This window comes from Streptomyces sp. NBC_01571 (assembly GCF_026339875.1).
Taxonomy (GTDB): Bacteria; Actinomycetota; Actinomycetes; order Streptomycetales; family Streptomycetaceae; genus Streptomyces.
In genome coordinates, this window is record NZ_JAPEPZ010000001.1 from 115,343 (window position 1) to 228,570 (window position 113,228).

A 113,228-nucleotide genomic window follows, 5' to 3' on the forward strand; every position below is an offset into this window, starting at 1 on the left:
ACAGCTTGCTTCCCACTGACACCTGCACCGTCGGTACCCGCCGTAAGCACGACGGCGGTGCCGTCATCAAGGGGCTTGGCCCTGAGCCCAGGCCCTGCGCTACTACGGGTGTACGCGCCTGCGCATGGGAACGGAGTCGGTCCGAAAACTCCGCCTGAGTGCGGGCGCTCCCCTTACCTGCTGGCCTGAACCCTCTGGCCCGATCCGTGGTACCGGAGGTACCATCGGTACCATGCCGCCTACCAAAGCCATGAACCTACGTTTTCCCGATCCGGAGCAGCGTGCCGCGATCGAGGCTGCCGCGCGACAGGAGGGCGTCAGCCTGCAGGAGTACATCCTGTCCGCTGCCTACGCTCGCGCCACTGCCGTGGAAGAGCGCTTCCTCGACGCGTTCCGGGGGTCGATGTCCCGCAGCGGCGATGCGTTTGCCGAGGAGGCAGGCGCGGCCGCCCCCGGGGCGGAGCAGCGCACTGCGGAGTTGGAGGCGCGGCGGGACCTTGAGGACCAGCAGAAGCGGGGCCACGCCGCGTGACGTTGAACGAGCCGCCCCAGCCTCTTGAGGTGACGTTCTTGCTGCACGCCGCGCAGTTGCTGCCTGGTGATCCGCAGGTTGACGACTACGGTCCGCTCTACGCAGCAGTTGCCCGGGTCAACGCGCGGGCCATGGAGCGTGACATCTACGGTTCGCTGTATCTCAAGGCGGCCGCGCTGCTCCAGACGCTGGTGAGATTGCCGTGTCTGGAGCACTCCACCGAGGCCTTCGCCTGGCACTCCACAGAGGCCTATCTGGCCCTGAACGGGTGTCACCTCGACTACCTGCCCAAAGAGGCCGTCTCTCTGGTAAGGGACGCCTCCTCCGGGACCATGGGCGTGGGACTGATCGGCCGTCAGCTGCGTGCATGGAGTGTTCTCTGACCCTTCTGGTGCGGGATCCGTTGCCAAAACCGGGCACCGGAGGAGATCCCGACCGGCCACCTCAAACACTATGTGGGTGTGAACGTGTGACGTACCACCGCACGGGTGGTCCCTATGGCCGGCGCCCGTGCGATCCCGGGCACGCGTGGTGCCGGTACGTCGCCGCGGAGAAGCCGCACGACCCCGAACCGAGCATGGAGGTTCGGGGAGCGGCTACGGTGACCGTTCTCCGAACGGCGACGCCGGGGCTGGCGTATCGAGCGGACTTGGTCCTGTTGTCCGTGTACGTCACCGCCAGCTCACGGTTGTAAGCGACGACCTGCGCCTTGAGGCCGTTGCGGTAGGCGCCGGCCAGGTAGTGGTCCACGATGTGCTGGCAGACCGTGTGGATACGGTCAGGGTTGGCGAACACCGAGGTCACGCGTCCGAACTTACGGGACAGCCGGCTACCGCCGGCTTAACTGAGCATTTCAGAATGAGCTGGTGGGGGACTTGTTGTGGCGTGGGCTGGGGCAGACTTCCACAATGGCGAATGATCTTGTGCCCGATGACCTCTGGGACCGCGTAGCGCCGTTGCTTCCTCCTCGCCCGCCGCGTCGTCGTCGGTATCCGGGGCGGTTGCCGGTGGAGGACCGGGCTGCCTTGCGCGGGATCGTCTACGTGCTGCGCAAAGGGGTGAGCTGGGCCGACGTGCCAGCTGAGCGGATCGGCTGCAGCGGCGTGACGGCCTGGCGGCGGCTTCGGGACTGGACCGAGGCAGGAGTCTGGCCGCGCCTGCACGAGGTCCTCTTGGCGGACCTGCGCAAAACCGGACTACTGGACATGGACGATGCGGCGGTTGACGGCTCCCATGTCCGGGCTCTCAAAGGGGGGCTCACACCGGGCCTTCGCCGGTCGACCGCGCTCGTCCGGGCAGCAAGCACCATCTGATCACCGACCGGCACGGAACACCTCTGTCCGTGTCCCTGACCGGCGGGAACCGTCACGACGTCACCCAGTTGATCCCGCTGCTGGACGCGATACCGCACATCCGCGGTGCTCGCGGGCGACCCCGCCACCGGCCCAAGCGCCTGTTCGGCGACCGTGGTTACGACTACGACAAGTACCGCCGCCTGATCAGGGCCCGAGGCATCACACCCAAAGTAGCCCGCAAAGGCACTGCCCACGGCTCCGGCTTGGGGAAGACCCGGTGGGTGGTCGAGCGGACCTTCGCATGGCTCCACCAGTTCAAACGCCTACGGATCCGCTACGAAGTACGCGCCGATCTCCACCTCGGTCTACTCCAACTCGCCTGCAGCATCATCTGCCTACGCCGACTCCGAACGTCGCCCTGAACTGGTCGGTTGAGGAAGAATGCACCTTGGTGCCGGGAGCCGTGACAGGCTCACCGGATGGATCACACATTCGACGCTCCGCCCGCTGACCGAGAGCTTCTCGACTTCGCTGTCGGCTTGGCCACGCGGGCTGGCCAGGTGTCTGCGCAGGGCTTCTTCGGAGAGTGGGGAAGTCGCCGCAAGGAAGACGGCAGCGAGGTCACCGAGATCGACCTCGCAGTCGAAGAGCTGGTCCGAGACGAGCTGGCCCGCCGTATGCCCGAGGACGCCATCTACGGCGAGGAGAGGGGCTCGACCGCCGGGGTGTCCGGGAGACGATGGATCATCGACCCCATCAACGGCACCACATCGTTCACTCGCCGGTGGCCGCTGTTCTCGAACGACATCGCCTACGAGGACGAGTACGGTCCCGCTGTCGGGGTGATCAACATGCCTATGAGCCGACAGATGGTCGTGGCCGGGCGGGACCTGGGCTGTTGGGTGCTGACCGGGGAGAGCCCGGACCTGAAGTCGGGCCACCGCGCCCGAGTCACCGAGCGGACCAGCGCGGGCGGAGCGAGGACTCAGGCACTCAACCCGGCCGGCTGGCCGGAGGAACTCCTCACCGCTCTCCACCGTCAGGTGTTCCTGATGGCGTCGATGGGCTGCATCGTTGACCTCGTCACCGGCCGCGCGGACGCCGTCGTGATCGCCGGCCCACCCATGGGTTACGAGGACGTGGCACCCATGCCCATCATCGTTTCGGAGGCTGGCGGCCGGGTGACGGACCTAGGCGGCGGGCCCGTACTGGAGGGCGACATGACGGTGCTGGCCACCAACGGCCTACTCCACGAAGCGATCCTGGACCTGGTTGAAGGCCTGCCGCGCAGCCGCGACCTGTACGCCCTCGACGACGGCGTGTAACTCGACAGGGTGCCGACGCTGAAGTTCATTCTGAAATGGTCAGTAAAGAGCGTTTTGTCCCGGTGAGGTTGTTTGGTGGCTGTTCACCGGGTGTTGCGCGACGCGTTGGATGAGTACGACGGCGTCACTGTCGTTGATGACGTGCGGATGTGGAATGACCCCTGCGGCCGTAGGCCGCAGGGGTCATTGGTGTTCACGGTGTCGGCTTCGTCCTCATGGTGTCGGGATGGAGAGCGGCGGTCCATGGCTTGGTTCCGTGGAGGGAGCCGGTGTCCTGGCGGGGAGGGGCGGCTGGAAGACTGGATGCCTGTGACACATTCTGATCTTGCTCGCCGTATCCATGCTGCCTCTCACCTGACGGGGCGTTTCACGCTTCGGTCCGGACGTACTGCCACGGAGTACTTCGACAAGTACCGGTTCGAGGGTGACCCGGTCCTGCTGGATGAGATCGCCCGGCAGATGGTTCCGCTGGTGCCCTCTGGCACCGAGGTCCTGGCCGGCCTGGAGATGGGCGGCATCCCGGTGGTGACCGCGCTCGGCCGACACACGGGTCTGCCCTGCGCGTTCGTGCGCAAGCAGGCCAAGCCGTATGGCACCTGCCGTCTCGCCGAAGGCGCCGAGGTCGAGGGCCGTCGGGTTCTGGTCGTTGAGGATGTGGTCACCAGCGGCGGACAGATCGTGCTGTCGACCGCTGACCTGCGTGGTCTGGGGGCCCAGGTTTTTGAGGCTCTGTGCGTGATTGACCGTGAGCAAGGCGGCGCCGATGCCCTCGCGGCCGAGGGCATCGGGCTGTTGTCGCTACTGACGGCCGGAGATCTGCGGGCCGCTGCCGCCTGATCGGCGGGTGGTCACTCTGTTGCGTGTGTCTCGGTGATGGCGAGTCGGGTGGAGGACTCGTCGACGATGCTCTTCTCGTCGGCGAACGCGGCGATGAGGGACTGCAGGGCGATGTTGTTGACCGAGCGGGGCAGCCCGCGGCTGGTGAGATGGATCAGGTCGACCGCGTCGTCGGAGAACAGCGGGTCCGACCGGCCGGCGATCGTCAGATGGTGCTTGATGTAGCTGGCGGTCTCCTCCTTGTTCATGGTCGGCATCTGGTAGCTGATCGCGATCCGCTGGTCCAGGGCCGCCAGGACGCCGTGCTTCATCCGCTTCCGCAGCGTGGGCTGCCCGATCAGCAACACCGCGAACGGCGTCGTGGAGTCCATGTCGTAGTTCGTGAGCATGCGGATCGCGTCCAGCTCATGGTGATCGAGGAGGTGCGACTCGTCGATGACGACCGCGGGAGTGCGTCCGCGCTCGTCGACCTCCGCGGCCAGCGCGGCGGACGCCTGAGCTGCGAGAGCCGCGGACTGGTATTTCGGGGTGCCGCCCAGGCTGGTGACGATGCGGTCATAGAGGCCGCGCATGCCGACCTCCGGGTTGGGCTGGTAGATCACGGTGAAGCGGGCCGGATCCAGCGAGGAGACGGCGCCCTTGAGGGCGACGGTCTTGCCCGCGCCGACCTCGCCGGTGACCACGCCGATCGCCTTGTTGTTGATGCACCAGGCGATGCGGGCCGCAGCCTCCCGGTGAGAATTGTGCTGGTGAAGCATCGAGGGGGCCAGGTCCCTTCCGAAGGGGACGCGGGTGAATCCGTAGTAGCCCTGGACACGGTCGATCAAGGAATCCTCCTCGGGCAGGGACAGAACTCCGCCTGGACGGCGGCCAGTTCGGCCGATTCATCGGCCGCGGCCCGCTGCCCGGTCCGGACGGCGAGTCGGACCGCGCGGAAAGCGGTGCGGACGGCGGGAGTTTCGAGGGGGCCGGCGTCCTGTTCGGCCCGGCGGCAGCAGACCTCCGCCAGCGTCAAGGCCCGGTCGGCCAGCTCGCGGGGCGTGAGCATGAACAGGTCGGGTTCGGGGTCGAAGTACAGCTCTGCTGCTCGGGTCGGCTTCACTGCCGGCCCCGTGAATCGTCCATCAGGGACGAGTAGTTGATGCCCTTGGCGGTGTTCGCGGTGTGCGCCTCGTCGAGGATCCTGAGGTAGTCGATCCCGGTCGACGGCGCCGGCTCGGCCGGCGTCTCCGGGCTCGCCTTGGGGTGGGCATGGCGGCCGACGTGGTGCGGGACCGCCTTGCCCAGGGCCTTGCCCAAGGCCCGCACCTCGATGTCGGTCAGGTCGAACGGGTCGAAGACCAGCTCGATCCTCATCCCGGCCAGCGACGGATCGACCTCGTAGGAGTTGCCGTGCAGGCTGACCGTCGCCGTCTTCGTCACGGTGCGGAACTCCGACCACAAGAACGCCTCCCGCAGATCCGCCGTGGACGGCAGCGGCAGCGGCTTGGGAATCGAAGAAAGCCAGCGTTCGATCGGCGGCTGTCCCGTCTCCGAGTGCACCGCACGGTGATAGACCGTCTCCACCCAGGCGGTGAACAGCCTGTTCAGCTCGGTGAAATGTTCGATCTGACCGACACGTTCCTCGTCGAGTTCGACGAGGAACTGATCCCTCACGGTCCTAAAAAATCGTTCGATTTTGCCCCGGCCCTGCGGCCGTCCCGGACGGGAGTGGGTCAGCCGGATCGCCAACGACGCGCAGGCCCGCAACAACCATGTGTCGACGAAGGCACTCCCGTTGTCAACGTAGATCGACCCCGGGACCCCGCGGGCCGACAGCGCCGGCCGCAGCGCGGCCGCGAGGCGGACGGTGTCCTCGGCGAACCCGAACCGGTGCCCCACGATCGCCCGGCTGTGATCGTCAATGAAGGCGAAGAGATACGTCTTCCTGCCGCCGATCTTCGGCCCGTGCAGGGCGTCCCCCGTCCACAGTTCGTTGGCGCGGGTCGCCTCGAACCGGCCGAACACGCTCGTCTCGCCCCCGCCGGTGCCGGTCAGCCCGGCGTTGACGAAGTGCCGCTGCAGCGTGCGCTCGGTCGGCGACCAGCCCTGCGTGGTCCGCAGGATCCGCTGGATCTGCGCGGCCGTCCGGCCAGGGTTCTCCCGCTTCAGCGCGGCCGCCAGCTCCAGCACCTCCGGCGGCGTCCGGGGAACAGCCTTGCGCGGTTCGGGAACCAGCGCGGCGAACCCGCCGCCGCGGTAGTCCCGCGTCCACCGGTCGATCGTGCCCCGGGACACCTTCACCTGCCGGCCGAACGGGTCCGTATGTTCCTTCTCCGCCAACTCCCGTGCCAGACGCCCGCGTTCACGGGTCGTCAGACTGTTGTCCAGCAGGTCCTGGATCAGGGCATAGCGGAACAGGCCGACCTGCCGGGCCTTCTCCGCCCGACGGCGGTCCTCGTCCTCACTCGATGCCATGCGCGGGCTCACCTCGCATCTCGATGCGTCTCCGTCTCCTCGCGGACGGACACGATCAAGACTTCCGGCACCTCCGATCGCCGCCCAGGGGCGGCCCGTGTTGATCAACTAGCAGGAAGAGAGCAGGTCAGAACGCGTCCCGTTATCGCGCGGCCGGCGAACTCCCACCGCGACACGGCGTTCATGTGGGACCACTTCGTCGTGGCCGCCCGATGGGCGGCCACGACTGCCGAGACGGCGTCCGCCAGCGGAGTCCCGGACGGATCGGGCATCACGGGATCGTCGGCGAGCGCGACCAGGGCGACGGTGAAGTACCGGCGAACGTCCTCGGCCCGGCTCGTGAAGCGTCGGGTCCAGCCGCGGACCGTGCCCTCGGCCAGGCCCAGATGGGCGGCGACCTGGCGGTGCCCCATGCCCAGGGCCGCTATCTCCAGCCCGGTCCCGATCACCTCGGCCGCATCCGCCCGGCGCGGCCAGATCACCTCCGGCAGCAGCACGTGCGTGACCTGGCAGCCCGAACACCTCGACCGGCGAGGGCGTACGAAGAAACGGGCCCCGAGATCACCCCGCACTTCCCTCGGCCGCCCGTGCCCCCACGGCCCGAGAGCCGCCCCGCACGACGGGCAGGCCAACTCACCCTCCCGCAACTGGCGTTCCACGCGTACGACATCGGCGTCGACGATGAGCACTCCGTACCTCCACCTCGTGCACACCGTGTCGTCGTGCACGAAGCAAGATCAGACTGCCCAACAAGATCGACACTCATGTCCACCGCGAGTGTCGCCAACCCCCGCCTTCGTACTCATACAGAGAGTCGTCCAACACCGGGACGAGTTGAGAAGGCTGCTGGGGCGAGGGTGTTCCATGTTGTGGATGGGGCAGATGTCGCCGCCCTTCGGTCGCCCGTTTCCGTGGGCTCGCTCCTGTCTGATACCAGAGCGCCCCCGCTTAACCCCGTTTGCGCCCTGCAGGGACGGGCCGGCCGCCGGTACTACCGAAACATGACGCGACAACGCCCGTATCCCAGCGACCTCTCCGATGCGCGCTGGGAACTGATCGGGCCCATCCTCACCACCTGGCGAGTCGAGCGCAGGGGCAGGGGTCTGGATATCGGCCGGCCACCCGAGCACGACCTGCGCCGCCTCATGGACGCCATCCTCTACGTCGACCGCACCGGCATTGCCTGGCGTTACCTGCCACACGACTTCCCGCCATGGGAAACGGTCTACGGCTACTTCGCCGCCTGGCAAAAGGAAGGCGTCTTCGACCAACTCAATGGCCTGCTGCGGCGCCTGGTGCGAGAGGCCGAAGGCCGCGACGGCGAGCCAACCGCCTGCGTGCTGGACGCGCAGAGCGTGAAGACCTCCGCGAACGTGCCCGCGACCAGCCAAGGCATCGACGCCGGCAAGAAATTCGCAGGCCGCAAGCGCCACATCGGGGTCGATACCCTCGGTCTGGGTCACCGCGGCGAGCGTCTCCGACAACGTCGGCGGCACACACCTGATGTCCCACATCGCCGCCAATCATCCACGCGTGACCAAAGCATGGGCCGACACCGGCTACCGCACCAAAGCCATCGACCACGGCGCCCGACTCGGCATCGACGTCGAAGGGGGCCTCCCCCTGAGTGGTGGACACGCTGATACTGGATCTGCTTGATCCGGAGGAAGCGAGAAGACCGCCGATGGCGATGAAGGACTATTCGGACGAGTTCAAGGCCGATGCCGTGGCCCTGTACGAGTCCACACCCGGGGCGACCTACAAGAGCATCGCCGCCGACCTGGGCATCAACCGGGCGACCCTGCGCGAGTGGGTGCTGCGGGACCGCGAACGCCGCGGTGTCACCGCCACGGCTGCAAAGCCGGCCGTCCAACCGGGGGCGGCGGTGCCGTCCGACGCTCCGGACGAGCGGATCCGGCAGTTGGAGGCCCGGGTGGCCGAGCTCGAGGCGAGTGAGCGGAAGCTCGCGACCGAGCGGGACATCCTCCGCAAGGCGGCCAAGTATTTCGCCGGAGAGACGAACTGGTGATCAGCCGCTTCCAGTTCGTCGACGACCACCGGGACACCTACGAGGTGAAGCGGCTCTGCCACGTCCTGGACGTGAACCGGTCCAGCTACTACAAGTGGCTCGCCGGCGCCGAGGCCCGGGCCGCCCGGCAGCACAAGGACCGGATCCTGGCCGAGGAGATCCGCGAGATCCACGGCGAGTCCGGCGGCGCCTACGGCTCCCCGCGAGTGACCGCCGAGCTCCGCGAGAAAGGACGGCGGGTCAACGAAAAGCGGGTCGCCCGGATCATGCGGACGTTCTCGATCACCGGCATCCGCCTGCGCAGACGCGTGCGCACCACCGTCCCGGACCCGGCAGCCTCACCGGTTGCGGACCTCTTCCAGCGGGACTTCACCGCCGCCGATCCGGGACGGAAGTACATGGGCGACATCACGTATCTCCCGCTCGCCGGCGGGGAGTTCCTCTATCTCGCGACCGTGCTGGACTGCTTCAGCCGCAAGGTCGTCGGCTGGTCCATGGCCGACCACATGCGCACCGGCCTGGTCGCCGACGCGCTGCGGATGGCAGCCGCGACCCGCGGCCGTCTGGACGGCGCCGTGTTCCACTCCGACCACGGGGCCCAATACGGATCCCGGGCCTTCGCCGACCTCTGCTACCAGCTCGGGGTCACCCGCTCGATGGGCGCGGTCGGCACCAGCGCCGACAACGCGGCCTGCGAAAGCTTCCACGCCTCCCTGAAACGCGAGACCCTCCAGGGCGCCCACGACTACGGTGACGCCGGCACCTGCCGCCGGACGGTCTTCGCCTGGCTGACCCGCTACAACACCCGCCGCCGGCACTCCGCCAACGGCCACCTCAGCCCCAACGAATACGAACACCGACACCACACCGCTAAACTCACGCTCGCCGTGTGATCAATAACCGCGTGCCCACCTTCACGGGGGAAGGCCCAAGTAGTCCAACGCGAGCCGGGCGTCAAAGGCTTCAAGGTGATCCCGCGGCGCTGGATCGTCGAGCGCACCTTCGGCTGGCTCATGCATCACCGCCGCCTGGCCCGCGACTACGAAACCCACCCGCACCGCTCCGAAGCCATAATCCACGTCGCGATGATCGACCTGATGAGCCGCAGACTCACCCGCGAATCCACCCCCAACTGGCGCGACACCTGAACCTCGAACCAAACAACCTCGCCGAGACAAAACACTCTTTAAGGACAGAAACTTCCACCAGGGCGCCATCTCGATCATAGAACGCCACTCCAGAGCTGACCCTGTTGCCCATTCGGTTACGCGGCGAGGCTGAGTTCGAGTCGGGCGAGGTGGCTGGTGTGGCGGCGGTCGAGTGGCCTGCCGTTCCACCAGGCGTTCAGGCGGATAAGGTTGAGGGCGACGGCGCTGTGGACGTGCTCGAGGTGGGTCTTGGCCAGGCCGCGGTAGCGGGCCCGGCGGCTGTCGGTGACGGCGATCGCTTGTCGCATGGTGCCCTCGACACCGGCGCGTAGGGCGTATGCGTCCTGCCAGTCCCGGTCGGCCTGTTCGGCGCGTGCGGTGCGCAGGGCCTCGGTCAGCGGGCGAGGGTTCAAGGTGAGCTGCCGGAAGCCCCGGCGGCTGGTGGTGCATAACTCGCGGACCGGGCAGGGGCCGCAGGTCGGCTTGGTGAAGGCGACCACGATCATCGGGTGGCCGTGCTGGGTGCACGGGCTCCAGGAGGAGCTGGTCTGTCCCTGGGGGCATGTGACCTGCTGGTACTTCCAGTCGATGGTGAACGCGTCGGCCTGGAAGCCCTGGGCGGCGCGGGCCTGGCGGGACTGGTCGAGCAGAACCGGGGTGATCAGCGTGATGCCGTAGGTCTTGCGGGACTTCACGATCAGTTCGGCGCTGGGGTAGCCGGAGTCGAGGTAGTGCTCGCCCGGAGGCAGGCCGCGGCGCTGAAGCTGCTGGTGGATGCCGTCCAGGGCCTTGGTGTCGGGGACGGTGGAGGCGGTGGTGGCCACGTTCGTGATCAGGTTCGGGGCGGTGCGCTCCTTCTCGGGCGCATCCGTGCAGCTCTCACTCACATGCAGCTTGAACCCGTTCCAGAAGGTGTCGCGCTTGGCGGACCAGCGGGCGTCGAGGTCGTAGGGGAAGCGATGCGCAGATGGCCGGGCGGCAGCCCGTCACCGCCCTCCTCGGTCCTGGTGCGGCGGGCCACCGCCTCGCGTCCGTTCTGCGCGGTGGTGCGGGTGTAGTTCTGCAGCAGCACGGTGCGCAGGGTCTGCACCGCGGGCAGCTCGCGCAGCCAGGGTTCGGAGCGCGGATCGTAGACGGAGCTGAGCAGGGCGAGGCCGTCGCGGGCGTAGGTCAGCGCGAGCTGGTCGCGCTTGGTGGCGGAGGAGGGCATGCGCCAGGTGTCGATGCGGGTGTCGTAGCGACGCGACCAGCCGGGCACGTCCAGCACGCCGGCGACCCAGTGCGGGGCCGCCACCGTCAACGCCTCCACTGCCGCGCGTACCGACTCACCCGCCAGCTCCAGGCGGTTCAGGTCCCGCACCGCGGAGACGATACGGGTGGAGTCGGTGCGCTGCTTGCCCCCGGCCCCGACCAGACCCTGCGCTTTCAGACGGGTCAGCAGCAGGTCCAGGACCTTCTCCTCCAGACCGTGCTCAACTACCCGAGTGCGGAACTGGGACAGCACGGTGAAGTCGAAGCCGGTGTCTTCCAGCCCCAGCCCCAACGCGTAGGCCCACGAGAGCCGGTCACGCACCGCCTCAGCGGCCTGGCGGTCCGTCAAGTTCTCCGCCATCTGGAACACCGTCACCAACGCCAGGCGCCCCGGAGACCAACCCGCCGGCCCCGTCTTGCCGAATGCAGCCGCGAACTCCTCGTCCGGGAACAGTTCCCCGAGCCGGTCGCGCACCGCCACCGGCAACGGCACCGCGCGTCCGTAGTTCTTCGCCCGGACCGCCCGCGTCACCACGGGATCCGGCTCCGGCCACGACCGCGGCTCCAACGACACGACCACTCCCACCCCGCGACCGGGGATCAGGAAGGAACCGGCCGCAGCACCAACCGTGCCAGCACAATCAAGCCGCTGTCAGCCCACAACCCGAATGGGCAACAGGGTCAGAGCTCCTTTCAAAGATGCGGTGAGGACGCGCCTGAGCAGGTCAGTGGTCCGCTCGTGGCCGGCGTCCCGGATGGTGGTGCGGATCTTCTTGCCGCATCGGGCACCCTCAAGGCCGAGGTCGCACGGCCACCGCATGATCTCCCGGGGCACAGCCCTTGGCGACCAAGCGGTGGCCGTTACGCTATCTGCCTGCCTGGCTTCGGCTACGACCTATTGGGTCGGATCCTCAGAAGGTGAGGCTCCAGCGCTGGAGATGGCCCGGTTCCCAGGAGCTGTAGATGCCCGGGGTGCCGTCGGTGACGCGCAGCTTCCAGGTGCCGACCTTCGTGACCGCCGAGGCGTCGACCGTGTAGGTCTCGTGCAGCTCGGGCACGGGCTCCCAGCCCGGTCCCCAGGGCTTGACGGAAATGACGGTGCCGTCCGGGCCGATCAGGTCGATGATCATGAAGTTGCTGAACTGATGGTCGAGGTCGACCGCGACCTTGAGGTCACTCGGGGCATGGCCTGGCTTCCCCTGGACGATCAGCGGGGACTCTGCCTTGCTCTCGAAGGGGATCAGATATGTGCTGGGGTTGACGAAGAAGCGCCCGCCGGATTCAAGAGAGGTCCAGGTGAACGAGAGCTTCCGGGTGTCCCCGACCGCGTTCCTGATGACGATGACAGTCTTGTAGTCGCCGGCCTTCTTGGGCGTGCCGGTGATCAGGCCGGTGGGGTGGTTGATCGACAGGCCGAGGGGGAGCTTCTTGGCGGAGTAGGTCAGCGGCCCCGGCTGGGTGCTGGAGGCGCTGAACTGGCGGCTGACCGGCTGGCCGACAGCCACCGGCTCGGTCGGCGGCGGCTCCACGGCGATGTGGTTGACGAAACGGTTTCCGACGTTGACGGCCGCCCAGGCGTTGGCAACGGCCTCGTAGGCGTTGCTTTGCGAGCCGTAGAGGTCGGCGGCGGCCTGGAGCGTCGCGGTCCGGGCGCCCGCGTAGTCGCTGGTGCTGGTCATGTAGACGGTGAGAGCGCGGTACACCACGTCGGCTGCGGCGGTCCGTCCAATCCCCGCCACCGGCAGCTTGTCGTATGTGGGGCTGTCGTAGTCCACGCCGTTGATGGTCTTCTGCCCGCTGCCCTCGGCAAGCAGGTAGAAGAAGTGGTCGCCCACCCCGGCCACCATGTGTGGTTCTTGCGACTTCGCCTGCGGCGTCCAGTAGTCCAGGGGCGCGTAGCCGACAGAGCTGATGCCGGCCTTGGAGGGGCGGTCCATGTAGCGGATGGGCTTGCCGTCGCCGTGCAGGTTGTCGAGCTCGGCCATCGTGTAGTCGGGCACGTCGTTCGGGTTGCCGGCGTAGAACTCGACGGCGGCGGCCATCATGTCGCTGATCGCCTCGTTGAGGCCCGGAGATTCACCGAAGTCGCCCAGACCGGCTGTGGAGGAGGTGACTCCGTGCGTCATCTCGTGCGCGGCGATGTCCAGGGACGTCACCGGATGCTGGCCGTCCGCACCGTCGCCGTAGCTCATGCAGAAGCAGCCGTCCTGCCAGTTGGCGTTGGCGAGGGGGACCCCTTGCTGCGATTCGTAGTGGACTCGGGAGGAGCTGCCGCGGCCGTCGTCGGCTATGCCGTTGCGGCCGAAGCGGTCGTTGTAGAAGTCCCACGTCGTTTGCGCGCCGTATGCCGCGTCCACCGCCGCGGTCTGGGGATTCGCCACCGTCCCGTCGCCCCAGACATCGTTGTCAGCAGTGAACAGCACCCCGTTGGAGTTGACGCTCGAGTCGAGTGTCCGGTGGCCACCGTGCTCCGGGTCGATCAGGGCGTAGGTGCCGTCATCCTGGCGAGTGGAGCCGATCGTGACCTGCCCGCTGTAGAGGCTGTTGCCCTGTGCGGACTCGACGTGTTCGGAGTTCTCAAGGGTGGTTCCGTTCGCGGCGTCGGTCACGACGTGACGTTCGCTCGGGGATCCGTCCTGCTGCACGCCGGTGACGACGGTCTCCCAGGCCAGCTTCGGCCGGCCGTCCATCATCCAGACGACCTGCCTGGGGGCCGTGTGCGAACCCGCTCTGCGGGTGCCCTTCGAAGTCGCCTTGCTCAGGGCCGACTTCTTCGCCGTGGCGGCCGGCACCTTGGCCGTGGTCGTCGGCAGGGTCAGCTTCGACTTGGTTGCGTAGGTGACGGTGCGGGCCCCTTGCCTCTGATGGACCACCAAGTCACCGCCGATCACGGGCAGGCCGGCGTAGGTTCGCTCGTAGCGGGTGTGAACCGTCCCGTCGGCGTCCCGGATCACGTCCTTCGGGATCAGTTTCTCGTGGGGGCCGAGATTCAGTGAACGGGCGGTGTCCGGTGCCGCGTTGGCCGCCTGGTCGAGCAGCTGCCGACGCTGTCCGGGCGACAGGTGAACGGTCCTGGCCTCAGGCCTGGTTGTCGCTTTGACCTGTGGGAGCGCTCCCACTTTCCGAGTGTTCCCGGATGCGTTGGGAGTGGACTCGGCGCCCGCCGAGGCGGGCAGGGCTGAGAACGCAAGTGCTGCGGTCGTGATCACCACGGTCGCGGCCAGACGCCGTCTGCGTCGGTGCGAACCCTGTGGGGACGCAGCCCTGTTGCTGGAGGAATTCAATCCCGGGTCCTTCCGTTCGGCCGTCTGTCGATGTCGACGGCCGTTGATACAAGGAGGCTGGAGGCCACGGTGCCTCCGACTGCGATTGCAGCGGGAGTGATCATGACAGCAGGAACTGCCTCTGCAAAAGATTCGTATGGATCATGAACAGATCTTTACCTAGCGGACTTCGATCATTTTCGATCAGTTTCAGATGTCATGTCAGTCCTGTCTGACGTCCTGTCCGTCAGGTGGCGGCTCGAACAGCCGATTTCCCCCAAGCCATTTTTTTGCAGGCCAGGCTGCCCTGTAGCCCAGCTGAACCTCTTGGTTGAGCCTCTGTAGGCTCTTCCGCGCAGGAGGTGTCATGGAGTCAGTGGGTGGGGCTGGCAAAGGGTGTAAGTACGCCTTGACCAGTGACGAGGACGATGACGACTTCTGGGGGTTTGTGCGGGACGCTAGGGGGCTGTTCGATCCGCAAGAAGACGGCCTTCGACAGGTTGAACTCCTGGAGTGCTCACCGCAGGGAAAGTTCCTGACCTGCCTCGACCACCTCGGCAGCCGTCGTGCAATGGCAGGCGGAGGGCACCTGGCGTTCCTCGACGCCGAAGGCATCGCCATGGGCTCCTACTTCGTCAGCGGAATGACCGCGACGGCTGCAACACCGTCAGTCCACGCTGGCGGCCTGTTCGATGTCACGGTGCGCCTGTGGTGCGACCAGCTGCTTCCTGGGTCGGAGGAAATCTGGGACTTGGTCCGAACAGGGAAGCTGAACCGCAAGGGCATGTGGGGTGAACTCGACACGGACGGCCGGAAGGCCTGGTTGTCCGTGGCGCTGTGGTCGTGTGAGTACCAGCGTTGCGGGCAGTCTGCGGATGCCCCACAGGGACAGGTGTTCACCCTGGACGGTCGGCAGGTCATCGATATCGACAGCTTCTACTGCGCGCTGGGGGAGGCCATCAATGGTCCTGGCGGGTACTTCGGGTGGAATCTCGCGGCCGTGGATGACTGTCTCAGAGGACGCTTTGGCGCCTCGCCCCCGTTCACCCTGGAATGGCTGCACTCGGGTGTCGCCAGGTCAGGGCTGGTCCGCCCCCCTGCGAGTGGCAACGACACCGCCGCCGATCTCCAGGTCCTCCTTGAGATCTTCGCTGACCACGACATCAAAGTCCTGTTGCGGTGAACAGGAAGCAGGTGAGCTGAGGTCGGTATACCGCCGTCAGGCGGCCTTCAGAGCAGGTTGCGGGCGGGGCATGGCGGCGTTCGGCTGTGGCGCGGGCCGGGTGAGCCGTCGGGTCATGAGCGCGATGGCCGCAAGAGTGAGCATCGCCTCGGAGTGCTCGGGCAAGGTTTCGTAGTCGCGCACGTTCCGGCGCGCGTGAAGCAGCCATGCCAGAGACCTCTCCACTACCCAACTACGCGGCAGCAGAACGAACCCCTTTGCTCCCTTGGGCCTGCTCACGGTCTTGATCGTCAGGTGTAGGAAGCTCCTGGCCCATTCGACGAGGGTGCCGGCGTAGGCGAGAGCTGCCCAGACGATGGTGATTGCGGGGTGCATCAGCCGCAGGCGGAAGAGGACTTCGCGAGCCGCGACGCTGTCGTGCATGTCGGCCGGGGTGACCATGACGAACACCGGCAGCCCTTTCAGGTCCACGACGATGTGTCTCTTTCTTCCAGGAGTCTTCTTGCCCGCGTCGTAGCCGGAGGTGGAGCGCGGGACGGTGGCGGCGACTTTCACAGATTGTGAGTCGATCACGACCGCCACCGGGCGCGGAGATGTGCCCATCGCCCGGCGGACCCGGCGCCGCAGCTGGTCACGGATCAGGTTGAAGACGCCAGCTGCCGACCAGCGGGTGAAGAACCCGAACACCGTCTTGAACGGCGGAAAGTCACTGGGCACGGCACTCCATTTACAGCCCGAGTCGACGAGATAGCGCAGCGCGTCGACGATCTCGCGCCGAGGATGCGCTTCCGGGCGGCCCCCGTGCGGGGTTTGGCATGCCGGAACGGGAAGCAGCGGCTCTATCAGCAGCCACTCCCGGTCCGTGGTGTCCGAGGGATACCGGCGTCGACGCATGAGGTCGTCCTCCACCCCGTCAGGCGATCAGGTCGAGGGTCGACTCGACGGAGTTGAGCTGGGCGACGATGTGGCGCACCCGCTTGTCCTGTGGGTCCAGGGCGGCGTGCGGGGCGATCGTGCCGGTGATCAGGCGGCGGACTTCGGTGAGCAGCACGTGCACCCGGGCCGTCTCGTACGATTCCAGTTCGTTGGGGTCAGCGGTGAACTGGTAGCCGTCCCCGCGGGTGTAGATCACCGGTGGCCACCCCTTCGTTGTGATTATGTCGCGCATCATGGCTATGCCCGACTGCACTTGGCTGCGGGTGAGTTCGGTGGCCCACATCAGCTGGGGCATGTGAAGCCCGGCCGGCGGGCCTGCATGAGCACTCGCCAGATCGCTTCCGCGTGTCCCCGTGCCGCGTCCCCCCGGTGCCGTGACCGGGGCATGTCTACTCGCCTCGCAAGAGCTTCGACAGTTCCACGTCCACGTCGACCTCGCCGCTGTCCACGGCCGTAATGATCCACTCGCAGGTAGCGCGGACACGGTCTACGTTGCGGTGCACCGTGTCACGCTCGTCCTCGGAGAAACGGCGCTCACCCAGTGACGGCACGATCCGGCCCGTCGCCGGCATGGTGGATCTGACCGATCTGATCGAGAGGTACCCCCCGTCCTCCCACCCATCCGCTGGAAACCGGACGGCCGTATGCAGGTCCTCGTCGCCGACAGCCCCCCATCGCTCTCAAGATCTCGCGGCTGGCGTCCATGGCTTCGGGGATGGCGGGGGAGCCTGCACAGCGCTGCGGAGCTTCTCCTTCAGGGTTTTCGACGGGGCTTCCTTCTCCTCCTGGAAGTGCATCAGTCGAGTTGTGGTCACTCGTATATGGCACTCGCGGGTTCGTTGCCTGATGAGTACCACCCAGGCCCCGTCCTGAGTGAGGAACGCATGCCGGGACGGCTCGTCGCCCGGCCGGGCGTGCAGCGCGAGGCCTCTCGGTATGAAGTGCAGGGCCGCGTCTTCGGCTGCTGCGGTGGCTTGTTCTTCGCCGCCGTCGATGTAGTGAGTGCCTACCAGCATCCACCGGTGCAGCTGCAGTTCTGTACCGTCGGCGCGTTCGGCCTCTCGGGTGTCCTCTTCAATGAGGACATACCACTCATCAGTCATGGCCGGATCCTAACTTGATCTTCAACGTCTGACGTCGAGTGATGTGTCGAATTGATCACCGCAACTGCGGCATACACAGCAGCCTGGTGCTCTTGGACTTGGCCTGCCACATCCTTGGGGACTTCGCGACGGTGTGGCACGGCAGCAGGCTCACCAGCGTCGAGCCGCACATCGAAGAGATCGCTGGCGCCGGCGGCCTCGCGGAGGCACTGCCGCGCTCGACTGACCGGCCGCCGATCACGACCCGGCCCATCTCCCGCACCCTGTGCAACCTCTACAGCCTGCTGGAGGAACGGGCCACCACCGACGCACACGTCATGGTCGTCCTGATCGACCCCGAGACCCCGCCCCCTCAAAGCCGCCAGGCGCAGCACCTTAGAAGTCATCTCATTTGGTGGAGCCGGTAGGCTGCCGGTCATGGTGGGGATCGTTGAGCGGCTGGTGCCGGATGAGTTGTGGGAGTTGTTTCAGCGGGTGGTGCCTGAGGCTCCGTCGAGGCCTCAGGGTGGTGGACGGCGCCGGCATGGTGATCGTGAGGTGCTTGCCGCGATCGTGTTCGTGGCCACGTCACGCTGCACGTGGCAGCAGTTGCCCACCGCTTCGTTCGGGCCGTCGCGGGCGACGGCTCATCGGCGCTTTTCGGAGTGGACGAAGGCCAGGGTGTGGGCCAAACTCCACCGCCGGGTCCTCGACGAACTCGGCGCCTGCGGTGAGTTGGACTGGTCCCGCTGCGCGATCGACTCGGTGAACATGCGGGCCCTGAAAAGGGGGATCTGACAGGTCCGAATCCTGTCGACCGTGGCAAGTTCGGGTCGAAGATCCACTTGATCACCGAGCGGACCGGTCTGCCCCTTTCGGTGGCAATCTCGGGGGCGAACCTGCACGACAGCCAGGCCCTGATTCCCCTCGTGCAAGGGATACCGCCGATCCGCTCCCGCCGCGGACCGAGGCGCCGCAAGCCCGCAAAGCTCCACGCCGACAAAGGCTATGACTACTCCCACCTGCGACGATGGTTACGCCAGCGCGGCATCCAGCACCGGATCGCCCGCAGGGGAGTCGAGTCCTCACAGCGACTGGGACGTTACCGCTGGACCGTCGAACGCACGATGGCCTGGCTCGCCGGCTGCCGCCGCCTCCACCGACGCTACGAGCGCAAAGCCGAGCACTTCCTCGCCTTCACAAGCATCGCCTGCACCCTCATTTGCTACCGCAGGCTCACCAATTGAGATGACGTCTTATCCGACCAGCCGACCATGCCCAAAAACCGGGTACGGCCCACGATTGACCTACTGCGCGTCCTCGCGGTCAGGCCGGCTACAGCCGGACGGACCGAGGTGCGGCTGGTGCCCTTCGTGCCGGGCTTTCGGCCTGGTCGTCCTATACGGCCGCACCGCGTCGGGACGCCTCTACCTGGACCTGTACTCCCACAGTTCTGCCAACACGGTCGGACTCGGCCTGGTAGTGGTTGAACCAGGGCTCGTCGCGGTGTGGCACGAAATGTAGGACTGTGCCGCCTGCCTGGGAGCACTCCCGCACGGTCGGACCTGCCGACGGATTTCCTGGCTGGGGCTGGGCTGCGACGACTGCGCGTACGTGCTCGGCGCCAACCTCGCGCTGTACAACACGTTTTCCCTGTCGTGCACTGAGCCCATTCCAACTTCAGGCGACGGCCGATCGGCGCTGTGTCACGGACATCTGGTAGACCCTTGTTGCTATAAAACTGCCGCTCATCGTTGACACCTCCGCTCGCGCGGAGAGGACGCGGCCGGCACTGGCCGGTCTCACGTCAGGCAGTGCATGCATGGGTGTGCTCGCACGTTCGGGTGGCCATTCACCCAACCATGCCGAGGAAATCCTTGACCGGCTGCCGACTGTCGGCTGGTACTGCCGTCGGAATACCGAAGGCGTCGTTCGGGATCTGTCTTCGCAGGTCAGGGTGACCGGCAGAGCTGTTCAGCAGGGACAGGCAGTCAGCCGGACGCGGCTCGCATCTTTCAGCTGTTCACGGTGGGGAAGCGGGTGAAGTATCACGCACTGCGAACATCCGGATTCACTCGTGCGTACTATCTCTAGACTGCTGCACACCGCAGTAGTTGTGCCCTGCGGGTGATTCAGTCATCTCAGATGGGATACCTACCTATCGGTTTGCGAACATGGCACCCTCCTCGATCGCTGTGCCCGCAGACTGTCAGAAAGGCTCGTGCCATGTCTGAAGTCAAGGACCGCACCACGGAACTGACATCGCAGTACGCCGCCCAGGTGACCGGCGACCTCGAGCGCAACACCAAGGAGCAGGACCGTATCGGCGGGGAGATCCAGGCCCTGCAGGAGCAGTTGGCTGCACTGCAGCATGACCACACTGTGCTGGTGAACCTGCAGCAAACCCTGGGCGGTGCGAGCCCAGCTGCCGAGGCGGCCACCGCAACCGTGTCCTCCGTACCTCACCAGGGCGTTGCCTCATCCAAGCCGGGCAGGCCGAAGAAGACGGCTGCCACGAACGCGACGACCACGGCATCCAAGAAGACCGCACCGAAGCAAGTAGCGCCGAAGCAGTCCCCCGCCAAGGTCTCGTCCCCGAAGGCGCCCAAACCGGCCGCCGAGCCGACCCTCGTCGAGGTGATCCGCGGCTACCTGAAGCAGCAGAGCGAACCGCGTTCCGCCGCCGAGATCTCCGACGCCCTCACCCAGGCCCACCCCGACCGCACGGTGAAAACCACGGTCGTACGCACCACCCTCGAAGGACTGGTCGCCAAGAACCACGCCCACCGCAACAAGCAGGGCACGTCCGTCTTCTACACCGCCCCGGCCACCCAGGAACCCGCAGCCGGCTGAGCGTCCGTGGGACCTCCGGTGGTGCTGCCCCCGGGCCCAGCCTCGGTGCAGCACCGGCCGAACTCCGGCGGGCAGATGAACCCAACCTGGACAGGGCGGGTTCGGCTGCAATCGCAGACCGGTTCCCCGACTGCGAAACTCAGCAGTCCGGTGCTCTTGGAGCAGGCCTGCCGCGCCCTTCGCAACCCCGCAGTCGTGTGGGACAGCGGCAGGCTCAGCGCGCACGCCAGGTACGTACTTCCAGGTGGATGATGTGGGCGTCGGGGCGGATGCGTCCGGTTTCCACGAGCCATTGGTGGATGGCTGCGGTGGCGTCGCCTGCCGCGGCGTCGACGCGGCGGGCGAAGTCGGCTGCGTGGCCACTGACCTCAGCCGTCCACGGCGGCCACCTTCCGACCGTGGCACTCACCTGCAGCTTCTCGCCTATTTGCGGCGGGCGACACGTTCGTCGACTAGCGGTAGTCGTCCGGGTACGACTGCATCCAAGTGTTGATCTTGTCGCGGGTCGTGACCAGCAGGCTCTGGTGCTTGTGGAGGTTGTCGAACGTGAAGTCGCCGTCCAGCGCGGTCTGCATCTGCCCGATCCAGGCGAGCGGCTGCCTGAAGTGTGCTGTGCCCTTCGGGCTGGCTTTCATGGACTTGCCGAGGTCGTCGAGGTTGGTCAGGAGGCGGTTGAGGAAGTACTGACAGTTTCCGGGGGTCCCACAGCTGTCGTTGTACGTTGCTTGCAGTACTGAGAAGGCGTCTCGTACCTGCGGCACGGCCGCGCCCGGAGCAGCCGGGGTGGTCGGGTAGCCATTCGATGTGGTGGTGCTCGGCGTTGACGAACTCCCGATCATCTTTGCCGCAGTGCTCCCGGGCGTCGGCGTCGTCGTGACGGAGGAATCCGCGGGCCCGGGCCCGGCCTCAGCGCTGTGTCCACCAGAGCAGCCGGTCGCGAGAGCGGCTGCGAGTAGCACGACGGCCACTGCGGGTATGAGTTGGGTTTGACGCACGGCTCGTCCTCGAGTTCCGGGATGATGAACAGGGCGATACGCGTGCTTACCGTGTGCCGGTGTCCGCTGTCCATCTGGCGCAGGTGGAGGGGATCCGCGAGGGTGCGGACCCTTCCCTCCTGCTCGACCGTCGTGTTCCGGGTTCTACGACGGCATGGTCCAGGTGCTGTGCGACGCGAAACGGAGCGGGTTCGCGTTGGAGTGGCGTCAGACGGCCCTCGACCGCGACCAGGCCGACCACAGGCCGTCGGCCTCGGCCCTCTGCTCTCAGCGCCAGGTCAGGACGAGAGTAGGTGCGGCGCGTACTCGCGGACCGCATCCAGCAGTTGTCGCTTCGACGGGTTGACCATGGCGTGCCCGGCGACGGTGACGGTGGGCACCGTCTCGTTTCCGTCCGCGACGGAGCGGACGAACGCCGCTGCGTCCTTGTCTCGCCAGATGTTCCGCTTGGTGTAACGCAGGCGCGTGAAGAGCAGGCTCAGCCGCAGGTTCATGCAGAACACGCAGCCGGGCCGCCAGTACATCACGACGCCGTCGCTTTCCTCGGTCATGCACTTCCCCCGTGCGGTGTTGCTGTCCCTGGCGGCCGGAACTTCCAGCCTACGGGACACCGGGGCCCGTACCTCGGGGCGTGGCCAGGATCTCGCGGCCGCGGTCCGGGGTGATCAGCTGGGCCAGGACCGGGTCGGCGAACAGGGATATCGGGGCAATATGGTCCTCGCACACCGGGTGCCACAGGCGTAGCGCTGCACGGAGTTCGGGCCAGGCTTCGTCACACAGGCCCGCGCGGGCCGTGCGGACCTTGGCGGGGTCGGACATTGGGTCGGGTTGGGGCCGCGGGCCGCCACCCGAACAGGGTGACGACGATCGGTCCCGTACGGATCGGCGGCTCGTCGGAGCCTGAAAGGCCGGTTGCCCGGCGAGGCGGTCGGCGACGGCGTGCACGGCCGCGTCGAACTCGGGTCCGCCGAAGGTGAGCCGGAAGCCCGGCTCGGCCGTCCGGGCCTCGTAGTCGGCGACGAGCGCTCGCACAGGTGCGGGCGCGTGCTCCTTGAGCCGCGGCAGGGGCCGCAGGTCGTGGGGGTGCGCGAGCTGGTCCTGCCGGACCAGGAGCGGTAGGAGTTCCGCGGCGAAGAGCGGGCTGAGCAGGAGGTCGTCGTTGCCCGGGCGATACCACATCAGGCTCGCGATGTGGCCGCGCCAGTCGCCGAGCATCGCCTTCATCTGCATGCTCAGCACGTCGGCCCGCTCCCGCCCGTACTCGTGCGCTTGGGCGAACACCGACAGCGGTCCGTCGACCGCCCCGGCCAGCGCCTCGCATCGGGCCCGCTCGCCCTCCGCGTCCCAGTGGTCCCGGGTGGCGCCCGGCGGCCTGCGCAGGGCGTGGAAGGACACCCACTGTCGGCGCATGAGGCCGTGGAAAGAGCCGTACCGCTCCGGTCCCTCCCCGGACCAGGAGGCGAGCCAGTACGCCGCCCACTCGCCGTCTACGTCCACGTCGTCGGGGTCGAGCAGCATGACCGCCGCGTCACCTTCAAGGGACAGGCGCAGGCAGCGCGCCAGGACCTTCGCCTCCTGAACGCCGAACGCCTCCTCACCGTCCTCGTCCTCTTCGACATCGTCCTCCGCGAGGTCTTCCCAGACCTCGATCCAGGTGCGGTCGTCGGTGTCCCGCAGCCATTCCAGCTGCGCGGCGCCCGCCATCCGGTAGATGAAGTTGCCCGCGTCCCGCCACCCGTTGGTGACCAGCAGGAACTCCCGAAGCGAAGGCGGCAGCCGGCGCCCCAGCCGGGCCTCGGCCGCAGCGACCTCGGCCTCACTGGCCGGCGCGAACCCGAGCCAGGCGTCCCGCACGACCTCCAGCGCGAGCGATGCGTCCTTGTCCGGGTCGTGCCCCGCGATCCACTCCGCGCTCCACTGCTCCAGAAACGGCCGCCACGCCGTACGCTCACCCATCGTCCCCTCCGCCTCTCGCTCTCCGTCGTCCGACTTCACCTCACCACAGGGGTACGACAACGGGTTGCGGCCCGACTCGGCTACGGCCGCCTTCCGCGGGAAGAGATCAAGACCCGTGACCGCGCCCCGGCCACGGGCTTCGAGAGAGCCAGAGGTCCCGGTTGCCCGCGATCAGCACGCGCCCGTCCGCGAGGGTGACCGCCGTTCTCGGGGGGTCCTCGCTGCAGCCGAGGAAGTGGATCTCCTCAAAGAAGTCCTCTGACGTCCTCCCGTCGTACTGGACGTCGGACCCGTGCTCGACCTGGACGACCTCATCGGGACGAAAGTACGCGCTCTTGGAGACCGCGGTCTCGCCCGCGACGCCATCGACGTCCACGCCGCCCGCCACCACTACACCGTCCCCCAGCTGGAAAACCTCGCAGCCAGACGCCCAGAAGAATTCGACCTCCAGGAGCTCCACGACCGGCTGGAAAGCCTGGAATGGATCAGTGATGCCGAGTTCGAGGCATATGGATTGGACTCCGCCGGGATCGCCGCACGTCACTGGGCCCAGGAGTGGCTGGAGGATCTCGCACAGCGGCTCGCCGAGCCCTACCAAGAGCCTTTCGACGAGTAGCAATCGCCTCAGCAGCCCGGACCCGCAGCCCGCTCAAACGCCAGCTGGGGGCGCAATCGCCTGAAAAATGTGCAGTGCGCCGGGGTCATGCGCCGCTGACCTCGCTCTGCGAAATGCCCGCGTTCCCGGCCGGGGACGGCCGGGAACGTCTCGGTGAGGGAATTATGTGCAGTCAGTGGGCTTTGCGGTAAGCCTCGTGGATGCTGGCCGGGACACGGCCGCGGTCGTTGACCTCGTAATTGTTGGCTCTGGCCCAGGTCCGGAGCTCCTCAGAGCTCGGCCCGTCGACCGGCGCCTTGCGTGCTCGACCGACTCCGCTCGCCCGACCGGTCTTACGGCCCTTCTCGATGAAGGGGGCAAACGCCTCGAATAGCTTGTCATAGTTGTCCGAGACCAAGTCGATCTCATAACTCACGCCGTCGAGGGAAAAGGTGTGCGTACGCACCTCGTCAGTTTCTGCGCCCGTGAGGTCATCCGTGTAAACGGTAACAATTTTCTGAGCCATACGGGGATGGTACCGACTTTCCTCCCGGCGTCCAACCCGAACCTCTCGAGCTGACAGATCCAGACCGGATTCCCTGCATTCGGGAGGAAAGAGGATAGAAGCAGATCAATCTCGGCCTCTTCGTCTCATGATTACTGTCGAGCTAGCCATCGCTTCTATCGGACAGGCGTGAAGTAATAGATGGGTGCGTCGCCGCTCGGCGTTATGCGGCACACAGACGGAGTTGGCATAAAACATGGATTCTCCTGCGTCGTGCCAGGTAGACGCTTGCGGAGCCGACCCGGAAGTCCTGCGAACCGCGGGAGTCCGAGAAACTCAGCCAGAAAAACCGTGAAACGAACACCGACCTCCGTTGCCTCCATTCTCGCTGCCCCCGTCCTGCCCCACGAGGCCGTCCTCGAGACCTTCGTACGCGTCCTAGGCCTCGCGCTTTCACGAAGCAGGCTGTCCGGGGGCTGATCAGAAAACGGAAAGTGCTCTTAACCTGCAACGATGGGACTTGCTGAGGGTCCTCTCGACTGCGAGGAAGAGAGTACTTTCCAGGTGACAGAGCCTACCGGGTTGTACCCGCGCGTCCGTGTCCAGGGAGACGGCCGCCAGATGGCCTCGCAGGCCGGTTTGGTCCTGCTATGGAGTCGGCGGACCGTCGAGAAGAATCGCGGCTGGAGGCGGTGGTGCCTGCTCAGCCGTCGGTTTGTTCGCCGGCGAGGAATCCTTCGGCCCAGTGGGTTTGACCCACGGTGTACTCGTGCACGTGGAAGCCGTTGGGATGGCCCCTGAATCCGGGTAGGGTGCGCGCCTGCTCGATGCGTTGTTCCGCCCGTTGCTGGCTCGAGTACAGGCCGAGGAACGTGAAGCTGTCCTCGCTGTCGTCCCAGAAGAGCGGTTCGCCGTCTTCCATGAAGTCGACGGTGGTGGGAGCACCCGGTTCGTCCGCGAAGTGATGCCTGTGCACCAGGAGGTAGAGCGTCCGGTTCATGAGTCTCGCCTAAGCCCTTCGGGGTACACCGTGACGAACCCCTCGTTCCACAAATCCTCGTCCACCGTCACGGGTGCGATCTCGAAACAATCAGGTTCGTCCCGGAACCCTGAAAGCTTTCTGGAGATCTCCCGCTGCCTCTCCGCGACTGCCTGGTCCGGGTAGATGCCGATGATCCTCCACTCCTCGTCGTCCAGGTGGATGGTGCCGTCCGCATCGAGATGCATGACCCGTTCGTCCTGCTCCACCGCGAGATGGCGCGCGTGCCACAGCACGTAGAGATCGCCGTCAGATTCGTGTTCGTCTGTCATCGCGGGAATTCTCCCTTGCTGGTGTGACGCTCGGGGGCGGCAGAGTTCGCGCCCCATATTGTGTCCGGTGGGTGATCAGAAACGCGAAGAGTGCCCCTGACCTGCAACGATGGAACTTGTCTAGGGTCCAGGTCGTCACAGGAAAGAAGCACTCTCCAGGTGAAGAAGCGTATCGGGCCCTACCCGCGTGTCCGTACCGAGGGCGGTGGTCGCGGGGTGGTCTCCCAGGCCGGTGGTGTGCTGCTGGTCGAGACGATCCGCAAGACCGGCCTGGACCAGGCGATATCGGCGGCGCTGGCACCGTGGCGGAAGCCGAGGGCGGTGCACGATCCGGGGAAGATCCTGCTGGATGTAGCGCTCGCGGTCGCGCTGGGCGGTGACTGCCTGGCCGATGTCGGGATGCTGCGGGCCGAGCCGGCCGTGTTCGGGCCGGTGGCCTCCGATCCGACGGTCTCCCGACTGATCGACACTCTGGGCGCCGCCGGTCCGAAGGCCCTGACGGCGATCAGGACCGGGCGGGCACAAGTACGTGAACGCGTCTGGAAGTTGGCCGGAGCCGCGGCGCCGGATGCCGACGGGCAGGTGACCGTGGACCTCGACGGGGTGCTGGTGATCGCGCACTCCGACAAGCAGGATGCTGCCCCGACCTCGAAGCGGACCTACGGCCATCACCCGCTGATGGCCTTCGTCGACCACGGCCCGGGCGGCACCGGGGAACCCGTCGCGGCCCTGCTCAGACCCGGCAACGCGGGCTCGAACACCGCCTCCGACCACATCACCACCACCCGCCTGGCCCTGGCCCAGCTGCCGAAGGAGTACCGGCGCGGCGGCAGACCCTGATCCGCACCGACTCCGCGGGCGGCACCCACGACTTCGTCGCCTGGCTCGCGAAGCGAGGACGCTGGCTGTCCTACTCGGTCGGCATGGTGATCACCGACGCGATCCACCAACACGTGCTGAAGGTCCCCGCATCCGCCTGGACACCGGCCGTCGAGGCGAACGGCGAGATCCGGGACGGCGCCTGGGGCGCCGAACTCACCGGCGATGTCCTGACCGGCTGGCCGACAGGTATGCGGCTCATCGTCCGCAAGGAAAGACCACACCCCGGGGCCCACTTGAGGCTCACCGACGCGGACGGCATGCGTCTCACGTGCTTCGCGACGAACACCACCGGCCTGCCGATCGCCGCACTCGAGCTCCGCCACCGCCTGCGTGCCCGGGCCGAGGACCGCATCCGGGCCGCCCGGGCCACCGGACTGCGCAACCTGCCCCTGCACGACACCGCCCAGAACCACATCTGACTCGAGATCGTGCAGATCGCGTTGGACCTGCTGGCCTGGATGCCCATGCTCGCCCTGACCGGCAAGGCCCGGCTATGGGAACCCCGCCGACTGCGACTCCGCCTGTTCACCACGGCCGGACAACTCGTCACCACCGGACGCCGACGCATCCTCCGCCTCGCGGCCCACTGGCCCTGGACCCACGAGATCACAGCAGCCCTCGACCGGCCCGCCCAACTCCCCGCCCCCGACTGACCAGCCGTCCACCCGTCCCGACGACCAGCACCACCCCACCCGGAGCAGTGGAACCCGGCGCCCACCCGACGCGACACCCGGGCCGCCACCGTGCCCACCATCAGCCACCGAAAGCGAAACGGTCCGCCGACTCCGTCGGCGGACCGTCATGCAAGATCGAGGCTAGGTCAGTTCGTGGGCAGGTGGGTGCTGAACCCCAGCTTCCCCTGAAATCACGGACTCCACGCTACGAGGGGAGGGACATCCCCGGCTTCCCCATATCCCGAAGAGGCCGGCGGGTGTGCCACCTCACAGGGGCTGCCAGGGAGTCGAGGGAACAACTCCAGGAAGTTGACCGTTCATCAAAGTGTGGCTGCGGAGGGGACAGTGTCCCCGGGCCTCACCCATAGCCCATGGGGACGATCGTCCGGCGGAAGCCCCATGGAGCCTTTCGCCGAGAGGCGACCGCCCTCCGCAGGCACCGCCCACGGCCCCGGCTGGTCTCCCCCGTCCAGCCGGGGCATTCACGCGCTGATCACCGGCGCGGGATGTCAGGGCGCAGCTACGAATCCACGAGGTACGCCTTCTCGCCCATCATCAGCGGTGCGTCGGCGGGCCCCTTGATGCACCTTCTCCCCCTCGAGTCGGCGTCGGCCGCGCGGTGGACTGACGGCGAACCGGTCACCGCCAGCGGTGGCGCGCCCTGGTCACCGCAGGGCAGGCGGGTGCTCGCACGGCGCGGTGATGTGCCGACGCCGTGCATGGCGGCTGGTGGGATTCCCCTCAGCCGAGACCGAGGGTGCTGAGGGCCGTGGTCCAGTCGGTGACGATGGCCTTCTGCGCGGCCGTCAGGGAGACCTTCCCGGCACAGACCGCGGTGTGGAGTTTCGTCTCCACCGGGTCCTTGCGGTTGTTGACCCCGCCGCCTTTCTTGTGGCCGGGGTCCGGCGGCTCAACCCAGAGATTCCGGGCATCGTTGGGGTCGCCGCCAAGCTGCAACGAAATTAGATGATCAAACTCTGCATCCCCCATGGGGCCCTTGTAGCCGTACGAGGCGGCGTTGAGCGCCTTCTCCTTGCCGGTGACGGACGTGGACGGCCGGATGCCGGAGGTGTAGCCGCCCTTGCGGCAGATCGTGGACTTCAGATTCGCCTGGGTGACCGCCGGAGAGATCGCGCCCGGCGTGCACGCCGGGTCCTCCAGCGGCTCCCCCTTCTCGTACCGGAAGTGGCAGCTGCCCGCCGGGGGCTGCTTCTGGACGGTGTAGGTGGTCTGCGGGCCGGCCCCGACCGCGATCGACCCCTGCGGGCCGCCGCGTCCGTCCGTACCCGACGGCCCCGTGGCCGAAGTCCCGGCCGGCGACGCGGCAGATCCGCCCGTTGCGGCCGGCGAGCAGCCCGCCAGGAACACCGCGGCGAACAGCACGGATGACGCGGCACGGTAGCTGGAGTGCATGGCGACCCCTCACGAGCAGGCAATGGCTGGGCACATACTGCCCGGCCGGTGTATCAGCACACCGGCCGGGGCCTGCGCCAAGAAGCACGACAGAATGCGGGGTGCGCCACCGCGCAGCCCGTTCGGCTCAAATCCCAAGCGAAACTGCGGCTTTGGGCAAGGCTCACCCATGCCCTGGTATGGAGAAGGTGCAGGTCACCAGATGTTCACCGCCTGCATCTACCCGCATAGACCCAGCGGTGCTGTCATTCCGTCAGCCGCCCGGAACCTCGCCTCCGGGCCAAATTCGGGAGACCGCCAAATGCGACCTCTGCGCCGCGTCACCGCCACCACCACCGCCCTCGGCATGGCCGCCGCCGGCCTCATCATCGCGGTAAGCGGCACCGCGCACGCCTCCGCCTGTTCCCAGTCCTACCTGCCGCTGCCCGACTCGTCCTGCACGCCCGGCTCGTACAACCCCGACGTCACCCAGTCGAACATCCACAGCACCATCTGCGTGTCCGGCTGGACCGACACCGTCCGGCCCTCCACGTCCTACACCAACCCGCTCAAGGCGCAGGGCATCATCGACTACGGGTACTCCGACACCAACATGTCGGACTACGAGGAAGACCACCTCGTACCGCTGGAGCTCGGCGGTGCGCCCCGTGACCCCGGCAACCTGTGGCCCGAGCCGCACTACGGCACGAAGACCGCCTACACCAAAGACGGCACCGAGACCAAGCTGAAGAACGCCGTCTGCAACGGCACCATCACCCTCTCCGCCGCCCGCAGCGCCATCAAGAACAACTGGACAACCGCGCTCCAGGTCACCGGCATCGGCTGACCTCCAGTGAGGCCGTAGGCCGCGCCGCGTGATGGGAACCATAGGGGACCGGCTGCGCCATGCGGCGCGGGAGCCCAGCAGCTCTGTCCCAGGAGCGCGGCGCGAGCGACCAGCCAAGCCGACCAAAACCCGGCACCTGGCGGCCGCCCGCCCAGGGCTACCGCTGCCAGTACGCCACCGACTGGATCGCCGACAAGACCCGGTGGGGCTGTCCATCGACCCCACCAAAGGCTTGGGCACAGCGACATCCTTCCGACCCGCCCCACAGGGCAAGCCAGTTCAAGATGTCACCCGGTCGTGCACCAGACCCTCACGTCCGATAGCTTGTCATGCCTTGAGCTGCCGACCTATGTTTCGATGATCATGCGCACATCCCCAATGATCAGCGTCATAGTCGCCGCTCACGACCTGCAGGGTCAGCTGGAGAGCTGCCTGCGTTCGATCCTGAACCAGTCCTTCCGGGATCTGGAGGTCGTCGCGGTCCTGGACCAGTCGCCTGAGTGCCCTGCGAACGTGGTGGATGACTACGCTCAGCGTGACGGGCGCGTGTCCGTCGTGCGCTTGAAGGGTGTCGTCGGCATCGGCCGGATACGCAACGCAGGCGCGGAGCACGCCGCCGGTGATTACCTGCTGTTCCTGGACAGCGATCACATCGTCAGGGATACAACACTTCAGGCCATGGCCGACCAGCTGCAAGCTACAGACGAGCCGGACGTTCTTCTCTTCGGGCATACGCGTCTGCATCACCGTCGCTCCTGGCACGGTGCCGCCGCCGAGCTGATTGCCCAGCAGGGGCGTGAGTCCTTCGCCCCGATCGATCTGCCTGAGTTGTTCGGTGCCCCCGCCTACTCCTGGGACCGCTTGTTCCGCCGCGACATGTGGACCCGGCAGCACCTCTCATTTCCCGACGGTCTCTACGAGGAGGTCTCGGCCGTCCACCGCGCCATGCTCGCCGCTGACCGGATCGGCGTTCTGAAATGGAACTGCGTGCAAATCCGCCGCCGGCTCACCCAACACCCCGCAGACGCGCCAGGCGGCACCCACTTCGACGTCTTCGCCAGGTACGAAGAGAGCTTCGGTCTGCTGCAGGAGCGCACCGCCCTGGACGCTCTGACTCCCTTTCTCTTCACTCGCATGATTCGTCACTACCTCTTCCTTCTCAATCTTGAGGGGTGCCTCTCCCACGCCGAGCGCCCGCAGTTCTTCCAACGCGCCAGCGAGCACTACCGCCGATTCCTCCCCGACGGCTACGAGCGCCCCGATGGCCGCGAGGGCGTCAAGTTCCAACTCGTCGCGAGCGGGATGTACAGCGCTTTCGAGGCCGCCAGGCTCCCTCAGCTCGCACGCGGCTTCGTCTCCCGGGGCGCCACCGTCCGCGGAGGGTAGCGCAGGCTGAGCGGCACCGACCGGGACACTCAATGTCAGGACGTGGCCTCACGCCCGTGACACGGCTTCCCGCCGCGCCGACGGGTGAACTCACCGAGCAGCCAGTCCTGATCCTCGACCTCTTCGCCAAAGTGGGTCTTCAAAGTTGAGCGGTCCTAACTTGTTCGTGGGTTGGACGGGCCATCGTAAGGTCCAGAGGCCCAGAGACACCGGGTATGGCTTTTGAGGGCGTTGTCACGTTGCTGGGTGTGTGGGTGCCTGATGGCGCGTCGGAGCGTGGTGGGGCCCGGGTGCCGGCCTGTGGTCAGGCCGTGGTGGCTGTGGCGACGACTCCGGTGACGTGGTCCCAGACGGCGAAGGGGTCTTTGGCTGCCCCGGGCCAGCGGCATCGCACTGGAGTGCGTGTAGGCGCTGGGATCCTGGGGCTGCTCCCCCTCGGGCTATATGGCGGCCGGGAGGGGTTCTGTGAGGCGGTCCAGCCGTTGGTAGAGGGCTCGCACGAGTCGGGCGCGGTTCTCGGCGCAGCGTGCGGTGCCTTCCACGTCGTTCATGCATTGCGACTGGACGAACTCGAACTGCCGCCCGAGGCCCGGTGAGGCGAGGACTCGAAGACACCGAAAGAGGCCGATCACGGATCGCTCAGAGTGAACGGATCATCGGCCGCCACCCGGGACCACTTCTACCCAGAACGATCATTAATGGGCACGTATTGCGATCTTGACTGACGGTGCGTGACGCTCCGTCATGGGCGTGGGCCTTGGCCGGTCATGGCCCGAAGCGCCGTGCCACGAACCGCGCTCGTGGGCAGTGGAAGCCATATCCGAGGAGAACGAGGTGGTCGGAGCGGTCAGCCGGTCCCGCTACGTGCAGATCGTTGCCGAGCTGCGCGGCGTGAGAGGACAACAGACACAAGGGCAGTTCACGATCGGTGACCGGGCTCTGGAGATCGAACCGATACGGTCCTGCAGCGGCCAGGCCACAGACGCCACACGGCCGGTGGCACAGTCCCTGGCCCGGCTGGCCGAGGACCTCGGCCTGCCCGTGACCACCATCCAGCAGGCGCGCTGGACCGCCTCACGCTGGCCGGCCGACCAACGCCGGAAAACAGAGTCGTTCACCGTCCACCGCGTGCTGGCCGGCATCGACGACGAACAGGAACGGTTCGCCGCGATCGACGAGCTCCCGGACGGCAAGACCCACTGGACCACGGACGACGCCACACAGCGGATCAGAACCCAGGGGAAAAACACCAGCCGCCCAACAGGGGACAAGCACCGTCATCACTCCCCGGCCCGGAGCTGATCCTGCCGCCGCGGTGACCACCAGCCTCGGCACCCTGTCCGCACGCAACTGCTCGGGGGCCGCACCCAGCGCCAGCGCCCGCCGGGTGGAAGGAATTCCGGGTGACCTGGTCACAGCCCGAGCCGATGCTGACCACGCCCGTACCGACGCCCGATCTGGGGCCAGGGTGGGCGGACGAACCGAAGTGGGACGGCTTCCGTGCCCTGCTCCACACCGACCCGGGACGGGTCGTCCTGCACTCGAGACACGACACCGAGATGGCACCGGCGTTCCCCGACATCACACCGGCCACCGCCGTGCAACTGCCGGACGCGACCGCGCTGGACGGGGAGCTGGTCGTGTGGGAAGGCAACCGGTTCGCGTTCGAACGGCTACAGAATCGGCTTCAGCGGCGGGGTGCCGCGGCCGCGCAGGCCGCGGAAGAGTGGCCGGTGCACTTCGTCGCGTTCGATCTGTTGCGCTTGTCGGGGGCGGACACGACGGCGTGGCCCTAACGGCGCCGCCGGGCCCCACTGGAGCGACGTTCACCGCCCGGCGGCTGACCGCCCCGTGGACGCTGTCCCCGTCGACCACCAACCCCGACACCGTCCGCGAATGGCTGACCTGGACGTCAGTGGGCGTGGAGGGCGTCGTCTTCAAACGGCTGGCCGATCCCTGCCGGTCCGCGGCCCGGGGCTGGCGGAAGTACAAGGTCCGCGAGACCACCGAGGCAATCGTCTGCGCCATCACCGGCTCCCCGCGCGCTGCTGCTCAGCAGACACGACAACCAGGAGCGCCTGCAGTACATCGGCCGCACCACCACCCTCCCCCGCACCGCAGGCGCCGCACTCGCCGGGCACCTCGCGGCGGCACGGACCGGGCATCCGTGGACGGACTGGTCGTTCCCGCCCGGTGGGGAAGCCGGGAGACCCTGGACGTCACCCTGGTCGAATGGCCTAGAAGAGGCAGCCGCGACGGCGTCGAGACAGAGCGATGGTGAGTTAGCGGGTCCGCGCGTCGTCGGTGGTACCAGGCGCAGCGGTAGTCCGTGTCCCTGGCCTGTACCGAACGTTGATACGACGTCGCAGCCCGCACCACCCCACGGGTGGGCACGCGATTTCCGTGAGGGCCCGAGCCCCACCCGGTCTCGGGCCCTCACCCAGGCCCGTGCACGGTCTGTGGCCAGCTGTTTCCTTCCATCCGGTCGGAAGTCCCGGCAACACCCCGTGCAAGGCTCTGTGCAACAGGCCGCGTGGCAGGTCTGTCCCTGCCCCGCGTAGCCCGCGGGCACCGCGCCACGGACGGCCGGCCGGGATGCAGCCGCCGGTCGCAGCTGGGAAAGGGCGGGCGCTCAGGCTTGCAGGAGGAGGCGCGACGGGAGAGCTACTCAGCAGCAGCCAAACGCCGTCCAGGAGAGCACTCTGCTCACGGTTGCTGCTTTGGGCGGCCGGCTGAAGCCTGTTGGACATCCGCGCCGGAGCTGACGTGTCGTTGGATCTCCTGGGGGCCGTGCCAGTCCAGGCACATCACAGTGGCATCGTCCTCGAGACGGCCGCCGGCCGCGTCCCGGACTGCGGACGTCAGCATCAAGGCCGTCTCCCGCGGGTGAAGGCCCCGGGTGCGCGCCAGCAGAGCTGGCAGGTCGACCCTCTCCCCGTGCCGTTCGACCATGCCATCGGTGAACATGAGCAGCCGGTCACCATGGCGCAGATTTAGGTCCTGAACACGGTAGGGACGGGTCGCGAACTCGGACAGCCCGAAAGGATGGTCCACCTCGCAGGTGATCACCTCCACAACGCCCTCGCGCATGCGCAAGGGCCAGGGATGCCCGGCGTTGACGAGCTGGGCCCGCCCGGTGCGGAGATTGATGCGCAGCAGCTGCCCCGTGGCATGCCCGTGGCCGTGTTCGACAAGTGCCTGGTCGGCGCGGTGGGCCTGTTCGGCCAGGTCGGCTCCTGCGCGGCGGGCGCCGCGCAGGGCGCTCACCAGGACCGTGGCGGCGAGGGCGGCGCCGATGTCGTGGCCCATGGGGTCGGTCACCGACACGTGCAGCGTGTCCCGGTCCAGGGTGTAGTCGAAGGTGTCGCCGCTCAGGTTTTCGGAGGGCTCCAGGCTCCCGCTCAGCGTGAACTGGGCGGCCTCGCACGACAGTGACGGGGGGAGCAGCTGGTACTGGATCTCCGCTGCGAGGGTGGGCGGTCTGGAGCGCTTGCCCCAGGTGTAGAAGTCGGTGAAGCGCCCGTTGGCGATCACGATGTAGGCGAGGACATGGGCGGCCTCCCCGACCGCGTCGAGGATGTCCTCGCCGGGGGCGGTGGGCAGGAGCAGTTCCAGCAGCCCGATCGCATCCCCCCGGTTGGTGACCGGCACGATCACCCGCTGCCCCTGCCCGGTCGCCACCTGATACAGCCGCTGGGTGCGGATCACCTCCTCGTAGACACTGCCGAACAAAGGGATCCGCTCCGCCTGCCGCCCATCTGGAGGGGCGGTCGACAGCCGCGCCACCGCCTTCCCCGTCAGGTCCACGATCAGGAAAGAGACCTTCGTGGCCTCGAAACGCCGCCGCAGATCCTCCGCGATCACATCGACCGCCTCCACCGGCGCCGCCGTCTCCGCCGCCGTCAGCAACCGGGGAAGCCCACTCTGCCCACCACTCACGACCGCAGTCCCTTCCACCGCCCCGCCTACCAGCAAGAGAATCACCACGGCGAGCGTCAACACATGAAAAGTAACAATAAGTGCATATCGTCGCGTTATGTGTTCACGGAAGTGAGTTTGTTTCCCGCCGTCCACCGCGGACGCGGCCGTAGCGCAGTGAACGTCCTCGCCGAACGCTCACGAATGCCGTCTCCCAGGTGCGGGCACGTCTTCTTCTGGGTGGCTGTAGCGGGCCTGTCCAGTGGTCATGGAGATTTGGCGAACTGACGGTGGGTGCTGCTCCTTCGCCGAAATCGGCTCTGGCAGGAGCCGGGGCAAGTTGGTGAGCACCACCTTGAGAGCGATCACCTCAGCCTGCGGGGTGAGTGGCGACGCGCCAGGACCGCGGCGGGGGATGTGCTGCCAGTCGAGGAAGCCCTGACGGGCGGTTGGGTTCCGGGGCTGGCGGGCAGGTGCTGGCGGTGAGTGGACGAGCTCACCGCCGACAAACTTGCCGCACTCGCAGCCCTCGGACTCAAGTGGGACTGAGCGTCATCGGGGTTGGTGAGAGGGGATACCGTGCGCAGCCGCCGACGGGGGGCGAAGCAGCTGCGCACGGTCAGGAGCGCCCGCGCTGTGCAGTGCGTGCAGAGCGCCCGTCAGCATGGTTTCACGGGCCGTGCGGTGGTGCTGCATGGGGTGTGGCGGCTGTGTGACGGCCGGCTTCAGGAGGTCTGGTCGTCGTGGAGGTGGATGAAGCCCCGCACCAGCTCCGGCACCCCCTCACAAGCCGCGAACTGGTACGCGATGACGCGCCGGAGGTCACGCTCATCCGGGCTCACCCCGCCGGGTCGCAGCGGGAACACCGCAGCCTCGTGCAGGGCGACCGCGTGCAGGACCATGAGGGCGGCGGCCTCCCCCTCGGCATCGCCCTGCGTGATGCTGCGCAGCGTCTCCCGCGTCTCCCGCGTCTGCAGGCTGCACAGCAAGACTGTGGTCCTCACGATCAGAAGGAACACGCCCACGCCCAGGACGAGCCCGTCACCCAGGCCCCGCCACGGATCCAGCAGGAACCCGGCGCGGCCCCCATCACTGTCACGCACACGCCCATCAGCCCGCCCGCGGCGTACAGGAGCGAGCCGAGTGGGAAGGGAACCTTCATGTCCAGGTTATCCCCGTCCGGCCGTGACGCGATGACCCGTGCCTGCGTTGGAACAGCAGCGCCAGATTCGTCCCTACCGAGCGGCGCGCGAGCCGGGCCCCGGCTCCGGGGCCGGGGCCCGGGGACCGGGGACCGGCTCGCCAGTGCCGCATCAGGCAACGTTCGCCGTGTTGACGAGCCCTGTTCGGTCGAACTTCGTGGCCAGCGATGAGTTTCCCCGCCTGCCTCCGTCTTATTTGGTGAACATCAAGGAAGCGGAGGCAGGGGATGGGCAAAACCACCCGCATCACACAGGTGGCCACGGTCGGGATTCGCGTCACCGACCAGCAGAAGGCTATTGAGTTCTACGTCGGTGAACTCGGCTTCGAAGTACGCCGGGACGTACCCTTCGGCGACGGGCGCTGGATCGAGGTGGCACCGCCTGGGGCGACGACGACTGTCGCGCTCGTTCCCGAGGGGGTCCCGGCCGGCATCCGTCTTACGACCCGGGACGCCGACGCCGACCATGCCGACCTGCGCGCACACGGCGTCGATGCGGACGCAGAAGTCGTGCGGATGGGGCCCGCAGTGCCGCCCATGTTCGCTGTGCGTGACCCGGACGGCAACAACCTCATTCTCATCGAAAGCTCCTGAACAGGCGGAATCCGTGATGAACAAGCAGTTCACCGCGACCCTGTAGAAGCCGGCCTGTTCCAAGCCCTCTTCGGCCGCCGCCAGGACAAACACCCGCGCGACGAGCCCCCGGCATGGCTGTGACGGGCCACCCCGGCTGCCGTGCCCCACTAGCCAGGGCAGCGGAGCAGGACCCGCAGACCCTCGTGGCTGATGTCGTCGAACAGCTTGGACGGCGCGGCACCCGAGGGGACCGTCGACGTCGCGCTCTGCACAACGGCGTCCGCCGACGCAGTAACCAGCTCGGCCACGGGCGCACCGCACCGAGCCACACGGCTATAGCCGTGAACATCAAACGCCTCAGCAGCCAGTCACCGACCGAGGAACCCTCTTCGCCGAGACTGCCGGTGGTCTTGCCGCACCGGATGTGGTCCTCGACATCGGCGAGGAAGTTCAGGAGCGGGCGGTCGGGCGCCGTGGAAGGACGCACAGGGGCCGCCGGAGTAAACCGGCAGTCCGTCGGCGGCGGCAGGCCGCCGCATGAGCGGCCTGCCGGACTGCCGCGAATACCTCCGCGAAGTCCAGCTCGGTGCCGAACGCCCCCGCGGCACCTGGTAACCACCTCGCACAGATACGGGTGGCCGCCCGGATAGCTGCTGGTGGATACAGCCGTAGCCACGATGCCGGGAGCTCCGCCCCCGGCAGTTGCGATGCCGCGGCCGGAGCGTTGTCGCCGGGTGGTTATCCGAGCCAGACGACACTCAGGACGGTCAGGCGATGCAGGGGCCTGTTCACCCAGTAGGTGAGGGACAGTTGACCGACGGCCGCGTAGCGCACGTCCTCGCCCTCGGGGTCGTCGGCGTTCCACTGGCGAAAGCCCCACGGGTCGCCGGCTGCAGCGTCCAGGACGTCCCACACGGTGTCTTCGACGTCCTCGGGAAGGGCGTCGAGGACCTTGGCGGCCGGGGCGGAGAAGCGGACCGCGTACGGCTGTCCGGTCACCGGCGCCTTCCGCGCAGCTCCGCCATGTCGACGCCCTCGCTGTCGTCGTAGCCGGAGGCCACGAACGCATCCACCGCCGGGGCGTGCGCGAGACGGCTCTGCCAGTCCTGGACGACCTCGTACAGGACGGCGAGGGAGAACGTCCGGCGGGACTCCTCGAGGGCCGCCGCCCACTGCCGCTCGAAGGCCGGCACCCACTGCGCGGCGCGCCGGTCGGCGCGCAGCTGGGCGAGGAGTTCGGCCGGAGCTCCCGGCGCGGGGGCGTGCGGCGGGACGGGTGCGTGGTCGGGCTGCGCGCTCATCTGGTCCTCCCGGCGGGTCGTCACCTCACGGTACGCGTGCACGGTGGCCGGTGATACGGACATGCTGCGATCTCCTCGTGCCCCGGTGCCCAGGGCACCGACGACGGCTAGGGCGCGCGGAAGGGGCGGCGGGGCTGAGGTGCGATCCCTGACTGCGGGTCACCAGCACGCAGGGAGATCGGCAATGCCGTGCGGAATTTCGGTGTCCGCGTAACGGAGCGGCTGGTCAAGGGAGGCATCTTCATTGACGATCGTGTCTTGGCGTGGCCGCGGACCTCTGGTCTGCTGCTCGCGCCGGTGACGTTGAGCAGCACCGAGCTGAGGGGAGACAAGTGCAGGGGGACGAGGGGCGGCGGGTTGTGGAGAGCAACGAGGTCTGGTTAGAGGACGGCGTTCTTAGGGTGCGAGACGGGCGGTATCCGTTGCGGACCATCTCCTATGTCGGGCTGCGCGTGCTGAAGATCGACCGAAAACGGGCCACGAAGTGGGAGGTGTGGGCAATCGCCTGGCTGATATTTCTCATATTTGCAATTATTGCTTCGCTGGATGGCACACCTTCCTCTTACGTGGCCAAGTGGCTGATATTCCTCATTCCGGAATCATTGTTCAACTGGCGGATCTACAGAATTCTTCACGCGCCGCCCGTCTATGCCTTGGCTCTCGATACCTCCGGCGTCAAGCATGATGTGGCCTGGTCCTGGGACAGTGCGGAAATAGAGCGCATCGTGGATGAGATCACACGGGTCCTCAGTTATCCCGAACCTGGAAGTATTCACTACTATCACATCATCCGGAACACGGTTGAAGGGGATGTGATAAATCAATACGGATACGGCAATCTCGCCAAGGCTCAGCATTTCGGCAGAGGAGACATAGGAACCAAATGAACGGTGACTACATACATCAGGTCGGCGACGGAAATGCTGGAAAGGTTGTCCACAGCGGTACCGGGGATATCGTGATCGGGGACAGGACAGGCGACCGACCGAAGGTCGTTAACGCCGTTATCGAGGAAATCAGGGCACTGCGGCAGCATCTCGATGCCAGGGACCAGGAGGTAGTGGACGCATCTGTAGAGGAGCTCGCTTCGAATCCATCCCCTGGACGCATGCGGATTCTGCTGCAGCAAGTCGCGGGTATTGCCGCGGTCGTCGGAGAAGTGGGAGCACCGGTCATATCCGCCATCAAAGCCGTTATGGGATCGCTTTAACAAACACTGATCCCTGGCCCCGTGAACAGGTCAATTGGCAGCCTCCATGTCACCTGGTCGAGGCGTGACGCTCTTCCAGTCGGTCGGCTATAGACCTGCCTTGCGGAAGAGAGACAGCAGGGACTGGGCCGGCAAGGCTCCCGGGTTGAAGAACTGCGTGGCCAGATCGGGCAGCACTGCCGGTCCCTGCAAGCGGACCTCATGGCAGGTGAAGCAGAACGCCGCCTCGAACAGCGCCAGATCGAGAGAGTTGTCGTACGCCCGGACGCTCCAACCAGGCGAGAAGCCGCAGCGGTGCTGTTCACTACCGGGCAGGCTCTCGATCAAGGCCAGCGCGTCGGCAGCTTCGTCCCCGGCCCAGTGGGCAACCACCGTGCCGGGGTATGGGTCGTCCCGTCTGGTGGGAAGAGCGGAGATCCGTACGACCTCGATCAGCGCGGTGGCAGTAACGGCTTCGGCCGGGAGCTGCATGTGCGCAGTCTGCCCGCCGGGGCGTGCCTCGGTGACACCACCGCGCTTCGGATCACCTGCGACGGCCCCGGACCAGTCGGCGAGAGCCGTGTGCAGTGCAGCGAAAATCAATCATCGAGATCCAGGTAATCGATGTCGTTGATTTCCACATCTGACAACCCCATCGCTCGGGCTCCACCGTCATGGAAATACACTTCCTTGAATCCCTCCGCGATGATTCCGCGCATCTCCTGGTCGCTGGCACCGTCGTTGCGGGCGTCGACAGGCGTTGCGTGTACTGCGGCGGGAGGTGCACGGTCAGGCGGCGGAAGCGGCCGTCGTCGGTGCTGCCGACGGCGGCGGTGTAGCCGAACCGGGCGCGGGTCTCGACCGTGATGCCGCCCGTGGCGGCGGCCTGGCCGTGCCGGCGCCTGCGCACCAGTGGCTGCCAACGCTGCCTGACCGCGTCATCGATCTTCGCGGCGACGTCGGCTGGAGGGTTCTTGCGGGCGCCGCGGCGGTAGCGGTTGACTGAGTCGGCGGTGACGCCGATCTCCTGCGCGACGGCCTTCGCGCTGCCGAGCTGCTTGATCAGGTAACCGACCCGGCTCTTGAGACTCTTCGGCGGGTCCTTGGTGAAGCTCTCCCGGTCGGCGCGCTCGATGGCGTCCTCGATCTCCCCCACCGTGCTACTCCCCTTCGTCCAGGACGGCGTCGCCGCCCTTGATGTGACGGGCCGGGTTGAAGCCCTGCTCCATCAAATCGACCGCCCACAGCATCGACTGCACGCCCTCCAGCTTCGCCAGCCCCGGCGTCGGCCCGAGACGGAAACCGCCCGGCTGCGGCTTACCGGACGCGGCGTACGGGAGGAAGTCCAGCGGGCTTTCCCCGGGCGAGGGGTAGACGACGCAGTCGGACAGCACGGCCAGCGGGAACAGGCCCGTCATCCGGGACATGTTCAGCAGCTTGCGGTGCATGTTCACCCGCGCCTTGCTGATGACCGCGGCCCGGATGTCGGGGCGCCAGGTCGGCCGCTGCATCGCCGGCCACGCCTCGCCCTCCTTGTAGGACTTGCCCTGAGGTCGCTCGCGGAGCTTGCCGACACCGCCCTTCACCGTCGCCTTGATGGCGGCAAGGACGGCCACCAGGGCCGGGTCGGCCTGCTTGTGCTGCTCCATCGCAGCCAGGAACTGGCGGTCGTCCAGGTCCCGGGTGACACCGAGGTCGGCGAGGGTGTCGACGTAGGCGGCCTTGAGGCGGTCGTGCCACGGATCTAGATACGCGCCTGTCTCCCGGCGCAGGTAGGCCTCCAATGGCTGGACGCTGAAGCCGAGTTCCTGGGCGTAGGCCACCGTGTGCGTCTGGTACCAGGCCGGCCCGGTCGGACGGGAGCCGTCCGGCGTGAACGGCGAGGGCAGCCGCGGGTCCACCTCCACATGGGACAGGTCGACCAGCCACGAGCCGGGGATCTTCGGGTTGAACGTCGGGCCGTGGAAGTGGTCGGGTGCGGACAGGCCGACCGTGAGCCGGGCGGCGGCCGCGAGGAACGCCGTGTTCAGGTCCAAGCCGACTGCGAACGGGAGCGTGCACTCCTCATCGGAGAGCAGGTCCACCGGCCGCACCCACTGATAGGCGTCCTCGTCGAGGAAGCCGCCCGTCCAGCCGGAGTTGACGACCACGGGATGCTCCGCGGTGGCCTCCGGCGGTGCCGGGTCCACCGGCTCCGTCCCCAGCGAGCCCACGTTGTGGCCCGGGATCCAGTTCCCGCTCTCCGCACCCCGCACGGCCTTCGTCGGCGGGCGCAGTGCCGTCATCAGTTCCAGGCCGGAGACGGCTGTGGAGCCGCGCGGGGTGATGACCCGGGTCGCATACGTGCCCAGCACGCGGGCGATGTCGGCCGGCTCCATCTCGGAGCCAGCACCCGGCACTACGCGGCGATCCTGCAGCGCACACTGTCGGCTGCCTACCAGCGGGCCGACTACTTCGCCCGCAACGTGCGCACCATCCAGGTGCTCGTCGACCGCGAGAGCATCCTCACCGGCGCCGCTGCCGGCGGCGAGCAGCCATGGAAGTACTACGACCTGGGGCAGGGCTACTGCTCCTATGACTTCTTTGCCAAGTGCCCGCACCGGCTTGCCTGCGCCCGCTGTCCCTTCTACGTCGCCAAGCAGTCCAGCCGAGGGCAGCTGCTGGAGGCTAGGAGCGGCATCACGCAGATGCTGGAACAGCTCGATCTCACCGACGACGAACGCGAGGCCCTCAGCGGCGATCTCGAAGCCGTCACCGCGCTCGCCGGACGCCTCGCGGACGTCCCCACTCCCGCTGGCCCCACCCCGAGAGAACTTGGCACTGCGGAAAGCTTCATCCCGTTGTCCCAGCTCAGGAACACAATCCGCCCCGTCACTGAAGGCAGCAAGGGCACCTATGGCGATTCTTCAGCACCGTCCTGATCGGCAAGGGCGTCATGCCTGCTCGCGAGAATACCGCTGGTGTGCAACGGCCCGATCGGAAAACTCTGCACCTCAGGTACTGCCGGATGGATCCGGACAGATCGAGAATCACATGGGGGTACTCCTGACCGGACACACGGCAGGGGCGCATAGACGGCTGCTTGCGCGACACGGCCGAGTGTGACGGCCATTCCCGCGGCCCGCAGGCCCCCAAAAGGACAATGCACACATAAGAGCTGTGTACATATTCCGCCAATCGCTGACCGTGAACACGGGGGCAGCGAGCAGGGGTTCACGCCGCGCAGCTTCGGTTACGGGACCCACGCGCAACCCCGTTCGTGCGCTTGGCCAGCGCGGAGAGACGATCGGGCCGACATCCCCACTCCCGCTGACGGCGGGGAGTGCCGTGGTTACCCGTCAGTTCCGAACAGGCCGGAAAACATCGCAGGAAAAGTTTTTGTGAGCGGTGACGACTATCCGGTTATCGGATCAGGGAAGCTTCTCGGCGTCCACCGCACGTGATCATCATCGGCTCCGGCCGACGCCGGCCACGTGCGGCCTGTCCACTCCGCACGGAGGTGCACCGATGAGGCTTCTCTTCTCCATTCGCAACAAGGTCGCGGCCGGCAGGAGCCTGAAGGCCAGCGCCTGGTACCTCTGGTACTGATCCAGTCGCCACGTTAGGCGACATCGTTGTCCGGTGTGCCCCTTCGAGGGCCACCGGACGGCGATGCCGCAGGCTCTCTTCCCCACCCATTCCGCCCCGACCGACTTCGTCGCTGACCGCACCGGAGAACCCATGCCGTCGTCATCCGGCACGCGCACGCGGACCACCGTGTTCGCCCCGCGGCTGGCCGCACTCCTCAGCAATCACCTCGGCCAGGACGTCTTCCGGCTGGAGCCGGACACCATCGGGGTCGCCGGCCCCGAGGTCACCGACCGCGTACTGGCCGCACGCCGGGCCACAGAGACAGAACGGCCGACCTTCAAGCCGCTCCACGGGCGTTCCATCACCCGCACCGAGGCATCTGCGGTGACCCGCACCGTCGCCAACGACGTACGCCAGGCTCTGGCCGGCCCGCTGCCCACGGATCTGGACCTGTCAGGCCCCTGGCCACTGACCGGACACCTTTTCCTGCGCGACCTCATCCTGGGCCGCGACCCCTACCGGCTACGCATGCTCATGAGCCGCTACCTGGAATTGACCCCCAAGCTCACCTGGTCGGTGATCGCCGTCGGCGCCGCGCTGCCCGGCTGGCCCCAGCCCGGCGACATCGGCCTCACCGGCCTAGCCGCCCGCGCGGCCCAAGCCACGGGCTACCAGGAACGCCGGTACGCCATGGGCGTGTACCGCAGAGCCGCAGCACCGGTGTGCTTCACCGTCTCCACCCTCGTCGCCAACGCCCTCTGGCTCGGCGCCCCGTTCGACGACGCATCCCCGAACCGGAACATCATCCTGGAATCCCTGCGTCTTCTGCCGCCCTCCTGGAACATCCTGCGCAACGCCTCACCCGAGTACCCCGCCATCGACGACCGCATCGGCACCCGCGACGACGTACTCGTCCTGCCGCTCCTGTCGCACCGCGACCCCGCCCTCTGGGACGACCCCGAAACCTTCCGCCCCGAACGCTGGAATGATCTGGACCCCGACAACACCCCCGGATACCTCCCCTTCGGCCACACCTCCGAACGCTGCTGGGGCCGACACATGGTCACCCCCCTCGCCGAACTCCTGCTCGACCACGTGCGCCAGAGCGGCCTCACCGTCGACCCGAAGCAGACCACCGGCAAAGTACCCCTCCTCGGCCTGCTAGGCGTCGAAGACGTACACCTGACACAAGCCACCTGACGCCTGTGCCGGCCTGACGGCGTCTGCCGAACTGGACCGAGGCGGGTCTATCGTGATTTAGGTGTTTTTAGGCCCTTTGGCCTAGTGGCTTTTTGTTGGGCTGATTGGCCTATTACTGTAGGTACGTCGCGCACCGTTTGTTCCGGAAAGCGAAGGGGGGGTAGCAAGCGTCCGAGGTGCTGATCTTGGGGCCGCGCAGGACGGAGGATGGCGGGTCGCCGGGCAGATGGCCAGTCCTGGGTACGACCGCCCTCCTGCCGCAAGCCCTCCCCCCAGCTGAGATGGAAGTGTCCAGAGGGAAGCTCGCGCGGTGTGGGCCAAGAGCCCTGGAAGGGGGTACCCGTTTCCAGGCTGGCGGCCATGTCCTCAAACAGTTCTGTCAGGTTCAACGCCCATGCGACGGCGTCACAGCCCGAGCCGATGCCCATTTCATAGACGCACCGCGTACACCGAGCAGGCCGCCACTGCCGCAGCCGAGCGCGAAACGGCGATCAGGACGATGCCCCCTGCCAGCGCGAGGGGGAACACGCCGGCGTGCAACCAGCCGCGCATCCTCGGCTTCAGCGCGGCCGCCGCGCGCGCCATCCCATCCCCCGCGCCATGGTCACTCTGCCCGGCAGCCTGCGTGCCGGCTGTGCCTGACGACGTATCAACCACGGGAGTCCGGAGAGCGTCGGACGCGGTGGCGTGGCGGGGCTGAGGTTGCTGTCCGTAGGCCGACGGCTGGGAATCTTCGGCGATCATCCGCTCATTTTCTGAAATCGCTGGAGGGGCGCCGGGCCGGCGCGCCGCCGCGAATCGCGGGTCAGGTGCCGGCCCTGTGCCGGTACTCGGCGTTGATGCGCTGGGCGTCTTCGAGCTGGTCTTCGAGGATGACGATGCGGCAGGCCGCCTCGACCGGGGTGCCCTGGTCGACAAGTTCCCGGGCGCGGGCGGCGATTCGCAGCTGGTAACGGGAGTAGCGGCGGTGGCCGCCCGCGGAGCGCAGTGGCGTGATCAGCCGCGCTTCGCCGAGGGCACGCAAGAAGCCCTGGGTGGTGCCGAGCATCTCGGCGGCCCGGCCCATCGTGTAGGCGGGGTAGTCATCATCGCGAGATGGCCAGTTGGAAGGCCGTCACCGGGTGCTCTCCGCCACCCCCGAGCCGGAACGCCCAGGAGCCGCACCGCGGGAATTCGACGAAGATCTCCAGCGGCAAGGGGGGCGCACCCGGCTCATCCGTCGACCCGCTCGATAGGGCACAGACAGCAGGACGGCTTCGCATCGCAGTGGAGAGGGACCGCATGTCGGTTGACCATGACGGGATGACCCTCTACACGTTCGACAGGCACCACGACAGCAGGAGCCTCCACACCGGCGAGACTATGCGGTGGCCGGCGCTCCCTGCCGGACCACACCACGACGAGCCGATGAAGAAGTGGACCCGCATCACACGGAACGACGGCACCATGCAGTGGGCCTACGACGGCAAGCCGCTGTACACCTTCGTCAAGGACAAGAAAACCGCAAACACGCCCGGCGATGGTGACGGCATGAAGGACGTCCTCCCTCCCGCCAGGCCGTAGGAGAACAACCGCCGGGCGTGCCGGTTCCGGTAGACACTCCCGCGCGCCCCGACCACGCGCCTCCGCAGACCGCTGCGCGCAGCCCCACCCTGACGGCCGGCCGCGGCATCCCGCACACCGCGGCGCCCACGTGATCGACACACAAGCAGCCCCGGTCGGTGTCGGTCCCGGCCGGGGCTGTCGATGCGCGTGGTCGTGAAGGGCGGTCGCCTACGCGGCGAAGGGCTCCATGAGGCTTCAGCCGAACGATCGTCCTCATGGGCTATAGGTGAGGCCCGGGGACACTGTCCCCTTCACTACCACGCTCCCTCCAACCACGGCAGGGGTACGGATGTTCCCGGTCCTGTACGACAGCCCGGTTTCCGGTTCCGGGCGGCCGGTACCGTCCGGCCTCCGGGGGGGTAGCTGGTCGGGGACGCTGCCAGAACGGGTGAGTCGCCATCATGACGGCGTGCGGCGTCCTGCCCGGAGGAGGTATACCGATGCGGCCGCCGGGATCAGCACGCTGGGAACGACGAGAGCAAGGAGCCCCGAGTCGAGCGGGCCCGTTGTCGCCGAGGTGAAGGCTATGCCGACAAGCGCTACCGGGACCGGGAGCGCGGCCGCGGTGCCGATGGTCTTGTCACGCCTGCTCCAGTGGGGCGCTCCCCACAGCAGCACGATGCCCGCGACCATGGCGATGCCGCCCAGCACGAGACTGAAGCCCCCGAGAAGCCCAGCCGCCGGCAGCAGGATCAACGGGGCGAGGCTGTGCCACTTGCTGACCGGCAGGGCGATGGTCTCGCCTTCGCGGGCCGTGGCCACGATGACGCGAGGGTCGCCGAGGCGGTCCAGGACGGCTTTCACCTCCGCCTCGTCACGGGCCGGCTGCTCGGCGAACGCCACCGCGAGGTGCTCGGTCAGATCGGCGAGAAGTTCGTTGCGGCGCTCAGGGTCCAGGGTTGCGGCCTCGCGTGCCACAGCCTCCAGGTAGGCCACCGCAAGCGGGTGCTCGATGGTCTTCATAGTGAACCTCCAGGTAAAGGCGGTGAGGAGTTGGGTCGTTCAATCGCTGATGAAGCGGTCCACGGCGTCGCGGAAGTACGGCCAGATCTCGGTGAACTCCTCCAGCGCCGCCTCTCCCTGAGAGGTCAGCACGTAGTAGCGGCGCGGCGGCCCGCTCGGGGACTCCTGCCAGGTGGTGTCCACCAAGCCGTCACGGCGCAGCCGGGCCAGCAAGGGATAGATCGTCCCCTGGCTGGTGGTCATCACGTTCACCGTGCCGAGCACCTCCAGCAGCTCCACTCCGTAGCGCGCGCCACCTCGCAGAAGCCCGAGGACGCAGTACTCCAGCACTCCTTTGCGGAGCTGACTTTCCGCCTTCCCTGAGCCGCCCTTACTTGCCTCATCAGGTACCATGCAATGCATGGTAGGCGGCACGGCCGGGTACGTCCAGACCGGCCCGGGATCGGCCCGGTACCGTGCCGGGTGCCGGTAGACGTTCGCAGTTGCGCCAGGGTTCGATGCGGGCCGGTCGCTACTTCGGGCCTCGCCCCCGAGCTCGCCGTACAGGTCGGACCCGGCCCGAGCCCCTGTCCTGACCGCGCCGCTGGCCGACCTGCTCCGCGACGGACCCCCAGCACCGGTCTGGCGGGCGTGATCCGGAGTACGCAGTGTCAGAAGGGTCGTTCGGTGGAGTGGGGGCTGTTCCGGTCGGGCGTGGTCGGCTTGGGCGTCGGCTACTGAAGTACGTGTATTGCGTCCTTGATGCGGCCGCGGTCAAGGAGGCGTTCGGCATGAAGAGAGCTGTTGAAGGTCGGGGGTTGTTCGAGGACGGCCACGGCTTCGTCGGTGCGGCCGGCTTCGGCGAGGCGGTTGGAGATGCTCCAGGCCGCATACCAGGTGTCGCCCTCGGAGTGCGCCCGCGCCTGCTCGATCCCCGGATGCCGTCGATGGGGGCGGCTTGGTCCACTTCGAGGGCCGACCCGGCCGCCTGGGAGCAGGCAACAACGGCTCCAGGCTCGCCCACTGTGCGTCGGCCAAATCGAACCGCCATGTCACCGCCAAGGTGGCCACGAGGTCTCCGGTGTCCGGGTCTTCCTGGTCGATGAACTCTTACCGGAGACCTCACTCCCCCGATCAGGAGACGTCGCCGCTCAGCTCACTCGAAACACGACCTAGTCGTGCTTGGGCCAGGTGGGACCCTGGTCGGTCCAGAGGACGCCCTTGTTGCGGCAGAGGCAGAAGGGGTGGCCGATGGGGTCGGCGTAGACGCGGAATCCGTATCCGTCGGGGCCGGCGCAGTCCCGCTGCAGGGTCGCGCCGAGGGCCAGGACGCGGCGCTGTTCGGCCTCGATGTCGTCGACTTCGAAGTCGAGGTGGAACTGCTTGGGGTGCTCGCTGTCCGGCCACTGCGGGGCGCGGTAGTCCTCCACCTGGATGAAGGCCAGTTCGATCTCACCGAACCGGATACCGGCCCAGTTCTCGTTACTGCCCTCTTTGACCGGGAGCCCCATTACCTCGGAGTAGAAGGCTGCCAGCTTCATCGTGTCCGGGCAATCGATGATGAAGTCGGTTAGTCGTAGCATCCCGCGATCTTGCCACAAGATCAAATGAGTCGGACTTTGAGACAGGCTCTAGGCGAGGCAGCCCAGGGCGGGGTTCAGGGTGCACAGCGTGTCCACGATCCAGTCCTCCGCGCCGCCAGGCTGGTCGGCGAGCGTGCGCATCACCTCGATCGCCTCGTCACCGCGGCCGTGCCGGATCAGTAGCCGGGCCAGCGGGACGGCCACGGGCCGTCGGACTCGGCGGCGGGTCGCGGGCCTGCGCCGGGAGGAGGTGGCCCTGCTCGCCTCCATCAGCGGCGGTTACTACACCCGCCTTGAGCACGGCCGCAGGCAGGCCTCGCAAGCCGTGCTGGAGACCCTCGCCGAGGTCCTCCGTCTCGACGACGAACGCGCCTACATGTTCGCCTGGCGGGCAAGGACGCGGCCCGGCCGCGTCGGCTACCCGTGCGGAAGGTCCAGCCCCAGCTGCGGCGGCTGCTGGACGATCTGACGACCACCCCCGCGGTGGTCCTCGGTCGGCGCATGGACGTTCTCGCCTGGAACCCGATGGCCACCGCCCTGATCACCGACTTCAGCCGGATCCCGGAAAAGCAGCGGAACCTGGTACGGCTGGTATTCCTCGACCCGGCCGTCAGAGCGCTGTATCCGGACTGGGAAGGCGTCGCTCACACCGGTGTGGCCCCGCTGCGGATGGAGGCCGCCCGCGACCCGCATGACCCGAGGCTGACCGCTCTCGTGGGGGAGCTGCCCGTCCAGGACGCGGACTTCCGGCGCTGGTGGGGTGCCCACCACGTCGCCGTCCGCGGCATGGGTACCAAGGTGTTCCGCGTCCCCCTCGCAGGCGACCTCACCCTGGACTGGGACACCCTCCGCCACCGACCCCGACCAGCAACTCGTCACCTGGACCGCCGAACCCGGCACCCCCTCGCACGACGCACTCCGGATACTTGCCTCCTGGACCGCGGGCGCCGATCAGCCCTCGACACCATCGGCGAAGAACACCCGCTGGCAATTCCGCGCAAAGACAGTCCCGACCCGCACCACATCCCCAACCCGGGTGTCCTGCCCGGCTGACAGGCCACCACGCGGAAGCGAGCGCCCCGACGCCTGGTCAGGCGGAAGTGAAAACCTCCTCGGGAGCGTCGTCGAGGACGAATCCGTTGTCGAGCCGGACCCGGACCGTGACGCGGAGCATCCGTCGCTGGTAGGAGACCCAGTGCTCTTCCAAGGCCCCTACCTGTTCCTCCAGTTGCTTTCTGCTCTCCGACGGCATCTGGTGGCCGAAGTCTTCGAGGAGCGACTTGAGGCGCAGGTACTCACGGACATCGTGGCTCTGCTGCCGGTGATGCTCGTCCACACGCTCGACGGTGCCCTCGATGCCCTCTGCCAGGGCCAGAGAGGCGGCGAAGGCACCCGTCTCCTCCAGAGGCTCCCCGGCTGGGGTCACCGACCCGGCCAACCGGAGATCCGCCGCCAGCCGCACCCGTTGGCCCACGTTCAACGTCATCGATCCTTCGTCTTCCTCGTCGGTCACCGGCGATCCGGTACACGTGGCGTCGCCAGGCCTACCGGAGGAAACAGGATCATCCCATCCTCACCTCCGGTCCCGACACGGTCGAAGCCCTCGCCGACGCTCACCCGGGACCACCTGGCGGGCGGCGGTACTACCGGGCCGAACTACGCGACCGTTCTACACGTGATCAGTGCCAACTGCCCTGCACACCGTTGGTCTCGCCGGTCCCCAGAAGATTTTTCAGGAACCGGCCCGGCGCTCCGAGGAACTCGCGTGTCAGACGCACGGGGAGGGCCTGATCGAATTCGACCTGCTCCAGTCCGCCTTCGTCGGAGATCTCCATGATTGTCGCGCCGGGGAGGGCGAGGAGTACCGGTGAGTGTGTGGCCACGAGGAACTGGCTGCCCTGTGCGGCGAGTTCGTGCATGCGGGCCAGGAGGGCAAGGCAGCTCTGGACGGAGAGGGCGGCCTCCGGCTCGTCCAGCAGGTACAGCCCCGAGGGCCCGAAACGATGGGTGGCCAGATCGAGAAACGACTCTCCATGGGAGCGCTCATGCGGAGAGACCCCGCCGTAGGCCGGCAGCAGTGGCCGTCCTCCGGCTGCGTTGAGCCTTTCGATCTCGCTGGCCACGTTGTAGTAGGACTCCGCCCGCAGGAAGAAGTCGGTGCGAGGCTTGCGGATCCCCCAGGCCAGGATCAGGTGGTTACCCAGCTCGGATTCGGTGGCACGGGTGGCGAACCGGAAGTTGCGGCTACCGCCCTCCGGATTGAACCCTGCCGCCACCGCGATCGCCTCGATCAGCGTCGATTTGCCTGCGCCGTTCTCCCCCACCAGGAACGTGACCCCCGGCGGCAGGGTGAGTGCGCCTGAACAGGCGAGTCGCCTCACAGCGGGAAGGCTGAAGGGGTACCGGCCGTCGTCGACGCCAGGGGCCAGCCGGATCTGCTGGATGAACCTGCCGTTTCCGGACGTCATGAGGCACCCACCACGCTTGCGTGCAGGGCCGTGACCCGACGCCTGTTCTGCGGCGAAAGTTCGTCGTTGGCCACGCGGACTCCCGAACATCCTGGCTGCAAGGCGAATGGCTGCGTTTCCACGTCACGCTACAGGCCCTCTCCGACACTTTGGGGGTAGGTGATCCCAAGCGAGACCGCGCCCACTGAGTTCCGCGGTTTCGGGAAGGGAAGTCCACCGACCCGAGCCGCAACGCCTTCTGGCCCGAGCAGGAGGCCTACGCCACCACGACGTCGTGCCTGTGCCGACATCGCACGCGCGGGGATGGTCCCGTGCCGCCGCCGAGCCGGCGGAGAGCGTGCGTCAAGGGGGCCATCCTGATGACGTCGCGCTCTGTCTTGGGCCCGACCGGTTCCCCTTTGCCACGGTGGCGACCTTGAAGAACTCGCTCATGGTCCCCCGTCCGTGCCGTCCGTGCGTCCTGCCGTCGCCGTCCGTGCGTCCCGCCGTCGCCGAGAGACGGGGCGTCGGCGTCATCGCCGGTGAGGTCCGGCTCTCTCCCCGTCGGCACCGCCCACAGCGACCACGACGTGGTGTTCACGGCGTCGATGGCGGCCGCTGCCGTGGCGACCTTCCTGCTCCTGCCGAAGACCGCGTCAGAAACACCGAGGGAGACAGAGCGGCGCCCTTGCCGACGGTCAGGCCCGGGATCGGTATCGTCCGCCCTGATGCCCCGAGTCCGCGGCCGGCGGCCGGCACCGAGGAGGAACACCATGGCCGACCGCCAGCAGGGAACCGCGTCGGATGACGGATCCGCGTCACGGGCACCGGAGGTCCGCCGGGCGAGCGCGCACGACTCGGTGCGCCTCGCGGTGGTCATCGGTGCTCTCGGCGTGGTCTTCGGCGATATCGGCACCAGCCCCATCTACACCCTCCAGACGGTGTTCAACCCGAGCGACCCGCACCCCGTCCCGGTCACCACGGACCATGTGTACGGGGTGGTCTCCCTGGTGTTCTGGTCGGTGATGGTCATCGTCACGGTCACGTACGTGCTGCTGGCGATGCGCGCCGACAACGACGGCGAGGGCGGCATCATGGCGCTGATCACCCAGCTGCGGCGGTGGAGTTCGCAACGTGGGCGGCAGGCCGCCGCCGTACTCGCCGCGCTGGGCATCTTCGGTGCCTCGCTGTTCTTCGGTGACAGCATGATCACCCCGGCGATCTCGGTGCTCTCCGCGGTCGAAGGGCTCAAGGTCGTCGAGCCGTCGCTGGGCAGCGCGGTCGTGCCCATCACCGCGGTGATCATCATCATGCTGTTCTTGGTGCAGCGCCGGGGAACCGCCGCGGTGGGCCGGGTGTTCGGGCCGGTCATGATCGTCTGGTTCGTCGCCATCGGCGCGTGCGGCGTCGCCGGCATCGCCGACCACCCGGACATCCTCAAGGCGCTGTCACCGACGTACGCGCTGGGCTTCCTCTTCGGGCACTGGGGCACGGCCTTCTTCGCGCTGGCCGCGATCGTGCTCGCGGTCACCGGCGCCGAGGCGCTCTACGCGGACATGGGGCACTTCGGCCGCCGGGCGATCACCCGAGGCTGGATGTTCCTCGTACTGCCCGCCTGTGTCCTGAGCTACATGGGTCAGGGCGCGCTGATCCTCGACGATCCGGACAACATCAGCAGTCCGTTCTTCCTGCTCGTGCCCGACTGGGGCCGCTGGCCGATGGTCGTCCTGGCGACGGCGGCGACCGTGATCGCCTCCCAGGCCGTGATCACCGGCGCGTACTCGGTCGCCTCCCAGGCGGCCCAGCTCGGCTACCTGCCGAGGCTGCGCATCGCACACACCTCCGAATCCACCATCGGCCAGATCTACGTCCCCTGGATCAACTGGCTCCTGATGGTCTCGGTACTCACCCTGGTCTTCGCCTTCCGCAGCTCCGCGGCGCTGGCCTACGCGTTCGGCATGGCGGTCACCGGCACCATCACCATCACCACCCTGCTCTTCTTCTATGTCGCCCGCGCCAAGTGGGGTACGCCCCGGTGGCTGCTCGCCATCGGCGCCGGCGTGCTGCTGTCCGTGGACCTGCTGTTCATGGCGGCCAACATGACCAAGATCGTCCACGGAGCGTGGCTGCCGCTGCTCATCGCCCTCACCGCGTTCACGGTCATGACGACCTGGCAACGGGGCCGCGAACTCGTCACCGCGGAACGAGCACGCCAGGAAGGGCCGCTGCCCGAGTTCATCGACCACCTCCGCGCAGGGCGGATGGAGACGCTCCGGGCGCCCGGCACGGCCGTCTTCCTGAACCGGGGCAAGGAGACCGCGCCCCTGGCCATGCGAGCCAACGTCGAGCACAACCATGTACGGCACGAGCATGTCGTGATCCTGTCCATCGGGACCGAGCCCGTGCCCCGCGTTCCGGCCGACCAGCGGATCGCCATCGACGACCTCGGGTATGCCGACGACGGGATCATCCACGTCACCGCCCGGTTCGGCTACATGGAGACACCGGACGTGCCCGCCACGCTGGCTCTGCTCGACCCGGCCGAAACCGAAGGGCCGCTGCAACTCGACCAGGTGTCCTACTTCCTGTCGAAGATCGAGCTCCGGCGCGGCAAGGCCCCGACGATGGCGCCCTGGCGCAAGCGGCTGTTCATCGCCACCTCCTACATCTCGGCCGATGCCGCCGAGTACTTCGGCCTTCCCCGCGACCGCACGGTCATCATGGGCTCGCACGTCGAGGTGTGAGAGGGAGCTCGGACGGCTCGGCGCATCAGGAGGTCACCGTGCGGTGGGCTCGCACCGCCGGCGTCAAAGGATGTTCGTGCGCCGGGCGTTGACGTGGTGGCGGCCGCGGGGGCACCGGGCGTCACTCCTGTATCAGGCCGGCTCTCGAAACGCTGCCCATCGCGTCGGGGAGGAACGCCCTGGCCACGAGACCAGAGACTCAGTGAGCCCCAGGAGACCTCATGGGATGTCGCACACCCCTGCGTCCGGTGCAGAGGTTCACGATGCCGGAGGAGGCGCCCCGTCGGCCTGGCGGCACAGCTGACGACTCTGCCCGGGACGGGGCGGGGCACGTCGTGACCGCCCCTGCCGCCCGGTGGTCAGCCTTGCCGAATGAGCTGTTCCAGTCTCTCGGTGACGTGGTCCTCGCCGTAGCCGAACCGCGTGCCGAGTGCCCGGTAGTGGCTGTACTGCTCCTGGGTGAGGGACGGGGTCACAATGGCGAGCAACCGCAGCAACAGCCGGAATCCGAGGTCGGCATCAACGTCGGTGACGACCTCCTCGACGGCCTCCAGCGACTCGGCGACCGCTCCGGACGCCAGTGCGACGTGGCCGCTGTCGGCAACGCCTCGGCCGACCGGGACTGCCGATGCGCGGATCTCCGCGACGACGGCCGTACGTAGTTCCTCCTCGTTGAGGTTCGGCCGGGCATACCAGTGTCCGGGGGCGTGTCTGCGCTCGAGTTGCGGCCAGCGCTCGGCGAGCCGGCGCAGCCAGCCCCGGACGCCCGACTCGCACGCCGCCGGATCGAAGCGCCCGTGCGCGGCGGCGAGCCACGCCGTGCGGACGATGTCGTCCGGCAACGGAGAGTCCAGGAGACAGCGCACGTCGACGCCCAGCTCGACCGCGCCCTCGCCCTCGGTGGCAGCGGCGACCTCGGACGCGAGACGCAGTGCCTGTGCCTCGTCGGGGGATCCGGCCGTCACGGACAGCCTTTCGGCGAGTGCGCTGAGGCCGAAGTCGCCCTCGTAGAGAATGCCGTACTGCTCACGCTGCCTCGCCATGGTGAGTTGCCCTGCCTTCGAAATACGTCGGCGGGTGGGCCCGTCCTGTTGCCGGCACGGGCCCACCCGCGGGTTGGAAAGTCAGCCGTTCACACCGTGTGTCTGGGTGCCTGTCGGGCTCCCCTTGCATGGAGGGCATCCAGCTCCTTGCGCGCCGCGTCCCGGTCCGCCTCGTACTAGCCGGCGAGCGGGGTCTTCTCCCAGCACTCGCGGTCGGCGAGCGTATGAAGCTGGCCGGGGGGCTGGTTCAGGCCGTCCTGCGCGGTCGTGGCCATGGACGGGCCGCCCAGCCGCAGCACATCGGCCATGAGGCACTGGTACTGACTCAACTGCTCGGCACCCGTGTCCACATGCCAGTCGTAGGAGTCACCCACCGGGCCGGCATCCGCTCCACGGCCGATCAGGTCGGGCTGGACGGCCAGCCCGCCGAGGACGGCCGGTACGACGGCATGGCGAAGCAACCCCTCCCCGTGGGCGACGGTGTTCCCCCGGTCGCCGAATGACTGACGCGTGTGTCCGGACTGGTCAGGATCCACCGCACGCGGTGGTCACCATAGACAGAGAACACGTGAACGGAACAGGAAAACTCAGGGCGTCCACGCGCACGCACACCGCTCCCAGCAGACAAGACGGTTCCGGCATACGTAGTTCACGTGCGCACCCCGTGCGATGTCACGACCCCGAGCCGCAGGCGGCGGAGCCGGGAAGCCGGCGGGGACCGATGCCGGGGACACCAGCGCGGCAGGCGAGCACCGCCGCGCCGCCCGCCGAGACCACGACCCCGCTTCACTACCGGCCTCGGGCACGCGCACTCCTATCCACCGCACACGGCTCCCTCGGCATCGGGGTCGACACCGTCCGCAACGGCTTCCGGCTGGAGTGACGGCTGAAGCCGGCTTGCCCGCGCGGACGCCGTCACGATCCGGTCAAGGCCGCTTCACCACCGCTTACCCCACTGCGTCCGGTCTGACAAGATCACCGGAAGGTCCGGGTGACGGTGACGACGGAGGTTCGGGGGAAGCCGGGTGGCGACGTACGGGGGGAGTTCCGGGGTGCGTTCAGGGCGTGCCGTGCTCGTGCTGGCGAGGGCGCGGGCGCATCGCACGTTGGTCGCCGCCGCGCTCGTCACCGTGTTGCTGGCCACGTCGGTGCTGGCGGCGCTGGCCGCGTACTCGAGCGCGATCGGTGACGCGGCCCTGCGCCATTCGCTGGCGGAGCCGCGCAACGCCGCCGACGCCGCGCTGGTCGTCAAGGCCGAGGTCGCGGCCGATCGGCGGCCCGCCGCCGACACCGCCGTTCGCGAGGGAGCGCGCCGTACCTTCGACGGGCTGCCGGTTACCGTGCGGACGCTGGTGCGCTCCGGCCCGTACGCCCTGCCCGCGACCACCCGGGCCGCGGCCACCCGGGCGGGCGACGATCCCGACCTCACGCACTTCGCGGCGCTCGACTCCACGCAGGTGCGGCTCAGCGAGGGGCGCCTGCCCCACGCGGGCACGTCGGACGTCGAGGTGGCGTTGCCCGAGACCGCCGCGCGGCGGCTGCGGTTGGCGCCGGGCGCCCGCCTCACCGTCACCGACCGGCTCGACGGGCCGCCGGTGCGGATCCTCGTCACCGGCGTGTACCGGCCCGCCGAACCCGCCTCCCCGTACTGGCTGCTGGACGAACTGGGCGGCCGGGGCGTGCGGACGTCCGCCTTCACCACCTACGGCCCCCTGCTGACGGCGCCCTCCGTCGTCACCGGCGGCCGGGTGAGCGACGGGCCGTCGGCGTGGCTCGCCACCGCCGACTTCACCCGCCTCACCGCCGGCCGCATCGACGCCCTGCGTGCCTCCGCGCGCACCGGGCCGGCCGCCCTGCTCAAGCTGCCCACCGGGGACGGCAGCAAGGGCGGTACGGCCGGCCGGGCGACCGCGACCACTGCTCTCCCCGCGGTCCTCGACCGGGTCGAGCGTTCGCTGCTCGTCTCCCGCTCCACTCTCCTGATCGTCGCCCTCCAGCTCGCCCTGCTCGCGGCTTGCGCGCTGCTGCTCGTGGCCCGGCTGCTCGCTGCCGAACGCACCGGCGAGACCCGGCTGCTGCGCGCCCGCGGTGCCTCGCGCGCCGCCCTCGCCGGCCTCGCCGCCCGGGAGGCGCTGCTGCTGGCGGGGCCCGCGCTACTGATCGCCCCGCTGCTGGCCGGCCCGCTGGTCCGGCTGCTGGCCGAGCGGGGGGCGCTGGCCCGGCTCGGCCTGGACCTGGAGGTGCCGGCCGGCGGACGGCCCGGGGTGTGGCTGACGGCGGCCGGTGTGGCGCTGGGGTGCGCGCTGGCGGTGACGGTTCCGGCGGTCGCGTCGAGCGGGTTCCGCACCTTGCGCGCCCGTTCGCTGTCCGCTCCGCTGCGGGCCGGGGCGGACCTGGGGCTGGTGGCGGTGGCCGGGGTCGCCTACTGGCGGCTGGACAGCCGCACGTCGGGCGCCGTGAGCGCGGACATGACCGGCGCCTGGGGCATCGACCCGCTGCTGGTCGCCGCGCCCGCCCTCGCGCTGCTGGCGGGCGCGGTCCTGACGCTGCGTCTGCTGCCGACGGCCGCCCGGCTCGTCGAACGCCGCACGACGAGCGGGCGGGGACTGGCCGGAGCGCTGGCCGGCTGGCAGCTCAGCCGCCGTCCGGGGCGCGGCGCCGGTCCCGTGCTTCTGCTCGTGCTGGCCGTCGCGCTCGGCGTACTGGCGATCGGCCAGGGCTCCTCCTGGGAGCGCTCGCAGGGCGACCAGGCCGACTTCGCGGCGGGCGCGCCGGTCCGGGTCCTGGGCAACGGCCCCGCCGAGCTGGGCAGCACACAGGACTACGCGGCCGTGCCCCGTGTGCGCGAGGCCGTCCCGGCCGTGCGGACGACCCTGCCGCTGTCGGGGGACCGCACGGCGACGGTGCTGGCACTGGACACCGCGCACGCGGCGGACACCGTCCTGCTGCGTCCGGACCTGGCGCCGGTCCCGGCGAAGCAGTTGCTGGCGGAGCTGGGTGCGTCCGGTGCGTCGGCGGGCGCGCGCGTGCCCGCGGGGGCGACCCGGCTGACGCTGACGGCGAGTCTGCGCAGTTCGGTGCGGGGCACGAAGAGCGCGGCGACCGTGACCCAGACGCTGGAGGACGATCACGGCGTCCCCTACCCGTTGCCGTCCGGCAGCCTCCCCGCCGACGGCCGCCCGCACCCCCTGTCCGTCGAACTGCCGAGCGGTCATGGACCGTTGACGCTCACCGGGGTACAGCTCATGCTGCCCATGCCGCCCCTCCACGCGGAACAGCACACCTTGACCCTCGACGCCCTGACCGCGGCGACCGCCGCCGGCACGGCCCGGCGGGTACCCCTGCCGGCGTCCTGGACCGCGGCCTCCGACACCTACGGGGAGGGCCCGGCCGACGCCAAGACCTCCCCGGGCCGCCCGCGCGTGCGCGCCGCCGCGCACCCGACCCTGGTGTACGGCACGGGCTACGTCCCGTCCGACCAGTCCTGGCTCACCCCGTCCCTGGCGCTGCGTATGCAGGTGACACAGCCCCGGACCACCGCGGTGGCCGCCCTGGCCACCGACCGTTTCCTCGCGTCCGGCGGGGCCCGCCCCGGTCAGACGATGGACCTCACCTTCGAGGGGCAGAGCGTGCCCGTGCGGATCGTGCGCGCCGTACGGCAGTTGCCGACGGCGCAGGGCGGGGAGGGAGAGGGGGACGGCGGCGCCGTACTCGTCGATCTGCACGCCGTGAACCGGTTCCTCCAGGTGCGTTACGGGGCCGCCCTCGCGCCCACCGAGTGGTGGCTGCGGCCGGACTCGCCCTCGGACAGCGCGGGCATCGCCGCCGCTCTGCGCGCCCGGCCCGACCTCGATCCCGGGCAGATCGTCGTGCGCGACGAGATCGCCGCGGAGCTGCGGGACGACCCGTTCGGGGCGGCCCCGCAGGCCGCGTTCACCGCGGCGGCCGGGGCGGCGGCGCTGCTGGCCGCGCTCGGGTTCGCGGTGAGCGCGGCCGGGGCGCTGCGCGAGCGGAACGCCGAGTTCGCGATCCTGCGCGCCCTGGGCGCCCCCCGGCGCCGGCTGGCCCGTGCCGTCGCCGCCGAGCACGGCGTGCTGGTCGCGCTGGCGCTGGCCGTGGGCACGGGCCTGGGCGTCGCCCTGACCCGTGCGGTGCTGCCGCTCATCGTCCTGACCGGGGAGGCCACCCGCCCGGTACCGGATCTGCTGGTGGAGGTGCCGCCGTTGCGGGTGGCCGTGCTGCTGGTGGCCGTGGCCGCCGTCCCGGTCGTCGTCGTGGTGCTGCTGGCGGTGCGTCAGGCCGATCCGGTGCGGGTGCTGCGGGAGGGGGAGTGACATGGTGATCCCGTTCAGGCGTGTGGAGAGTGCCGCCGCTCCCTGGGTCCGCACCCGTCTGCGGTCGGCCCCCGGTGCCGCTCTCGCCCTCGCGCTGCTGGTGGCGGTGACCGCCTGCCTGGCCGCCGCGTTCCCGCGCGCGCTGGAGCGGTACGAGGACGCGGGCCTGCGCCACTCCGTCGAGCAGGTGCCTCCCTCCCGGAGCGTCGTCCAGCTGTACGCCTCGGCGCCCCTGGCGGACCTGCCGCAAGGCCGGCGTGAGCAGGCGCTGCGACCCGCCACCGTGAAGCGCCAGTACGACAGCATCCTCGGCACCGTGCAGCGCCCCTTCGTCCCCGACCTCGGCCAGTCGTCGTACGGCGTGACCACTTCCGTCAACCAGCAGGTGCCCGACCGCTGGCTGCCCCGGCCGGACGCGCTGCCCGCCAAGGTCGCCCTCGTCGCCCAGGCGGGCCTGGCCGGCCACTCCCGGCTGAGCGAGGGCCGTCTGCCCCGCGTCTCCGGCACGGTCACCACGGCGACGCCCGAGGTGGAGGCGGCGGTCAGCACGGACACCGCCAAGACCCTGCACGTGAAGGTGGGTTCGGTACTGCACGTTCCCGGCGCGGGCCGCGGCGCGCTCGTCGTCCGGGTCACCGGCATCGTCGCCCCGCGCGACCGGGACGGCGCCTACTGGGCGACGGACCCCCTGCTGCGCACGCCCGTGCTGACGCGGGTCAAGCCCGCCGACCCGTACTCGGCCCGGTACTGGGTCGGCGCCGTGCTGCTGCCGCCCGAGGCGGCCCCCGCGCTCCTGGGCACCGAGGGGCGGCCGTACCGCTACTGGCGGCTGGCCCCCTTCCCGGACACCCTGCACGCCCGCGATCTGGGCGCTCTCCAGTCCGCTCTCGCCTCCTTGGTGTCGGGCCCCGGCCTCCACCAGGTGAGCACGGTCACCGGCTCCCTCACGGACGCCTACACCGAGCTCGACGACGTGCTCGCCTCCTACTCCCGCCTGCACTCCGGCGTCCTGGCGCTGATCTCGGTCGCGGCGTTCGGCAGCGGTACGGTCGCCGCCGTCGTCCTGGCGATGGCGGGCGGCCTGGCCGCCGACCGCCGCCGCACCGAACTGGCCCTGCTGCGCGCCCGCGGCGCCTCGCTGCGGGGACTTGCCGCCCGCCTGTTCGCGGAGACGGCGGTGGTCGCCGTCCCGGCCGGAGCGCTCGGCCTGGCGGTGGCGGTGCGGGCCCTCCCCGGCGCCCGGGTCCTGCCCGCCGTAATGGCCGCCCTCGCGGTCACGGTCGTCGCCTGCGCCGCCCTCCCCCTGCGTGCGGCGGCCGCCCACCGGCTCGTCCGCGTCCCCGCGCTCCGCCAGGACGTGACGTCGGTACGCCCGTCCCGGCGGCGTACGGTCGCGGAGCTGACGCTGGTGGCGGTGGCCGCCGGCGCGGTGGTGAGCCTGCGCCGGCAGGGCACGTCCGACGGGTCCGGCGATCAGCTGATCTCGGCGGCGCCCGTGCTGGTGGGTGTCATCGCCGCGCTGCTGCTGGTACGCCTCTACCCCCTTCCCCTGCGGGGCATGGCCGGCCCGGCCGGGCGGCTGCGCGGTGTGGTGAGCCATCTGTCCCTGGCCCGGGCCGGCCGCAGTTCCGCGTCCGCGGTGCTGCCGCTGCTCGCCCTGCTCACCGCCCTGACCACGGCCTCGTTCGGCGGTTCGGTCCTGGCGGGTATCGGCGAGGCCCGGGACCACTCGGCGCTCCTCGCCGTCGGGGCCGACGCCCGGCTGGAGTCGATGACGGATCCGCTGCCCGCGGGACTGACCGACCGGGTGCGCCGGGTCTCCGGCGTGCGGGACGTGGCGGCAGTGAGCGTCGCGTACCAGGCGAAGCCCAACGACGGGCGCCGGACGGTGCCGGTGGTGGGCGTGGATCCCGGCCGTTACGCGGAGTTGACGCGGCGGACGGGACTCGGTGCCTTCTCCGAAGGAGCGCTGAAGAAGGGCCGGGGCGCCCCGGCGGCCGGCGCCGTGCTGCCCGCCGTGGCCTCCCCGAGCGTGGCGGACACCTACGGCTCGGCTCCGTTCCCCGTCAGGATGGAGGACGGCAGCAGGGTCAACGTCCGCATCGTCACCGTCCGGGACATCACTCCGGCCGTGATGGGCACCGACTTCCTGGTGGTGGACCGCGCCGGCCTCGGCGCCACCGCGGCCAGGCCGACCGCGCTGCTGGTGACGGGCCCGGAAGCGGACGGCCATGCTCTGCGCGAGGCGGCGGCCGGGCACGCGGTGTCGGTCCACCTCCGCGCCGACGAGAGGGCCCGGTACGTCGACTCCCCCCTCCAGGCCGGCGCGGAGCACCTCTACACGGCGGCGGTGGCGGCGGGCGCCGGCTACGCCGTGCTCGCGCTGCTCCTGTCACTCCTGCGCGCGGCTCCCGAGCGCATCGCGCTGCTCGCACGGCTGCGCACCATGGGTCTCACCCGTCCGCAGGGCCGCCGCCTGCTCGTCCTGGAGTCCCTTCCCCAGGCCGTGCTCGCCGCGGTGGGCGGCGTCCTGACCGGCTGGGCCGCGATCCGCCTGCTCTCCCCCGGCATGGACCTGATCGCGGTGGCTCTGCCGCCCTCGATCGCCCCCTTGGAGCGGGCCCCGCTGCACACGGACGCCTGGTCGCTGACGGTGCCGGCGGTGGCCGTGGTGGCGGTGACGGTGGGAATCGCCTGCGTACAGGCGTGGTGGGCGGGGAGGCGAGGAGCGGTGCGGGAGTTGAGAGCAGGTGACACGAGGTGAGAAGGGCAGCGCACCCCGTCCCCGACGGCCCCGGCCCCCACCCTGGCAGCCCCCGCCCTGGTGACCCTCGTCCGCACGCTGCGGCTCCGGCGCGCACCCGGCCGGCCGCGTCCCCCGTTGACCAAGGAGCCCGATGCCGCCGATGACGACGAATCCCACCCTCGCCGAACTGGCCGACAAGGCGACCGCCAGCCGCGCGCGGCCCGCCTACGGCCACGACGCCCTCATCACCTGCGACCGTCTGGTCCGTGTCTTCTCCGCGGACGGCGTGGAGGTGCAGGCCCTCCAGGGCCTCGACCTGCTCGTCCGCAAGGGCGAACTCATGGCCCTGGTGGGCGCCTCGGGCAGCGGCAAGTCCACCCTGATGAACATCCTGGCCGGCCTGGACACCCCCACTGCCGGGGCGGCTCAGGTCGCGGGCCACAACCTGCTTGCCATGACCGCGAAGGACCGCCTGCACTACCGGCGCAGGGTGGTCGGCTTCATCTGGCAGCAGACGTCCCGCAACCTGCTGCCGTATCTCACCGCGGCCCAGAACGTCGCCCTGCCCCTCCAACTGGCGGGCGGGCGGCGCCGCTCCCGGGCCCGCGCCGACCATGCCCTGGAACTCATGGAGTTGCTCCAGGTCGCCGACTGCCGGGACCGCCGCCCGCATGAGATGTCCGGCGGTCAGCAGCAGCGGGTCGCCATCGCCGTGGCTCTCGCCTGCGACCCGGCGGTACTGCTCGCCGACGAACCCACCGGCGAGCTCGACTCCCACACCGCCCAGCAGACGTTCGCCGCCTTCCGCACGGCGAACGAGGAGTTGGGCACCACCATCGTCATCGTCACCCATGACCGCGCCGTGGCCACCGAGGTCCGCCGCACGGTCGCCATCCGCGACGGCCGCACCTCCACGGAGGTCCTGCGCCGCAGCGAGGTCGACGAGACCACCGGCCACGAGACGCTGGTGGCCCGCGAGTACGCGATGCTCGACCGGGCAGGCCGCCTCCAGCTGCCCGCCGAGTACACGAGGACGCTGGGCATGCGCGATCGGGTGGCGCTGGATCTGGAGGAGGACCACATCACCGTATGGCCGGACGACAGCGGGCACAGCTGATCGCCGGCCCGTGACCGGACAGCAGGTGCGCGGGTCGCGACCCCGGTGAGGCGGCGGCCCGGCCTACTCCCCCGTCTCGTCCCGTATCTCCCCGTCGCGCATCTCCAGCACCCGGTCGGCCAGGTCGAGCAGCGTCGCGTCGTGCGTGGCCACCAGGGCGGTGACCTGTTCGCTGCGCACGACCGCGCGCAGCAGTTCCATCACGGCATGGCCGGTCTCCGCGTCCAGCTGGCCGGTGGGCTCGTCGGCGATCAGCAGCGAGGGGTTGTTGGCCAGGGCGCGGGCGATGGCGACCCGCTGCTGCTGGCCGCCGGAGAGCTCGCCGGGCCGCTGGGCCGCGTGGTCGGCGAGGCCCACCAGGGACAGCAGCAGCTCGACCCGCTCCTCGCGCTCCCGTACGTCGGCCCGGCGCATGCGCATGGGCACGCCCACGTTCTCCGCGGCCGTCAGGATCGGGATGAGGCCGAAGGACTGGAACACGAAGCCGATCCGGTCCCGGCGCAGCGCCAGCAGGCCGTCCTCACCGAGTTCCGACAGGTCCATGCCCTCCACGGTGACCCGGCCCCGGTCCGGTACGTCGAGCCCTCCGACGATGTTCAGCAGGGTGGTCTTCCCGGAGCCCGAGCGCCCCTTGAGCGCGATGAGCTCACCGCGGGGGATGTCGAAGGAGACGCCGCGCAGGGCATGGACGGCGGCGGCTCCCTGACCGTACGACTTGTGGACGTTCTCGACGCGCACCATGGTCTCGGTGACGACCTGGCTCATGTGTCCTCCCTTGATCCCCCGTGGGCCGGGCATCAGTATCGCTGCCTGCCGCCAGGCCCTCCATGCCCGGGTGCCGAAGGGACGGGCGGCGTACCGCGTCGGCATCGCCACGGCCGGATGCCGGGGTGCGGTCCTGGCCGGTGCTGCCGGTCGGCGCGGTGCGACCGGGCCGGGCAGGGGTGTCTCTCCCCCGTTGCCGCTCCCCGGGCGGGTGGATGTGGTCCGTGCGAATATGAGAGAGATTGTTTCCGGCCAGTAACTGGCGGCGGGAGCGCACATGGAGATCAGGCCGCAGGCGGCGATCCTCCCCAAGGACACCACTCAGCTCGAGCACGGGAAATACGGTCCCGTATTTCCGAAGACGCCGGCGTGCTACGGGTTCACCATCATGGCGAGGTGCGGCTGCATCGCATGATCAGACGAGGCGCCGTGTACGGTCCGCCGCTGCCCGAGGGAGTCCTGGAGGACGACGGGGCCGACCGCGGCCTGATGTTCGCGTTCGTCGGAGCGCACCTCGGGCGGCAGTTCGAGTTCGTCCAGTCGCAATGGATGAACGACGGTGTCTTCTTCGGTTCGGGTGGGGCCAAGGACCCTGTCACCGGAGCCCACGACGGCGTCACCGGTTTCACGATCCCCCGGCGGCCGGTGCGTCGGCGGCTGGCGCCCCTGCCGCGGTTCGTCGTCACCCGCGGTGGCGCCTACTGCTTTCTGCCGGGCCTGAGCGCCCTGCGCCGGCTCGGTGACCTCCAGGACTGACAGGACGGCGACGGGCGCGTCGGCACCGCAGGTACTCCGCCGACTGAGGGGAACGCCTCATGGACACCCTGCACATGCTGTTCAATGCCGTCACCGTGATCTTCATCGCGGCCACCATGTTCACGGCCGGCCTCGGGGCCACCGTCACGGCGCTGCGCGGTGTCTTCACCGACGTCCCGCTGCTGTCGCTCGCGCTGCTCACCAATCTGGTGGTCGTCCCGCTGCTGGGCTGGGGCATCGGCGAGCTGTTCGGCCTCCCTTCGGCGGCGTTCATCGCGCTCGTCCTGGTCGCCTCCTCGCCGGGCGGGCCCTTCGGGGCGAAGCTGGCCATGGTGCAACGCGGGGACGTCGTCGCCGGCGCGGCCATGCAGGTGCTGCTTGCCGCCGTAGGCAGCCTCACCTTCGCCCCGACCGTCAACGGCATCCTCACCGCCGCGGGCCTCGGCAAGGACGTCTCCCTCGATGTCTCGACGCTGGTGCGGACCGTGGCCGTCCTGCAACTCGTGCCGTTCGTCGTCGGCTTGCTGCTGCGCCGTTACGCCGCGCCCACCGCACGGTCGTGGCACCCCGCGGCGGCCATGGTGTCGAACGTGACCTTCTTGTTCGTCCTCGCGGGCATGCTGTTCGGCAACTGGAGTGACGTGGTGGCACTCTTCGGCTCGCTCGCGCTCCTCGCGGGCTTCGTGCTCGCGGCCGTCACCTTCGCTGTCGGGACCCTGCTGGCCACCGGTCCGTCGGTACGCCGTACGGCCATGGGCGGCGTCGCCGCGGTACGTAACGCTGGGCCCGCCCTGGCCGCGATCGGTATCGCCTTCGACGACCAGCCCGCCGTCCTGGGCGCGCTTGCCGCGATCCTGCTCAGCGGCCTGGCGGCTGCCCTCCCGATCGCTGCCGTCCTCAGTGGCCGCCGAAGCCGCCTCGCGGCACCGGACGGCACACCCTGACAGGGTTGTCCTCTGTTCCGGGCAGCCCGCTCACGCCGGTGTGAGCGGGCTGCCCGGTCCAGCGGGCGCCATGAGTCCGGACGCGCGCATCGAGCGGACGAGGCGGCGGCCGGCCGGACTCCGAGCCGAGGGGCGCCCGGCCGCATCACTCCGACCGCCTCACCCTGGCGCAGGCCGCGCGGACCCGGGTGTGGTTCGCCACCAGGTTCGGGGTGCAGCTCGCCTATGAGCGGCGGGAGTTGCGGGGCCGGGGCTGTCGCCGAGACGGTCGCCCGGACCGACCGCGGTGCGCCGGCGGTGCGGACACGGTGCGGACACGAGCTGACGGTGGCAGAGACCGCGCCGGCGTTCCCTCAGGACGCGCGGCTTCCGCGTCGGCTCTCCTGCCGGGCGTCAGGGCGACAAAGGTGACTGCCGCTCCGAAGTCGCCTGCGATGCAGGCCAGTCGGCGCGGCCGTGCCGGTGGGCGGAGGCCCGTCCGCACCTCCGCCGGTTCCGGTCGGGCGCGGCAGAACAACGGTCCGCGGTATGTACGCCGCGGGAAAGCCTGGGATAAGTTCTCCCCGCACCCCCGCTTTGAATCGTTTCAATACGAGTCCACAGGGACGAGGTTCCATGTCGCCGAGCCGCAACATCCCCCAGCCCCCGAACGACCCCGCCCGCCGCACCGTCATCGCCGCGGGAGCCGGCCTGGCGGCACTCTCCGCCGTGGGCCTCCCCCTCGCCGCGGCGTCCCCGGCCGCGGCCGCCCCCGCCGGCGAAGCCCCGGACGCGGTGCCGCGCGGCAGAACCTCCTGGCACCGATACGTGCAGGGCCCCGCCGGTCGCACCGTCCGGCCGGTGGCCGTCACCGCGAGCACCGGCGACGTACGCCTCCCCGAAGCCCTGCTCAAGCCCGGCGGGCCCGTCACCGTCCTGCGCCGTCCCCAGCCCGTCGCCGCACCCCGGTGGCCCGAGGGCAGTACGGCAGTCGCCTCCTCCTCGCACGCGGGCAACAACGGGAACGACGGCAGCCCGCGCACCTACGACGCGGGCAACGCCATCGACGGCAACCCCGACACGTTCTGGAACGACGACACTCTGGGCGTCTTCCCGGACACGCTCACGATCACCGTTCCCTCGGCCCAGCAGTTGTCGGGCATCACCGTGATATCCAACAGCGACGGAGTGCCCACCGACTTCACGGTCGAGACCTGGCAGAACGACGCCTGGCACACGGCCGCCACGGTTTCCGATAACGATGTCATCCAGCGGGCCGTCCCGTTCGACCAGCCCGTCTCCACGACCCGGGTCCGCATCACGGTCACGAATGTGCAGAACACGCCGCGCGGTGCGTTCACCCGGGTCAACGAGGTGTGGCCCGCCGCTGTGGCGCCGGTCGAAGTCCCCAGCGTCACGGTCGACTTCGGCAAGGTCGTCGTGGGATACCCCCGCATCCGCTTCGCTTCCGCTTCGGCCAACTCCCCCGGCGTACGCGTCGCCTTCTCCGAGACCGAACAATTCCTCACCGAACGCTCCGACTTCACCCGCTCCGACCAGGCCGGCGGCGCGGGCCAGGGCACCGACCAGTTCGCCGTTCCGGCGGGCGGTACCACCTGGAAGGACCAGAAGGGCTTCCTCCGGGACGGCAAGGTCTACGCCGACGGCCTGCACGGATTCCGCTATCTCAAGATCACTCTCGATGCGCTGGCGGCCGACGCACCCGTCGCCCAGCCCTGGGGCACCGTCGACATCGACTCCGTCGACCTGGACTTCACCGGCTACGTGGGGACGCCCAGCACCTACCGCGGCTGGTTCCTGTGCTCCGACGACGACCTCAACCGGTACTGGTACGGAGCCTCCTACACCAACGAGCTCGTCACCGACACCTTCCGCCAGGACGACGTGGATCCCCGCAACGCGTGGAGCGCGTCCCTGGAGGGCCGGCTGGTGCTGCATGACGGAGCCAAACGCGACCGGGACCCCTACGTCGGCGACCTCGCCGTCTCCGCGCGCACCCTCTACCTCACCCACGACGACACCGCCGCGGCCGCCCGCAACGTCCTGGCCGACCTCGCCGACCACCAGCGGGCCGACGGATGGATCCCCCCGGCCTCCATCTCCGGATACGAACTGCCCCTGTTCGACTATCCGCTGTGGTGGGTGACGTGCAGCTGGGACTACGTCCTGTACACCGGCGACCGCTCCTACGCGTCCCGCTACTACCCGCACCTGGTCAAGGTGCTGGACACCTGGTACCCGAGCGTCACCGACGACGCCGGACTGCTGAGCAAGGGCCTCAACGACACCGGTGGCTACGGCGACTACGCCTTCCTCGGCCGCACCGGCAGAATCACCTACTACAACGTCCTGTACGTGCAGGCGCTCAACGACAGCGCGGCACTGGCCCGTTGGCTCGGGCACGAGGCGGACGCCCGGCGGTGGTCCGACCGCGCCCGGGAGGTCGCCGACGCGGTCAACACCCACCTGTGGGACGAGACCGCCGGAGCCTATCTCGACTCGTCGACCGGAGCCGTGCGGCATGCCCAGGACGGCAACTCCCTCGCCATCACCGCCGGCGTCGCCGAGACCCGGCGAGCCGCCTCCGCGCTCGACCACCTCGACGCGACCACGCACCTGCCGTACGGCAACGCCTTCATGGACAACGACACCATCTTCGACGGCGCGTCCCAGCGCGTGTACGCCTTCACCTCCTACCCCGAGATCGTCGCCAGGTTCGAGACCGGACGGGCCTCCTCGGCACTCGACCAGATCAGGCGCACCTACGGCTGGATGGACAGCCACGACCCCGGTGTCACCCACTGGGAGGGCATCGGTCCCGGCGGTTCCCTCTACGAAGGGGCCTATACGAGCATGGCGCACGGATGGTCCACGGGCGTGCTGCCGGCGCTGACCCACCAACTCCTGGGCGCCAGGCCGACATCGCCCGGATACGCCCGCTGGGAAGTCCGCCCCAACCCAGGGGACGTGGCCTGGGCACAGGGACGACTCCCCACCCCCGCGGGACCGTTGGAGGTCGAGTGGACGAACACGGCGACGTCGTTCACTCTCACGCTTCAGGTGCCCCACGGCACCCGCGGCCTGGCCGCGCTGCCCGTCAGCGGCTCGTCCGTGGTGGTACGGGACGAAAGCCGCGTTCTCTGGGACGGCCACCGCGCGTCGGACCCCCGTGTGACGATGGACGGTGACCGCGTCACCGTCTCCGGCCTGGGACCCGGCAGGCACCGCCTCAGCGTCACGCGGCGGCGATAGCCGCGCCGGGGGCCTTCCGAAGGCGCTGGTCGTCGGCCACTGCCGGCTCGTCGTCAGTGCGCGGTGCCATGGTGCGTTCCGCCGCACGACCTCGATGTGCTGCCGAAGGACAGCGATTCCGTCCTTCAGCAGGCCGAGGACGGCCCCCGGTGCCCCGGCGTGTCGTCGGGGCGCGCGGCCTCGGAGGCTCCGTCACAGGTGACGGGGCCGTCCTCCTGGCAGACGGCCCACAGGCTTGCGCCGGAGGTTCCGCCGGCCCAGCGAGCCCTGCCGTTCCCGTCCGGCCCAGGCGTCGCCCGCGGCGCTGGGTTACGAACCGAGTCGGGCCCGGCTCACAGCCGGGGCCCCTCGTCGCCGCTCCGGGTCCGGGTGCGTCGAAGGCGCAGCGTCCGATCGTGGTGAAGACGTAGCCGAGTCGCGCAGAGGGGCCGGCGTGCCGGGCGGCCCTGGCAGACGTTTTCGATCGCGTGGGCCGCCGCGTGGGCCGTCCACCCCGCACCCGGAGACGCTCCCAGGGTGGAGCCGCGGTCGGCGGTCGTGATTACCTGCTCCCCGCACGCGACCGCACACGCGCCCCCGCCCGCGCCCAAAATCTTTGCCGACATCCGGGGTCCAGGCCTCACCGTGGGAAAACTCAACATGACGAACGTCGTCCAGCCCAGCGGGGAGTGCCTGTGACCCGACCCGAAACCGCCTGCGCCCTCGGCGCCACCATCCTCACAGCCGGCGGCACCGCCACCGCCATCCACCACCTGTGGTGGGAGACCGGTGTGTTCGGGGCTCTCGCGCTCTTCCTGGCCGAGGGCGTGCTCCGACGACGCCGCGCACGCCACGGCAGGGAACGCCGGGCCCGCGTCCAGGCGGAACGTGCCGAACTGGCCGCCCGCGGCCCCGCACCACTCCCCGTCCCCTGCTGCCGGATCTGGAAGTCCTCCGAAGGTGCCGTGCACGGGGCCGACTGCACCCGGCCCCAGGCCGCGCGCACCACTCTCCGCGACGCGGAGCAGCGCATTCTCGACCAGCTCGACGACGACACCCGGGACACTGCGTGACCGGCCCGTCGTCCACGCCCCGCGGCGCACGCACCCGTCGCGTCGGGCCTGGCGGAGGATGCGGCGGTCACGCAGCCGGTGCCGCCGCGCACGGGCAGGCGTCACCAGCGCCACAAGCCGGATATCAGTCTGGCCAGGAACACTCCCGCTCCGGCCCATTTGCCGCAGATGATCAAAAGTCGTCGCGCATCGCCGTGCACCATGTCGAAGACCAGGGCGGGGCTGGCGACCAGGGCGAACGCGGCCCCGGCAAGGATCACGGCGGAAACGGCGACGTACATCGACTCGACGGTGCTCTCATCTTTCTGCGCCTGCGGCCGGGATGCCCCCATTGGTGGATTTTCCCCCGGGCGAGGGGGTCTCAATCCGACCACCGCATACGTAAGTCCCGGCGTGGGCAAGGGCGGTGACGTCCGGCCTGGTGCCGGAGCCGGCCGACCTCAGTCGGCGGCTGGGAGTCCGAGGAGAGGCCCCGCCCCGGTCAGCCGGGTGGTCTCGCCCGTGCCCGCCCGCGCCGCAGGAACAACCTGCGGGCACTGATACGCCCGCCGGCGGCGCGGCGCGGCCGGAAGGTCGCCAGGTTCAGTCGCGGTACGCCTTCATCAGGTGGAGCCACACCTCGCTGATCGTCGGGAAGCACGGCACCGCGTGCCAGAGGCGGTCCATGGTGATGCCTCCAGCCACGGCGACGGTCGCCGAGTGGAGGAGCTCGGCCACCCCGGGGCCGACGAAGGTGACGCCGAGGAGACGGTGGCCGTCCAGGTCGACCACCATCCTGGCCCGTCCCCGGTAGCCGTCCGCGTACAGGAACGCCCCCGGAACCGCGCCCAAGTCCACGTCGACGACCTTGGTCCGGTGGCCCGCCCGTTCCGCCTCGGCCGCGGTGAGTCCGACGGAGGCGGCTTCGGGGTCGCAGAAGAAGACCTGGGGGACCGCCTGGAAGTCGGCGGTCGTGGCATGGGCTCCCCACGCCGCCGTGTCGAGACTCTCTCCGCGGGCGAGGGCTCCGATGGCCTCTCCGGCGATGCGGGCCTGGTACTTGCCCTGGTGGGTGAGGAGGGCGTGGTGGTTGACGTCACCCGCCGCGTACAGCCAGCCGCCGTCGACCCCGCGGACGCGACAGGAGTCGTCGATGTCCAGCCAGGTTCCGGGGGCGAGCCCGACCGTGTCCAGGCCGATGTCGTCGGTGTGCGGGGTGCGTCCGGTGGCGAAGAGGACCTCGTCCGCTTCGAGTTCGTCGCCGCCGGCCAGCCGCACGGTGACGGGGCCGGCCGGGTCGGGCCTGCTCAGTGACACCACGTCGGTGTTCGTGCGCACGTCGACACCCGACTCTGCCAGGCCGTGCGCCACCTCTTCCCCGACGAAGGGCTCCATACGTGACAGCAGAGCGGATCCCCGGGCCAGGAGGGTGACCCGTGCGCCGAGTCCCTGCCAGGCGCTCGCCATCTCGACGGCGACACCGCCCCCGCCGATCACGACGAGGCTGCCGGGCACCTCCTCGGAATCGGTGGCCTTCCGGTTGTTCCACGGGCGCGCCTCCTCGATGCCGGGAAGGCCGGGGAGAAAGGCGCCGCTGCCGGTGCACACCACGACGCGTGCCGCGCCTCCAGCAGGTGCTGTGCGCCGTCCGGGCCCTCCACCGCCACGCGTCGCTCCCCCGCGAGGCGGCCGTGGCCGCGGACCAGCGTGGCCCCCAGCCCTGTCATGTTGGCGGCCTGCCCGCTGTCGTCCCAGTCCGATACGACACGGTCCCGGCGCGCGAAGGCGCCGCGCGCGTCCACCACGCCCGTGACCGCGGCGCTCGCCCCCTCGACCCGGCGTGCGTCGGCGACGGCGACCACGGGCCGCAACAGCGCCTTGCTCGGGATGCAGGCCCAGTACGAGCACTCGCCGCCTACGAGCTCCCGCTCGACCAGGGCGACCGAGAGACCGGCGGCCCGCGCCCGCTCGAGCACGGTCTGGCCCACGGGGCCGGCACCCACCACGATGACATCGTGGACATCGGTGTTGTCATGCGGCGTGGTTTCCATGACACATCCTCATTCATCGGTAAGGGAGTGCGGGGTTCCGCTCCCGCCGTGCCACCGGCAAGGGCCGACCGCGACGCTCAAGGGGCCACGTGGCAGCGGACGCGCTCGGCCGTCGCGATCAGCACAACTTCGAGTGCGTGCGGGTCGCGGCGGGTCCGGGCCATCAGGAGAACCCCCCGCGGCTTCGAGGAACACCACCGGGTCGCACGACGATCGGCGCCCTGATCATCACCCCAGCTTGCCCTGGCAGGGCCCGCCCAACGAGCCAACACCCCGTCGGCGAACACCACCGGCCGGTACAAACGGAGCCGGCCGTGCTCGGGCCTCACTCCTTTGGCAGGTGTGTGGGCCCTGCGGTGAGGAAGCGAGCGCCGAGGGGGCGGGTGCGGGCCGGGGCCCGTCCATGGTCCGTCCGGACCAATCGCGGCTCTCCTCCCGTACGGACGAACGGAAAGTACGGTAGGAATCCGACGTGAACGATCTGCTCACCGAAGTCATCGAGGCCCATGGCGGGACCGAACGCTGGGAGGAACTGACCCAGGCGCGGGCCACCCTTGTCAGCGGTGGCGACCTGTTCGCCATCAAGGGTCTGCCGCAGGACGTCACGCCACGCGTGATGACCGTCAGGCTGCACGAGGAGCACGCCTCGGTCCAGCCTTTCGGCGCTCACGACCAGAAGACCGACTTCACGCCCGGACGGGTGAGCATCGAGAAACTCGACGGGCAGGTGGTCGCCGAACGCGAGGACCCTCGGACGTCTTTCGCCGGACACACGCTCGAGACACCCTGGGACCCGCTGGACCGCGCCTACTTCAACGGCTACGCGTTGTGGACCTACCTCACCACGCCCTTCCTGCTTGCCATGCCCGGCTTCACGGTCACCGGCATCGAGCCATGGCGGGAGGGGGACGAGGTCTGGCCGGGGCTGCGTGCCGCCTTCCCGCCGCGGATCGCGAGCCACAGCACCCACCAGGACTTCTATTTCGGTCCCGACCGGCTCCTGCGGCGCCACGACTACCACGTCGACGTGGCCGGCGGATTCGCCGCCGCGCAGTACGTCCACGACCATACGGAAGCGGACGGCATCGTGCTGCCCACCAGACGCCGGGCCTACCGCCGCGACTCCGACGGTCGTCCGCTCCTGGGGCAGGTCATGGTCTCCATCGATCTCAGCGACGTCCACTTCAGCTGACCGGGAGCACGGCCTCTCCAAGTGCGCGGTGCCGGGGAAGAACTGACCTGGCCGGAATGCGTGACCTGCCGTGTGATGCGCCCCCACCCTGGTCTGTCGCGTCCGCGAGAAGGTGAGCGAGCAGACCCACCCGGCGTACAGGATGAACGAACGGCGGCACTGGTTCCGGTCACAGGCGGACTTCTTGCTCGGCGCGGCGGCCGGGGGTCATCCATCGGCGCGGCCCGCCCGGCGGTCGCGGGAAGCGCCGGCTGCCCTGGTGGGCGGCGGCCGCCCCGCCGGCGCCGCGATGTCCCGCCCGTAGGGACCTGAACTGGCGCTACGGGGTAATCCATTCGCCCGCCCGGCTCTCGTACGACGAGAATGCCGAGGCCAACGACGATTCACAAGGAGCTTCGCCATGACCGGTCCGCAGCACGCCCGCGACAGCCTGGACGGCCTGGTGATGGGCGACGCCTTCGGGGACAGTTGGTTCACGCGTTCCGACGAGGACACCGAAGGCCAGTGGGCGGCGCGGCGGTTGCGTCCGGCGCCGTGGTCGTGGACGGACGACTCCGCCATGGCTTTCGTCCTGTTCGCACACCTCATGACCCATGGGGAGGTCCGGCCGGGCGAGCTGGCGAAGGAGTTCGCCGCCGAGTACGACCGGGACCCGGGGCGCAAGTACGGTCCGTCCATGCACGGTGTGCTGCGGCGCATCGGGGAGGGTGAGGACTGGCAGACCGTGACCACGGCGCAGTTCGGGGGGCAGGGTTCCCACGGCAACGGCGCCGCTATGCGGGTCGCCCCTCTGGGGGCGTGGTTCCGGGACGACGTGGCGCTCGTGTGCGAGCAGGCCCGGCTGTCCGCGGTGGCCACGCACTCCCACCCGGAGGCTGTCGCGGGAGCCGTGGCCGTGGCGGTCGCCGCGGCGCTGGCGGCCGCCGGCCAGGGCCGGGACACCGCGCCGCGCGCGGAGTTCCTGCGGGAGATCGCCTCGCACGTGCCGGACAGTGACGTGCGCTCCGGGCTGCTGGTGGCCGCGAATCTCTCGCCCCGCGCGTCGGTTCGCCATGCGGCGTCCGTGATGGGCTCGGGAACACTGATCTCGGCTCCGGACACGGTGCCGTACGCCCTGTGGTCCGCCGCGGGGCATCTGGACGATCTCTCCGAGGCGTTGTGGCAGACCGTCGCCGGGTGGGGCGACCGCGACACCACCTGTGCCATCGCGGGTGGCGTCGTCGCGGCCCGAACCGGCACGGACGCGCTACCGGCGGCCTGGCTCCGAGCCCGCGAGGACATCCCCGCCTGGAGCCACTGGGGTTCCGCCGGGGCCGGCCGGCGTCACGTCGAGCACGCCGAATAGGTGGGCCGGAGCCACCACTTCACCTTTCTCTGGGCACCCGGGATCCGGGACTCGGGACTGGGACCCGGGACGTGGGACCTGGGACCCTTGACCCGGGGAGCCTCACCCCTTGCTCACGTACGGTCCCCTCCTCCGGGCACGGCGTTCGCACGGGCCAGGTTTTTGTGCAGGAACGCGATCTCCGCCTCGACGGCCTCTTCGTGTGCCTCCAGGAACGGGGCGTAGTGACGGCCTGCCAGGTGCAGTACCTCGGCGTCCGGGGCGTTGTGGGCCGCCTCGACGGCGGGGCCGGGGAGGGCGCTCCGGTCCTGGTCGCAGACGACCACGAGCAGGGGGCACCGGGTCCGGGGGGCGCGGAGCCCGGGCCGGTACCCGCCGATCCGCAGCGCGATCCGTGCGGCGACCGTCTGCTCCCAGTCCGTGTAGCGGTGGTCGGGGTCCAGGGCCCGGTCACCGTCCATCGCGTCGGGCGTGGTGAGTGAGGCGACGGCGCCGCGTACTCCGGCGGTGGGGATCAGCAGCGGAGGCCGTCCCAGGAGGCCGCCGAGCGCGTCCGCGACCGCGCGGCCGAAGAGCCGGAGCAGCGCGAGAGGTGTCATGGAGCGCAGCGCGTTGGGAGCCGCCGCCCGGCCGTCGACGAGTGGCGACTGCGCGATCACGGAGGCCAGCCGCGGGTTGTCGGCCGCGACACGGAAGACATGGCCGCCCGAGAGGGAGAAGCCCCAGAGTGAGATTCCGTCGGGATCGACGCCGGGCAGACCGGCCGCGAAGTCGATCGCGGCCTGCCAGTCGGCGCGTTGGTCGTCGAAGCGGACGACCTGGCGCGGCGTACCCCCGCTCTCCCCGAACCGGCGGTAGTCGAAGGCCAGGACGGCGAAGCCGGCGTCGTTGAACCGTCGGGCGAAGAGATCCGAGGCGGGCTCCTTCGCCACGGCGATACCTCCGGCCATGATCACGCAGCCGCCGTTGGTGCCCGGATAGTGCCAGGCGGCGCACGTGGTGTCACCGCTGGCGAAGAGTACTTTTTCGCGTTGCCTGGACATGGTCACAGGGGCCTCCGTGGGTGTGAGTCGATCCGTGGTTCTCGGGGCTCTCTCGGTTCTCGGGGCTCTCTCGCGGACTCGCCGGGCGCGGGATGGGCAGCCGCAGGATGGGCGGCCCCGCGGTCCGGCACGCGCCGTGGTCGCGCCGCGGTCGCGCCGCGGGCCCCGATTCGCCGGGTCGCGGGTGGCGACCCGGCAGCTGCCGCCTACCGCCTGTCGGCTATCGGCTATCGGCTGGCCACGACCGGGGGCCAGTTGTGCGGGTCGAGGGTCAACGGGTGCTCCTTCCATGGCTACTCGATACCGCCGACGCGGGTCTGCCGCGGCGCGGAGTACGTACCGTCCATGGTTGGGGCGAGGTCTGCGGGACAGGCCGCGCGAGACGCCGAAATGAGCGAAACTTGCCGCCATGGCACACGTAGCGGCGGATTCCGTACTGAGCCTCACGGACCAGCGGCTGGTGGCCGCCCTGCAGTGGGACGGCCGTCTCAGCGCGGAACGGGCGGCCCAGGTGCTGGACCTCAGCCCCGCCACCGTGCGCCGCCGCCTGCACGCGTTCAGCTCCGACGGCACCGTACGCGTGGTGATCTCACCGGTCGCGCGACCGCGCAACGGGGGTTCGGCCGGGGCTCTGTTCCTGCGGATCCGGGTGCTGCGGGGAAAGCTCGACACGATCGTGGCCGCGCTCGCGGCGCGCGAGGACATCCCGTTCATCGACGTCACCACCTCGGGTGACGAGATCTTCGCGGTGGCCCGTACGGAGCCGGGTTCGCGCGACCCGCTCGTCTTCCGCCAACTTCCCTCCACCCAGGCGGTCACGTCCCTGGAGAGCGCCACCATCCTGCACGTCTTCCGGCTCACCTCGGAGTGGCGTCACGCCGTCCTGACGCCGGCCGAGCGCGCGGCCCTGAGCCCGGCCGGTCCGGACCGGGGGCCGGCCTCCGTCGGGTCTCCAGGCCCGTACGGCGTCGACACCGATCCCCTGGAACAGTCCCTCATCGACGCCCTCACCCCTGACGCGCGCCTCTCGGCCGCGGCCCTGGCCGCCCACACCGGTCACCCGGAGACGACGGTCCGCCGGCGGATCGCCCGACTGACGGCCCAGGACCGGCTGGTCACCCAGGTCCTGGTCGACCCCCGCCGTATCGGGCTGCCCATCGAGGCCAAGCTCCTGCTGCACGTGGCCCCCGACCATCTGGCCGCGGCGGGGCAGGCGCTGGCCGACCATCCTTCGGTGCACGGCGCGTTCGCGACCTCGGGGCCCTCGAACCTGCACGCGGCGGCCTACTTCCCCGACCTGGCCGCCCTCTACGGCTTCCTCTCCCGCGACCTGGTCGGCCTGGGGATCACGCAGGTCGAGACTGCCATCGTCAGCCGCGCTGCCAAGCGCACGCCCCCGTTGGGCCTCGCCCAGCCCTCCCCCGCCGTTGCGCGACGCCGGCAACCGGCCCGCGCGGGGCTCGGCCAGGGCTGAGAACCGGCCTGCCGAGCGCTTCCCGTTCGGGTACGGCGGCCGGATGCGACGGCGTCCGTGCGGGTGGCGCGTGGACGGCGGCGTTCAGCGCGGAAGGACCCAGTCCGGCGCCCAGGTCCCGGCGGCGTCATGGCCGGCCGTTGTGGCGTCGAGGTGGGCGCGGAGGGTGGCCAGCGCCGGGTGGGGGTTGTCACGGTGCCACAGGAGCGAGTGCGGGTAGACGGGCGTCGGGTCGGTCACCGGGATGCGGCGCAGGCCGTGGCCGGCGGGCCAGACGAGGCGGGTCTGCCCACCCATGAAGGTGGCGAGGGCCGGGGTGTCGGCGATGGTGTCGAGGAGGGCGTCGGAGCCGAAGTTGGGCCCGGTCGCCTCGATGGTGAGGCCGAACTCGGCGACGAGGTCGTCGTAGTAGGCGGCCCACTCGGTACCGGGAACGATGCCGGGCATCCAGATCCGGTGCCCGGCGAGCTGGGCGAGGGGCACCGACCGGGCGCCTGCCAGCGCGTGGGCGGGGCCGGTGAGGAGCTCGAGCGGCTCGTCGAGGACCCGGACGGACTCGATGTCCGCGGGCAGGGGCCGACCGGGCACGGCGACCGCGCGGAAGGACGCGTCGATCGCGCCGGAGCGGATGGCGGCGACGGCCGTCTCGATGTCGAACAGCATCACCACGTCGAGGTCGATCTCGGGGTGTGCGCGGTGGAAGCCGCGCAGCAGGCCCGCCGCCGCACCGCGCGAGGCGATCACGTCGACGCGCAGCGGACGCCGGCCGGTGCGCACCGACGCGACCGCGCGTTCGGCGACGCGCAGCAGCTCGCGCGCGTGGGGCAGGAACGCCTGCCCGTCGATGGTGAGTTCGGCGCCGCGAGCGGTGCGGGTGAACAACCGCACGCCGAGGATGCGCTCCAACGCGGCGATGCGCTTGGAGACGGCCTGCTGGGTGACCGCAAGCTCGGCGGCGGCCTCCTGGAACTGCCCCGCGTCGGCGGCGGCGACGAAGGTCCGGACGGTGTCGAGGTCCATATCGGCAGCCTACGGGCACAACCGTTGGTTGTGGCCAGGCGGTCCTGTGGTTGTTTGACCTCTGGGTGCCGCGCTCGCTTTGATGCTGCCGGTCGCGGATCGGTTGTGCGGGTGAGGTACGCGAGTGAGGTGTGCGGGTGAGGGGCGAGGGGCGGCGGGGATGAGAAGCGGGCACAGAAGTGGGCACAGGCTGGGACGTCTGCGCGGGCATCGGCTGGGCCGGCGGTTCGGGTGGTTCTGGGGAGCGTACGGAACCAGCGCGCTCGGCACGTGGCTCGCCTTCGGCGCGTTCCCATTGATCGCCATCCGGGTGCTGCACACCGGACCGGCCGAGGTCGCCGCGCTCTCCTCCGTGGGGGCCGCGGTGGGCGCCGCCGTGGCGGTGCCGCTCGGCCCGTGGGTGGAGTTCCGCCGCAAGGGGACGGTGCTGATCGCGATGGACCTGGTGCGGTTCGCGGCGCTGCTGACGATTCCCGCCGCGTTCGCGATCGGCGCGCTCACCTTCCTTCAGCTCCTGCTGGTCTCGGTCGTCGTCGCGGCGGCCGACATCACCTTCCGCGCCGCCTCCGGCGCGTACCTGAAGTCGCTGCTGGCGGCCGAGGACCTGCTGGTCGCCAACGCCCGGTTCGAGTCCACGGCCTGGACGACCACCATCATCGGGCCGCCGTTGGGCGGCGCCGCGATCGGGCTCCTCGGCCCGGTGGCGACGGTGGTGGCCGACGCGGTCAGCTACCTGCTCTCGGCCCTGGGCATCCGCGCGGCGGGCGGCCACGAGCCGCCGCCCGAACGCCGGGAGGCCGCACGCATGCGGGCCGGGGACCTGCTCGACGGCTGGCGGTACATCCTCGCCGAAGCGACGCTGCGTCCGCTCTTCTTCAACACCGCCTTGTTCAACGGTCTGGTGATGGCCACCCAACCGCTGCTGGCCGTCCTGATGCTCGACCGGCTCGGGTTCGCACCGTGGCAGTACGGTCTCGCCTTCGCCGCGCCCTCGATCGGCGGCCTGCTCGGTTCGCGGCTGGCCCGACCGCTCGTGACCCGGTTCGGGCAGCACCGGGTCCTGGTCGTGACCGGGGCGCTACGCGCGCTCTGGCCCGTCGGCCTGGCCCTCCTCGGACCGGGCACCGGCGGGCTGCTGCTGGTGATGGGCGTCGAGCTCGGGCTCATCTTCTGCTGCGGGGTCTTCAACCCCGTCTACGCCACCTACCGCCTCGAGCGCACCGCGACCGACCGGGTCACCCGCACACTGTCCGCCTGGGCGGTGACGACCAAGGCCTCGACCGCGCTCCTGACGGCCGTCTGGGGCGTACTGGGCGGCCTGCTCGGCCCGCGCACGGCCATCGGGCTGGCCGGCGTGCTCCTGCTGGCGACCCCGCTGCTGCTCCCCCGCCGCGCGGCGGCGCGTCTCCGCGATCCGGAGCCGTCACCGAGCCGCACCTGACGGCCACCACGGCCACCACGGCCTTCACCGGCAGGCAGGCCGAGCCCGCACCGGGTCGGTTCACCGTCCCCCTCCCCCCTCCGGGTCGCCCTCGCCGTCGCCCCGCAGCACCCGGGCCGTCGCACCCACCGCCCGGATGCGATAGGAAGTCCGGTGTGAACGACCAGACCCCACCCGCGACCGTTCGCGTGTTCATCGCGCTCGCCCCGCCCGACCACGCGAAAGAGGAACTGGCCCGGGAGCTGCGCCCCGCCTACGGCACCCACCCTCACATGCGGTGGAACCGCATCGAGGACTGGCACATCACCCTGGCGTTCCTCGGAGAGCTGCCGGCCGAGACAGTTCCGCTCCTGCGACCGCCTCTCGCCGGACTCGCAGCCGACCGCCGGCCCTTCTGCCTGGCACTGCGCGGCAGTGGAACCTTCGACGGCCGGGTGCTGTGGAGCGGAATCGACGGAGACCTCGACGAGCTGCACATGCTCGCCGCCGATGTGCGCACCACCGTCAAGAACTGCGGGGTCGCCTTCGAGGACCGGCCTCTGCGCCCCCATCTGACGCTGGCCCGTGCCCGCCGAGGAGACCGGTCCTCGGCGGAGGAGATCGCCGAAGGGTTCGCCGGATTCACCGGCCGCGGATGGCCTGCCGAACGTCTGCACCTGGTCGGCAGCAACGCCGGCCGCAGCCGCGGACCGATCCACTACCGCGACATCGCCGCATGGGCCCTCGGCGACCCAGGCACCACCGGCTCCTGAACGAGCCGGCAGCGCACAGGGGAACGGGACCGCCCCCGGGTCCCCCACTGAACTCGCCGCGCCGGCCCGGCGAGCCACGTCGGGCGCTCCCGCCCCGAACGACCCCTGCCGAAACCCACCCCCCTTCTTCTCCCGACGCGCATCCTGGCCATCGGGCCGCCCACCGGCTCCACTCGGACGGAGAGCACCAGACACGACGACTGCGGTGGACGAGCAGACACCCATGCCGCCGGTGTAACCCCCGCCCGCCCGGACGACGAACCGCAACTTCCGGTACTCACACCAGAATTCATTTCTCGTTGAACCACCAAGATCTATGCAAGCGCACGCACCTCACCGATCCTTGTTGTCATGCACCTGCGGCCCGGCTGGCGGGCCGCGGATTCATGGAGGTGTGGAATGCGCCGAAGACTCGCCACCGCTCTCACCGCGTCCAGCCTGTCCCTGGTAGCCCTCATCGGCACCGCGAGCACCGCACAGGCCGCCGTCCCCGCCGACAAGGCGCAGGTACTGTCGAGCTGGACCCAGACCAGCGCGTCCAGCTACAACACCTGGGCAGCGGCCCGATCGAACCAAGCCGCCTACGCGGCCTACCAGTTCGACTGGTCGACGGACTACTGCTCCACCTCCCCCGACAACCCCTTCGGCTTCCCGTTCGCCACCTCCTGCGCACGGCACGACTTCGGATACCGCAACTACAAGGCCGCGGGCACCTTCTCCGCCAACAAGTCCCGCCTCGACAGCGCTCTTTACGAGGACCTCAAGCGCGTGTGCGTCAACTACAGCGGCGCCACGAAGACGGCGTGTGACGGCACGGCATGGACCTACTACCAGGCGGTCAAGGCCTTCGGCTGACCGACCCGCCCCAGGACGCAGCGGGTCACGAGGCCGTCCGAACCTCTCGTGGCCCGCTGCGCCGGGGCTCCTTCCAGGCACGCCGTCGGGCCCACCGTCCGCCGCGCCGCCCACGTCTCGGTGACAAACCCCGAGCGCACGCCCGGCCGTCTCGGTCACCGACACTGAGCCGGCGGCCACAGCGGGGCGTGGCCCAGGGGCGGGTGCCGCAACCATCAGGCCCGGCGAAGGTCAGCCGACCCAGTCCGCCAGGAATGAGAGGGCCTCCGCGTTCACGACGTCTGGCGCCCTACCTGAAACAGGTGGCCGCACCGAGGGAGGACCACGCCCCGAACATCGCGGGCGACTCCCCCTTCCCTGCCGACGGCGGCGTTCCTACGCTTCGCCCACCGCGCTGAAGCCTTCTCGCCGCCAGCGCGGCGGTGAGCGGCCCAGACCCAGACCCGGGCCCAGGCCCAGGCCCAGGCCCACAGCCGGTTTATCCCATGGCCCGTTCCTCATCGGTGCGCTGCGCCAGTGGTTCGTCGAATGAAGACCTCTCGGCGATCTCGCCGATCTCCGTGGCCGAAGGCCCGGTCCACCCGCTGAAGGACACGTTCGCGCGCCGCACCTGCACCTTGAGAAACGCCGGCAAGCTCAGCCCCGCCCGGCATGGCCGTGACGATCACCCACTACACATCGGCGTCGGCACCGGCACCGGCACCGGCACCGGCACCGGCACCCAGGTTGATAGGCAAGGAGATACTTGCCTATGGCGTCGGCCATGGCGGACGATGTCTTCAAGGCACTCGCCGACCCGACCCGTCGGCGCATCCTTGACGAGCTGGTGGAACGGGACGGGCAGACCCTGTTCGAGATATGCGCACGGCTGGTGACGAAGCACGGTCTGGGGATGTCCCGCCAGGCGATAAGCCAGCACTTGGCCGTACTCGAATCCGCTGGCCTGATCGTTTCGCGGCGCCAGGGCCGCTACAAGTTCCACGATCTGAACACCGAACCTCTTGAGCGCATCGTGACCCGATGGCTCAGGCCCGATGCACCGGAGAGCAGCCCATGAAGATCCACCTGTCCAGTGTCTTCGTCGACGACCAGGAGAGGGCCCTGCGTTTCTACACCGACGTGCTGGGCTTCGTGAAGAAGCACGACGTCCCCCTGGGCGAGGACCGGTGGCTGACCGTCGTCTCGCCGGAAGATCCGGACGGGACGGAACTGCTGCTTGAGCCCTCCGGTCATCCCGCGGTGCAGCCGTACAAAACCGCGCTGGTCCAGGACGGCATCCCGGCGACCTCCTTCGCCGTGGACGATGTACAGGCGGAGTTCACCCGGCTGCGCGACCTCGGGGTGTACTTCACCCAGGAGCCACTGGAGATGGGCCCGGTCACCACCGCGGTACTGGACGACACCTGCGGCAATCTGATCCAGATCGTGCACAGCAAGTAGGACGGCCGCCCCGACACTCATCCCGGACCGCTGTACCTCGACTACTCGACTACTGGGTGAATGCCCTGCCGTCGAAGGGAGCCACTGGCCGCCCCGCGCGAGTGCCGCCGGGCCGCCAGTGGCTTCCCGGCCTGACTACGTCCGTCCGGTCGGGTGGAAGGCCCCGCGGGGGTCGGCTCCCTGTCGGCAGGACCCAGTACCGGTCAACAGGCCCACGCCGTGCTGACACCTCGGAAACCAGGTGATCACGAGGTCTGGCCCTCCACTCTGTACCGGCTCGACTGCTCGGCCGTCCAGGAGGCGAGGATGCGCGGTGCGTCGTACGACGGGCTGCCTGGCGGACAACGGAGTCGGACTGCCGTGAACCCTTGACGGGCAGCGCGCATCACCAGGCGGCGAGGTCCACCTCGTCACGGTCCGTCCTGTCGCGTGATCGAGTCGCCCAGCCGGACCGTGCCTGGTTCCAGGACATCCAGGTACACCCCGAGGCACGCCAGCCGGCCCAGGTGGAAGACGGGTATCCGGTGCTCACGGGCGATCGCACGCATGATGCCAGGGTCGGCCCCCAGCCCGTCATGACCGAGGGTGGGAACCACACAGCGGGGCGTGGGAACCACCACTTGGAACAGCGCTTCGCCCACGCGTAGTCGCCGGTCCACCCAGGTGTCCTCCACGAAATCCTTTCTTCCGCCGGTGTCGACAACCAGGTTCGGCCGGAAGCGGCGCGGATCGAAGTCACTGTCGGGATACCCGGCCCGGAGTCCCGCCAAGGAGGACGTCGTGACGAGGTGGACCTTGCCGAAGTCGAAGAACGTCCCCGCAGCGACGTTGCCGACGGTGATCTCCTCCCCCGTACCGTCCACGGAAGCCGTCGCGCGGACGACGTCGGGGACACCGCCTTCGTACCGGGGGACGGCGCGCTCGAGTGTGCTGTCCGCTGGGGCAGTGGCCGAGACGGACACGTGGCGGCCCAGCAGCTTGGACAGCCGTAGGTCGAGATCGGGGTCTCCGACGGGGAGCGTCACACCGTCGGGCAGTTCCACCTCGACGGCGCCGTCATCGGTCAACCGGCTGCGGCAGTTCAGCAGTTGTCCCCACTTGCGGGGGTGCTTGACGCTCCCGATCGCGCCGGTGTCGTCGAGGACGGCATACGTCCTGTCCCCGGCTAACCCCGCATGGGTGACGACCGCGGACAGCAATGGCTCTCCGAGCATGGATTTCACCGGATACCGGCACAGCGCAGCCACAGTCCCCATGGAGATCAATCATGGCACCGGCCACGGCACATCAGCCAGATCGCCGACGCGAAGCGATCACGCCCGAACTCGACTCAGCACCAAGCCTGTTGGGCTCGACACATCACCGGGGGCGCCCGACTCGGCCCATCCGGGGAGAAGTCAGCGCCCCAGTGGCGTCTCGCCGGGCCAGAAGCCGGGCCCGGCGTCCGGCCGCGGACGGACCTCACGCCCACGACGACTACCGACAGCACTGCACCTGGGAGACGACTCGGGCGTGCGGGAGCGGCGCCCGGCTGACCTCGCGAAGGGGCCGCCCGCCTTCGATCTTGACAATCCACTGCCGCGACCTGAAGGCTGACCAACCAGTCGGTATGAAGGATGAGATCTTGACCAAGCTGAGCATCTCCACTGCCGCTGGCGTGTTCGACGCCATTACGGCGGGACCGTCCGAGGGCCGCCCGGTACTGCTGCTGCACGGTTTCCCCCAGACCGCGCTGGCGTGGCAACAGCAGATCGCGGCGTTGACCGCGTGCGGCTACCGTGTCGTGGCACCCGACCAGCGTGGCTACTCCCCCGGTGTCCGCCCCGATCGGCCCGAGGACTACCGCATGGGTGCGCTGGTCGACGACGTCGTCGCGATCACGGAGGAACTGGGCTGGGCGACGTTCGACCTGGTCGGCCACGACTGGGGAGGCGCGGTGGCGTGGTGGACGGCGGACGCCCACCCCGGCCTCGTCCGTACCCTGACCGTTGTCTCGACCCCGCACCCCGGCGCTCTGGCCGGCGCCCTGCGCAGCGATCCGGACCAGCGCGCACGATCCCACTACATGATCGACTGGCGCGAGACCCCCTCGACCGAGGACCGCATGCTCGCCGACGATGCCCGGCAGCTTCGTAGCGTCTACGCCGGAAAGGTCCCGCAGGCCAGTGTCGACGCCTACGTACGGCAACTGTCGCAGCCGGGCGCGCTCACCGCGGCACTGAACTGGTACCGGGCCGGTCGCCCCGACGCGACGATCGGGCTCATCGATGTGCCCACGCTGTACGTCTGGAGCACGCAGGACGCCGCGTTCGGTCCCGCGGCCTCGCAGGAGACCGAACAGTGGGTCAGCGGACCGTACCGGTTCGAGACACTCCACGACGTCAGCCACTGGATTCCCGAAGAAGCACCCGAAGCGCTGAACGGTCTGCTGCTCGAACATCTGCAAGCCCACGGCGAGTAGGGCGCCACGGCGCACACCCCGCCTGTCGATTCCTGCGGCGACGCCGCGCGGACCTCGGACCGAGCGGACCCACAGAACACCCCGACTGCTGGGGACTCGGGGGGCTGACAGCGCGGCCCCGGGGCCGGTGGCGTACCCGTGCCGGGCACGCCACCGGTCCGGTCCACGTCGAGTCGGCAGGGGTACGGTAGCGGCGGTCAACCCTCGACCAGATCGCCCGTCGCCGTCGCGGCAGAAAGGTGGGAGGTCGGGGTCTCCAAGAGCAGCAGGACCAGGGGCGGCAGCCACCTGCGAACGCGCTGCCCGACAGATTGCCCGCATGTCTTCCGCACTTGTCGTCGGCTACGACCCGCAAGCGATACCCGGCGTCGACGGGCAGGCGCTTCGCGCGGCTCTCGACGCGGAGTTGGCCCGGTTCGGCGAGCACGGCATCAACGCGGCCATGGCACCGGTCACGTTCGACGAATCGGCCGAGTCCACGCTCGCCGCGTCGCTGACCGAGCGCCCCTGGGATCTCGTGGTCGTCGGCGGTGGGATCCCGAAGCCCGAACAGCTTCTTCCGCTCTTCGAGGAGGTCGTGAACCTGATTCGCCGTCATTCGCCCCAGGCAGCGATCGCGTTCAACACCGGTGGCGGAGACAGCGTCGAGGCGGCACAGCGCTGGCTCTGAACTCCGGCCGCCCGATGGCTAGACCGTTTTGGTTCGATCACCGGCGGACCAATGGAAGATGCCTGCGGATGTGCCGACACGAGTGGGCACTCCGGCATGGCCGCAACGAACGGCCTCCTCGGCGTCCGCCCGCTCCCGTTGGGACCGATTAGACCTTTCCTTCATCGTGCCGAACATACGGGGTAGCCGTTTAGGGGACCGCGGATGCAGGCAACCGGCCACGACACCACGAGGACGCCCGCGCGGTGTGCGCGACCCGGTGGGCTCAGCGTACGGGCGAGTCGATGCGCTGCAGGATGCGCTCGGCGTCCTGGCCGAGTCGGCGCAGGCGCTCGTTGGACAGGTTGTCCACCACGAGGTGCCGCACATAGGCCACATGCTCCGGCGCGGCCGATTCCAGCTTCCTCATGCCGTCGGCCAGGAGGATGGCGTTGGTGAAGCGTCCATCGCTCGGATCGGGTTCACGCCGGAGGTAACCCCGGCTTTCCAGTCGCTTCACCAGGTGCGACAGACGGGACAGTGACGAACTGGTGCGCTCGGCCAGCACGCTCATGCGCAACGTCCACTCGGGGGCCTCGGCCAGCATCGCCATGGCCATGTACTCGACCATGCTCAGCTCCGCGTCGCGCTGCAACTGGGCATCCAGGGCCCACGGGAGCCGGGTGATCAGGCGTACCACCGACATCCACGACGCCAGTTCGGCCGGCGCCAGCCACAGGTCGGCATGCTCATCGGCCTGCCGCGACGCGTCGGGGGTGGTCACCTGCCGAGCGTATCAGCCACGTGTACGACGGTCTGGACCGTCTGCCGTTGACGGTCGACCAAGGCTGCTACCGCTGCCTCCGGGTCGTCCTCCGCGCTGCGGACGAGGCCGGCTCGAAGCACACGCTCGCTGATGCAGTCGGCCAGTCAATGCCCGGGTAGGTGAGGGAAGTTGCTGACGCCGAACCCGCGGGGACGCTGGCGGTGATCCAGGCGGTCGCTCGCCGCTTCAGCCGCCTGTCCGCCCAACCGGAACTGATCCGACGCCGCCCCCTGACCGTCTGGCGGCATCAGCCAGGGGGCGGTCGCAGCCACACCGCGCTCGGAGGCGGATCCTCGATCCGCCGCCTCAACAACCCTGCGGGTCAATGCACCTAGCCAATGACGCGGATAGGCCGCCCCGCTCGGAATGCGGCGATGTCCTCCACGGCGTCGCGGTAGAAGACCTCGTACAGTTCGCGGGTCACGTAGCCGATATGCGGGGTGAGCACGGTGTTCGTCAGCGTGCGGAAGGGGTGGTCAGGAGGCAGCGGCTCGGTGTCGTAGACGTCGAGCGCGGCGCACCTGATCGCCTCGCGGCGCAGGGCGTCCAGCAGTGCGTCCTGGTCGACGATCGGGCCGCGCGAGGTGTTCACCAGGATCGCGGACGGCTTCATCGCGGCGAGTTCGGACCTGCCGACCAGCCCTCGGGTCCGGGGACTGAGCACGAGGTGCACCGACAACACGTCCGCCTCGGCGAAAAGCTCTTCCTTGGTCACCGCCCGCACTCCGTGCTCGGCCGCGCGTTCCGGCGTGAGGTTCTCACTCCAGGCGATGGTGTCCATGCCGAAGGCCTGGCCGATCCTCGCCACCCGACTGCCCAGGTTTCCCAGTCCGAGGAGGCCGAGGGACTTTCCGCGCAGCTCGGTGCCGACCGTGCGCTGCCAACCCCCGTCCCGCATGGATCGTTCCTCCGTCGGCAGGTTCCGTGCCGCGGCGAGGATCAGCGCCCAGGTGAGTTCGACCGTGGGCTCGGGGTAATACCCGGTTCCAGAGACGACGACTCCTTGCCGGGCGGCGGCCGCCAAGTCGATAGCGGCGTTGCGTGGACCGGTGGTGACCAGCAGTTTCAGATCGGGCAGCCGGCCCAGAACATCGGCTGTGAAAGGGGTGCGCTCGCGCATGGCGACGACTGCCTCGAAGCCGGCGAGCCTGCGGACCAGTTCGTCGACGTCCGGGATGTGGCTGTCGAACACCTCCACCTCAGCGTTCAGACCGCTCCAGTCGGCACAGTCGAGCGCGACGTTCTGATAGTCGTCAAGTACTGCGATCTTCATGCGGGCGATGCTAATGGAGCGAGTCGGGATATGGCCGCAAGGTGTCCACAGGTCCAGGTCGACGACGCCGCGGTCGTCCGGGGTGCAGCCTGCCCGCACGCGCCCGACCCTGCCGTCCCGTGCGACGCGTGAGCACCGCCCGCCCTCGCCCGCGGCCCACACATGCGACGAACGTCAGACAGCCGTAGACCCTTCGTCGCAGTCACTTCAATCTTCAAGTCGATCTGTCACGCGAAGTGGACAGAACGGCAGAACCGAGCCGCTCGACGCCAAGCATGAGCCGGTGCGTCAGGCCAGTTGAACCGGCATTCCCAGAGAAACAGGTGAGCGTACACATGGGCACGCCGACGTTTCCTCGCTCTATGACTTGAACATTCACGTCATTCGGCAGTATCGCTCCACTTGAACGTTGAACATTCTGGATCCAGGGTCGGCGACCTGGTGGCAAGAACGTCCAGAGATCCCACGGGACTCCGGCGGCTCGCAACGGTCCCTGCCCCGGCTCCCCCGACGGAGGGGAAGCGCACCATGAACGCACGTCCGTCCCTGCTGAGTGCCGGTGGTCCTCACCAGCCGGCGCGATCTCTAGTGCCTGCCGCGCGACATTGACGAGGGGGTGAGGGATGGGCCGCCGCCCCGGCCAAGGCCCTGGACTACCCGTGGACCCATCACATCGCCGGGCACATGGGCCGCCTCGGCACCCGTGCCGACATGACCACCTATCAGCAGTACGTCGACGACATCGTCGACGGAGTGAAGGCCGCGCTGGCCGACGTCGACCCGACCCCGTTCTTCACCAAGTACGGCGACAACACCTGGGCCGCGGTCAAGACCTACCAGGACGCGCAGACCGCGTACGCCGCCGCTCCGGTCATCAAGAAGTACACCGGTGTCCTGGCCGCCGCCGACGTCTACACCACCAGCACCGCGTTCATCATCCTCGAGTCCATACGCCTCGACCTCGGCTACGGCTCCCAGGTCCACTCCTGAGCACTACGGGGGCCGTTTCCCGCCGGCTGTGAAACGACGGCGGAGAGGAATGCTCCCACCTGGATCACCTCACACGCCTCGGTGCAAGCGGTCAGCGCGAACGCCCGCGCCGGGGCAACAGGACAGCCAGGTGCGGTCGTGGTCAGTGACGACGTAGAACGGGTTCATCGTCGGGATCCGGCGAAGGCGGGGAACCACTCGTCGGTCGCCGGGCGGTCGGCAGGTCTCGGGTCCGCCCGATCGGGGAGAAGTACAGGATCAGTGCGGCAAGCGGAACTCCCGCTGTCGTGATGACCATTGCGGTGCGGATGCCGAGCACGGTTCCGAGCGCGCCGCCCAGCAGCGCTCCGAGAGGGATCGTCCCGTAGCTGAGGAATGCAGTGCTCGCGGTGAGACGGCCGAGGAGTTCCGGCGGGCAGTAGCGCTGCTGGAAGCTCGCCTTGATGATGTTGCCGCCCACGACACCGGCGCAGACGCAGAATCCGCCGGTGACAAAGAGCAGGACGCCGACTCCGGGGACGGTCAGCGGGATGAGCAGGGCGAACAGCGGAAGTCCCAGTTCGAACAGCAGTGTTGCGCGGGCGGTGCCGATTCGGTCGGCGACCCGGCGTGCGGCGAAGGCACCGGCCACGCCTCCCGCGCTGGTGGCCGCGATGAGTGCGCCGACCGGCCCCGGGGCCAGGCCGACAGTCCGGACCAGAAAGACGACCTGGATCGACTGGTATCCCATCAGGGCCAGGTTGGAGGCGGCTCCGAAGAGTGTCAACGCCCGGAACCAGGGGTCGTTGGCTATCAGCGACAGGCCTTCGCGAACCTCACCGACCAGTGTTGCGGGGCGATGCCCGGCTCTGGTGACGGGTGGCTCGCTATGCCGGATGCCCGCGAGGCAGAGCAGGGAGGCGAGGAAGGTCGCGGCGTTGGCGAACATGCCGTTCGCGGCACCCGCCAGCTGTGCGATGAGACCGCCGGAGCCGAGCCCGGCGATCTGCGCGGCGGACGCACTGCCGTGCAGCTTGGCGTTGCCCTCGGGCTGGTCATCAGGTTCCAGAATGCTGGGGAGATAGGCACTGTAGGCGGTCTGGAAGAACACCGCCGCCGTGCCCGTCAGCAGTGCGACGGACAGCAGCAGTCCGGTACTCAACCAGCCGAACCATGCGGCGACCGGCACGCCGGCGAAGAGCAGCAGGGAGACCGCGGCGGCGGCCAGCATGATCGGCCTGCGCCGCCACCGGTCCACCCAGACACCGGCTGGGAGACCGATGAACAGCCACGGGGCCCAGGCGGCCGCGCTCAGCAGACCGACCTCGAACGTATTGGCGTCCAGGGTGGAGACCGCGACCAACGGCATCGCGACTCCGGTGACGGACGCACCGAACTTGCCGGCGGTCTCGCCGCACCACAGCAGTCGGAAGTCTCGGTGTCGACGCAGAAGGCCACCGCGTGTGCTCTGGCTCATGAGGTAGCACGCTACTGGCGGGGCGCGTCCGTCCGGTGATCGAGGTGCCCGCCCGCCAGGGCGACGGAGAGAGCTGGTTGGCGAGACCGGAACGCGCCGACGAGAGCCGTGGACGGGCTGATGGCGTGGCCCCGGTCCTGGCGGGTGCGCCGCGGGATGCATCCCGCCCGGACCGGGACCCGCGGCGGTCAGCCGATGGCGGGGCGTCCACCGGCGACTTCGAGGACGACCCCGGTGATGTAACTGGCGCGCCGGGAGGCCAGGAAGACGACGGCCTCGGCGACCTCCTCGGGCTCGGCGATGCGGCGCAGAGCGGTCGTGTCGGCGATGGCCTGCAGGGAGTCGGCGTCCATGGAGTCGGTTCCCGGGGTGCGGGTGGGTCCGGGGGCGACGGCGTTGACGCGGATGCCCTGCTCGGCGAACTCGGCGGCCCACACGGCGGTGAGCTGCTCGAGTGCGGCCTTGGACGCGGCATACATGCCGGTGCCCTTGGCGGCGACCGCGACGGCGAGGGTGCTGATGTTCACGATCGAGCCGCGGCCTCGCCGAGCCATCCCAGGGGCCAGAGCGCGGACGAGCACGTACGGGGCCTTGGTGTTGAGATCCATGTGCAGGTCGAAGAGTTCCGGGGTCATCTCCGACGTCGGCCGGAACTTGTAGACGCCCGCGTTGTTGACGAGTACGTCGACGTCTCCGGCTTCGCGGGCCAGGCGCTCGACGTCTGCGGGGTCACTGAGATCTGCCTGGACGAAGCGGGCGGTCCCTCCGGCCTTCTCGATCTCGGTGACGACGTCGGCTCCGCGGTCCTCGTCGCGGCCGTGGACCACGATCTCCGCGCCTTCGTGTGCGAGCTGGAGGGCCACGGCGCGGCCGATACCGGCGGTGGCGCCGGTGACGAGAGCGGTGAGTCCGGACATTCCCATGGTTCATTCCTTCGCGTGCTGTGGGCGTGTTGCCGTCGGTGAGCCGCCACGGTGGAGGCGGTGCCACTGCCACGGAGAGGGGCGGCGCTGGTGACTTGCGCGGAGCCGAAGATCAGGATGCCATTACGAAAAAGCGAACTTCATCTTTGAAGCCCCCTTCATCAGTGTCGCTGACGTTAACATGCCCGGCCGCCTCCCCCTCCGGAGCACGCGCGGGTACGGCAGCAGTCACTCGCCTCGCTTGCCCGACAGGCGGGTGGTTCAGGCGGTTGCGCTGCGTGAGGGCTCGTGCCGGGTGAGGGGAACCGCGAAACGGAGGCGAACGTCTGCCCGACGCCTGGGGTGTTAGGTGGCCTGGACCGCAGCGTGATCAGTGTGCGGTCACGCAGGGCGGCCGTGGCCGGGCAGACGCCGGATTGTCGAGCTCATGAGTGCGGCCCGCGGCGAGGATCCTGTCCGTCGAACGCGGTCTCTACTACGACGCGTCGGCGTCGAACCCGGGAGCCAGGTCGGCCACCCGGTCGAGGAGCTTCACCAGGTGACCGTAGTCGTCCTCGGACAGTGCCTCGCGCAGGCCGTGTTCGACACGCTGGGAGAGGGACTTCGCGGCGGCGGCCCGCTCCACACCCGCCGGAGTGAGGGACACGAGCATGACGCGGCCGTGGTCCGGCGAGGCGTGGCGCTCGACCAGCCCCTTGGCTTCGAGGTTCTTGACGATGCCGGTCATCGTCTGCGAGGTGACCAGGCCCTCACGGGACAACTGGGTGCACGACTTCGCCACACCGCCGGTCAGGTAACCCAGCACCTTGCACTGCGACTCCGTCAGGTCCAGGCTCCGCACGCCGTTGGCCTTGCGCGCCACGATGGACTGTTCGGCCCGCTTGAGGTGAAAGCTGAGCATGGTCTCGGGGACCACCGGCGCGGGCTGGGCAGCGGCCGGCTCGCGGGTCTTCTTCGCCTGTGGCATCGCTGTCGGGCCTGCCTCTCCTGGAGCCGTTCACTAAATCATAACGCTTCACGAATGCAGGAACCTGCATGGAATAAGGCCGCTCGGGTATCGCCCCTCAGACGGACTGGAGGCCCTACGCGCCGAAGCTGACACCGCCACAGCAGATCCGCTCGCCCTGCGGTCGGCTCAAGACCCACGACCCACGACGCGCTGACACCGCGCCACTTCCTTGACGACTCACTTCTGGCTCAGCGCACGGCTCCCAAGGACCTTGAGAGGGAACCGAGTTCACTCATCCGCGCCGTCCAGGATCGGTCCCTCCCGACTGAAGCTCCTGCGTCGACATGCCGGGTACGCGGCAGCCACGAAAACGCCATCGCCTGGCACGACGGCCCGTATCCACTCCACCAGTTGTGCAGGGACTGCGCGGTCAGTCCCGCCCTATCAGCGAACCGGTGCGTCTGACGCGACGCCGGCGGCCCGGCCACCCCCTTCGATGCAAGGGCATCCGGAGATTCACCGGCGTACTCGACACTGACAGGAAGCGGCAGGAAGGCCCCTCGAGGTTTGCGGCATGTGCGACGTGCCCCAACGCCCGACGGCCGACGCCCTCGCTCATGCGGCGGCACCAGGGGTGTGGCGTGGCTTGTTGATCGTGGGCGTGCGGTCGCGTTCACTCGGTGCATGTGGTGACCAACGGTGATTCCCGTATGCCGCTGCCTCTGAGCGAAGCGCTCGACCAGGCTTCTATCTCGCCGGTGCACCGGCGCTTCTGGCTGGTGGCGGCCCTGGGGGTGATACTGGACGGGTTCGATTTCTTCATCATCGGCGTGGCCAATCCGCTCATCGCCAAGGACTTGGGCGGAAGCGCGACGGATCGGGGTCTGCTCTCCGCCGCGGCCATCGTGGGCGCCATGTTCGGAGCGGCTCTGCTGGGACCGTTGGGCGACCGCGTGGGGCGCAGCAAGATCTTCCGGGTCGATCTGTGGTTGTTCGTGGCTTTCTCCCTGGCCTGTACGTTCGCCTGGGATCTGTGGTCGCTGATCGTCTTCCGTTTCCTGCTCGGCATCGCGGTCGGGCTCGACTATCCGATCGCGGCCAGCTATCTGGCGGAGATCCTGCCGGCACGCCAACGTGGCAGGTGGCTGGTGAGTGCCTTCAGTCTCCAGGCGGCGGGGATCATGACCGGCGCGGTCGTCGGCGTCGTCATCCTCACGGTGTGGCCAGAAATCGGCTCCTGGCGGGTCATGCTCGGCTTCGGTGCTGTGCTGGCGCTTGTGATCATCTGGCTGCGCCGCAACGTTCCCGAGAGTCCACGCTGGCTGGCTCAGCACGGCCGAGAAGAGGAGGCCACGGCGATCGCCGAGAGGATGACGGGCGTCGCCTGCCGGGTCACCGACAGGGACCGGGCACACGCACAGACCCCGCGGGAAGGCTGGAACGCACTCGTGCAGCCCCAGCTGTTCAAACGCCCCTTGCTGAGGGTGACGGTGTTCACCGCGGTGCCCTGGTTCCTGATGGACATCGCCACGTACGGGGTCGGTATCTTCACCCCGACCCTGCTTGCCGGGCTGGCACTGGCCGGCCCGAACGCGACGTTCCTGGCCGACGACATCTCCTCGACCGAAGGAACCGCGTTCCTGGACGTGTTCCTCGTCATCGGCTTCGTGCTGGCCATCGTCTTCGTGGACCGGGTCGGGCGGATCCGACTGCAACTCGTGGGCTTCGCCGTGATGGCCGTCGCCCTGTGCCTGCTGGCGGTCGCCGACCAACTGCCCGGCGGTGGCAACACCCATCTGCCCCTGGTCTTCGTCGGGTTCGCGCTGTTCAACACGTTCATGAACCTGGGGCCGAACTCCACCACGTTCACCCTGCCCGCCGAGGTCTTCCCGGCCGACGTCCGGGCCGCCGGACACGGCTTCGCCGCCGGATTCGGAAAACTGGGCGCGGCGTTGGGCACCTTCCTCTTCCCGATCCTGCTCGACTCCGCCGGCACCTCCCCGCTCCTCTACGGAGCAGCGGCTACCAGCGCCCTCGCCTTCCTCGTCACCTGGACACTCCGCATCGAGACCCGGGGCCGTTCCCTGGACGAACTCTCCGGCCTCGAAGCGTCCACGCTCTCCCCGCGCATCACCCCTCCGTAATCCGGTCTCTTGCCCGACTTCGTCTCGCGGAAGAGGCGCGCGTGGGGACAGCGAAGGCGTGAACCGGGTCCAACTGACTGCCGCAGCGCCCGACGGACATCGGCTCGGGCGGTCCGACGGGGCCGGCGGGGCGTTCCGCGTGGCGCCGTACGCGATCCACGAGATGAACGCGAAGCTGACGATCCCCGACCTGGACCTCGCTGACTTCGCGGAGGCAGCCAAGGGTAAATCCGGCGGGGTCTTCCGAGGCTTGGGCCGTTTCCACCGGATCACCTCGCCGACCAGATGAAGATGGCCGCGACGTGGAGTCCGGCCAGTAGATGGTGGCGATCTTGTCATAGCGAGTGGCCAGACCACGCCATTGCTTGGGCTTGTTGATGCACCGCTCGACGGTGTTGCGCTGCTTGTGGGCGTCGCGGTCGACGGCGGGCGGCCTGCCGCCTCGGCTGCCGCGGCGTTTGCGGTTGGCGCCCTGGTCGGAGGGTTGTGGGATCACGGCCCGGATCCCACCCCTGGCGAGGTGGGTCCGGATCGGGGGCAACGGCGGGTCGTCCAGAGTGGATGTGGGGAGGAAGCCAGAGTCAGCGATGCCGCGCAGGGCGCCGAGCAGCGGCGTCCAGAAGCCCCCGGCGTCAAGGAAGCCGATGGGCTTGGCGTGGAATCCGAGCTGACGCCAGGACCACCCCTCGAAGATCTCTTCCAGGGTGCCGACACCGCCGGGCAGGGCGACGACGGCGTCGGCACGCTCGGCCATGAGCGCCTTGCGCTCGGGCGCCCTCGCCGTCACGAAAGGCTGGCACCCTCGCCACCCTCTGCGGCTGGCCGGCAACCTCATTCCCCCCGGGGGAGAGGACCCGGGTGGCGGACCCCTGAGCATTCGACCAGGGCGGCACCTGTGCTGTCGTCGTCGCACGCCCCAGCCACACAGACATCCGCATGGGTCCCGACGGATCCGTCAACCACGCCAACTCTGTCGCCGGCTGCCTGCGCTGCAAGCCGATAGGTCCACGTTCACGACGCTGCGTCGCGAACAATTCCGGGCTGCTATGTCCCGAACTTTGTCCATTGTCCTTCGGAGATCACCTCGACAGCGCCGTCGACGACCTTGATGGCCGTCTGTTCGTCGATGGCGTAGGCCGGGACGCCAATGTCGGCTGCCCACCGCTGCGCGTCAGCCAGCTTGTTCTTCGGCCACGCGTCCAAGTGCGGGAAGATCGAGAAGTCGACGACTCCCAGGGTGCGGTCGTCCGGCGCCAGCGGCCACTCGGCGAAGTACTCTCCGATCCTCGGCGTCATCACCATGCTTCCGGCACTCACCCCCACCCAGACCATGTCGGACAGCGAAGGCAGCAGATCGGCCAGCCCGGACTCCCGCATCCAATGGCACAGGTAGGTGGCGTCGCCGCCATCGACCAGGAGCACGTCGGCCGCCCGGATCCAGGGGATCCATCGCTCCGGTCCAATCGTGGGCAGTGCGGTGAGCTCGATGACACCGAGCGATGCCCAGCCCAGGCCGGACATGTGCTGCCACGTGGGCTCGGCGGCTACGAAGCCCCGCACCGATGCCGGACCGCACATCGGGTGCCCCCATTGTGCTGTCGGGATGCAAAGAGCGTGGCACTCGGAGACCGGTTTACCGAGAAGCTGCACGAGCGCGGAGTGGATGCTTGGGTTAGTGACGCCACCTGACGTGAGCAAGAGCTTCAAAGTGCCTCCAGATTCGCGAGCGGGAGTTGCATGCGGTGTTGAAGACCCGGGACAGTGCTCGAACTCATCGCCGTTGGGGCCACCTTCTACGAAGGCCCAGCGAACACCCGGCTTCGGCGCGTGTCATCCGCCACCCATTCCCCGGGCAGGAAGGAGGTGTCCTTGGCCGCGTGCACGCTGACCGCGGGCCTGTCAGTTCGCCCGCTTGCCCAACGCGCCGCAGTACTGCCGGGGACCTCGCGCACGCCGTTCCGCACTTGGGAAACACCACATCGTCAACTACCCACACCTCAGGGCGGGTCGCCTCGCACATCTGCTCGGCTACATGTCGCCGCACCAGCAGCGGGTCCCAGAGACCCTCGTACGCAGCCCGCTGCAAACGTCTCCAGTACCGCCCTGACACCTCGACGGCTTCATACCCGGCACCGTCCTGACCCTCGACGACCCAACGTCACCTTGACCAGCCGAAGTCGGTAACTGATGCGTACTGGGCTCGGATCGAGCCGTTGCTCCCGGACCGGTCGCCGAAGCGGAGCGGCCACTGGCGGGATGAGTAATTGTCAATTCCTGTGGATCGCTGGTTCAGGGCAAGGGGTTGGCGCCTTCGATGACCAGAGACCTGGAGGCCAGGGTTCCCGTCTTGAGATGCTGAACGCCCTCGCCTCGGAGCGTTACGAAGGCTGTGAGGCCTGTGCCGAGTTTGGCCACTCGACACCCGTGGACGACAGCCTGCGTCAGCGTCAGGTCGATCGCTTGGGCTGAACCGCTGAGCCGGTTGAAGTGGGCACCGCGACGGACCGGTCCCCGCAGGCAGCGCACATGGACAGTGGCCTGTTCGAGGGACGCGACGATGACCCGGACAATCTGCAGTTCTACGCTGCTACGACGGCTGCCGGGGCTGGGTATCTCACTCACGCAACTGCACCCTCTCGCTCGACCGGGACACCATTCTTGAACCGGCCACCCACGCGGACCAGCGGAACGAGGTGGGCACCGGTGATCGCGCGCCAGCGGGCCGCCCATGTGGGCCGTCACCGCCGGCCAGGCCGGCGACGCTCCCGCCGTCACCGACGTCCGGTCCGCGCGGACCGGCGAGACCACCGGATGCGGCGGGCGGCAGGCCACCGGCCGTAGACCGTGGGGCATACGGGCAGCGCAACACCGTCGAGTGGGTGCATCAACCGTATGAAGCGGTGGCGCGCCATTGCGACCCGCTACGGACCGCAGGAGCGACGATGCATCCTCACCCCACGTGAGGTTCCGGGCGCGACAACGACCGACACCGCTCCGTGGGACCGGGGCTGAGTGCTTGAGCCGGCCAGGGGATTTCGTTTGAATCAACGAGCGGACCACAGGAAGATGCCGGCGATGTGGAGTCCGGCCAGGTAGATGGTCGCGGACGGTCGCGGCTCGTGGGGCGTTCGTCCTGTCGGCACGAGCGGCAACCCCGACCAGGACAACTACTGATTCACAGGCTCCCTCGTGCCGTTCGCAGCGCGAGTGGCGTTGCGGCCGCCCATGCCTGTGGCGAGCAGCTGTGGGGGTAGGGGACGGGTTTGCCGGTGGCAGAGCGGTCATACCCGGCGATGACCTCCGGCAGGCGATGTCCATGATGTGCTGCCGCTGCGACGAGTCCTTCCGTCACGGTGGCCAGTTCCTCGGCGAGTCCGTAGCGCGCCATGCCCAGGGCGATGACGGCATTGTCGTGGGGCCAGGCACTACCGCGGTGGTACGACAGCGGGTGGTACGGCTGCTGGCCGGCCGCCAGTGTCCGGATCGCCCAGCCGGAGAAGAAATCGGGCGCCACGAGACGCCGGCCCACTCGACGAGCGTGATCCGCGTCCAAAATCCCTGACCACAGCAGATGACCGGCGTCGGACGCCAAGGCATCGACCTGGCGGCCCGCGCCGTCCAGTGCGAGCGCGGGGAAGTCGGCGTGTGGCATCCAGAAGTCCGTGCGGAAACGGTCGCGCAGTCGGGCAGCGCTTTCGCGCAACCGGCGCGCGTATGCCTCGTCCTCCCAGACGCTCTGGGCCAGGGTCGCGGTGCGAAGGAGTGCGTCATAGGCGTAGCCCTGGGCTTCGGATACGGCGATGCGACCTTCCGCTTGAGTTCCGTCCGCGAAGCAGACGGCGCCTTCCGAGTCCTTCCAGTTCTGGTTGACCAATCCCCCTGGGTCGGGCTCGTAGACGAGGTATCCGTGTGTCTCCAGTCCTCCGTCGGTGAGCATCCAGTCGACTGCCTGCCGGGCGTGCTTCTCCAGTCGCTGGGCCAGTGTGCGGTCGCCGGTGGCTTCGTAGTGGGCGTGGAGCAGCACGAGGAAGAGCGGCGTGGCGTCGACGGCACCGTAATAGCGTCCGTAGGGGACCTGACGGAAGTGTGCGAGTTCTCCGTGGCGGGTCTCGTGGACGATGCGTCCGGGCTGCTCGCCGCTGTAGGGGTCGTAGCGGCTGCCTTGGGTCGCGGCCAGGGCGCTCAGTGTCGCTGCCGCTGTCGCAGGACGGAACGGCAGCAAGAAGTACGAGGTCAGAAGGGAGTCGCGGCCGAACAGCGTCAGGAACCAGGGGATGCCCGCGGCCGGGACGTGCACTTCCTCGCCGTCCACGCCCGTGGCCGGGATGGTCAGCAGATCGATGTCGGCAAGGCCCCGCTCGCAGGCGCGGTCCAGGTCGTCGCTCGCTTCTGAGGTGACGTGCGTCGGGTGGCTTGGGACGAGCGTGTGCGGAGTCCGGCCGTGCGGGTGGGCCTGAGCGCTCACGTGCAGCTCGGCCTGCCCGTGCGCCGCAAGTGGCAGGCGCCAGCGGAGGGTTCTGCCGGTGGGCACGTCCGCGTTCTCGGCGGGTTCCACGGAGTCGGGGGCAGGATGACAGGTGAGCGTGGTCCGCGCGTGCCAGTCGTCTCGCCGGTAGTCGAACAGCACTCCGCCGTCCGTGGTCCGGGATTCCCTCGTGGCGTCCGGTTTGGGGTAATGGCGGTCGTCGCTGCGCAGCTCGAAGAGGTCGGCGAAGTCGGCGTCGACGGTGAGCTCCAGATGAGCTGTCACGGGCTCGGGCCGATTGTTGACCAGGCGCACGTGCTCGGTGAAGGCCCCGGCGGAAAGGCTCTGCTGTCGGAAGACGGTGAAGGCGGGTGGATTGTCTCTGGTGCCCTGCGGTGTCAGGACGCATGTCGACGTGTGGTCGTCGGCCGTCTCCGCGGGGACCAGAGTGCTGAGGGCGGTCCCGGCGACGGTGAGCTGCCAGCGGCTGAGGTGCCGGGCGTCGTACGAGAACAGGCCGTCGGGTGTGGTGCCACGCGTTCCACTGATGTCGCCGTCGGCGGCGAGGAGTACGAAGGTGGCGTCACGGACCAGTTGGACGCGGTTGTCGGCCCCGGTCATGCTGCGAGCTCCTTGGTGTCGGCGTGGTCTGTGCGCAACAGGTCGAGAGTGAGGGCCGCGGTCCAGGAGAAGTGCCGTGCGCCTCGGGCCGCGCCGGTGACAGGGTCGATGTACTCGGCGAAATCGGATCGCCCGGCATCCGCGAGGAATCCGTGGCGCAGTCGCGCGGCGGACGCGTGGAGGCCGTGTGACCGCAGTCCGCGTTCGATCAGCCAACTGGTGTTGAACCAGGCCGGTCCTCGCCAGTAGCGGTGGGGGGCGAACGCATGCCCGGTCAGGTCGTAGCTGGGCACCAACCGGGTGGACGGGGCCGTGAATTGGGGACCGCTGAGAGTTCGGTGCAACCGATCGACGATGTCGTGCGGCAGTTGGGGAACGACGAGCGGAACGAGACCGGTGACGCCGCTCTCGTCGACCAGCGTGTCGTCGGTGAGGTCGCGGACCCGGAAGATGCCGGATCTGTCGTCCCACAGCCGGTTGACGAGGTGCCGGGTCAGCTCGCCGGCGTGCGCCAGGTGCGGTCCGGTGTCGTTTCCCAGTTCCCGTGCCATCTTGGCGAGAGCGAGCTCGCTGACGATGAGCAGTGCGTTGAAGCCAGGGTCCTCGACCGCGAATGGGTGCGGTGCCGTGCGATCGTCGTAGCCCGCCCCGCGGTAGTCGGTGGCCAGGCGGACGTATCGCCCGTAGTCGAGGTCGGTGGGGCGGTCGGCTGGATGGCCGTGGTTCAGGTCGGCACGCCTGTACGTGGTGGAGTGGGCGGGCTCGACGCGTTGCAGGGCTCGGTCCCAGGCCGGGCTGTTGTCCATACCGGGTTCCCACGGGTGCACGACGGCGACGAGCCCGCCCTCGCCCAGCGTCCGGCGGGTGAGGAGGTAGTCGTGCCAGGCGACCAGTCGCGGGTAGACGCGGCGGAGGAAGCCTCGGCGCGTGGACTCGGCCGGGTCGGAGCGGTGCACGAGCCAGGCCGCCAGTGCGTGCACCGGCGGCTGGACGATGCCGGATGTCTGGGGTGCCGCCGGTGCCCCCGCCGCGCGGCCGGCACGTGAGGACTGCCAGAAGTCGGGGCTGGGAAAGTAGGCGTCGTGAGGCACATCGGCGTTGAAGACGATGTGCGGGATGCGTCCGTCGGCCCACTGCGCCGCCAGCAGGGACTCCAGTTCCCGCTGGGCCCTGCGCGCCGAGAGGTGACGCAGTCCGATGGCGATGAACGCGGAGTCCCAGCTCCACTGGTGGGGGTAGAGGGTGCGGGAGGGAACGGTGGAGGTGCCGGTCCAGTTGTCGATGAGGACCCGCGCCGCGCCGCGCCGCAGGGTCAGGGCTGCGGTCGTGGCGGGCGCGGGCCGGTCCAGAAGGGCCTTCACGCTCCGGACCTCCGCAAGAAGGCCGGAATGGATCGGACCGCCTCGACGGGATCACCGGTGAGACGGCATTCCGCGGCGAGGTAACCGTCGTAGCCGATGGTGTGCAGGGCACCCAGCCACGCGGGCCAGTCCAGGTGGCCGGCGCCCGGCTGGAACCGGTTGGAGTCGGAGACCTGGGCGTGCCCGATGACGTCGGCGTGCGCGACGATCGCAGCCGCGGGGTCGTGCTCCTCGATGTTCATGTGGTAGCTGTCGATACCGATCCTGACGGATTCGAGACCGACCGTGCGGATCAGGTCGGCAGCCTGGTCCAGCCGGTTGACCATGTGGTCCTCGTAGCGGTTGAGCGGCTCCAGGAAGAGCGCGACGCCCTCTTTGCGGGCGTGCTCACCCAGTTCCGTCAGCCCGGCCAGCAGGATCTCCCGGTCCTCCTCCTCGGTGCGCGGGGGCTCGAAGGGGGGAAGGCGACGGGAGAACATGCCGTAGGACGCCGGGGTCTGAGCGCCGAGGCCGCCGATCTCGGCGATCACGGTGAGCTGCGACTTCATCTGGTCGATGGCGTCGCGGCGCAGGTCGTCGTCGAAGGCTCCGAAGAAGTGGAGCATCTCGACGCAGACGGTCGGCATGACCACGCCGTCCTTCTTGGCCTGCTTGAGTTCGTCGAGGCGGGAGGCGAAGTGGAAGTCGCCCTTGGCGCGCAGTTCGATGGCGGCGTAGCCGGCTTCCTGCGCGAAGTCCCACTTGGTCTGCAGGGTGTCTCCGGGCAGGAGTTGTTCCTGAGCAGCGATGTTGAGCATGCGAGGGCCTTTCAGAATTCCAGGACAACCTGAAGGGCCTCGGCGGGCCGTTCGTCCAGCAGTTCGTAGGCGTCGACGGCGTCGGCGACCGGGATCACGTGGCTGACGAGCGAGGTGACGTCGACCTGTCCCTCGGCGACCAGGCGCAGGAAGGTCTGCTGAAGGCGCTCCACGCTCCAGCGGCCCGACAGCTGCGGGGGCACGCCGCCGATCTGTGAACAGATGAGCTGGACCCGGTTGTGGTGGAACTCGTCGCCCAGGCGCAGCCCGATGCCGTCGCCCTGGTAGAAGCCGGAGGCCACCACGCGGCCGCCCACGGTGACGGAGCGCAGGGCGTCGTGCAGTGCGGGGTAGACGCCGCTGATCTCGATGGCGAGGTCGGCGCCGAGGCCTGCGGTCGCCTCGCGGATGCGTTCGGCCACGGCGTCGGTGCGGGCGTTGAGGGTGTGCTGGGCGCCGTAGCGCTTGGCGGTCTCCAGCCTGCCGTCCAGGGCGTCCACCGCGGTGACCCGGGCGCCGTTCAGCTGAGCGAGACGCGTGGTGAGCAGCCCGATGACGCCCTGACCGAAGACGGCGACGTCCTCGCCGACGTGGATGTCGGCTGCCAGAACGGCGTTGTATGCGATCGCGCCCACGCGGGCGAAGGCGCCGGCCAGCGGCTCCAGCCCGGCGGGCAGGGAGTGGCCGACCATGCGTTCCGCGGGAACGATGCCCTCGCTGCGGTGTCCCCAGATGCCCCACACCACGTCGCCGACCTGCGGCAGACCCGGCGTACCGGACAATTCGGGCGATATCTCCAGCACCTCGCCGACCTCGGAGTAGCCCCAGCCGGCCACCGGATACTCGATGCCTGCCTCGCCGTCACGGAACAGCCGGGCCTGCGGGTCCCAGGTACGCGTCAGGTACGGGTTGGTCCCGCGGTAGGCGGTGAGCTCGGTACCGGCGGAGATGCCCGAGTAACGGGTGCGGACCCTCAGGTGGCCGGGGGGCAGTTCGGCGGGAGGCTGCTCGGCGACCTCCACCTGACGGGGGCCGGTGAATTGAACGACGCGTTCCACGTGATGGCTCCGGATAGTTGCGCGGGTGGCAGTTACGTTGACGATATCTCGAAGTTACGTCTTGTCAACAAGCAAAAGTAGTGCTGAGATGCCTGATCAGTGGACGTAAGTCGGAACGAGGACATGCGATGCGAATGAAGCCCCGGCGGTCGAAGGTGACCGCGGTCGGCGTCACGGCAGCTTTGGGATTCGGGCTGCTCACGGGCTGTTCCGGCAGCACCGGCCCCGGCAAACCGGACCGGGAGATCACGGTTTGGTCTCAGGAGAACCTGCCCGACCGCGTCGCGGCGACGCAGAAGATCATCGGCGGGTTCGAGAAGAAGACCGGCATAAAGGTCCACCTCGTGGGGGTCGACGAGGGGCAAATGCCACAACTCATCATGTCAGCCGCAGCTTCGGGCAAACTGCCCGACGTCATCGGCGCCGCCCCTATGGGCCAGGTATGGCAAATGTATACAAACGGCCTGCTCAACACGGCCATGCCCCGGCAGATCATCGACGAGCTCGGTCGCAAGAGCTTCAACGCCAACGCGCTCGCTCTCACGTCCGACGGCCCCACCAGCCTCGGCGTACCCTCCGACGCCTGGCTGCAGCTACTCGTCTACCGCAAGGACCAGTTCGACCAGAAGCACCTCGCCGCTCCGGACACCTACGGCCGCGCGGTGGCCGCCGCCAAGGCGCTCACCAGCAAGGGACACGACGGCATTTCGGCGGCCACCGATCCCGGCGACGTCTTCACATCCCAGAGCTTCGAGAGCGTCGCCCTGGCCAACAACTGCCAGCTCGTCGACGATCAGCACGCCGTCGCTCTCGAATCTCCCCAGTGCGAAACGGCCTTTCGCACCTACGACACACTGGCCCGCACCTACGGCGCCCCCGGCACCCAGAGTGTGGACTCGACGCGTGCCACCTACTTCGCCGGTGGCTCGTCCATGATCATCTGGTCCTCGTTCCTGCTGGACGAACTCGCCGGCCTGCGCAAGGACGCTCTGCCCAGCTGCCCGCAGTGCAAGAAGGACTCCCGCTACCTCTCCGCCAACAGTGGAATCGTCACCGCGCTGAAGGGCCCCGACGCGACGAACGCGGCCCAGTTCGGCGAGATCACCTCCTGGGTGACCACCAAGACAGCCGAGACGGCCGCGTCCCGCCAGTTCATCGAATACATGATGGGCACCGGCTACGAGTCCTGGTTCGGTATGTCGCCCGAGGGCAAGATCCCCGTCCGACACGGCACGGCCGCCCAGCCCGAGCGCTACATCAGCGCCTGGCGGCACAGCGACATCGGAGTCGACACCAAGAAGCCGTTCGACCAGGCCTACCCGGCAAGTGTGCTGAACCAGATCGTGGACGGCGTCAGCAACATGCGCCGCTGGGGCATCACCCAGGGTGACGGAGCTCTCGTGGGCGCCACCAACGGCGAGCTCCCGGTGCCCAAGGCCATCGGCGCCATGACCGGGGGACAGGCCTCGCCCTCCGAGGCCGCCCATCAAGCCGACAACGACGTCGCCGCCCTCAAGAAGTCCCTCCAGTAGCGCCCGCATGCACGTCACGAAGGTCTCGCCATGACAACAGCACCCTCCGACACCGCGCAGCGCCACCAGCCTCCGCACCAGCCGTCGGATCCCCCTGCCCCCCGAACACGCCGTCCCATGACCGCCAGCCGCCGCGCCAACCGCGCGGGACTCGCCTTCGTCTCGCCCACCTTTGTCGTCGTCCTCGTGGTGGTCATCCTGCCCATCCTGTGGACGGTGCTGCTCGCCTTCCAGCACGCCAAGCTCGTCGACATCCAGGGCATGGGACTGTTCGGCAACTGGTCGCTGGACAACTTCAGTCAGGTCTTCGACTCAGCAGGATTCTGGTCCAGTCTCACCACCACGCTGCTCTACACCATCGGCGCCACTCTCGGGTCCGTCGTCCTCGGTCTGATCGCCGCCCTGGCGCTGCGCAAGCCCTTCCGCGGGCGCGGCCTGCTGCGCGCCGCGATGCTGCTGCCCTACTGCGCACCCGTCGTGGCCGTGTCCTTCGTCTGGGAAGTCGCCTTGAGCCCCCAGTACGGCATCGTCAACGACTGGGGCCGCCGGCTGTTCGGCTGGGACGACCCCATCGCCTTCCTCTCCACCCGCGAGTACGAAGTGCACCTGCTGGGCCTGCACTTCGACATCCCGTTGGCCCTGCTGACCGTCATCGCCTTCGAGTGCTGGCGCTACTTCCCCTTCGCCTTCCTCTTCATCCTCGCCCGCCTCCAGGCACTCCCCGGCGGACTCGAGGAGGCCGCCAAGGTCGACGGAGCCACCACCTCCCAGCGCTTCCGCTACGTCCTGCTCCCCCAGTTGATGCCCGTCATCGCCCTGCTGTGCGTCCTGCGATTCATGCTCACCTTCAACAAGTTCGACGACGTCTACCTGCTGACCGGCGGCGGAGCCGGCACCGATGTCGCCGCAGTCCGGGTCTACGACTTCCTCACCGCCCGCTACGACATCGGAGCCGCTTCCGCCCAGGCCCTTGTCCTGGCCGCAGCGCTGGCCGTCCTGCTGGGCCTCTACTTCAAGTTCTTCGGCAACAAGGTCCAGGAGGAATCGTGACCCGCAAGGCCGCCCTCACCAGGGCCCAGTTCGAGGACAGACTGTTCGGCGTCCTGCGCTGGATCGTCATCGCGTTCCTCGCAGTGATCACCATCGTCCCCTTCTACTACATGCTGCTGCTGTCGCTGAAGCCCATCGACGCCCTCCTGCTCGACCCGGGATCCCTGTGGGTGTCCACCAAGGACCTCACGCTGTCGACCTACCGCGACGTCCTGCGATCCACCGACAACGGCGGCCAGGGTTTCTTCAGATTTCTCGTCAACTCCGCGCTGGTGTCCCTCGGCACGGTCGTCCTCACGCTCCTGGCCGCAGTGCCCGGCGCCTACGCCGTCAGCCGTCTGAAGTTCTTCGGACACCGCCAGATCAGCGCACTCTTCCTGGCCGTCTACCTCTTCCCCTCGACCCTGCTGGCCGTCCCCCTGTTCGTCCTCTTCGCCAAACTGGGCCTGTCCTCCAGCCTCGTCGGGCTCGCCATCGTCTACATCGCCCAGACGGTGCCCGTGTCGATCTACATGCTGAAGAACTACCTCGTCACCATCCCTCAGTCCATCGAGGAGGCCGCCGCCCTCGACGGCGCCAGCCGACTGCAGACCATGCGCAAGGTGATCCTGCCGCTCGCCCTGCCTTCCTTGATGGCCACCGGTCTCTACGTCTTCATGATCGCCTGGAACGAGTTCCTCTTCGCGCTGCTCTTCCTCGCGGCCGATCCCGCCAACTGGACCGTCTCACTGGGGCTGGCACAGCTGTCCAACGGCATCGAAGTACCCAAGACCGTCCTCATGGCCGGATCCGTGGTGCTGACCATCCCCGTGGTACTTCTGTTCTTCGCCGCCGAACGCCTGCTCACCGAAGGCCTCACCAGCGGCGCCGACAAGAGCTGAACCATAGGGGACACCTTGATGACGCAGAACCAGGTCAGCGCGGGGGACCTGCTACAACTCATCCGCAGCGGCCGCGCCAACACCCGCGCCGACCTGCAACGCGCCACCGGTCTGTCCCGCTCCACCATCGGACAGCGCCTCGACCTCCTCAACGGTGCCGGGTGGCTGCGGCACACCACGGGCACCTCCACCGGCGGCCGGCCCTCCCACCGCCTCGACTTCGACCGCGCACACGCCTCGATCATCGCCGTGGATCTGGAGACCCGGCACGCCCATGCGGCGGTCCTCGATCTCTCGGGGAACATCCTCGCCGAGACCACCGCCGCGCTGGACATCACCCACGGGCCCGAGGAAGTACTGGATCAACTGGCCCGCTGGTTCCCTGACCTGATCGCCGCAGCCGGCGTCGAACCCACCCGTGTCTGCGGCATCGGACTGTCCGTGCCGGGGCCCGTCGACTGGGAGATCGGGCGCATCGTCGAACCCCCGATCATGCCCGGCTGGGACCGGTACCCGATCCGTGAACGCCTGCAGCAGGCGTATGCCGAGCATGTGGGCCCCCATATGGAGAGCGGACCGATTCCCGTCTTCGTCGACAACGACGCCAATCTCATGGCACTGGCCGAGCAGCAGGCCAACCATCGTGACTGCTCGGCCTTCGTCCTGATCAAGGTGTCAACGGGGATCGGCGCCGGGGTCGTCATCAACGACGCCGTGTACCGCGGCATCGACGGAGGAGCCGGCGACATCGGCCATATCCGCCTGCACGACCGGCCTGACGCCGTGTGCATGTGCGGATCGCACGGGTGCCTGGCCGCCGTCGCCAGCGGTGGGGCGCTCGCGAGGCAACTGACCGCCATGGGACAGCGGACAAGTTCGGGATCGGACGTCAAGCGTCTTCTGACGGAAGGCAACCCCGACGCGATCAACCTGGCACGCGCGGCCGGACGGCGGGTGGGTGAGGTCCTGGTGACCGTCGTCACCCTCCTCAACCCGGGCGTGCTGATGCTCGCGGGCGACCTCTCCGGAGCCCCCTTCGTCACGGGGGTACGTGAGCTCATCTACCAGCGCGCGATGCCCCGTAACACCGCCAACCTCCAGATCGTCACCTCCCGGCTCGGCGACCACGCAGGCCTCATCGGCGCCGCCGCGATGGTCACCGACGTCCTCTACTCCCCCGCTCGCGCCGATGCACGGCTCGAGCGGCTCGCCGCCTGACGGACGAGCCCTCCGCACAGACAGGAACACCGTGATCAGCGACACCTCCCCCTGGTCCCATCGACCCGTCGAGATCGGACTCGTGGGCGCCGGCCCGTGGGCCCGGGCCATGCACGCACGCATCCTCGCCGAGGGTCCGGAGACACGGCTCACCGCGGTCTGGGCCCGCAGAGCGGAAGCCGCCCGACTGACCGCGGCACCGTACGGGGCGCACGTCGCCGCCTCCTACGACGAACTCCTGGACCGCTGCGAGGCGGTGGCGTTCGCCGTCCCGCCGGTCGTCCAGGCCGAACTTGCCCCGCTCGCGGCCAAGCGGGGCAAGGCCGTGCTGCTGGAGAAGCCGCTGGGCCCCGACCTGCCGAGCGCGCGGCGCATCGCGGACGCGGTCGCCGAGGCCGACGTCGTCTCACAGCTCGTCCTCACCAAGCGCTACCACCCGGTGACCCGGGCCTTCCTGGCGGACGCCCATCGCATGAACGTGTCCGGGGCGCGCTCGTGCTACCTGCACGGGGCCTTCCTGGGCGGGGAGTTCGCCACCGGCTGGCGACTGGAGCACGGCGCCCTCCTGGATCTGGGGCCGCACCTCATCGACCTCCTGGACGCGATCAGCCCCATCACCGCCATTCGCAGCACCGGTGACCCCCGCCGGTGGATCGAGCTCACCTGCGAACACGCCAACGGCGCGGTCAGCCAGGCCTCCCTGTCCGGCTCCGTCAATGTCCCCGGGGCGCTCACCCGCGTAGAACTGTTCGGCCCGGAAACCACGTTGGCCTACGACACGGCGGAGATCGACCACGAGGAGTGCTGGCCCGTCCTGCGCCGGGAGTTCGCCACCGCCGTACGGACCAACAGTCGCAGCGACCTCGATGCTCAGCGTGGCCTCCGCCTCCAGACGTTGATGGACCAAGCAACGCAGAACTGGTCCACGCGCTAACGGGCCATCCCATTCGGCTCGCTCGATAGCCTCTGGGTGTGGAGATCGTCGAGCGGCTGGTGCCGGACGAGTCGGGGCAGTTGTTCCAGCGAGTGGTGCCGGAGGCGCCGACCCGTCCGCTGGACTGCTCCCGCTGCGCCATCGGCTCGGGGAACGTGCGCGCGCTGAAAAAGGGGAGCTGGCAGGCCCGAATCCTGTAGACCGGGGCAGGTACGGCCCGAAGATCCATTTGGTCACCGACCGGACCGGTCTGCCCCTGTCCGTCGGTATCTCCGCCGCGAACCCGCACGACAGCCAAGCCCTCATCCCGCGGGTGAAGGGCATACCGCCGATCACCCGACGCGGGCACAGACGCCAGCCAACGCCTGGGCCGGCACCGCTGGACCATCGAACGCACCACGGCCTGGCTCGCCGGATGCCGACGTCCCCCAACTCATTCTGGGTGCGGCGAGTTGGTCTGCGGTGAGCATGTCGCGTCCCGATTTGGTGTTCGAGACCCACATGCCAAGGGCTCCTGGCCGGCAGCACCTGGGGCCGGGACGTCGTCCCGGCCCCAGGCGTTGACGACCTACTGCTGCTGGTCGCGGTGGGTCAGTGCCGGCCGTGGCCGCCGTCGCTACGACGGCGTTGGAGCGTGAACTTCTCGAAGACCGACAGCTCACCTGTAGGCGTGATGATGTTGTAGTAGGTGACGTGGATGCGGGTCATGTCACCGGGGTGACGGCCCGGGTCGACGGCGAACTCGGCGAAGCCGTACGGATGCTCCGCGTCGCGCACGCCGATCCAAACCGCCGTCTCCTTCTCCTTGACCGAGTTGAACTTGCCGACATGCTCCATCTGGACGTATGCCGAGTGATGTCCGTGACCGTCGGCGTCGTCTGTGGTGAAGCTGTTGTTGGTGATGCCGGACACGCCGCCACCGCCGAGGACCATGTGCGTCGTGCCGTGCGCACTGTCGATCACGTCGAGTGCGGTCTGACTCGGGTTGGGTGTGAGGGTGACGCTGCCGGGGACGACGCCACGCACCGCCAACGAGCGCTCGTAGTCGTGCTCGTGGCCACAGACCACCAGGTCGACACCGTACTTGTCGAACAGCGGGCCGTACGCCGCACGCAGCGCGACATCGGCGCCGTTCGCGGCGGTCGCCGAGCTGATCATCACCTGGTGCATGCAGATGACGATCCAGTCGATGTCCTTCGAAGCCCGTGCCGACTTGAGCTCCTTCTCCAGCCAGGCGAGCTGCCGACCGCCGGAGTAGCCGTTGATGTAGATGTCGCCGCCCTCCTGCAGGGCGATGTCGTCGTTCTGCAGGGAGATCACCTTCACCGAGCCGACCGTGAAGGAGTACCAGAGGTTGTCGAGCTCGGGCTGGGTCTCGGTCGAGGGCAGCTCGAAGTAGGTCTGGTACGCGTCGAGACCGAGCTTGCCGTTGCCCAGCTCGATCTCATGGTTGCCCGCGCACGGCATCCACGGACGGAATCGCGCTGAGCGGCTGTTGTTGGTGAGGAAGTCGTGCCAGACGCGAATGCGGTCGGGCCCGGTGTTGGCGTAGCAGAGGTCACCGTTGAGGAGGTGGAACAGCGGGCCGACCTTCTCGACGCCGGTGACGATGTCGGCAGCGGCGGGCGTAGCGTTGGGCTCGAAGTCCCGGCCCGAGGCGTCGGCCGGGTTCGCTCCCGTCTTCCAGGTCACACTGGGCGCACCCTGGTCGCCGAAGCTGGTGAAGGTGAACGGAGCTCGGCCGGACGGCGCCGTGTGGAAGGTGCCGGCGTCGGGGGTGGCGCCGTCGTGCTGGGCCGCGTACAGGTAGTCGGTGTCGGCCCTGAGCTTGCTGATCAGCGCGTGATGGACCCAGACGGTCCGCCCGGAGGTGCCGTCCACGTAGGTCTTCGTCGTCGCGTGCACTGTGGAGCCGAAGCCGCCACTCAGCGTGCCGTAAACGACCCGAGGGTTCTTGACGGCCGCGTCGGTGACCCACGAGACGACCATCTGGCTGCGTGGGTCGGCGCCGAAGGTCAGGTGCAGGCCCTGGACGGGGGTGGTGGCCGAGCCGGTGGTGAGACCGGTGACCTCCGACTTCGCCGGGACCGCCTCGGCGGTTCCGGCGCCGAGGACCAGGGGCCCGGCGGCGGCGCCGGACACTGTCGCGCCGAACAGGCCGAGCGCGTTGCGACGAGAGATTCTGGTTTGCTTGGGTTCTTCGGACATTCCAGGGGCCTTTCGCGTCGTCGGGTGCAGTTGCACACCGACCGGACAGCAGCGCTCCGAACCTGACAGGGGGCTGCGGCAGGTCAGCGGTGCGCGCACTCACGGACGCTAGGAAGCACGGTCGACCGGAGCGGTGAGACAGGTATGAACGCCAGATGACGGTCACCGCAACGATGGCTATTCCCGGCGACCTGGCCCTGTCTTGGCCAATGCCTCGGAGCGGTTGGGGTGTTCGGGCGCGCTCCCGTCGATCGTGATGAAGTCGACGCCGCGAGGCCCGCGCGCCATCTCGTCGGCACACGGTCTCCGCGACGGTTCGATGTCCCGGTGCGGGACGTCACGTCGGCTGGCCGCGTAAAGCTCAACCCGCGATCGCTGCGGCGGCATCGGTACGAAAGACCATGCGAGGCCGGGCGCGAGTGCCAGCAACTGTTGCGCAACCACGACCCGCAGTCCCTCTCCAGGCGCCGCTGGCTGCGCAAGCGAGCCATCCCCACCTCCGGGTGCGCCGGACACGATCCGATGGCGTCCATGACGGAGAGGCTGCGCCGACGGTGGAGAACCACGGACACGTCGGGGGGAAACCGTCGGGAGATGCTTCTCGCCGACTGCGTCGGACGGTACGTGGCCCTCGGTCACCGTTTCGGCTCCGCGGCCGGGGCCGGCCCCGGCCGCGGGGATCAACGAGTTGTGCGCCGTCGTGCGCGCGAGGCCGCCGAATCCCCGGTCGGGAAGCGGCGGAACGTCGTGCTCAAGACGACTGAGCCTCCGCGCCCGTGGTCCCGGGAATCGCTCCCTGGGTGCGCAGTTCGGCGATCTCGGTGGGGTCGAATCCCAGCTGGGTGAGGATCTCGTCGTTGTGCTCGCCCAGGTCCGGTGCCCGCTTCGCCGACGCCTTCGGTACTCCGCGCAGGTTGACGGGACTGCTGATGGTCTCCGCCAGCCCCTCGACCCCTTCCAGGGGCACCACGATGTCGTTGGCGCGCAACTGCGGGTCCTGGGCGGTCTCCTCGGGCGTCTGGATGAGGCTGTATGTGATGCGTTCCCGCCCCAGGACGTCCGTCCAGTGGGCGAAGGGCCGCGACCGGAACTCGGTGTCGAGCATCTCGCTCAGCGCGGCGGCGTTCCGGACGAAGCCCTCGAGATCCGCGAAGCGGGGATCCTCGAGCAGCTCGGGGTGTCCGATGGCCCGTGTCAGCCCCGGCCAGTGCGAGGGCGAGGCGACGAGCATGAACCACTCGCCGTCCGCGGTCCGGTACGGGTTGATCAGCGGGTTCGCGGGCGCCTTCCGGTCGTGCAGCTCGAACGGTGTGCCGCCGGCGAGTGCGCCGGCCACGAGTGTTCCCGTGGCCCAGACCCCGGTGGCGAGCAGCGAGGTTCCGACGTCGGCGCCTTGTCCGGTCCGTTCGCGGCGGTAGAGGGCGGTCGTGATCGCGGCGTAGAGGGCGATCGCGGTCGTGTAGTCGCCGCTGCCCCAGACCGGGACGGTCGGCGGGGCTCCCGCGTCGCGGGTGGAGGCCAGCAGGCCGCTGCGCGACCAGTAGGCGGTCAGGTCGAAGCCCGGCTGCCGTGCGTCGGGGCCGGCGTCCCCGAAGCCGGTGATGTCGGCGTAGACGACCTTCGGGTTCCAGCCCGCGACCTCCTCGTAGCCGAGGTGCAGCTTCTCGCGTGTGCCGTGCGGGAAGTTGGTGATCACCACGTCGGCCCACCGGACGAGTCGCTCGAGGACCTCGACAGCAGCCGGTGACTTCAGGTCGATGACCATGCCCCGCTTGTTGCGGTTGGCGAGGTGCCAGCCGTAGTTGGCCTGGGCCCGCGGACTGGGTGGCACGGAACTCAGCCGCCGTTGGGGGTCGCCCATCCCCGGCGGCTCGATCTTGATGACGTCCGCTCCGAAGTCGGAGAGCATGGTCGCCGCGGCCGGTCCCGCGATGAACGAGGACGCATCGAGGACCTTCAGGCCGGTGAAGACGGATTCGGTGGTCATCGTCATCACTTCACGAAGGCGCTGAGGCCGCCGGTGACGGCGCGTCCGACGATCAGGGTCTGGATCTCCCGCGTGCCCTCGTACGAGTAGAGGGCCTCGGCGTCGGCGACGAAGCGGCCGACCTTGTAGTCGAGGACGATGCCGTTGCCGGCCAGGAGTTCCCTGGCCCAACCCACGTTCTCGCGCATCCGCACGGTGCAGTACGCCTTCGCCAGAGCCGACTGCTCGTCCCGGAAGATCCCGGCGTCCTGCAACTGGGCCAGGCGCGTCACCATCCCGCACGAGGCCGTGGCGTTGCCGAGCATCTTCACGAGCAGGTCCTGCACGAGCTGGAAGCCTCCGATCGGGCGCCCGAACTGCTCGCGTTCCTTCGCGTACTGCAGGGCGATCTCGTAGGCGCCGAACATCACCCCCACCGCCTGCCACGCCACGCCGCTGCGTGTCTGGCGCAGGATGTTGGCGGTGTCCTTGAAGGTGTTCGCGTTCTGCAGCCGGTTGGCCTCGGGAACGCGGCAGCCCTCGAGCACGATGTCGGCGTTCTGCACGATGCGCAGCGCCATCTTGTTCTCGATCTTCGTCGCGGTGAACCCGGGGGTGTCCTTCTCCACGACGAAGCCCAGGACGTGCTGCGTGTCGACATCACGGGCCCAGACGACCACCAGGTCGGCGAACGTCGCGTTTCCGATCCACCGCTTGGCTCCGTCGAGGACCCACTCGTCGCCGTCCCTGCGCGCGGTCGTGCGCAGACCGCCCGCCACGTCGGAACCCCCGTGCGGCTCGGTCAGGGCGAAGGCACCGATCTTCTCGAAGCGGCTCATCGCCGGCAGCCAACGCCTTTTCTGTTCGTCGGAGCCACAGGCGAGGATGGTGCCCATCGCCAGACCCGTGTGCACGCCGGAGAACGTCGCCAAGGACGCGTCGGCATGTGCCAACTCGAGGGCGAGGAAGCCTGAGAAGAGGTTCGTCGGCCTGGATTCCGTGGAGTCCGGGTCGGCCCAGTCCACCAGCCCGAGATTCCCGAAGCCCTCGACCAACTGGAAGGGGAATTCGGCCCGGGCCCAGTAGTCGTCGACGATCGGAGCGGCCTGCGTGCGGAGGAACCCGCGGACGGACTCGATCTTCTCCCGCTCGCTGTCCGTGAGCAGTTCCTCGAAGGCGTAGAAATCGGCGGGCAGCAGTCCTTCGTCCAGGTAGGGACCTGACGGTGTCGGCAATTGCGTGGTGCCGCTCATGGCAATCTCCCTCAAGCGCTGTGGGACATGGCTCGGAGATCCGAGCCCGTCAGTGCTCTGGGCGCCTGGCGCTTCGGTTCTCCGGCGCGATTAAACGCGGATCCCGGACCGATCCCCCGGACCCGCGCCGCGCGGGGGTGCCGTTCTCGCCGCACACCACTCCAGTGGCCCGTCGCCGACTGGTGCCTGGTCCGGTACGAGAACCACGGCCGGGCGACGAAGCGCTGCCGGCCGACCGTGGGCAGCAAGCGCTCGCCATGACCTGCGGTACCCGGAGTCCTCTCAGCGAACCCGCTTGTCAGGGTTGTCGCCGATATGCGTGCCTGCGAAATGCGGCTCTAACAAGTGATGCATTGACACGTCGTCGTCCGGGACTCGTAATTGATCATCGGCGGATGTGAATCCGCGACCGCTGGGCCCGCGTTGGGCCCTTTCATGGATTGGTGAACAGTGTCGACATCACCACCCGCGAGAAGTGCCGCCACCGGCTTCCGCATACTCGGCCGAGGTGTCGTGGCGCTGGGGGCGGCCGCGACCCTCGTACTGCTGGGGGGGGCTGCCTTCGGCGCAGGCGGCCCAGGCCTCCGACTCCCCACACGTTC

105 protein-coding genes and 12 pseudogenes are annotated in these 113,228 nt (G+C 69.0%); 55 read left to right on the forward strand and 62 right to left on the reverse strand.

Translation table 11 applies throughout. From position 1 onward, the window contains the following. Positions 1-232: 232 nt before the first annotated feature. Both OHB41_RS00505 and OHB41_RS00510 read left to right on the forward strand, forming a co-directional pair. On the forward strand, positions 233-532 hold the full coding sequence (locus OHB41_RS00505) for a type II toxin -antitoxin system TacA 1-like antitoxin (protein ID WP_266695967.1): 300 nt from the start codon (positions 233-235) through the stop codon (positions 530-532). Next, on the forward strand, positions 529-915 hold the full coding sequence (locus OHB41_RS00510) for a fic family toxin-antitoxin system, toxin component (RefSeq protein ID WP_266695968.1): 387 nt from the start codon (positions 529-531) through the stop codon (positions 913-915). The genes OHB41_RS00505 and OHB41_RS00510 overlap by 4 nt, the downstream gene beginning before the upstream one ends. A 112-nt stretch (positions 916-1,027) precedes the next feature. Here the strand turns inward: OHB41_RS00510 and OHB41_RS00515 are convergent, their stop codons facing one another. Further along, entirely contained in the window at positions 1,028-1,336 is a 309-nt protein-coding gene (locus tag OHB41_RS00515; RefSeq protein ID WP_266695969.1) for a hypothetical protein, read from the reverse strand. Between the two features lie 104 nt (positions 1,337-1,440). Between OHB41_RS00515 and OHB41_RS00520 the strand changes: the two genes are divergently transcribed. From OHB41_RS00520 to pyrE, 3 genes are all read left to right on the forward strand, one after another. Then, a protein-coding gene (locus OHB41_RS00520) for an IS5 family transposase (RefSeq protein ID WP_266695970.1) occupies positions 1,441-2,249 on the forward strand; the annotation gives its coding sequence in 2 pieces (ribosomal slippage) (positions 1,441-1,780 and positions 1,780-2,249; 810 coding nt in all). Positions 2,250-2,306: 57 nt separating this feature from the next. Next, complete coding sequence (locus OHB41_RS00525; protein ID WP_266695971.1) at positions 2,307-3,152, forward strand: inositol monophosphatase family protein; 846 nt, start codon at positions 2,307-2,309, stop codon at positions 3,150-3,152. Between the two features lie 243 nt (positions 3,153-3,395). Further along, the gene (gene pyrE, locus OHB41_RS00530; RefSeq protein WP_266695972.1) at positions 3,396-3,989 is read left to right on the forward strand and encodes an orotate phosphoribosyltransferase; all 594 of its coding nucleotides are present in this window, start codon (positions 3,396-3,398) and stop codon (positions 3,987-3,989) included. An 11-nt stretch (positions 3,990-4,000) separates the two neighbouring features. On the opposite strand, the gene OHB41_RS00535 is transcribed toward pyrE, so the two are convergent. The 4 genes from OHB41_RS00535 to OHB41_RS00550 all read right to left on the reverse strand — a co-directional run bounded on the left by OHB41_RS00535 (position 4,001) and on the right by OHB41_RS00550 (position 7,174). Then, positions 4,001-4,816, reverse strand: a complete 816-nt coding sequence (locus tag OHB41_RS00535; RefSeq protein ID WP_266695973.1) for an ExeA family protein — start codon at positions 4,814-4,816, stop codon at positions 4,001-4,003. Then, positions 4,813-5,091 carry a hypothetical protein gene (locus tag OHB41_RS00540; protein ID WP_266695974.1) on the reverse strand — a complete coding sequence of 93 codons (279 nt, stop codon included), beginning with the start codon at positions 5,089-5,091 and terminating at the stop codon, positions 4,813-4,815. The genes OHB41_RS00535 and OHB41_RS00540 overlap by 4 nt, the downstream gene beginning before the upstream one ends. Then, positions 5,088-6,446, reverse strand: a complete 1,359-nt coding sequence (locus tag OHB41_RS00545) for a DDE-type integrase/transposase/recombinase (RefSeq protein ID WP_266695975.1) — start codon at positions 6,444-6,446, stop codon at positions 5,088-5,090. Before OHB41_RS00545 ends, OHB41_RS00540 begins: the two co-directional genes overlap by 4 nt. 104 nt (positions 6,447-6,550) lie before the next feature. Continuing rightward, on the reverse strand, positions 6,551-7,174 hold the full coding sequence (locus OHB41_RS00550; protein ID WP_323138335.1) for a DUF6431 domain-containing protein: 624 nt from the start codon (positions 7,172-7,174) through the stop codon (positions 6,551-6,553). A 273-nt stretch (positions 7,175-7,447) separates the two neighbouring features. On the opposite strand from OHB41_RS00550, the pseudogene OHB41_RS00555 reads away from it, so the two are divergent. The 3 genes and pseudogenes from OHB41_RS00555 to OHB41_RS00565 form a co-directional block, all read left to right on the forward strand. Continuing rightward, positions 7,448-8,057 (forward strand): annotated as a pseudogene (locus tag OHB41_RS00555) (IS5 family transposase); the annotation flags it as partial. A gap of 73 nt (positions 8,058-8,130) precedes the next feature. Continuing rightward, positions 8,131-9,368, forward strand: a protein-coding gene (locus tag OHB41_RS00560) for an IS3 family transposase (protein WP_266695976.1) whose coding sequence is annotated in 2 segments (ribosomal slippage) — positions 8,131-8,454 and positions 8,457-9,368 — 1,236 coding nt in all. Because the reading frame shifts where the segments join, the coding sequence is not laid out codon by codon here. A 54-nt stretch (positions 9,369-9,422) separates the two neighbouring features. Next, positions 9,423-9,614, forward strand: a pseudogene (locus tag OHB41_RS00565) (transposase); the annotation flags it as partial. 125 nt (positions 9,615-9,739) lie between these two features. Here the strand turns inward: OHB41_RS00565 and OHB41_RS00570 are convergent. From OHB41_RS00570 to OHB41_RS00580, 3 genes are all read right to left on the reverse strand, one after another. Continuing rightward, a complete protein-coding gene (locus OHB41_RS00570; protein ID WP_266695977.1) occupies positions 9,740-10,510 on the reverse strand; it encodes a transposase in 771 nt (256 codons plus the stop codon). Then, on the reverse strand, positions 10,507-11,448 hold the full coding sequence (locus tag OHB41_RS00575) for a transposase (RefSeq protein WP_266695978.1): 942 nt from the start codon (positions 11,446-11,448) through the stop codon (positions 10,507-10,509). Before OHB41_RS00575 ends, OHB41_RS00570 begins: the two co-directional genes overlap by 4 nt. A 337-nt stretch (positions 11,449-11,785) precedes the next feature. Continuing rightward, positions 11,786-13,993 (reverse strand): M4 family metallopeptidase, encoded by a 2,208-nt coding sequence (locus tag OHB41_RS00580; RefSeq protein WP_266695979.1) that lies wholly within the window; start codon positions 13,991-13,993, stop codon positions 11,786-11,788. A 553-nt stretch (positions 13,994-14,546) separates the two neighbouring features. On the opposite strand from OHB41_RS00580, the gene OHB41_RS00585 reads away from it, so the two are divergent. Next, positions 14,547-15,320 carry a barstar family protein gene (locus OHB41_RS00585; RefSeq protein ID WP_266695980.1) on the forward strand — a complete coding sequence of 258 codons (774 nt, stop codon included), beginning with the start codon at positions 14,547-14,549 and terminating at the stop codon, positions 15,318-15,320. Positions 15,321-15,356: 36 nt separating this feature from the next. Here the strand turns inward: OHB41_RS00585 and OHB41_RS00590 are convergent, their stop codons facing one another. The 4 genes and pseudogenes from OHB41_RS00590 to OHB41_RS00605 all read right to left on the reverse strand — a co-directional run bounded on the left by OHB41_RS00590 (position 15,357) and on the right by OHB41_RS00605 (position 17,359). Further along, complete coding sequence (locus tag OHB41_RS00590; RefSeq protein WP_323138336.1) at positions 15,357-16,214, reverse strand: IS5 family transposase; 858 nt, start codon at positions 16,212-16,214, stop codon at positions 15,357-15,359. A gap of 19 nt (positions 16,215-16,233) precedes the next feature. Continuing rightward, positions 16,234-16,643 (reverse strand): annotated as a pseudogene (locus OHB41_RS00595) (RacP protein). A 2-nt stretch (positions 16,644-16,645) separates the two neighbouring features. Further along, positions 16,646-16,828, reverse strand: coding sequence for a DUF6192 family protein (locus OHB41_RS00600; protein WP_266695981.1), 183 nt, complete (start codon positions 16,826-16,828; stop codon positions 16,646-16,648). Positions 16,829-16,936: 108 nt separating this feature from the next. Further along, entirely contained in the window at positions 16,937-17,359 is a 423-nt protein-coding gene (locus OHB41_RS00605; RefSeq protein WP_266695982.1) for a hypothetical protein, read from the reverse strand. A gap of 86 nt (positions 17,360-17,445) precedes the next feature. Here OHB41_RS00605 and OHB41_RS00610 point away from each other — a divergent pair, with 86 nt between their 5' ends. The 3 genes from OHB41_RS00610 (at position 17,446) to OHB41_RS00620 (ending at position 20,191) form a co-directional block, all read left to right on the forward strand. Then, positions 17,446-17,766 (forward strand): hypothetical protein, encoded by a 321-nt coding sequence (locus OHB41_RS00610; RefSeq protein WP_266695983.1) that lies wholly within the window; start codon positions 17,446-17,448, stop codon positions 17,764-17,766. 10 nt (positions 17,767-17,776) lie between these two features. Beyond that, positions 17,777-18,585, forward strand: a protein-coding gene (locus tag OHB41_RS00615; RefSeq protein ID WP_526024871.1) for an IS5 family transposase whose coding sequence is annotated in 2 segments (ribosomal slippage) — positions 17,777-18,125 and positions 18,125-18,585 — 810 coding nt in all. Because the reading frame shifts where the segments join, the coding sequence is not laid out codon by codon here. 979 nt (positions 18,586-19,564) lie between these two features. Further along, the gene (locus tag OHB41_RS00620; RefSeq protein WP_266695985.1) at positions 19,565-20,191 is read left to right on the forward strand and encodes a hypothetical protein; all 627 of its coding nucleotides are present in this window, start codon (positions 19,565-19,567) and stop codon (positions 20,189-20,191) included. A gap of 214 nt (positions 20,192-20,405) precedes the next feature. Here the strand turns inward: OHB41_RS00620 and OHB41_RS00625 are convergent, their stop codons facing one another. From OHB41_RS00625 to OHB41_RS00640, 4 genes are all read right to left on the reverse strand, one after another. Beyond that, positions 20,406-20,600 (reverse strand): hypothetical protein, encoded by a 195-nt coding sequence (locus OHB41_RS00625; protein ID WP_266695986.1) that lies wholly within the window; start codon positions 20,598-20,600, stop codon positions 20,406-20,408. Between the two features lie 43 nt (positions 20,601-20,643). Continuing rightward, positions 20,644-20,952 (reverse strand): hypothetical protein, encoded by a 309-nt coding sequence (locus tag OHB41_RS00630; protein WP_168531967.1) that lies wholly within the window; start codon positions 20,950-20,952, stop codon positions 20,644-20,646. A 512-nt stretch (positions 20,953-21,464) separates the two neighbouring features. Then, complete coding sequence (locus OHB41_RS00635) at positions 21,465-21,737, reverse strand: glutaredoxin domain-containing protein (protein ID WP_067370829.1); 273 nt, start codon at positions 21,735-21,737, stop codon at positions 21,465-21,467. Positions 21,738-21,786: 49 nt separating this feature from the next. Continuing rightward, a complete protein-coding gene (locus OHB41_RS00640) occupies positions 21,787-23,142 on the reverse strand; it encodes an SMI1/KNR4 family protein (protein WP_266695987.1) in 1,356 nt (451 codons plus the stop codon). Between the two features lie 292 nt (positions 23,143-23,434). Here OHB41_RS00640 and OHB41_RS00645 point away from each other — a divergent pair, with 292 nt between their 5' ends. Beyond that, positions 23,435-23,758 carry a hypothetical protein gene (locus tag OHB41_RS00645; protein ID WP_266695988.1) on the forward strand — a complete coding sequence of 108 codons (324 nt, stop codon included), beginning with the start codon at positions 23,435-23,437 and terminating at the stop codon, positions 23,756-23,758. A 172-nt stretch (positions 23,759-23,930) separates the two neighbouring features. On the opposite strand, the gene OHB41_RS00650 is transcribed toward OHB41_RS00645, so the two are convergent. From OHB41_RS00650 to OHB41_RS00660, 3 genes are all read right to left on the reverse strand, one after another. Then, the gene (locus tag OHB41_RS00650; protein WP_266695989.1) at positions 23,931-24,263 is read right to left on the reverse strand and encodes a histone-like nucleoid-structuring protein Lsr2; all 333 of its coding nucleotides are present in this window, start codon (positions 24,261-24,263) and stop codon (positions 23,931-23,933) included. Positions 24,264-24,945: 682 nt separating this feature from the next. After that, positions 24,946-25,242 (reverse strand): hypothetical protein, encoded by a 297-nt coding sequence (locus tag OHB41_RS00655; RefSeq protein ID WP_266695990.1) that lies wholly within the window; start codon positions 25,240-25,242, stop codon positions 24,946-24,948. Beyond that, positions 25,239-25,553, reverse strand: coding sequence for a hypothetical protein (locus OHB41_RS00660; protein ID WP_266695991.1), 315 nt, complete (start codon positions 25,551-25,553; stop codon positions 25,239-25,241). Before OHB41_RS00660 ends, OHB41_RS00655 begins: the two co-directional genes overlap by 4 nt. A gap of 159 nt (positions 25,554-25,712) precedes the next feature. On the opposite strand from OHB41_RS00660, the pseudogene OHB41_RS00665 reads away from it, so the two are divergent. Further along, positions 25,713-27,088: pseudogene (locus OHB41_RS00665) on the forward strand (IS1380 family transposase). 762 nt (positions 27,089-27,850) lie between these two features. Here OHB41_RS00665 and OHB41_RS00670 read toward each other — a convergent pair. After that, a complete protein-coding gene (locus OHB41_RS00670) occupies positions 27,851-28,522 on the reverse strand; it encodes a hypothetical protein (RefSeq protein ID WP_266695992.1) in 672 nt (223 codons plus the stop codon). 301 nt (positions 28,523-28,823) lie between these two features. On the opposite strand from OHB41_RS00670, the gene OHB41_RS00675 reads away from it, so the two are divergent. The 5 genes from OHB41_RS00675 (at position 28,824) to OHB41_RS00695 (ending at position 33,015) form a co-directional block, all read left to right on the forward strand. After that, positions 28,824-29,348 carry a hypothetical protein gene (locus OHB41_RS00675; protein WP_095850733.1) on the forward strand — a complete coding sequence of 175 codons (525 nt, stop codon included), beginning with the start codon at positions 28,824-28,826 and terminating at the stop codon, positions 29,346-29,348. 297 nt (positions 29,349-29,645) lie between these two features. Then, positions 29,646-30,734 (forward strand): glycosyltransferase family 2 protein, encoded by a 1,089-nt coding sequence (locus tag OHB41_RS00680; RefSeq protein WP_266695993.1) that lies wholly within the window; start codon positions 29,646-29,648, stop codon positions 30,732-30,734. 807 nt (positions 30,735-31,541) lie between these two features. Further along, on the forward strand, positions 31,542-32,036 hold the full coding sequence (locus OHB41_RS00685; protein ID WP_266695994.1) for a DUF6192 family protein: 495 nt from the start codon (positions 31,542-31,544) through the stop codon (positions 32,034-32,036). 101 nt (positions 32,037-32,137) lie between these two features. Beyond that, entirely contained in the window at positions 32,138-32,530 is a 393-nt protein-coding gene (locus OHB41_RS00690) for an ATP-dependent DNA ligase (protein WP_266695995.1), read from the forward strand. After that, positions 32,521-33,015 (forward strand): DNA ligase-like domain-containing protein, encoded by a 495-nt coding sequence (locus OHB41_RS00695; protein WP_266695996.1) that lies wholly within the window; start codon positions 32,521-32,523, stop codon positions 33,013-33,015. The genes OHB41_RS00690 and OHB41_RS00695 overlap by 10 nt, the downstream gene beginning before the upstream one ends. 425 nt (positions 33,016-33,440) lie before the next feature. On the opposite strand, the gene OHB41_RS00700 is transcribed toward OHB41_RS00695, so the two are convergent. The 3 genes from OHB41_RS00700 to OHB41_RS00710 all read right to left on the reverse strand — a co-directional run bounded on the left by OHB41_RS00700 (position 33,441) and on the right by OHB41_RS00710 (position 35,814). After that, positions 33,441-34,673, reverse strand: a complete 1,233-nt coding sequence (locus tag OHB41_RS00700) for a PP2C family protein-serine/threonine phosphatase (RefSeq protein ID WP_266695997.1) — start codon at positions 34,671-34,673, stop codon at positions 33,441-33,443. A 704-nt stretch (positions 34,674-35,377) separates the two neighbouring features. Beyond that, entirely contained in the window at positions 35,378-35,656 is a 279-nt protein-coding gene (locus OHB41_RS00705; protein ID WP_266695998.1) for a hypothetical protein, read from the reverse strand. 2 nt (positions 35,657-35,658) lie between these two features. Continuing rightward, positions 35,659-35,814, reverse strand: coding sequence for a hypothetical protein (locus OHB41_RS00710; RefSeq protein ID WP_266695999.1), 156 nt, complete (start codon positions 35,812-35,814; stop codon positions 35,659-35,661). Between the two features lie 267 nt (positions 35,815-36,081). Here OHB41_RS00710 and OHB41_RS00715 point away from each other — a divergent pair, with 267 nt between their 5' ends. Then, positions 36,082-36,447: a VOC family protein gene (locus tag OHB41_RS00715; RefSeq protein WP_266696000.1), complete on the forward strand. Its 366-nt coding sequence runs from the start codon at positions 36,082-36,084 to the stop codon at positions 36,445-36,447. A gap of 149 nt (positions 36,448-36,596) precedes the next feature. Here OHB41_RS00715 and OHB41_RS00720 read toward each other — a convergent pair whose 3' ends face one another. The 3 genes from OHB41_RS00720 to OHB41_RS00730 form a co-directional block, all read right to left on the reverse strand. Further along, positions 36,597-36,737 carry a hypothetical protein gene (locus OHB41_RS00720; protein ID WP_266696001.1) on the reverse strand — a complete coding sequence of 47 codons (141 nt, stop codon included), beginning with the start codon at positions 36,735-36,737 and terminating at the stop codon, positions 36,597-36,599. Positions 36,738-37,167: 430 nt separating this feature from the next. Beyond that, entirely contained in the window at positions 37,168-37,428 is a 261-nt protein-coding gene (locus OHB41_RS00725; protein ID WP_266696002.1) for a hypothetical protein, read from the reverse strand. Further along, on the reverse strand, positions 37,425-37,730 hold the full coding sequence (locus tag OHB41_RS00730; RefSeq protein WP_266705560.1) for a DUF6247 family protein: 306 nt from the start codon (positions 37,728-37,730) through the stop codon (positions 37,425-37,427). Before OHB41_RS00730 ends, OHB41_RS00725 begins: the two co-directional genes overlap by 4 nt. A gap of 263 nt (positions 37,731-37,993) precedes the next feature. On the opposite strand from OHB41_RS00730, the gene OHB41_RS00735 reads away from it, so the two are divergent. Both OHB41_RS00735 and OHB41_RS00740 read left to right on the forward strand, forming a co-directional pair. After that, complete coding sequence (locus OHB41_RS00735; RefSeq protein WP_266696003.1) at positions 37,994-38,617, forward strand: DUF6232 family protein; 624 nt, start codon at positions 37,994-37,996, stop codon at positions 38,615-38,617. Next, positions 38,614-38,940, forward strand: a complete 327-nt coding sequence (locus OHB41_RS00740; RefSeq protein ID WP_266696004.1) for a hypothetical protein — start codon at positions 38,614-38,616, stop codon at positions 38,938-38,940. The genes OHB41_RS00735 and OHB41_RS00740 overlap by 4 nt, the downstream gene beginning before the upstream one ends. Before the next feature lie 87 nt (positions 38,941-39,027). Here the strand turns inward: OHB41_RS00740 and OHB41_RS00745 are convergent, their stop codons facing one another. From OHB41_RS00745 to tap, 3 genes and pseudogenes are all read right to left on the reverse strand, one after another. After that, the gene (locus OHB41_RS00745) at positions 39,028-39,411 is read right to left on the reverse strand and encodes a hypothetical protein (RefSeq protein ID WP_266696005.1); all 384 of its coding nucleotides are present in this window, start codon (positions 39,409-39,411) and stop codon (positions 39,028-39,030) included. 107 nt (positions 39,412-39,518) lie between these two features. Beyond that, a pseudogene (gene tpg / locus OHB41_RS00750) lies at positions 39,519-40,075 on the reverse strand (telomere-protecting terminal protein Tpg). 4 nt (positions 40,076-40,079) lie between these two features. Then, a pseudogene (tap, locus tag OHB41_RS00755) lies at positions 40,080-41,330 on the reverse strand (telomere-associated protein Tap); the annotation flags it as partial. Between the two features lie 54 nt (positions 41,331-41,384). Here tap and OHB41_RS00760 point away from each other — a divergent pair. The 3 genes from OHB41_RS00760 (at position 41,385) to OHB41_RS00765 (ending at position 43,689) form a co-directional block, all read left to right on the forward strand. Next, complete coding sequence (locus OHB41_RS00760) at positions 41,385-41,840, forward strand: hypothetical protein (protein WP_266696006.1); 456 nt, start codon at positions 41,385-41,387, stop codon at positions 41,838-41,840. A gap of 586 nt (positions 41,841-42,426) precedes the next feature. Next, positions 42,427-42,507, forward strand: coding sequence for a tryptorubin family RiPP precursor (locus OHB41_RS52230; protein ID WP_353962916.1), 81 nt, complete (start codon positions 42,427-42,429; stop codon positions 42,505-42,507). A gap of 132 nt (positions 42,508-42,639) precedes the next feature. Further along, a complete protein-coding gene (locus OHB41_RS00765; RefSeq protein ID WP_266696007.1) occupies positions 42,640-43,689 on the forward strand; it encodes a cytochrome P450 in 1,050 nt (349 codons plus the stop codon). Positions 43,690-44,118: 429 nt separating this feature from the next. Here the strand turns inward: OHB41_RS00765 and OHB41_RS00770 are convergent, their stop codons facing one another. Both OHB41_RS00770 and OHB41_RS00775 read right to left on the reverse strand, forming a co-directional pair. Further along, entirely contained in the window at positions 44,119-44,433 is a 315-nt protein-coding gene (locus OHB41_RS00770) for a hypothetical protein (RefSeq protein WP_266696008.1), read from the reverse strand. A gap of 61 nt (positions 44,434-44,494) precedes the next feature. Continuing rightward, complete coding sequence (locus OHB41_RS00775; RefSeq protein ID WP_266696009.1) at positions 44,495-44,755, reverse strand: MerR family transcriptional regulator; 261 nt, start codon at positions 44,753-44,755, stop codon at positions 44,495-44,497. A 215-nt stretch (positions 44,756-44,970) separates the two neighbouring features. Between OHB41_RS00775 and OHB41_RS00780 the strand changes: the two genes are divergently transcribed. Then, positions 44,971-45,252, forward strand: coding sequence for a COG4315 family predicted lipoprotein (locus OHB41_RS00780; RefSeq protein WP_266696010.1), 282 nt, complete (start codon positions 44,971-44,973; stop codon positions 45,250-45,252). A gap of 441 nt (positions 45,253-45,693) precedes the next feature. Here the strand turns inward: OHB41_RS00780 and OHB41_RS00785 are convergent, their stop codons facing one another. From OHB41_RS00785 to OHB41_RS00800, 4 genes are all read right to left on the reverse strand, one after another. Next, complete coding sequence (locus tag OHB41_RS00785) at positions 45,694-46,257, reverse strand: HAAS signaling domain-containing protein (protein WP_266696011.1); 564 nt, start codon at positions 46,255-46,257, stop codon at positions 45,694-45,696. 39 nt (positions 46,258-46,296) lie between these two features. After that, positions 46,297-46,650, reverse strand: coding sequence for a PadR family transcriptional regulator (locus OHB41_RS00790; RefSeq protein ID WP_266696012.1), 354 nt, complete (start codon positions 46,648-46,650; stop codon positions 46,297-46,299). Between the two features lie 758 nt (positions 46,651-47,408). Further along, the gene (locus OHB41_RS00795) at positions 47,409-47,819 is read right to left on the reverse strand and encodes a VOC family protein (RefSeq protein WP_266696013.1); all 411 of its coding nucleotides are present in this window, start codon (positions 47,817-47,819) and stop codon (positions 47,409-47,411) included. Between the two features lie 48 nt (positions 47,820-47,867). Next, positions 47,868-48,089 (reverse strand): hypothetical protein, encoded by a 222-nt coding sequence (locus OHB41_RS00800; RefSeq protein ID WP_266696014.1) that lies wholly within the window; start codon positions 48,087-48,089, stop codon positions 47,868-47,870. On the opposite strand from OHB41_RS00800, the pseudogene OHB41_RS00805 reads away from it, so the two are divergent. After that, positions 47,995-48,786, forward strand: a pseudogene (locus OHB41_RS00805) (helix-turn-helix domain-containing protein); the annotation flags it as partial. The gene OHB41_RS00800 and the pseudogene OHB41_RS00805 sit on opposite strands and share 95 nt — an antisense overlap. A gap of 123 nt (positions 48,787-48,909) precedes the next feature. Here the strand turns inward: OHB41_RS00805 and OHB41_RS00810 are convergent. Together OHB41_RS00810 and OHB41_RS00815 are read right to left on the reverse strand one after the other, a co-directional pair. After that, positions 48,910-49,332: a hypothetical protein gene (locus tag OHB41_RS00810; protein WP_266696015.1), complete on the reverse strand. Its 423-nt coding sequence runs from the start codon at positions 49,330-49,332 to the stop codon at positions 48,910-48,912. 166 nt (positions 49,333-49,498) lie between these two features. Further along, positions 49,499-50,200 (reverse strand): AAA family ATPase, encoded by a 702-nt coding sequence (locus OHB41_RS00815; protein WP_266696016.1) that lies wholly within the window; start codon positions 50,198-50,200, stop codon positions 49,499-49,501. Positions 50,201-50,594: 394 nt separating this feature from the next. On the opposite strand from OHB41_RS00815, the pseudogene OHB41_RS00820 reads away from it, so the two are divergent. Next, a pseudogene (locus OHB41_RS00820) lies at positions 50,595-50,732 on the forward strand (2-phosphosulfolactate phosphatase); the annotation flags it as partial. Between the two features lie 307 nt (positions 50,733-51,039). After that, positions 51,040-53,010 carry a potassium transporter Kup gene (locus OHB41_RS00825; protein WP_266696017.1) on the forward strand — a complete coding sequence of 657 codons (1,971 nt, stop codon included), beginning with the start codon at positions 51,040-51,042 and terminating at the stop codon, positions 53,008-53,010. 359 nt (positions 53,011-53,369) lie between these two features. Here the strand turns inward: OHB41_RS00825 and OHB41_RS00830 are convergent, their stop codons facing one another. Both OHB41_RS00830 and OHB41_RS00835 read right to left on the reverse strand, forming a co-directional pair. After that, positions 53,370-54,053, reverse strand: coding sequence for a hypothetical protein (locus OHB41_RS00830; RefSeq protein WP_266696018.1), 684 nt, complete (start codon positions 54,051-54,053; stop codon positions 53,370-53,372). A 176-nt stretch (positions 54,054-54,229) separates the two neighbouring features. Next, positions 54,230-54,514, reverse strand: coding sequence for a hypothetical protein (locus OHB41_RS00835; RefSeq protein ID WP_266696019.1), 285 nt, complete (start codon positions 54,512-54,514; stop codon positions 54,230-54,232). A gap of 591 nt (positions 54,515-55,105) precedes the next feature. Here OHB41_RS00835 and OHB41_RS00840 point away from each other — a divergent pair. The 3 genes from OHB41_RS00840 (at position 55,106) to OHB41_RS00850 (ending at position 62,250) form a co-directional block, all read left to right on the forward strand. Further along, positions 55,106-58,387, forward strand: coding sequence for an FtsX-like permease family protein (locus OHB41_RS00840; RefSeq protein WP_266696020.1), 3,282 nt, complete (start codon positions 55,106-55,108; stop codon positions 58,385-58,387). Between the two features lies 1 nt (position 58,388). Beyond that, positions 58,389-61,151 (forward strand): FtsX-like permease family protein, encoded by a 2,763-nt coding sequence (locus OHB41_RS00845; RefSeq protein ID WP_266696021.1) that lies wholly within the window; start codon positions 58,389-58,391, stop codon positions 61,149-61,151. 142 nt (positions 61,152-61,293) lie between these two features. Then, positions 61,294-62,250: an ABC transporter ATP-binding protein gene (locus OHB41_RS00850; protein WP_266696022.1), complete on the forward strand. Its 957-nt coding sequence runs from the start codon at positions 61,294-61,296 to the stop codon at positions 62,248-62,250. 63 nt (positions 62,251-62,313) lie between these two features. Here the strand turns inward: OHB41_RS00850 and OHB41_RS00855 are convergent, their stop codons facing one another. After that, positions 62,314-63,015 (reverse strand): ABC transporter ATP-binding protein, encoded by a 702-nt coding sequence (locus OHB41_RS00855; RefSeq protein ID WP_266696023.1) that lies wholly within the window; start codon positions 63,013-63,015, stop codon positions 62,314-62,316. Between the two features lie 411 nt (positions 63,016-63,426). Here OHB41_RS00855 and OHB41_RS00860 point away from each other — a divergent pair, with 411 nt between their 5' ends. The 4 genes from OHB41_RS00860 to OHB41_RS00875 all read left to right on the forward strand — a co-directional run bounded on the left by OHB41_RS00860 (position 63,427) and on the right by OHB41_RS00875 (position 69,019). Beyond that, positions 63,427-63,771, forward strand: a complete 345-nt coding sequence (locus tag OHB41_RS00860; RefSeq protein ID WP_266696024.1) for a Dyp-type peroxidase — start codon at positions 63,427-63,429, stop codon at positions 63,769-63,771. 59 nt (positions 63,772-63,830) lie between these two features. Then, positions 63,831-64,715 carry a bile acid:sodium symporter family protein gene (locus tag OHB41_RS00865; RefSeq protein ID WP_266696025.1) on the forward strand — a complete coding sequence of 295 codons (885 nt, stop codon included), beginning with the start codon at positions 63,831-63,833 and terminating at the stop codon, positions 64,713-64,715. Between the two features lie 615 nt (positions 64,716-65,330). Next, on the forward strand, positions 65,331-67,967 hold the full coding sequence (locus tag OHB41_RS00870) for an alpha-L-rhamnosidase-related protein (protein ID WP_266696026.1): 2,637 nt from the start codon (positions 65,331-65,333) through the stop codon (positions 67,965-67,967). 674 nt (positions 67,968-68,641) lie between these two features. Beyond that, entirely contained in the window at positions 68,642-69,019 is a 378-nt protein-coding gene (locus OHB41_RS00875) for a hypothetical protein (protein ID WP_266696027.1), read from the forward strand. A 101-nt stretch (positions 69,020-69,120) separates the two neighbouring features. Here OHB41_RS00875 and OHB41_RS00880 read toward each other — a convergent pair whose 3' ends face one another. Together OHB41_RS00880 and OHB41_RS00885 are read right to left on the reverse strand one after the other, a co-directional pair. After that, positions 69,121-69,351, reverse strand: a complete 231-nt coding sequence (locus OHB41_RS00880; protein WP_266696028.1) for a DUF6332 family protein — start codon at positions 69,349-69,351, stop codon at positions 69,121-69,123. 250 nt (positions 69,352-69,601) lie between these two features. Further along, a pseudogene (locus OHB41_RS00885) lies at positions 69,602-71,049 on the reverse strand (dihydrolipoyl dehydrogenase family protein). Positions 71,050-71,521: 472 nt separating this feature from the next. Between OHB41_RS00885 and OHB41_RS00890 the strand changes: the two are divergent. Together OHB41_RS00890 and OHB41_RS00895 are read left to right on the forward strand one after the other, a co-directional pair. Beyond that, the gene (locus tag OHB41_RS00890) at positions 71,522-72,241 is read left to right on the forward strand and encodes a hypothetical protein (RefSeq protein WP_266696029.1); all 720 of its coding nucleotides are present in this window, start codon (positions 71,522-71,524) and stop codon (positions 72,239-72,241) included. 400 nt (positions 72,242-72,641) lie between these two features. Beyond that, entirely contained in the window at positions 72,642-73,586 is a 945-nt protein-coding gene (locus OHB41_RS00895; RefSeq protein WP_266696030.1) for an ADP-ribosylglycohydrolase family protein, read from the forward strand. Positions 73,587-73,699: 113 nt separating this feature from the next. Here OHB41_RS00895 and OHB41_RS00900 read toward each other — a convergent pair whose 3' ends face one another. Then, the gene (locus OHB41_RS00900) at positions 73,700-74,629 is read right to left on the reverse strand and encodes an alpha/beta hydrolase (protein ID WP_266696031.1); all 930 of its coding nucleotides are present in this window, start codon (positions 74,627-74,629) and stop codon (positions 73,700-73,702) included. A 409-nt stretch (positions 74,630-75,038) separates the two neighbouring features. On the opposite strand from OHB41_RS00900, the gene OHB41_RS00905 reads away from it, so the two are divergent. Next, positions 75,039-76,103, forward strand: a complete 1,065-nt coding sequence (locus OHB41_RS00905) for an Lrp/AsnC family transcriptional regulator (protein WP_266696032.1) — start codon at positions 75,039-75,041, stop codon at positions 76,101-76,103. An 84-nt stretch (positions 76,104-76,187) separates the two neighbouring features. Here OHB41_RS00905 and OHB41_RS00910 read toward each other — a convergent pair whose 3' ends face one another. After that, positions 76,188-77,123 (reverse strand): LysR family transcriptional regulator, encoded by a 936-nt coding sequence (locus OHB41_RS00910; protein WP_266696033.1) that lies wholly within the window; start codon positions 77,121-77,123, stop codon positions 76,188-76,190. Positions 77,124-77,283: 160 nt separating this feature from the next. Here OHB41_RS00910 and OHB41_RS00915 point away from each other — a divergent pair, with 160 nt between their 5' ends. From OHB41_RS00915 to OHB41_RS00935, 5 genes are all read left to right on the forward strand, one after another. After that, complete coding sequence (locus tag OHB41_RS00915) at positions 77,284-78,564, forward strand: MFS transporter (protein WP_266696034.1); 1,281 nt, start codon at positions 77,284-77,286, stop codon at positions 78,562-78,564. Positions 78,565-78,719: 155 nt separating this feature from the next. Next, a complete protein-coding gene (gene thpR, locus OHB41_RS00920; RefSeq protein WP_266696035.1) occupies positions 78,720-79,316 on the forward strand; it encodes an RNA 2',3'-cyclic phosphodiesterase in 597 nt (198 codons plus the stop codon). Positions 79,317-79,715: 399 nt separating this feature from the next. Further along, positions 79,716-80,171, forward strand: coding sequence for a phospholipase (locus tag OHB41_RS00925; protein WP_266696036.1), 456 nt, complete (start codon positions 79,716-79,718; stop codon positions 80,169-80,171). Positions 80,172-80,934: 763 nt separating this feature from the next. Next, entirely contained in the window at positions 80,935-81,228 is a 294-nt protein-coding gene (locus tag OHB41_RS00930) for an ArsR/SmtB family transcription factor (RefSeq protein ID WP_266705562.1), read from the forward strand. Beyond that, positions 81,225-81,611 carry a VOC family protein gene (locus tag OHB41_RS00935; RefSeq protein WP_266696037.1) on the forward strand — a complete coding sequence of 129 codons (387 nt, stop codon included), beginning with the start codon at positions 81,225-81,227 and terminating at the stop codon, positions 81,609-81,611. The genes OHB41_RS00930 and OHB41_RS00935 overlap by 4 nt, the downstream gene beginning before the upstream one ends. A 410-nt stretch (positions 81,612-82,021) precedes the next feature. Here OHB41_RS00935 and OHB41_RS00940 read toward each other — a convergent pair whose 3' ends face one another. Further along, positions 82,022-82,867 (reverse strand): MOSC domain-containing protein, encoded by an 846-nt coding sequence (locus OHB41_RS00940; protein ID WP_266696038.1) that lies wholly within the window; start codon positions 82,865-82,867, stop codon positions 82,022-82,024. A gap of 368 nt (positions 82,868-83,235) precedes the next feature. Here OHB41_RS00940 and OHB41_RS00945 point away from each other — a divergent pair, with 368 nt between their 5' ends. After that, the gene (locus OHB41_RS00945) at positions 83,236-84,072 is read left to right on the forward strand and encodes an alpha/beta fold hydrolase (RefSeq protein ID WP_323138337.1); all 837 of its coding nucleotides are present in this window, start codon (positions 83,236-83,238) and stop codon (positions 84,070-84,072) included. Between the two features lie 319 nt (positions 84,073-84,391). Further along, positions 84,392-84,742, forward strand: a complete 351-nt coding sequence (locus OHB41_RS00950; RefSeq protein WP_266696039.1) for a hypothetical protein — start codon at positions 84,392-84,394, stop codon at positions 84,740-84,742. Between the two features lie 265 nt (positions 84,743-85,007). Here the strand turns inward: OHB41_RS00950 and OHB41_RS00955 are convergent, their stop codons facing one another. Further along, positions 85,008-85,505, reverse strand: a complete 498-nt coding sequence (locus tag OHB41_RS00955; protein WP_266696040.1) for a MarR family winged helix-turn-helix transcriptional regulator — start codon at positions 85,503-85,505, stop codon at positions 85,008-85,010. 373 nt (positions 85,506-85,878) lie between these two features. After that, complete coding sequence (locus OHB41_RS00960) at positions 85,879-86,820, reverse strand: D-2-hydroxyacid dehydrogenase family protein (protein WP_266696041.1); 942 nt, start codon at positions 86,818-86,820, stop codon at positions 85,879-85,881. A gap of 711 nt (positions 86,821-87,531) precedes the next feature. Here OHB41_RS00960 and OHB41_RS00965 point away from each other — a divergent pair. Further along, positions 87,532-87,810, forward strand: coding sequence for a hypothetical protein (locus tag OHB41_RS00965; RefSeq protein WP_266696042.1), 279 nt, complete (start codon positions 87,532-87,534; stop codon positions 87,808-87,810). Between the two features lie 142 nt (positions 87,811-87,952). Here the strand turns inward: OHB41_RS00965 and OHB41_RS00970 are convergent, their stop codons facing one another. The 3 genes from OHB41_RS00970 to OHB41_RS00980 form a co-directional block, all read right to left on the reverse strand. Beyond that, a complete protein-coding gene (locus OHB41_RS00970; protein ID WP_266696043.1) occupies positions 87,953-89,266 on the reverse strand; it encodes an MFS transporter in 1,314 nt (437 codons plus the stop codon). 188 nt (positions 89,267-89,454) lie between these two features. Next, positions 89,455-90,189 carry an SDR family NAD(P)-dependent oxidoreductase gene (locus OHB41_RS00975; protein ID WP_266696044.1) on the reverse strand — a complete coding sequence of 245 codons (735 nt, stop codon included), beginning with the start codon at positions 90,187-90,189 and terminating at the stop codon, positions 89,455-89,457. Between the two features lie 475 nt (positions 90,190-90,664). Then, complete coding sequence (locus tag OHB41_RS00980) at positions 90,665-91,156, reverse strand: MarR family winged helix-turn-helix transcriptional regulator (protein ID WP_266696045.1); 492 nt, start codon at positions 91,154-91,156, stop codon at positions 90,665-90,667. A gap of 692 nt (positions 91,157-91,848) precedes the next feature. On the opposite strand from OHB41_RS00980, the gene OHB41_RS00985 reads away from it, so the two are divergent. Together OHB41_RS00985 and OHB41_RS52520 are read left to right on the forward strand one after the other, a co-directional pair. Beyond that, positions 91,849-93,282 (forward strand): MFS transporter, encoded by a 1,434-nt coding sequence (locus tag OHB41_RS00985; RefSeq protein ID WP_266696046.1) that lies wholly within the window; start codon positions 91,849-91,851, stop codon positions 93,280-93,282. A gap of 163 nt (positions 93,283-93,445) precedes the next feature. Further along, on the forward strand, positions 93,446-93,571 hold the full coding sequence (locus tag OHB41_RS52520) for a hypothetical protein (RefSeq protein ID WP_526025024.1): 126 nt from the start codon (positions 93,446-93,448) through the stop codon (positions 93,569-93,571). On the opposite strand, the pseudogene OHB41_RS00990 reads toward OHB41_RS52520, so the two are convergent. From OHB41_RS00990 to OHB41_RS01030, 9 genes and pseudogenes are all read right to left on the reverse strand, one after another. Further along, positions 93,552-93,811: pseudogene (locus tag OHB41_RS00990) on the reverse strand (IS5/IS1182 family transposase); the annotation flags it as partial. The gene OHB41_RS52520 and the pseudogene OHB41_RS00990 sit on opposite strands and share 20 nt — an antisense overlap. 42 nt (positions 93,812-93,853) lie before the next feature. Further along, positions 93,854-94,159: pseudogene (locus tag OHB41_RS00995) on the reverse strand (LOG family protein); the annotation flags it as partial. A gap of 167 nt (positions 94,160-94,326) precedes the next feature. Further along, positions 94,327-94,989, reverse strand: coding sequence for a Type 1 glutamine amidotransferase-like domain-containing protein (locus OHB41_RS01000; protein ID WP_266696047.1), 663 nt, complete (start codon positions 94,987-94,989; stop codon positions 94,327-94,329). A gap of 64 nt (positions 94,990-95,053) precedes the next feature. Next, entirely contained in the window at positions 95,054-95,392 is a 339-nt protein-coding gene (locus OHB41_RS01005; protein WP_323138338.1) for a transposase, read from the reverse strand. Between the two features lie 179 nt (positions 95,393-95,571). Beyond that, entirely contained in the window at positions 95,572-95,904 is a 333-nt protein-coding gene (locus tag OHB41_RS01010; RefSeq protein WP_266696048.1) for a hypothetical protein, read from the reverse strand. 553 nt (positions 95,905-96,457) lie between these two features. Then, on the reverse strand, positions 96,458-98,368 hold the full coding sequence (locus tag OHB41_RS01015; protein ID WP_266696049.1) for an amylo-alpha-1,6-glucosidase: 1,911 nt from the start codon (positions 98,366-98,368) through the stop codon (positions 96,458-96,460). Next, the gene (locus OHB41_RS01020; RefSeq protein WP_266696050.1) at positions 98,365-99,729 is read right to left on the reverse strand and encodes an MGH1-like glycoside hydrolase domain-containing protein; all 1,365 of its coding nucleotides are present in this window, start codon (positions 99,727-99,729) and stop codon (positions 98,365-98,367) included. The genes OHB41_RS01015 and OHB41_RS01020 overlap by 4 nt, the downstream gene beginning before the upstream one ends. Then, on the reverse strand, positions 99,726-100,526 hold the full coding sequence (locus tag OHB41_RS01025) for a sugar phosphate isomerase/epimerase family protein (protein ID WP_266696051.1): 801 nt from the start codon (positions 100,524-100,526) through the stop codon (positions 99,726-99,728). The genes OHB41_RS01020 and OHB41_RS01025 overlap by 4 nt, the downstream gene beginning before the upstream one ends. An 11-nt stretch (positions 100,527-100,537) precedes the next feature. Further along, positions 100,538-101,584 (reverse strand): zinc-dependent alcohol dehydrogenase, encoded by a 1,047-nt coding sequence (locus OHB41_RS01030; protein ID WP_266696052.1) that lies wholly within the window; start codon positions 101,582-101,584, stop codon positions 100,538-100,540. 128 nt (positions 101,585-101,712) lie between these two features. On the opposite strand from OHB41_RS01030, the gene OHB41_RS01035 reads away from it, so the two are divergent. The 6 genes and pseudogenes from OHB41_RS01035 to OHB41_RS01060 form a co-directional block, all read left to right on the forward strand. After that, on the forward strand, positions 101,713-103,116 hold the full coding sequence (locus OHB41_RS01035; protein WP_266696053.1) for an ABC transporter substrate-binding protein: 1,404 nt from the start codon (positions 101,713-101,715) through the stop codon (positions 103,114-103,116). Between the two features lie 30 nt (positions 103,117-103,146). Further along, positions 103,147-104,166, forward strand: coding sequence for a carbohydrate ABC transporter permease (locus OHB41_RS01040; protein WP_266696054.1), 1,020 nt, complete (start codon positions 103,147-103,149; stop codon positions 104,164-104,166). Beyond that, positions 104,163-105,047 carry a carbohydrate ABC transporter permease gene (locus tag OHB41_RS01045; protein ID WP_266696055.1) on the forward strand — a complete coding sequence of 295 codons (885 nt, stop codon included), beginning with the start codon at positions 104,163-104,165 and terminating at the stop codon, positions 105,045-105,047. The genes OHB41_RS01040 and OHB41_RS01045 overlap by 4 nt, the downstream gene beginning before the upstream one ends. Before the next feature lie 18 nt (positions 105,048-105,065). Then, positions 105,066-106,265 carry an ROK family transcriptional regulator gene (locus OHB41_RS01050; protein WP_266696056.1) on the forward strand — a complete coding sequence of 400 codons (1,200 nt, stop codon included), beginning with the start codon at positions 105,066-105,068 and terminating at the stop codon, positions 106,263-106,265. Between the two features lie 31 nt (positions 106,266-106,296). Further along, the gene (locus OHB41_RS01055; RefSeq protein ID WP_266696057.1) at positions 106,297-107,199 is read left to right on the forward strand and encodes a Gfo/Idh/MocA family protein; all 903 of its coding nucleotides are present in this window, start codon (positions 106,297-106,299) and stop codon (positions 107,197-107,199) included. Positions 107,200-107,276: 77 nt separating this feature from the next. Beyond that, positions 107,277-107,624 (forward strand): annotated as a pseudogene (locus OHB41_RS01060) (transposase); the annotation flags it as partial. 166 nt (positions 107,625-107,790) lie between these two features. Here the strand turns inward: OHB41_RS01060 and OHB41_RS01065 are convergent. From OHB41_RS01065 to OHB41_RS01075, 3 genes are all read right to left on the reverse strand, one after another. Continuing rightward, on the reverse strand, positions 107,791-109,407 hold the full coding sequence (locus OHB41_RS01065) for a purple acid phosphatase family protein (protein WP_266696058.1): 1,617 nt from the start codon (positions 109,405-109,407) through the stop codon (positions 107,791-107,793). A gap of 751 nt (positions 109,408-110,158) precedes the next feature. Beyond that, on the reverse strand, positions 110,159-111,394 hold the full coding sequence (locus tag OHB41_RS01070; protein WP_266696059.1) for a CaiB/BaiF CoA transferase family protein: 1,236 nt from the start codon (positions 111,392-111,394) through the stop codon (positions 110,159-110,161). A 5-nt stretch (positions 111,395-111,399) separates the two neighbouring features. Further along, positions 111,400-112,626, reverse strand: coding sequence for an acyl-CoA dehydrogenase family protein (locus OHB41_RS01075; RefSeq protein WP_266696060.1), 1,227 nt, complete (start codon positions 112,624-112,626; stop codon positions 111,400-111,402). Positions 112,627-113,228: the final 602 nt, after the last annotated feature.

Coding starts and splice junctions, on each gene's coding strand:
- OHB41_RS00505 (WP_266695967.1), top strand. CDS start 233: ATGCCGCCTACCAAAGCCATGAACCTACGTTTTCCCGATCCGGAGCAG.
- OHB41_RS00525 (WP_266695971.1), top strand. CDS start 2,307: ATGGATCACACATTCGACGCTCCGCCCGCTGACCGAGAGCTTCTCGAC.
- pyrE (WP_266695972.1), top strand. CDS start 3,396: ATGGCTTGGTTCCGTGGAGGGAGCCGGTGTCCTGGCGGGGAGGGGCGG.
- OHB41_RS00545 (WP_266695975.1), bottom strand. CDS start 6,446: ATGGCATCGAGTGAGGACGAGGACCGCCGTCGGGCGGAGAAGGCCCGG.
- OHB41_RS00590 (WP_323138336.1), bottom strand. CDS start 16,214: ATGCGTCGACGCCGGTATCCCTCGGACACCACGGACCGGGAGTGGCTG.
- OHB41_RS00600 (WP_266695981.1), bottom strand. CDS start 16,828: ATGCCGGCGACGGGCCGGATCGTGCCGTCACTGGGTGAGCGCCGTTTC.
- OHB41_RS00605 (WP_266695982.1), bottom strand. CDS start 17,359: ATGACTGATGAGTGGTATGTCCTCATTGAAGAGGACACCCGAGAGGCC.
- OHB41_RS00620 (WP_266695985.1), top strand. CDS start 19,565: ATGTCTGAAGTCAAGGACCGCACCACGGAACTGACATCGCAGTACGCC.
- OHB41_RS00635 (WP_067370829.1), bottom strand. CDS start 21,737: ATGACCGAGGAAAGCGACGGCGTCGTGATGTACTGGCGGCCCGGCTGC.
- OHB41_RS00640 (WP_266695987.1), bottom strand. CDS start 23,142: ATGGGTGAGCGTACGGCGTGGCGGCCGTTTCTGGAGCAGTGGAGCGCG.
- OHB41_RS00650 (WP_266695989.1), bottom strand. CDS start 24,263: ATGGCTCAGAAAATTGTTACCGTTTACACGGATGACCTCACGGGCGCA.
- OHB41_RS00655 (WP_266695990.1), bottom strand. CDS start 25,242: ATGAACCGGACGCTCTACCTCCTGGTGCACAGGCATCACTTCGCGGAC.
- OHB41_RS00660 (WP_266695991.1), bottom strand. CDS start 25,553: ATGACAGACGAACACGAATCTGACGGCGATCTCTACGTGCTGTGGCAC.
- OHB41_RS00670 (WP_266695992.1), bottom strand. CDS start 28,522: ATGCACTCCAGCTACCGTGCCGCGTCATCCGTGCTGTTCGCCGCGGTG.
- OHB41_RS00675 (WP_095850733.1), top strand. CDS start 28,824: ATGCGACCTCTGCGCCGCGTCACCGCCACCACCACCGCCCTCGGCATG.
- OHB41_RS00710 (WP_266695999.1), bottom strand. CDS start 35,814: ATGAAGGTTCCCTTCCCACTCGGCTCGCTCCTGTACGCCGCGGGCGGG.
- OHB41_RS00715 (WP_266696000.1), top strand. CDS start 36,082: ATGGGCAAAACCACCCGCATCACACAGGTGGCCACGGTCGGGATTCGC.
- OHB41_RS00730 (WP_266705560.1), bottom strand. CDS start 37,730: ATGAGCGCGCAGCCCGACCACGCACCCGTCCCGCCGCACGCCCCCGCG.
- OHB41_RS00740 (WP_266696004.1), top strand. CDS start 38,614: ATGAACGGTGACTACATACATCAGGTCGGCGACGGAAATGCTGGAAAG.
- OHB41_RS00745 (WP_266696005.1), bottom strand. CDS start 39,411: ATGCAGCTCCCGGCCGAAGCCGTTACTGCCACCGCGCTGATCGAGGTC.
- OHB41_RS52230 (WP_353962916.1), top strand. CDS start 42,427: ATGAGGCTTCTCTTCTCCATTCGCAACAAGGTCGCGGCCGGCAGGAGC.
- OHB41_RS00765 (WP_266696007.1), top strand. CDS start 42,640: ATGCCGTCGTCATCCGGCACGCGCACGCGGACCACCGTGTTCGCCCCG.
- OHB41_RS00770 (WP_266696008.1), bottom strand. CDS start 44,433: ATGATCGCCGAAGATTCCCAGCCGTCGGCCTACGGACAGCAACCTCAG.
- OHB41_RS00775 (WP_266696009.1), bottom strand. CDS start 44,755: ATGGGCCGGGCCGCCGAGATGCTCGGCACCACCCAGGGCTTCTTGCGT.
- OHB41_RS00780 (WP_266696010.1), top strand. CDS start 44,971: ATGTCGGTTGACCATGACGGGATGACCCTCTACACGTTCGACAGGCAC.
- OHB41_RS00785 (WP_266696011.1), bottom strand. CDS start 46,257: ATGAAGACCATCGAGCACCCGCTTGCGGTGGCCTACCTGGAGGCTGTG.
- OHB41_RS00790 (WP_266696012.1), bottom strand. CDS start 46,650: ATGGTACCTGATGAGGCAAGTAAGGGCGGCTCAGGGAAGGCGGAAAGT.
- OHB41_RS00795 (WP_266696013.1), bottom strand. CDS start 47,819: ATGCTACGACTAACCGACTTCATCATCGATTGCCCGGACACGATGAAG.
- OHB41_RS00800 (WP_266696014.1), bottom strand. CDS start 48,089: ATGGAGGCGAGCAGGGCCACCTCCTCCCGGCGCAGGCCCGCGACCCGC.
- OHB41_RS00825 (WP_266696017.1), top strand. CDS start 51,040: ATGGCCGACCGCCAGCAGGGAACCGCGTCGGATGACGGATCCGCGTCA.
- OHB41_RS00830 (WP_266696018.1), bottom strand. CDS start 54,053: ATGGCGAGGCAGCGTGAGCAGTACGGCATTCTCTACGAGGGCGACTTC.
- OHB41_RS00845 (WP_266696021.1), top strand. CDS start 58,389: ATGGTGATCCCGTTCAGGCGTGTGGAGAGTGCCGCCGCTCCCTGGGTC.
- OHB41_RS00850 (WP_266696022.1), top strand. CDS start 61,294: ATGACGACGAATCCCACCCTCGCCGAACTGGCCGACAAGGCGACCGCC.
- OHB41_RS00855 (WP_266696023.1), bottom strand. CDS start 63,015: ATGAGCCAGGTCGTCACCGAGACCATGGTGCGCGTCGAGAACGTCCAC.
- OHB41_RS00860 (WP_266696024.1), top strand. CDS start 63,427: ATGATCAGACGAGGCGCCGTGTACGGTCCGCCGCTGCCCGAGGGAGTC.
- OHB41_RS00865 (WP_266696025.1), top strand. CDS start 63,831: ATGGACACCCTGCACATGCTGTTCAATGCCGTCACCGTGATCTTCATC.
- OHB41_RS00870 (WP_266696026.1), top strand. CDS start 65,331: ATGTCGCCGAGCCGCAACATCCCCCAGCCCCCGAACGACCCCGCCCGC.
- OHB41_RS00880 (WP_266696028.1), bottom strand. CDS start 69,351: ATGGGGGCATCCCGGCCGCAGGCGCAGAAAGATGAGAGCACCGTCGAG.
- OHB41_RS00895 (WP_266696030.1), top strand. CDS start 72,642: ATGACCGGTCCGCAGCACGCCCGCGACAGCCTGGACGGCCTGGTGATG.
- OHB41_RS00900 (WP_266696031.1), bottom strand. CDS start 74,629: ATGTCCAGGCAACGCGAAAAAGTACTCTTCGCCAGCGGTGACACCACG.
- OHB41_RS00905 (WP_266696032.1), top strand. CDS start 75,039: ATGGCACACGTAGCGGCGGATTCCGTACTGAGCCTCACGGACCAGCGG.
- OHB41_RS00910 (WP_266696033.1), bottom strand. CDS start 77,123: ATGGACCTCGACACCGTCCGGACCTTCGTCGCCGCCGCCGACGCGGGG.
- OHB41_RS00915 (WP_266696034.1), top strand. CDS start 77,284: ATGAGAAGCGGGCACAGAAGTGGGCACAGGCTGGGACGTCTGCGCGGG.
- OHB41_RS00925 (WP_266696036.1), top strand. CDS start 79,716: ATGCGCCGAAGACTCGCCACCGCTCTCACCGCGTCCAGCCTGTCCCTG.
- OHB41_RS00930 (WP_266705562.1), top strand. CDS start 80,935: ATGGCGGACGATGTCTTCAAGGCACTCGCCGACCCGACCCGTCGGCGC.
- OHB41_RS00935 (WP_266696037.1), top strand. CDS start 81,225: ATGAAGATCCACCTGTCCAGTGTCTTCGTCGACGACCAGGAGAGGGCC.
- OHB41_RS00940 (WP_266696038.1), bottom strand. CDS start 82,867: ATGGGGACTGTGGCTGCGCTGTGCCGGTATCCGGTGAAATCCATGCTC.
- OHB41_RS00950 (WP_266696039.1), top strand. CDS start 84,392: ATGTCTTCCGCACTTGTCGTCGGCTACGACCCGCAAGCGATACCCGGC.
- OHB41_RS00960 (WP_266696041.1), bottom strand. CDS start 86,820: ATGAAGATCGCAGTACTTGACGACTATCAGAACGTCGCGCTCGACTGT.
- OHB41_RS00965 (WP_266696042.1), top strand. CDS start 87,532: ATGACCACCTATCAGCAGTACGTCGACGACATCGTCGACGGAGTGAAG.
- OHB41_RS00970 (WP_266696043.1), bottom strand. CDS start 89,266: ATGAGCCAGAGCACACGCGGTGGCCTTCTGCGTCGACACCGAGACTTC.
- OHB41_RS00975 (WP_266696044.1), bottom strand. CDS start 90,189: ATGGGAATGTCCGGACTCACCGCTCTCGTCACCGGCGCCACCGCCGGT.
- OHB41_RS00980 (WP_266696045.1), bottom strand. CDS start 91,156: ATGCCACAGGCGAAGAAGACCCGCGAGCCGGCCGCTGCCCAGCCCGCG.
- OHB41_RS00985 (WP_266696046.1), top strand. CDS start 91,849: ATGCCGCTGCCTCTGAGCGAAGCGCTCGACCAGGCTTCTATCTCGCCG.
- OHB41_RS52520 (WP_526025024.1), top strand. CDS start 93,446: ATGAACGCGAAGCTGACGATCCCCGACCTGGACCTCGCTGACTTCGCG.
- OHB41_RS01015 (WP_266696049.1), bottom strand. CDS start 98,368: ATGACCGGGGCCGACAACCGCGTCCAACTGGTCCGTGACGCCACCTTC.
- OHB41_RS01025 (WP_266696051.1), bottom strand. CDS start 100,526: ATGCTCAACATCGCTGCTCAGGAACAACTCCTGCCCGGAGACACCCTG.
- OHB41_RS01035 (WP_266696053.1), top strand. CDS start 101,713: ATGCGAATGAAGCCCCGGCGGTCGAAGGTGACCGCGGTCGGCGTCACG.
- OHB41_RS01040 (WP_266696054.1), top strand. CDS start 103,147: ATGACAACAGCACCCTCCGACACCGCGCAGCGCCACCAGCCTCCGCAC.
- OHB41_RS01050 (WP_266696056.1), top strand. CDS start 105,066: ATGACGCAGAACCAGGTCAGCGCGGGGGACCTGCTACAACTCATCCGC.
- OHB41_RS01065 (WP_266696058.1), bottom strand. CDS start 109,407: ATGTCCGAAGAACCCAAGCAAACCAGAATCTCTCGTCGCAACGCGCTC.
- OHB41_RS01070 (WP_266696059.1), bottom strand. CDS start 111,394: ATGACCACCGAATCCGTCTTCACCGGCCTGAAGGTCCTCGATGCGTCC.
- OHB41_RS01075 (WP_266696060.1), bottom strand. CDS start 112,626: ATGAGCGGCACCACGCAATTGCCGACACCGTCAGGTCCCTACCTGGAC.